The sequence below is a fragment of the Streptomyces sp. NPDC056128 genome (assembly GCF_042263835.1).
Classification (GTDB): domain Bacteria; phylum Actinomycetota; class Actinomycetes; order Streptomycetales; family Streptomycetaceae; genus Streptomyces.
The window spans coordinates 1-94,551 of the sequence record NZ_JBHJVQ010000014.1; the positions used below are offsets into that span (position 1 = coordinate 1).

Below are 94,551 nucleotides of genomic sequence, written 5' to 3' on the forward strand. Positions count from 1 at the left end.
GGGGGGGGGCTCGACTTCCACACACACAGAAACCCCCCCACACCCCCCCGAGGTTCTGGGGGCCCCGCTCCGCGGGCGCGCCGTGACGCTCGGAGCCCTCGACCCAATGGACGTTTCCCCTACTCGTACTCTGGCTGGCCCCTACATGGCCGGCTCGTACGTCACGGTCTGCCCCGGGCAGCCGACCGCCACCTCGCGCAACGCGGCCGCTTCGGCTTCGTCGGCCGACAGGCTCCAGCGCAGTTTCGTGCCCACCCACTCGGCGACGTACCGGCAGTGCGCCTCGGTCGCCGGCGGCAGCCACTGGGCAGGGTCCTGGTCGGACTTGGACCGGTTCGAGCGGGCGGTGACCGCAACCAGGCTGGCATCCGCGCCGAGGTCGTTGGCATACGCCTCCCGCCGCTGCGCGGACCAGGTGGAGGCGCCGCTGTCCCAGGCCTCGGCGAGCGGGCCCATGTGGTCGATGTCCAGACCCGAGGCCGACGTCACCCACATCTGGTCGTAATACGACCACCACCGGCCGCCCGTCAGACGGCACTTCGCCCCCACCGTCGGCGGCTCCACCGCCTCCGCGATCAGGACCTCCGCGCGGGTATTACAGCCGTCGGAGGGGTTGGCGCCAGAGTTCCAGTGGCGGAAGGCGTCACGGTCATAACCGGCACGGGACTCGTCCGCTACCGGCAGGGCCGCGATGGCGTCGGTCAGGGAGAGCGTGTCCGCCGCATGGGCAGGGGTGGAGACGGTGAGCGGCAGGACGGCGAGGGAGGCAGCGGCCAGGCCGCGCAGCACGGTCTTGAGCATGAGCCGTTGATAACGGCAGGCGAGGGGGCGCGATCAGGCGTTTGGCGAGTGCGCCGCCCGTGTGGGTGCAATGGTCGTACCGGCACCGGCGTGACCTGTTTCGTCCGCGCGCGGCTGTCGGTCTCGGCCCGGCAATCGGTGCTGGGAAGAGGTGGCACAGGTATCGATGATGGTCCGGGCCCGGCCGAAAGCGGGAGCGAAGGCGATGCAGGCGTTGCAGAAAACTGCCCGGTGACAGGTAAGAGCCGCCCCCGGCCGCGGCGGGGAGCCATGGTGGCAGCGAGCCAGGGGGCGGCAAGGGGTCACCGGGAACCCTCACTTGCGCCTTCCGTACAGCTGAGGCCGGCAGACGCGGTCGTGGTCGAGATTCACCCGGGTGAGTGACGTTTCTCCATGCGGGTCGACAGCCGGTACGTGCCGTCGACCTCCTGGACCGAGGGTGGGAGATCGGGCGAATGCGGCGGGCGCTGGTAGCGGTACCGGCGCAGGATGTGCCGCCAGGCGCGGGCGGCGACCGGGTGGGGGCGGTGGGCCATGGCGGACAGGATGGCAGACGATCACCGAGGGTGAAGACCATTGTGTCAACGTCCGGTCCGTCTCCTCGTTGGTGAGGGTGAGGTGGTAGCAGCCGGCGTTAATGCGAGTCGGATCCCGCAGGTGCGGTGCGGCTCGCAGTGGATGGCACCTTTCGTCTCCAGCTCACCCAGTTGGTAGTGCACGGCTCTCATCGCGGGAGGCCTGGCCTTGGACACCGACTCCTGCAGCGCGGCCCCAGCCTGGGAGTACCGCAGGCCGGCCGGTCCTATCTCGGTAACTGCCCCGGCCGCACACAGAACGGCACCCGCTGACGGCAACCTGCCCGGCTCCCCTACGCATGCCTCAGGGTTCAGCCGCTGAACCGGGCGGCACCGTGCACCGGGGTGATCCGCCCGGTGGGTCGGGCCGTCCGCTCTTGAGGCAGCTTGCCTCGGAAGGGATCCTGCCTGACTTGCGAGCTGGGGCAAAGGTGCGGTGGTCAGGTAGCCAGGACAGAGACGGCCCCGCGGTCCACTGCGGTCTCAAGACAGTCGTCATCCGGTCGCACATTCGCTCTCGCTGGCCAGCCGTTCATTCGATCTCGCCGCTTTCGATTCCTGCTGCTTCAAGTTCCTCACCGTGGGTCAGGAGCAGGCCGCAGAGGGGGCAGGAAAATGATTCGACGAGTCCAACGTCAACTGTCCGGTCGGGATGGGGGCAGCTTCCGTCAGGACACCAGCAGTCTGTGGCGTCGAGATCGCCGAACACGTTGCCGTCGTATCCGCAAGCCGGGCAGGGTCGCCACCAGAGGTGATCGCCGTCTGGCACCTGGCTGCTGCGGAGTGCTCCGTTCATCTCTTTCAAGCTGGTGAGGAGCGGCAGGTCCGGGTGCTCGGCACATGCCTCGGCAAGGCCAGCGGTGATGCTCGAGGAGATCAGTACCTTGACTGCTACGGCTGTCTGAACCTTCCGTCCAATGCCCGGGACGGCGTGTGAGGCGTCCGGACGAGAGGGAAACGGCAGTACCCGGTAGTCCGTGAGGAGCTCGCTGGCAGTCTGACGAGCCCGCGCTCCGGCGATCCGCAGCCCGGTCACCAGCGATGTGCGCAGCGTGGCGAGGTCCACATCCTGTTGGTGGTTGGCGGACCGCCGGGCGGATCCCCAGGACGCGACCTCGATGGCCGTTGCTACAGCTGTGCTAAGCGCTCCGTAAGCGGCAGTCCGCTCATGGAGCGCGCGTTCCTCGGCAGCAGCTTCGATGTTGGGACGGTCACCGCTCTTCAAGTCGGGCATGGCGGCAACCTGGTCCAGGTCGGTGAACACAGCCTCGTACTCGCCCCAGAAGTCGGCTGCGTCCAGGCCGAGCTCGGCGCGCAGAGACTCGACGACCTGAAGACCGAGCCCGACAACCTCGCCGGCTGCGTGGTCATCGAGGTGAGCATAGTGGGCCACGCCGTTGCGGGAGTCGGCGACCAGTCTGAACCTCTTCTCGTCGACAGGCATCCGGCCCCGCATGAAGATCGACGCGTCCTTGAATGCTTCGACGATGCCGATCGTTCTCGCCTGGGTCAGAGGCATGACTCCTTGCGCATCACCGAACCCGAGCGCATGGAAGCGATGAGCACGGTCGTTCCTCTCAGAGATGAGCAACGGGTCGTATCGGCACAACAGCGCCTTGAGGAGGTGCTCGCAGCCGACACCGGTGTGAAGCACCGCGAAGGCTCGCTGACCCGCTCGCCACGACTGCAGGCTCGCGTGCACGAACTGGGCCGCCATGTCGACAAACTTCTGCTCGTTCAACTCGCTTCCGCCCTCGCCTGGGCCCGTCCCCCCTTGGACGGCTGCCTTCCTACGTTACGGCGGTCGGCTCTCCTCCATGCCCAGGTTGGTCGACTGGCGGGTACTGGCGGCCTCCCCTTGGGACCGCCGCTGCTTGCGGCATGGTGCCCGCAGAGGGGAGATCAGGTCCGACACCCACCTGAAGCGACTTCTACAAGCGGCTACGTCGCAGCGCTCACCCCGCGCGAGTATTCCTGTTCTTCCATTGATTGACAGGCGGGCGGGTCGGTCCGGGCGAGTCGTCATGGTCAGGTTTGGTGCCCTGGCGGCCTGCAGTCCAGCACTTTGGCCTGTACGGGAAGCCGATGGGCTGCGGCCTGTTGGTGCTGTTGCTGCTCGATCTGCTCCCGGCTGTGGATTGGGGAGCAGACCGGCCGCCTGTTGGGATCCCAGATGTCGCAGTCGAAGAATCCGACCAGGAGGACGCCGGCCGTGCGGGGGTGGCACAGGTAGCGGGCTACCAGCTGGTCGGTCAGTGCCGTAGGGAGTGTGGGGTTCCAGCACCCCTTGCACTCGATGACAACCGTGACCGGGGCCGGGTCGTCGGGAGCAGTGGCGGCCTGGATGTGGATGTCGGTGCGGCCTCCTCCGCCGACGCCGGGGCGGTTGACTTGCACTTCGCGGTTGAGGATGACGCGCCGGTGTTCAAGCTGCATCTTCAGCAGACCGGTCACCAGGTCGCTGAAATCTTCCTCCCACATCGGCCACCAGGAAGAGCTGGCGGCCGAGGCGCTGCGGTTCCACAACAGGGTCGCCAGTCCGTTCGGTGCCGAGAGGGCTTCCTGGACGCTGTCCAGGGCTTCCATGACGACGTCGAGGAGGTGGGCCTCGTTGCTGATCACGCGTTTCCGGTGATCGTCGGCTAGTCGTCGAAGCTGGTCGGCTGTCAGGGGCTGGAGCTGGCGTTCGGCGGCATGGCGCACGGTGCGCCGTGCCAGCCGGTGCAGGCGGCGGGTCTGGTGGGGCACGGAGTCTGCCAGGGCAAGGAGCTGGGTTGCTGCGGCCTGGGTGCGCTTGTCTGCCATCAACTGGAGGAGGCTGTCGGCGAGGTCGTGGAGCCGGTCGGTCGTGGTGATGGAGTAGGCGACGCCGGGCTCGTGTTCGGGGCGGGGTTGCTGAAGTTCTTCTCGTGTCTGCAGGCGGCGGTGGAGGTCGGCGAGATCGGCTTCGCTGAGCGCGGCCACGCCGTCGGGCCAGTGGTGCCGGAGGGTGAGGTGTGTGGCAGTACGGCCGATGACCTCGTCACAGAGTTGAGGGGTCTCGTCGAAGTGATGACGGATGGTGGGCCACAGCCCAGGCAGAACGTCGAAGGACATCACGATGCGTACGGCCCTGATCCAGCGTTCCTGCTGTTGCGGATCCCGGTGGGGGCCTGCCTGCACTGCGTCGGTCAGGAGTGCTCGCGCTGTGGTGTGGCCGTGGTGGGCCAGTGCGGCCAGGGCTGTGGCCCAGGATTCAGCCGACCGGCCTGGGGCGGCCGCCCAGCGCTGGATGATGCTGCATGGTGCCGGCAGCGGCAGTTGCGCAAGAGTGCGGACCGCTTCGGCAAGACGATGGGCGTCGAGTACGTCCAGGCATAGTTCCAGTGCGGCACCGAAGGCGGAGCCGGCCTGTTGGGCACAGTCCCGCAGGAGAGTGTGGTGCTGTGTGGTTTCCTGCGCCCGGGGCGTCATCGTGGCCAGAGCCACCGCCCAGCCGGCCCAGCGGACGGCCTGATGGTGGCCTAGGGCGTTGTGCGCCTCGTCGAAGGAGACGAACCCCAGGGCCGTCAGTTCCGGTACTTCGGTGGCGTTCGGGCCCCAGGGGTCCATGTGCTGGCTGGTCCATACAGGGACCGCGGCCAGTACATGCCGTGCGGTTCTGGTCAGTTCTTCGTGCAGGTCGCTGCCCGGGTCGGGCAGCGATGGCGCTTGGGCGACTGCATTGATCAAGGGCTGGGAGGAGGGCTGGTTCGGGGGGCGTGTGCCGTCGGTGGTGCGGTGCAGGTGGCCCAGGACAGCGAGCCATGCTTCCCGCACCGTGTCCGGGCCGGCTGACTGCGCAGTCTGCAGGGCGGTGCGCAGCGCGTGCTCGTTGAAGGTGTTGCGGCGGCGTTCGTCTTCCTGGCGTTCGCGGCTGCGGCGCTGCCATTTTGGCTCCGGTCCGTCCCACCAGGCCGTGTCCCGTTTCAGGGCATCGTCCGTCTGCCGGGCATCATCGACGGCCTGGCGCAGTACTGTGTCCGATGGTCGTGGGCGGTGGCTGAGGAGGGGGCGTGCCGCGGTGCGCGATTCCTGGGACAGGGTGGGCCAGGCGGTGGCCCAGTGCAGGAGATCTTCGTCGGGGAACAAGCCCGTGTCCGGGTTGTGGTGGGCGAGATGTAGCACGTTGTCCGGGTCGGCGTGCTGCAGCACGTATGAGGCGAGGCGGCGGCGCAGTTCCGGTGCGCCGTGCAGGGCGCTGCTGAGGGATTCGAAGGCGGTGCGCGCGTCGGTGCGGTAGGCGAGTTCGCGATCGGCTGCGAGTGCGACGAGGGCTTGCCCGGCCCGTTCTTCCAGCAGGGGGTCCGGCTGTGCGGGGGTGTGGCTCAGCTGGGTGATGCAGGCGGCCAGCACCGTGGCCGCGATGGCGGCCTTGGGGCTCTTCTCTTTCAGTGCGTTGACGGACCAGTCGAGGAGGCTTCCGGCCTGGCCGGTGATCTTGTCCAGCCTGTCGAGGGTGAGACGCCAGGGCCATTCATCGAGGTCGGGCAGCAAGTCGAGGTAGTCGGTGACGGACAGGTGGTGCGGCCACAGGTGCTCGAGGGCTGCGCCGGCGACGCTGGGCTTGGAGTCGGATGCCAGGGTGCGCAGCCGGGCTACAGCTGCTGGGTCCTCGGCCTCGTGCAGGACGTCGAGGGCGAAGGCGCGGATCCGGGTGGGTGCGTTCGTCTCCTCTGCGAGTGCCAGCAGGTATGGGGTCAGACCGGCAGGCTGGCACTTTCCCGCGATCCACAGGGCGAGGTAGCGCTGGTCCGGGTCTGAATGCGGTGTCAGGAACGGCTGCAGTTGCGGGGCGAGGCCCGGATGGTTCAGCCGGTCGATTTGGTCCCAGCCGATGCGGTAGGGCTCCTGGACGGGGGCCGAGTCGAGTATGGCCTGGGCTGTCCTTCGGCGGTGCTCTGCGGGCAGGGCCTGGAGGTCGGCCAGGAGCAGGATGTACGGGTCGTGCTCGAGGAGGTCGTCGAAGAGTGTGTCGTCGACGGCGGCCAGGCGGGCGGCTATTTCCTGGTGCTCGGGCATGATGTGGCGGGCCTGGCCGGTTCCGGCCCACAGCAGCGCGCCGTGCGCGGCGGGCTCTACGGCTGTTGCCAGGTATTCAGCGGCCAGGTGTTCCTGCAGGCTTCGGTGGGCGAATACCCATCTGCGCTGGCCCACGGCGGTCAGGAGGCCGGACTCTGTGAGGTGGAGCAGTTCATGCCGGCCGCACCCTGGTGTGCCGTCGATTCCTGGCACGTGATCTCCGCCCAGGGTGTCCAGGTGCAGCTCTCCCGGCCCGTGGCGGGCACCGTCGGCGAGCGCGGCGCACCGGCTGAACTGCAGGGCGGCTGCGGCCCAGCGGGCCACGTCGAGGAGATGGTCCACAAAGGGCCGTTCCTGGCGCTGCGAGAAGTTCTGCGGCCAGGTTTCGGTGCAAAGCGTACGGCAGGCTTGTGTGAAGGCCTCCGCGACCGTGATGGGCAGTTCTCGTCCCTCTATCCGGGCCTTGATGAGGGGGATCAAGGTGGCCGGCTGCTGCGCGAGGGCCTGCAGACCCCGGCTGAGGACGTGCTCCATGAACGCGGCACCGTCCAGGCCGCTTTGGTCGACGGCGTACTGGGCGTCGGCTGGGCTGAGGGCCGCCAGTGTCACCATCGCGACCTGTCCCGGCTCCGGCCACAGGTCGCGCAGGCCTGTCTCCAGGTTCTCGGGCCACCGGGTCGTACGGCAGGCGATCCGCAGCCGGAGCCGGCGCCGCTCGTTCGGGGACAGGGCGCGCAGCTGGGTCAGCAACACCTTGTCGAGCCCTTGGATGTCGCTCAGCCCCTCGTCCAGGCCGTCCAGCAGCACATGCTGTGTTCCGTCGCCCTCGGGCTTCAGATGGTGCCGTAGGTGTGCGGCCGCGGTGGCCGTGTCATACACGTCCTGCCCGAGGTGGGTCAGCGTCGCAGGAGTTGTGTCATCGAGCAGGCGGGCGAGTTCCTGCTCGAACGCGACTGACTTGCCGCAGCCCCGCTCCCCCAGTACCACTACCACGGGAACATCCCGAACGTCGCCGAATTGGGTTCCCTCGCCTGTGCGCGGGCGATGCTCGACAGCCTGCTGCTGGTCCAGTTCGTCAGGCAGAGCTTCCAGGGCCCGTCGCCATGCGTATCGCATCCCGTCATTGTCTCCGACGTTGCAACGTCATCGGTGCGGTATCCGGGTGGTCACAGGGAGTGGGGACAGGTGCAGTCGGACAGGGCTACGCCAGCGGACTGGCGGGTATGGCCACCGACTACGGGATCGATGTGGAGGATTGAACCGAACGCACGACTAGATTACCGAGGCACATCGCGGCATAGGTGCGCGAACATCACAGCGTCCTCGCTCCGCACCGGGACACTCCCCGCTGAGATCTCGCCAGCAACGACTCCGCCGTGCTTACGGCATGCGCACCCGGCATGCGCTGACCCACGGTCAGCCAGCAATCGTCCGTGACGCCGTGCCATGCGGCCATTGAGGGATAGCCCTATGGATGGGGAGACGGTGTGGCGTCCTCCGTCTGGCGTCGGCGACGAGCCCGCCGTAAGGGCGCCAAGTTGCGGGTGTCCATGGCCGCGGCAACGACGACGGCCGCCAGCACTCCTGTTGCGGCTGCTGCTGCAAGGTTGGCCCATCCTTGGGCATATTGAGTCAGTTTGGCAGCCAGGGCTGCTGTTGCGCCGCCTGCGCTGATCTGGCCGAATGTTGACCGACGGGCTCGGTGGACGGCGTTGCGTAGGCAGGTGAGACAGGACAGTTTCGCGTCTCGGTCGCGCGTCCCCTGCCGCTTTCGGTGTTCGATATTTGCGATGATTCTGTCGAATCGGCGGTCGAGGTCTTGCTCCGCCCCTGCCGCACTTTTCTGCAGCCTTCGGTAGTACCGGTAGAGGGTGGGTGCGAGGTCGTCATCCGTCTTGCTTGCCACTGCGTTCTCCTCTCAGGGGGATGAAGAAAGGTTCCAGGAGATCCAAGTTCACCTTCGCCTGGTCAAGTTTGGCGAGGCCTTTTGATTTTTGCACTCGTCGCGTGACTGCTGCTCCTCCTACTGTGTCAACTAGCCCTTCGCAGGTCAGCAGGTGGATGAGTTCTGCTTCGACGGCTCTGCGTTCGCCGAGGCTTAAGCAGTCGATTGCCTGCAGGACGTGCCGGACGGGCTGCAGGTCGTCTGTGAGGTATTCGTCGAACACCTCCTCCAGCTTGTATTCAGCATAGGTTTGCATTCCGCATGTAGTTCGTTTCTCGCGGACAATCCCTTCTGCGATCTTTCGGATATCGCAGTAGGTGAAGGTCCTTTCGGGTTGGGAGAAGGCTCGCTCGAAGGCTTCGTCTGCGATTGCCAGTGGATCCACGACGAGGGGGGCGCATTCGAGTAGCAGGAAAATTCTTAGCCTGCCGATTTGTTTCTTGTACTGTTCGCGGAGTTCTGCCAGGCGGTCTTCCCGGTTCCGCTTGACGCGTCGCGGACGGATGATCAAGGCGGCTTCTCCTCCTGAAGAACGCGCCGGCAGCGGTCGGCGACTGAGGTGCCGCCCCTGCAACCTCCTTCGGTGACTGTATCGGCAGGGGCACCGGCGAGTGTTTATCGGAGGTGCGAAGTTACGCGCCATGATCACTTCTTTCGGTCGGTGTCTCTGTGGATACGTCTTGGTGGCCATTTCTGATCAGTTCGAGTGAGGCAAGCCGTGGCCTCGTAGAGGAGTGATGTAGGCGCCGATGAGGAATGTTTGTCGGTATCGGTGGGGGCCGTGTGCCTTCGTCTGTCGTCGGACCCGGGGGTAGGTATGTCTGTGGAGGCTGTTGCGGCGTTAGCCGCAGCTGGTGGATTGGCCGTGGTGCAGGCTGCTGGTACGGATGCTTGGGTGTCTGTGCGGCAGGCAGTCGCCCGGCTGCTGGGGCGGGGAAACTCTGAGCAGGAGGCTTCTGAACTGCAGCGTCTGGATTGCATGCAGATGGAACTGACGGCGGAGGCGAGTGACGCAGAGTCGCGAGTGAGGTGGGAGGGCGTCTGGCAGACACGCTTGGAACTGATGCTCCAGGCTCTTGGTGTCCAGGCGCGTGCTGAAGCCGCCGCGCAGCTGGCCGAGGTGGTGGAACGGGTCCGGTCGCTTCCGGGTGGGGTGCAGGCTGCGCCAGGAGGTGTGGCCGCAGGTAGAGACGTGCGGATCGCTGCCGAGGGGGGCTCGGTGGCTGGTGCGGTTGTCCGTGTAGAGGGGGGTGTGCATCTGGGGGGCCCTTTCCCTCCCGGGGCGAGGCCGCAGAGCTGATGCCCGCGGTGGAGGGAGTGGGCCAGGTGGTCGCGCGGGACGGAGCTGTGGCTGCCGGCCGTTTGGAGGTCGGCCAGTTGGTCGTGGCTGCTTCGTCTTCGAGCGGCCCCCGCATTGTGACGCTCACCGCCCCGATGGGGCTGCGGCATCCGAGGTATCCACTGCGGGGCCGCACGGAGCTGTTGCTTGACCTCCAGCGGCAATGCGAGGGGCAGGGGGACGGGCGTCTGCATGTCCTGCACGGATTGAGCGGCAGCGGTAAGACGTCGGTGGCTTTGGAGTCCGCGCACCGCATGCAGTTCCGCTTCGGGACTGCTTTTGGCCGCTGTACGTGGTGGATCGATGCGCGGCAGGCGGCATTGTTCGAAGGTGGGTTGCGGTCGGTTGCCCGGAGGGTGGGTGTGCCTGAGAGCCTCGTTGAGGCTGATGGGGTGGTGGATGTTTTGTGGCACCGGCTCAGTCAGGCGGACTGGCCCTGGCTGCTGGTGGTGGACGGAGTGGAAGATCCTTCGCTGCTGGACGGGCCTGGGCAGCTGGCGGCTGGAACCGGGTGGATTCGGCCGCATTCTTGCCCTTGTGGCCTGGTTCTGGTCACCACATGCGATGGAACTCCGGATGTCTGGGGGGCTGGTGCAGTCTTGCGTCCGGTACTTCCTCTGTCTGAGGGAGATGCTGTACGGGTGCTGATCGATCACGCCGGGCCTGGTGTCGAGCCAGTGGACGGTGCTTTTCGGCTGGCGCGCCGGCTGGGGGGCCTGCCTTTAGCGCTGCGGATGGCGGGGGACTATTTAGCCGAGGTGAATGAGATGCCAGAGGCTTTTCGTGACGCTGACATGCCCGCGGGCTTCGACGCTTTCGTGCGCGCGCTTGACGCACCGGTCGGTCCTGACCTAAGTCCTGCGCCTATGATTGCGGACATGCGGGGCCTTGCTCTTGGTCTGCTGGAGCGTCGCGGTTTCAAGTACGCGACTCCTCTGCTGGAGCTGCTGTCCGGATTTGCTGATGCTCCGATGCCGTACACCCTGGTGCTGCGTACTCCGCTCCTGCGCGGCGGGGACGGACTGGAGGAGATCGACGGCACGGCTGTGTGGCGGTCTCTGCGTGCTCTGGCGGCGCTGAGCATGATCGATCTCAGTCCGGCAGCGGGCGCCGAGGCGTCGGCTGACCATGCTGTTGTCCGGGCGACCGTTCGCGTGCATCCGCTGATCAGAGACCTCAGCAGCACTCCTCGGTACTTCTCGCTCGTAGTTGCCCTGCTGGGCCATGCGAGCGGTGCCTCTCAGGCCGGCAAACCGGAGGAGCCGGGGGCATGGGCGGGGTGGGCTCTTCTGGCTCCGCATGTGCTGCACCTGGTGGATCAGGAGGCGACCTTGGCTCAGGCGCCCTTGGAGGTCCAGGTCATGGGAGCGTCGGCTGCGGAGATGAGTGCTCGCTACCTGCAAGCACGCGGACTGGCCCGGCAGGCTGAGGCCGTCTTCAGCAAAGTGGTGCAGTGGCGCACACGCCTTTTGGGAGCGTCCGATCCCGAGACGCTGACTGCACAGCACAATCTCGCGGCGGCACTCCACGACATCGGTGAGCTGGCTCAGGCGGAGGCCGTCTACCAGCGGGTGTGGCAGGGGCACTGTGCAGCGCAGGGCTCGGATTTCCCCCACGGGTTGACGGCGCGGCACGAACTGGGACGGGTACTGCACGATCTGGGGCGCCTGGCCGAGGCAGAAGAGCATCTGTCTGCGGTACTGGAGAGCCGGCGGAGGCTTCAGGGGAACGAACACGGCCACACCCTGTCCGCGCGGCACGAACTGGCCCGCGTGCTTCATGATCTGGGCCGGTGGGAAGAGGCACGGCGAGCATATGAACAGGTACTCAGAGCCCGGCGGCGGGATCTAGACGAGGACCACCCGCGGACGCTGACGGTACTGCACAATCTCGCGTGCCTCGCCCAGGACGAGGGTCTGCTGGAGGAGGCTCTCGAGCAGTTCCGGGACGTGCACATCACGCGATCGCGGGTCCTCGGTGAGACACATCCTCAGACTCTGTCGACGGCCTACCGGCTCGGATGCGTGCTTCGGGACCGGGGAAATACGGCCGATGCATACGCCTTGTTGCACCAGGTTCATACAGCATTGTCATCGTCCCTGGGAGACCGCCACGCGCACGCTCGCAGGGCAGCATTGGCTTTGCGGACTCTGCCGTCGGCCTCTGGGTAGAGCCGTTTCATTCGTGGCTTTCGTTGAGCCGGCTGACCGCCGCAAGCAGGGTGGCCAGCGTATCCACGACGTTGGCGGCCCCTGCTTCCTTGAGCATGCGGGCATGGCGTTGGTGGGTGGCGACGCCGATGAACTGCACCCCAGCCGCGCGTGCGGCCAGAGCGTCGGCGAGGGACTCGCCGATGAGGAGTGTGCGTGCACGGTCGCCTCCGAGGCGACTGGTGGCCAGAGCGACCGCGTGGGGGTGCGGTTTCATCAGCCGAGGGTCTGTGGGGCGCCCGAAGACTCCCAGTTCTGGAACACTGGCGGCACCTGGCCCCAGGTGCGCGAGGAACGTCTGGACGGCGGCGCTGGCGTGGTCGGTGACCACAGCAAGCCGCCAGGGACCGCGGCTGAGCGCGCCCAGAAGCTGGGCAGCACCCGGCAAGGGCTTCGCATGACGTGCCGCGTTTGTTTCGTAGGTGGTCAGAATGCCGTCGAGGTGGCGGATCTGATCGGGCGATCCGCAGTCGACCACTGAGCGGAGCAGGGCGACGGGGTCGGCGGTGTCGCTGGTTTCCGGTCGCAGGTGCAGGCTGCTGGCCGCTTGGGCCAATTGGCCCGATACGGAGCGCACGTTGCCGGCGAAAAGCTTGCACAGGATGCCGTCGAAGCTGAACAGGATGGTCTGAGACTGGGCGAAGCATTGGCGAAGCCAGACAAGCTCGGGAGGGTTGCTTGCTGCTGTCAAGCGGGCGGAGTGGCGCAGGCTGTCTTCGACCCACGGGTACAGGGCTTCATACCAATTTTTGAAGTTGACGTAGTGGTGCTGTCCGTCGCGGGCAATGTCGTACAGACTGCCTTGGTACTCGGCTGCTGTCCCCCGTACTGGCCGGACCATGGGTGTGAGGGCTGTATCGCCGGCCAGGAGCGGAGAAAGCAGGGACAGTGTTCGCTCGTCGGAGCGAGCCAAATGAAGCCGACACAGCGTCTCCCAGCTCTCTGGCGAGAGTTGGGCGCGGAAGAAGACGTCCAGACGCTGCGGCAAGCTGGCAATGAGCTGGTCGACCTGTGCGTCCTCGCTTTCCATACGTCGGCGTGCCCGCTGCTGCTCTTCGGCGGTGGGGCCGTAGTATGCGGCGGCTGCTTCCACTGCCTGGCGTCGTCGCCTTTCCCGCAGGGCGCGTGTCTCCTGGCATAGGATGCGTGCCACTGTCGCGACAGGGCGGGTGTAGCAGGCTGCGATTTCTTTGACGAGCTCGTCTGCGACCTCTGGCACGTCTGTGCGGCCCGGTGCCAGGTGGGTTTCCAGGAGGGCGGTCACTGTTTCTCCGATTCCCTCCAGGCGCTGGCGGACCGCGGGGACATTGCCGATGTGCCTCTCCAGTGCGCGCATCGACACCCCTAGGGCGGCCGCCAGACGGGGCGTCAGGCCGTACCGCCCTTCTGCAGTCAGCCCCTGTGTCTCGAGGCGGCGATAACTGTGCAGCTTCAGCCCCAGCTCGTCACACAGATCGCTGGCGCGCAGACCGTTGGCCCGACGGAGCTCTGCCAACCCCCAGTTTTTGAGGCTGTTTTGGTTCGCCAACTGCAGAGGATGGACTCCGAGGGCTTCGGCAAGCCGGCGGATGCGCGGCGGGTCCGGGACACGCTGGCCGCTCTCGTAGGCAAGGATCTGCGCCTTGCTGGCCCCCACTCTGTCTCCGAGTTCTGCCGCGCTCAGGGCACCGTGCGCAGACTGCGAGCGCGCCTGTCTGAGACGGGCACCGGAAAACATCAGCGCCAAACCTCTCGCCATCGACGGCCCCCTCCCAGTCGGCGCGGTACATTTTACGTGCGCGGTGCTCTGGAATCAGGGGGTCAATTCACCCTGCCTGAAACCTTGCAAGCTGGGTGAACATGCCATCAAGGCGCACTGGCCCCTCCCGGAGGACTGCGCCGGACAACGACATTGGAGTCCGACACCGGTGACAACCGAGGCCGCCAGACAAGGGGCGGGCCCCGTGGCGATTGCAAATATCTCATCCACGGGACCCGGGTCGGCGACTCAGCGTCACGCAGAGCCTCTCCGTGTGCAGCGGAGAGGCTCTCCGGCTATACGAGCCCGGAGGATGCGCAACACTGGTCTCCGTCCCTCGGGTCCGGAGGATCCGGGGAGGAGCGCATCGCCTACCTCCTTCCGACTGAGGCGGCTCCGGAAGCCGAGGTCAGCCAGCTCGGAGGCCTGCTGACCCCGCCGCCCGGCACCGACACCAGGAAGGGGCTGACCACGACACTACCCGGCCGCCTTCCGTACTCGTTTACGAAGGCCAGCCCCGCCGTAGTACGCCACATCAGCCGCCAGACGCTGCCCGCTCCCCCACACGGCGCATCAGCGGCCGTCGAGTTCTGCTGCAGGGTTTCCAGTTGCGGCGTCGTACGCCTCACGGCACCCGGACGGGTAGCGCTGCCTCACCAGTAGTGAAGGGGGGCGCACGTAGCGTTGTGCGCCCCTGTCGCACCCCCGCACACCCCGAGGCGCGCGCAGTCGGCACGGCCCCTCACCTCCGAACGCCGAGCGCACGCCGGGCGGGAACGCTCCTGCGGGGCCTTGCGGTGGGCTAAGAGGCCCCCTCCATCACCGCGCCGCCCTCAGACCCCCTCCCGGGCACCCCTGCCCGGAGAGCGACCCACGGGCCACAGCAGCAGGCCGCACCCCGATCGCGCCCACGAACTGGCACCGGCGCATCCATCAACGAGTCCTCGACGTCGCCACCCCACTGCGTCTCGATGTTTGCTTCCGGAAATCGGCTGTGCTTCAGTGGCGCCGACTGTCGCTATGCGCCATCCGTACCAGCCGCCACAGGTGACAAGGCCAATGATCAAGCGCTGGCGTCCGCGCTCTCACTGTTCTCACCGGCGTCATGTCTTGGTGGTGGCCGTGTACTACCGCACGAACCTGACCATGCGGCAGCTCGGGCCGCTGTTCGAGATCTCACCCTCGACGGTGTGCCGGGTGATCCAGCGGAGCGGTCCGCTGCTCGCACTGGAGCCCGTTTCCCGACCAGGCGATGCGGCCGACCGGTTGGGGATCGTGGACGGCGCCCTCATCCCGGTCCGCGACCAAAATGTCGGCTCCTCGTCACGCAACTACCGGTTCTCGGCGAACGTGCAGGACAGAGTGGACGCCGACACCCGCTTGGTGATCGCGGCGGCCCGACCGGTGCGGACGCGCATGCCTGCCGGAACTCGGGCCTGGCCGGGCACTGCCAGGGCATGACCGTCCTGGCGGACGGCGCCTACCTCAACTGCGGCATGGTCACCCCGCACCGCAAACGCCCCCGACGCGAACTGCTACCCGAGCAAGGAGGATGACAACGCCGCGCACCGCAAGGTCCGCGCACGGGTGGCCAGCGGCCAGCGGCGCGTGGACGGTGGCGTGCTTGGCGCGGGTACCGTTGGCGAAGCGGTGTCCGGTGGGCCATGGCGAGCCGCCGTCCACCGGTGCCTGGACCAGTCGCATGACCGTGTTCCGGCTGGCCCTTGCCCCGAAGACGTCGGCCAGCCGGGCGCCGGCTCGGCCGGCCACAACCCGCCGAGCGACACGGCGGGCCGCAGGGGCGGCGCGGCGTGTCGCTCAGAGCCCCCGACCCAATGGGCATGGCACCTATTCGTGCTCTGGCTGGCCCCTACATGGCCGGCTCGTACGCCACGGTCTGTTCCGGGCAGCCGACCGCCACCTCGCGCAGCGCCGCCGCTTCGGCCTGGTCTGCCGAAAGGGTCCAGCGCAGCTTCGTGCCCACCCACTCCGCGACGTACCGGCAGTGCACCTCGGCCGCCGACGGCAGCCACTCGGCCGGATCCCGGTCGACTTTCGACCGGTTCGATCGGGCCGTGACCGCGACCAGGCTGGCCTCCGCGCCGAGGTCGTTGGCGTACGCCTCCCGCTGTGCCGCGGACCATGGCGAGGCGCCGCTGTCCCAGGCTTCGGCTAGCGGACCCATGTGGTCGATGTCCAGACCCGAAGCCGACGTCACCCACACCTGATCGTGGTACGACCACCAACGGCCACCCGTCAGACGTCACTTCGGGCCCACCGTCGGCGGCTCCACCGCTTCGGCGATCAGGACCTCCGCGCGGGTATTGCAGCCGTCGGAGGGGTTGGCGCCGGCGTTCCAGTGGCGGAAGGCGTCGCGGTCGTAACCGGCACGGGACTCATCCGCCACCGGCAGGGCCGCGATGGCGTCGGTCGGGGAGAGCGTGTCCGCCGCGTGGGCGGGGGGTGGAGACAGTGAGGGGCAGGACAGTGAGGTAAGCGGCGGCCAGGCCGCGCAGCACGGTCTCCGCCCCACAGGCCCTCATTTCGCGTGCGGACCGGGCGACCGCTTGAGGGTCCAGTGCAGGTCTTGCGTGTACGGGCAACCGTGCCATGAGCCGAGCACCCCGGCCGATGTCAGCTGGGTCAGCAGAGGCGGGAGCTCTTCAGGCTGCAGGCCGCAGGCTCTCGCCATTCGGTCGGGCTCGGCCAGGCCGCTGCCGAGCGCGTCCGTGTGTGCTGCGAAGTAGATACTTGCGAGTTGGTGGAGCCTGCTGGCTTCTGCCGTCTTGGACGGTCGGCCGGCGCGCAGGGCCCAGTCCGCTGCGCGGCGTCGGTCGGGGCGTGCTGGAGCCTGGCCGAGCAGGGCGGGGTCGAGGAGCCGGGCGGCGATCTCGCGGGGGGTGCTGGCGGGCAACGTGTGCAGCCAGTGTGCCTGTTCCAGGTCGTACCAGGGCTTTGAGGTGTCGAGGCGGAGGCTGCGCAGTACGCCTCTGGGGAGGCGGACGTGCAGGGTGTCGTCCACGCGGAGCGCGCACTGCAGGGCGAGCAGGCGCGCGGGAGGCGGGCTGTCGTCGGGGAGGGTGGCGGCCAAGTAGGTGAGCATGTCGCGGACGCGGGTCTTTTCGTCCGGCCCTCTGGGCCGTCGACGACGTCGGGGCGGGGCGGGCCGGGGTGCTGGGGCAAGGGCCGTGTCCGGGACGACGGCCGCCCGGGCAGTTGCTGCGGCGCAGGCGGTGCAGGTGTCGGTGAGTCTCCAGATCCGTCCGCCGCGTTCGCAGGCGAGGAGGAGGCGGATGGGGCCGTTGCAGCCGCGGTGGCGGGGGTGCCAGCGGCATCCGCGTTCGCGGCACTGGCAGGTGCGCAGGTGGGGTGGGCGGAGGTCGCAGCGTGCGTGTCGTGCGAGGTGTGCGAGGGCGGCTGAGCGGGCGGAGGCGGCGGCAACTTGGCGGCCTGTGTGGGGGCATTGCAGGCAGACGAGGGCGAGGCCGTCGGGGTGCGGGCGCAGTTCGACGGTCCAGGTGCCGGGTGGTGCCGGGCATGCTGTGCGCAGCCTCATGGGCGCGTGCTCCTCCTGCTTGTGCGCGCCGGTCTTCTCGTGGGGTGCGGGGCGGCGGTCACCCTAGTGCAGACCTCTGCCCTTGTGGCGGCTGGTGCGACCTGCGGAAATAGGGCAGAGGTCTGCACTGACAGGGCATGGGTCTGCACCGTCGGATGGACAGGTGACGATCTTGCCGCCCGATCCGGACCTCAACGCGCTGCGGCTGGAACTGGCGCGCCTGCGGGCCGCGCACGGATGGACCTACGACGAGCTCGCGGCCCGCAGTGGCCTGGCCAGGCGCACTCTCATCGAGATCGAGCAGGGCCGCACCGTCGGCACCTTGAAGACGTGGCACGCCCTCGCCCACGCCCTGGGCACGCCGCTGGATGAGCTCTTCAGCACGCTGTGCCACGGGCACGACCTGCCCGGCCCCGTCGACGACTGACTCCGTGGCCGCGCAGGCGCGGCAGATCACCCGAACTGGCGAGAGCCCTAGAACGCATGGCTGATTGTTCGCATGTCAGTCTCACCGGATGCGGCCGGCTGGGCGATCGCTCGGTGCCGCCGAGGCGGATCCGGCGTGTCGGCTGGCAGATTCGCCCTCATGCGCTCCACACCTCCCTCCGCGGCCCGGCACTGGGACAGCAGCCCGATCGCCGTGCGCCCGCGCCGTCTCCTGCAGATCTCCCCCGACGGCGCCAGCCGCCTGTTGCGCTGCGGCCAGCGCGACCGGTGCCGCGAGTGCGGCAACGGGATCGAGTGGTACCACCGCGGCACCGGCCCGCACCGGCGCCTGGTCCGTCTTCATCCCGGCGAACTGCCGGCCGCCCGCGTGCCCACCGCGTGCCGCTGGCACGTCAGCTCCGGTGTCGCCTACCCGGCCGGTGACGGCGGCAGCTGGTGCCGCCTGCTTCACGCGGTGCTCTGCCCCGCCCGGGATGCGGACCCGGCCTCGACCGATCTGGCCGGGCTGCGCCGGGCTCTGGCCGTGACCACGCGCCGTCTGATCGACTGCGGGGCCTTCAGTCCCAGCCCTGCCCCGGACCGCCCGGCGCCTGCAGGCGCCGCTGCGCAGGTCTGTCGTCCGGCTCGGCCCGTCGTGCAGCTGCTGTACGTGCGCTATCTCGCGTCCCGGCCGGTGGAGGAGATCCGGTGCACCGCGCAGACCCGGCGCCGCGACCGCTGTACCAGCCCGCTCCTCACCCCAGGCGCCCCGGCCGGCGCCTGGCGACTCATGCCCGTCACCACGGCGGGCGGCCAACTGGCCCTGCCCGCCGATATGATGGCCGTCTACGACCTGGGCCGCCTCCCCTATGCCGAGCAGCTGTGCTGGCGTGCCCAGCGCTGCCCGCAGCACGCCGCCCTGCCCACGGCTGCCGACCTGGCGGTCGCCGACTGGGAACCCTTCGATCCGCTGCGCCACCACGAACACGTCCACGCCCGCCTGCCCACCGGCGGACGGCGCCCCGGCCCCCACGGCCGCGTACGGCAGGCGGTCCGGCCGTGACGCCGCACCACGCCGTCGAGATCACGTTGACCAGGCCCGCCGCTCCCGGCGAACTGCGGGATGCGCGCTGCGGTGTGCCCCTGGCCGCGAGCGCGGACCGCACCCGGCTGATGACGCTCTACAGCGCCCGCAGCCCCGGTGGCGCCCTGCACGGGGTGCGGCGCCGACTGGGCGCGCGCTTGCCGGTCGACGTCCTGACCACGCACTACCCCGACCACCGTGGGCAGGTCCTGCTCAACGTCGCCCTGCCCCATTCCGCCGACAAGGCCCTGCGCCAGGCCGCGGCAGTCCTGGGGCAACGCCCCCAGGACCTGCTGCAGCGGCGGGTGACCACGGTCCTCGCCCAGGACGCCCGGGAACACGCCCGTCGCCTGGAGGCCCGGCTCGAAAACCTGCTCGCCGACCACACGCCCGATGAAGTGCTGTCCTGCGTGGCCGGCCTCCTGTACCGCCACCAGCGCCCTCCCGTCCGCACAGCGCCGTGACTCCCCCCTGCCCCGCTCACGATGCGGCGGCTGCAGGCGCCTCTTTCCCTTTGGTCCTCTTCAGCTTCCACGGAGCCGTTGTTGCACACGCCCACCGACGAACAGGCCCAGGCCCTCGATGCCTTCCGGGCCGGCCACCATCTCGTCCTGCAGGCTGGCGCCGGGACGGGAAAGACCAGCACTCTCACCCAGCTCGCGGCCAGCACCCCTCGCCGCGGCCGTTACCTCGCCTTCAACAGGGACATCGCCCGTGACGCCGCCACCCGCTTTCCCCGCACCGTGGTGTGCAAGACCGCCCACGCCACCGCATACGCCGCGCTCGGCCAGCGCTACACGAGTCGGCTCAACAGCCCCCGCCAGCCGGCCTGGAAGACCGGCCAAGCTCTCGGCATCACCCGCCCGGTCCGTATCGGCACCCACGAGATCGGCCCCCGGCTGCTGTCCCACACCGTGCTGCGCACCGTGACCCGCTACTGCTACTCCGCCGACCGCGCCCTGGCCCACCACCACGTGCCCCACCTGCGCGGCCTGACCGGATCCGGCGAACAGACGCAACTCGCCCAGGAGGTCCTGCCGTTCGCTTCCAAGGCCTGGGCCGATCTGCACAACCCAGACAGCGGTGCGGTCCGCTTCGAACATGACCACTACCTGAAGATGTGGGCCCTGACCAAGCCCAGGATCGAAGCCGACTTCCTCTTCCTCGACGAAGCGCAGGACACCAACCCCGTCCTCGAGGAAGTCTTCAGCGCCCAGCGCAGCCACGCCCAGCTCGTCGTGGTCGGCGACTCCGCCCAGGCCATCTACGGCTGGCGCGGCGCGCGCGACGTGATGACCGGCTTCGACGCCACTCCCCTGACCCTCACCCGCTCCTTCCGCTTCGGCCCCCTCATCGCCGAGGAGGCCAACCGATGGCTCGCCCTCGCCGACGCCCCCATCCGCCTGACCGGCACCCATGACCTCGCCACCGAGGTCGGCAGCCTCACCCGCCCCGACGCCGTGCTGTGCCGTACCAACATCGGCGCGATGGCCGAGGTCATGCGCCTGCTCTCCGCCGGCCACCGCGTCGCCCTCACCCGCGGCAAAACCCAGCTGAGCCAGCTCGCCCTCGCAGCCCGCGACCTGAAAAGCGGCCGTCGTACCACGCACCCCGAGCTCGTCTTGTTTCCCTCCTGGGGCGAACTACAGGACTATGCCGTGCACGACCCCGCCGGACGCGACCTCCAGCCCTTCGTCGACCTCGTCGACACTCATGGCACCGACACCATCCTCACTGCCGTCCACCAACTCACCGACGAAGCCCGCGCTGACGTCACCATCTCCACCGCGCACAGCGCCAAAGGCCGCGAATGGCCCACCGTCCGCATCGGCGACGACTTCCCGCCTCCCAAGGAGACCGACCAGAACGACGCCCAGGGACGTCCTGTCCCGGAGCCCGTCAACGACACCGACGCCCGCCTCGCCTACGTCGCTGTCACCCGCGCCTGCCAACACCTCGACCTCGGCGGCCTGGCCTGGATCAACGACCACCCTGCAGCTCAGGGCACAGCCGGGCAGCAATGACGCAGAACAGCGTCTCTGTCGTGAATCCTGGCGTTCCTCAGGAGGACGACGGGGTTGTGGTCGCCGTGGGCGGCGCCGAGTCGGACCTGGTATGGGCCGCCCGACGAAGGACCGATTCGGCGTTCGGTACGTCACTTGCCTGAGTGACGTGGAGCCGGTCGCCGAAGGTTTCGGCACCCGTGATTGCGGGACGTTGTCGTCCGTGTACGACGAAGACCTGCAGCCCCTGGTGGTGGGCAAACGGGGTCAGGTCAACAGAATGGGCAGTACTGGGCTGCGGATGGAGCGTGAGTCGGGTCAGTGAGGGGAAGACGCGTGCCAGCTGCCGCAGGTCTCCTCCCTCGGCCAGCGAGGGCAGGGTCAGAGCGCGGATCGTGGGCAGTACGGGCACCGATTCCAGTGCGACTACGGGTGACGCGAGCGGGAGCTGTACCGCGCGCAGTCTGGGTAGCTCTGCCAGGCGCTCGAAGAGGTCGTATACAGGGACCTGTTGCCACAGGGCCAGTCCGTGCAGCCCGGTCCATCCGCTGAGCCCGTCAAGGTCGAGGGTGCCATGGCTGTCGACCGACAGCCGTGCCACCCCTGGATGGGGCGGTGGCAGCCTGGTCATGTGCGAGCTGGGGAGGCTGGCGATGCGCAGTTCGCGCAGTGCCGGCAGCTTGGGTACGGTCTCCAGGTCTTCGGGGTGCATTGTTGAGGCGTGTAGTTGAAGTCGCCGGATGCCTTGCAGTCGCTGCAGGTGGTGGAGCCGGTCAGGCTGGCCGATGACGAATTCCAGGTCGTCGAGTCGCATGTGCGCCAGCACTTCGCTCAGGTAGTCGGCGGCGGGGACCGGAAAGGTGTCCCAGTCGTTGAGGATGGTCTGGCGAACTGCGCGATTGGACTGTTGCGCCAGCGAGCGGAGCGAGGGCAGGCAGTCGGACGTGCCGATCTTGTTCAGCGTGTCGAGAACGAGCAGTCCCTGTTCTTCGCTCAGCGTCTCGAAAGCCGGCAGGAGCGGGAGGACGTAGGTTCCTAGCTTGGCGAGTTCAGCGGACTGGACAGTGCTCGTCGGAGGCATCAGGGATTTGACACGGGCAGCGACTCTGTCGCGTATGTCCTCGTCCAGGTAGACCGCTGTCAGTGCACAGTTCGCGGCCAGCATCCACAGTTTCCACTGCTCCCATGCGCTCGCCCCGTCCCCCTGACGGATGAGGGAGTCGAGTATCTGCCGCAGCCCGCTGCGCGTGTTGCACTGGCCGGCAGCCAGCTGTATGACGTCCTCCCATTCTTGCTCGGCGGCATGTTGCATCAGTTCGCCGACGTGGTCGGTTTCCAGGAGTTCCTTCGCAGCCAGGTAGTCCTGAAAGGTTCGGTGGATGAACTGGATGCTGCCTTCTGCGCGTTCCTGCAGCAATCCACTGCGGTTGAGGACGTGGCGGAGGATGCGTTCCGCTGTGCCCTGCTCTGCGACCCGGGGCATGCCGCGCAGCGCATCCTGCAGTTGCCTTTGTGCTTGCTCGTAGGTGAGCTGGGACAAACCGTTTCGCACCAGCCATGTGGCGATGCGCTGGAGCAGGAGTCTGTGCTCCTCGGCCTCTATGTTGATTCCCTCTGGTGCGACGACGCCACGCAATGGGTCCCGGTTGACCAGCATGTCCAGGGCCGCCCGGTACAGCGCGGTGCGGCTGGTGGGCAGGAGCCCGCGGCGCCGACGGTGCAGTGCGCAGATGACGGCGCACAGCAGCGGTGTACGAGCAAGGTCGCGCAGGGCGGGATTCGCGGCGAACTGCTGGGCGAGGTCCTTCTCCAGACGGGTGATCTCGGCGTGATCGCGGGAAGTGGACGACAGCTCCAGTCGTGCCGCGTTGTGCCACACGTGGACGAACTTCTGGATGTCCGAATCTCGCATGCTCAGGAGTCTCAGGCTGAGCACTCCGTCCCGCATGCCGAGCCAGTCTCCGTCCCCTTCTACGGCCAGGGGTCTCATCGTGACCATGCAACGCACGTGATCGAAGCTTTCCAGCAAGCGAATGAGCCACCTCCGGGCGGCTTGCCGGTCCTCCTGGGGCACCTCGTCCAGTCCGTCGACCAGCAGGAGTGCTCGCCCCGCTTCGAGAACTCTGCTGGCCCAGCCCTCGGGTGGGTCATCGGCGACAAGGCCGGCAATCTGCGGCAGACGCTTCGGCGTGGGAAACTCGCCGCCTTGGGCGCGCAAGGTCCGCATCGGGATGACGAAAGGCACAAGTCCGTTGAAATGGGCCAGCTGTGGGCCGAATGTTGCACATGCGGCGTGGGAAGCGAGCCACCAAGCCAGCGTCGTCTTTCCCGCGCCGGCTTCCCCGCGCAGCAGGATTACCGATTCGCTGCCGGTCAGCAGACTGTTGATACGCCGTGGATGAGCAGGGACGTCGGAGCCGCGTCGGGAACTTGACTGTTCTGCTTCCAGGGCCAGATAGGCGGCGTCCAGATCCCATCGGGACTCGTCATTGCTGAGCTCCTCGATACCGATTACCTCGATCTTTCGGTACCGGTCCTTGACGGCCTTGCTGTACCGCGCCTCGAACGGCTCATCACCTCGGTGGAGCTCTGTCACCTCTTCCATGACCGCGGGCAGTTGCCTGTCGTAGGGGAGGCGCTCGGCAGGAAGCAGGCTGATGGGCACCGCTTCGACACGCGAGTGGTCCCGCCCTCGTGGGACGTCGGTGACGATCCCAATCAGCACTCCGCCCGCGAACACGGGCGCCCCGGACAGACCAGCCAGGGGAGACTCTGCCTGATCTTGCTCGATAACCGACCGGCGGGAGAACTCGCAGACGATGACGGGACGCGGACGGCCCGCAAAGGGCATCACGGTCGCCTCGAACTGGTCGGCTTCCAACTCCTGGCGATCACCACGCCGTTGAATCGCCGGGAAGCCCACGATCTGGCAGTGGGGAAGAGGATCCCCAGAGGCCACCGTGCCCCAACGCAGGCGCCGCAGCATGGCGGTGGAATCGTTCGGCAGCACGGGCGTGTGAGCCTGCAGAAGGGCGAGGTCGGTGGGCGTATCGTCCACGTCCCGTGTCTGCCGGCCTCGTTCCGCCTCACGCCTCGGCATACCAAAACCGTCCGCCAAGTCCGGTTCGGGATTCTCCCGCAGGCGCTGAGCCTCGGGCGTGAGAGAGAGAATCCCAGAGCCGGTGCCTTCAGGCTTGGAGCCGGAGACCTTCTGGGGAGCAGCACCGCGTCTAGGGCTGCTGCGCCAGTACACCTGGCAGGTGATCCACCCTGAAACGTCCGGATGACCGACGCGAACAATGTCGTGGTCTCGCACCACGTGAGCAGCTGTCAGGATCAGCGAAGGGGTAAGGAGCACTCCCGTGCCTTGCATGGCCCCCTGCACGACGACCACGCGGTGGTTCGCCGAGCGTTCCAGGCTCACGAGGTGGCCGAACCTCGTCCAAAGTGAGAGACATCGCCTGGTTCGTCATTCCCGACCTGCCACGACCCTCCTGTTCTGACGTCTTTGGGCTTCAGGGTGAAGGCCACCTTGTGGGTGCGGGCGTTTGCCGATGCTCCGTCGACTCCCGCGTCCATCACCCAGGCACGGATCTTCACGCCGCCCTTTGCCTCTCTGCGCAGCTCGACCGTGAACTCCATTTGGATATCACCGAGTTCGAAGGCCAGGTCGCTCCCCACCCCTTGGGAAGCGGCGATGAGCAGTTCATCGCGTACGGCCTGGACTGCGGACGCCAGCTCGATCGCGTCTTCGCTCATATCGTCCCCCTAGCCAGCATTGACACTCCTGCCGAAACGTACCCGTTTCCGCGGGCTGGGAAAGCCGGTTCGTGGCTATTGAGGCTGCTGTGCTGCATCGACGGCCCGTGACCGGGCCGAGAGCCAACGGGCATCTGCCGCGCCGCGTCACCCGCCTGCCCCTGGGCGACATCAGCCACACCACAAGATCACTCTCAGCGCGGGCGCCAGGTCCGAACCTCCAGGTGGAGGATGCGGGCGTCGGGGCGGATCCGTCCAGTCTCCACAAGCCATTGGTGGACGGCGGCGGTGACGTCTCCGCTGGCGGTGTCGACGCGGCGGGCGAAGTCGGCTGCGTCGTGGCCGCCGGTCTGGGCGGAGCCGTAGGAGCGTTCCTCGGTGTGGTCGGCGCGCTGGGTGACGTCGCGGCGGATTCCGGGTGAGTCGGTGCGGCTGCCGGAAGGGTACGCGAAGGCGGTCTTGGCGAGGCGGACGGTGAAGGCCAAGCGCAGGCCGCGTCGGGCTGCTTCGGCGATGAGGGGGCGCAGTCGGGCGGAGCCGGAGGCGATGGCCTGGGTGCCGACGCGTCCGGCGCCGGATCCGGTCGGTGTGATGAGCACGGCTTTGGTACGCACCCGGGCGCGGGTCCCGGAGGCTGTGGTGCGCCGGGTGATGTGGTGGGCGGCGATGGAGGTGAGTTCGGGCAGATCGGTGATCCCGCCGGTTTCCACGGCAGTGAGGACCTGGCGCAAGGCGGGGACGAAGGCAGCGCCCTTGTTCCTGGTGTAGAACTGCGAGACCAGGGAGGGGTCGCGGTCGATGATGCGGGCGATGTCGCGTTTGGTGTAGCCGGCCTGCTGGAGCCGGTCGGCGAGTTGGGCGGCGTCGTTCCTTCCGGCGTCCTGTGAGGGGCTCTTGCGGCGGGTGCGGGGGGGCATCAGGCCTCCTGCCGGGTGGTGTGGGTGGCGCGGCCGGTGTCCCGCAGGATGAGCAGTTCCTCTTCGTTAATGGGTGCGGTGACGGGGCTGGTGAGGTGGCCTCGCAGGAGGTAGTCGCCGGGCTGATGGTGGTAGGGCCAGTTCTGGGGCTGGGTGAGGTAGAGGGCGTCGGTGCGGAAGGCGATGACGGTGCCGGGCGGGGTGTGGAGGGCGCCGGCGTAGGTGTTCTCGTCTCGGTGGCGTTGGCTGAGGAGGGCGGCGCGGGCGCCGGACCAGATGGCGGCGGCCCATTCGGGGTGGGCGTTGGGGTCGCGGCTGAAGCCGGTGGGGCGCTGCCAGGTGATCTGCTGGTCGTCGAAGGCGATGATTTCGGCGTCTGGGGGGAGGTCGCGTTCGAGGGCGCGGGGGGTGGTGCCGGTGACCATGCGGGGGCGTTGGGCGAAGGAGCCGATGCCGTACAGGAGGATGGCGCGTACTGCGCGGGAGGCGAGCTGAGAGGCGCGGGCTTGTTGGGGGTCGCCGTGGATCTGGGCCTGGGTGGTGAGGTTGGTCCAGGTGTCTTTGAGTTTCTTGGCCCAGTCGTCGAGGGGTTTGCCGTCGTCCCAGAGGATGCCGTCGAGGATTTCGATTTTCCACGGCTGAAAGGGGTTGGTGAGGGCTGTGTGGAGTTCGGGTCCTCCGGCCCAGGTGGTGAAGGTGGTGCCGGGGGCGGCGGGGTAGTGCCAGGCCCGGTCGCCGGGGGCGGGTGCGGGCAGGAGGCCGACGTGGTTCCAGGTGTCGGGGACGGTGGCGCGGACGTGCCAGTGGCCGCAGCCGTACAGGGCGCGGATCTGTTCCTTTTCGCTCCAGGAGGCGAAGGTGGCGGCGGTGATGCGGCGGGGGGTGCCGACGGGGGATTTCCAGGTGTGTTTGGCGTAGGCGAAGGTGCGGTCGTATTCGACCAGCGCGGGCAGTTGGTCGGGCACGCGGGGTGGGGTGATGAGTTCGTTGCGGCCTTGGCCGGCGGTGGCGTGGAGCAGGCCGCGCAGTTCTTCGGACTGCACGGGGAAGCCGTCGGCGTGCTGGCCGCGTTGGGGGATGGTGCGGGTCCACAGGTCGCGGCCGGTCTGGGAGGGGGAGCCCATGAGGACGGCGTCGCTCCAGTGGCGGCGCAGGGCCTGCCACAGCAGGACGAAGGCGTCGCGGACGGTGGCGGGGGTGTCGTTGGTGTCGAGGTCGAACCACTCCCCCACGGAGCGGATCTCGACGTGGGTGGTGCCGTCGTTGCTCTGGTAGCGGCCGACGGGGTTGCGGGCGTGGACGAAGTGTCCGGCCATGCGGTCGCGGCCGCGGCCGGTGTCGGTGCGCCAGCCGGGGGTGGGGGCGTTCAGCCAGGCGGTGACAGCGTCGCGGAGGTAGGGGTAGCGGTCGGCGTCGCGGTGCCAGGGGTCTCCGGCGGTGATGTAGATCCGCTCCACGCCGTCGGGGACGGTGTGAAAGACGGCGGTGAGGATGTCCGCTGCCGTGCGGCCTGCGAGGTCCAGGTGGTGGGTCTGGTGGCGGTGGACGAGGACGCCGGTGGTGGTGTCGAGGAAGACGGTGGAGCGGGCCTGCTGCGTGAAGTTCGGCCGAGTGGAGGCGAGATTGGGGGCGTGGGTGAACCAGGCATCGCCTGCTGCACCTTCAGGAAGGGAGGGCAGGGTCCGCGGTGCGTTGGGGGCTGAGGGCTCGGGTGTGGCGTCGGCTGGCGGCGTGGTGGACTTCTGCGGCGGTGGTGCGGCGGGCTGTACCTGTGCGTCGTTCGTTGCGGGTGCCGCTGCGTGTTGCCGAGCAGCCGCCTCGGCGTCGGCCTCGGGAGGCGTGACCGGCTCCGGGACCTGACGGGGGGCGGCGAGGTCGTCTGGGGCCAGCTGTGGGGCGAGGGCCACGATGTCGGCGACGCTCATCCCGGCGGCGGGGGCGATTCGCTCGGCCTTGGCCTTGGCGTAGGCGGCCAGCCTGGCGATCCGCTGGTCGCGGTCGGCTTCCAGTGTCGTCAGTTCCGCCCTCGACTTCTTGATCCTGTCCCGCACGGAGCGCAGCTCGGTGAGCGCGGTGTTGTAGCTCTGAGCGTCCATCAGCAGGCGTCCTTGTCCGGGTGGTTCATGCAGCGGTGCGGGTGGGAACGTAGGCGATGGCTCCGCCTGAGTGGGAGACGAGCCGTGTGCCGAGCAGGTGGTCGGCGAGCCGCCGGTCGGCTGCTGTGTCTGCGGTGACGTTGATCCGGGGTGCGGCCAGGTCGGTGACGTACCCGGCCAGGCGGGCGTCGGGGAAGGCGTGCCGTCCCGCGGCGTTCTTCTCCCAGCGCTGGAGGCCAGTCAGGACAGCAACGACGTATCCGGACAGCGTCACCGGCAGCACTTCCCCGGCGGCGACGCTCGCCGCGTCACATCGCCACCAGCCGCGCAGCGCTTTGAGGACGTCCTCGGGGGCCAGGGATGCGGCGAAGCCGATCCAGTCCCGGTCTGGCTCGTCCGTCTGCTGGGCGGTGTCCACCCGCAGGATCGCGACCTCTGGAGCGTCCAGCTCCTCCAGTGGGGCGTACCGGCGGGCTGCGAGAGCTTGGACTGTTCCGAGCGGCACCATGACCCGTACGCCGCGCCGGGAAAGGCCGGGCAGCAGTCCGGAATGGACGAGGCGTCGGAAGGTCGTGATGGCGCACCCCAGTTCCTCTGCTGCTTGTCCGGTTGTCAGCAACACCGCCCACCCTCCTACCTAACTCCGTTATCTGATTAGGCATGCATGCTAGAGGAGCGTCTCGCTGCCAGTCAAAGCCCGTCGTTGGCGGTCGTAGTCGAGATCCTGACCGAGCGGAATGCCGCACGATTGCCGCGCCGCAGGAAGCTCACGAAGTCGCGGACCGCGTACCGAGCGTCACTGCGGGGAGCTGCGGTTCGGGCTGACGCGTCCCACTACCAGCCTGGGAGAAATCAGTCGGTAGGGCGAGAGAGGTCTATGAGGGCAACTGCACTGGTCGAACAGAACCTGGGTTCTGGTGCCCTCCGCGAGCGCGCGATTCACCCGATCGGGTGGTGTGCGATGGCGCTCAGGTAATCCAATTGGTGAAGCCCGGTGTGCGCCGGGGTACTCCGTTTGGATTTTCACGCGACGGCGTGCGGTGTATCACGAAAAGTGAACGCCAAGGTGTGGCCCGATGTGCTCTCAACCGGTCGGATGTGGACGCTAATTCGATAGAACCGGGCAAGGTCGGCACGCTGTGTGCCCATTTTGCACGTGCCTGTGGCCGCTTCGCCGGTTACTGCCTCACTCTGATGGCCGAGTGCGCCGGGGGCAGGCTAGGGTCACGCCGGGACGGGGCCCTGGCCCGAAGGCTGGACACCTACAACAGACCAGGACCCCTTCACATATTGATCAGTCGTCAATTGTTCTCGAAGGGAGAATCGTGACTGACCCCTATGTCGTTCCGGGCACCGTGATGTCCGGAGCGTGTGTGGACGGTAGCAACACTGGTGCGGGTTACGCACGCCTGCGTGCCTTCGCTGTCACGCTCGGGCTGGGGCCGATTGTTGCGCTGCCTCTGGCCTTCGCGCTGCCCGCCGGTCAGTGGCCGGCAGCGGGCTGGGCGGCGTACGCGGCAGTCGTGGTCGCAGCGGGCCGCACGTCCCGAGTCCAATTCCTGTGGGCCAGGTTGGACTGACCAGGCTGTACCCGTCGTGGTTGCCGGACTGTCCGGCAGCCACGACGGGATTGCTCAGCCCCTGCCGGGTCACCGTGAAGGAGACTTGATGAAGGCCGGTTCGTCGCATCCGGACAGATGCTTGGTGTGCTCAGACGCCATTGTGCAGAATGCGGGTGTGGGCCGGCGTCGCCGGTACTGCGGCACTGCGTGCCGCAGGCGGGCTCAGCGGAGCCGGCAGGCGCACCGCCCACAGGACCCGGCTGTCGAGCAGCAGGGGCCGTTGGGGCGGGCGGTGGCAACAGAAGTGCACCGGCTGGCTCGGCAGCTGCTGGACAGCGAGCTGCGGGCCGAAGAGCTGGGTACGCTGCTGGAGCGGGCGGAAGCGGTCCGCAGGGAGCTGGAAATCTATACCGCGGCGGCGGTGCAGGACGCCCGCTACCGGGGTGAGAAATGGGAGTCGGTGGCCAGGGCCGCACATGTGGCTCCGGAGACCGCGCGGACGCGGTGGGGCCCTGAGCGAGTGGCCCGGATGATGATCCTGCATGCCAACGACAAGCGAGCGGCTCCGGTCCGCTGGCGCGGGCCGCAGCAGGGAACGTCTGGCGACAGGCAGGACACTGCGGTCGATGAGATCTCGGAGGCCTTGTCCCGGGCCGGTCATCTGGCCTCAGCCCTGGCCCACTTGCAGATGAACAGTGGCATGACGATCCGTGAGGTAGCGGACTTCACGATGCTTTCGCCGTCGTTCATTTCCCGGGTCCTGTCCGGGGACCGGCTCCCGACATGGGATTTGGTCTGCACTCTGGCTGAGTGCTTCCACTCCGACCCGGCGGAGCTGCGGGTGCTGTTCGAGGCGGCGCACGGCATGACGGCTCAGGCGCGCCAGCCGGCCACTGCAGCCATTGCAGAACTGCATGCCGCGGTGCGCGGTTTGTACTGGGCGGCAAAGTCGCCGTCGCCGGAGAAGATCGAACGCGCGAGCGAAGGCGCGGTGACATCTGCCGAGGCACGCCGGGTGCTCGGGGGACACGACGTCCCCGACTGGGGGGTGCTGGCCGCCCTCGTCCACGCTCTGGGAGGCCGGCCGTTCGACATCAAGCCCTTGTGGGAAGCAGTTCACTACTCGTTCCTGATGTGCGATGACCCACGCCTCCCGGAGGGCGTCTCGCATATCGGCACTCAGTCGGCGGCTGGGTGATCTCGCCGGTTCCCCCCTGGTCCCGCAATCCGTGTGCGCGCCGGCACAGACTGGCCGGTGGAACGACGACCTGTTCATGCCGAGGAGGGAATTCGGCTTCCGTACGGCCCACTTCAACTCGGACTTCCCTACACTGTGCGACTACGGCGCAGCTGCGGGGCGCGCCGTGGAGCAGAGAGGGTCCGTGGGTGAGTCTGCCGTACGGGGTTGATGTCACCGTGCCCAGTGTGGCGCGCATGTACGACAGCCTGCTGGGCGGCAGAGACAATTATCCGGCCGACCGGGCGGCGTGCGACGAGCTCCTCAGACACGTCCCCAGCATGCGGGAACTCGCCTTGAACAACCGGCAGTTTTTGCGCCGCGTCGTTCATACGCTGGCTGCCGACTACAACATCCGCCAGTTCATCGACCACGGTTCGGGGCTGCCCACTCAGGACAATGTGCACGAGATCGCGCAGCGTGTTGATCGCGGCAGCCGGGTCGTTTACATCGACAACGACCCGATTGTGCGCACGATCGGTGGCGTGCTGCTGGAGGCCAACGAGCGGACCGCCGTGCTCCAGGCGGACATGCGCGACACCGAGACGATCTTCGAGAGTGAAGCAGTCGCGCGGCTCATCGATTTGGACGAGCCGGTAGCCGCTTTGTTCGTGTCCGTGCTGCACTGTCTCCCGGACAGCGACCGTCCGGCCGATCTGGTCGCCAGGGTCGCTCGAAAGCTGCCGGCCGGAAGCATGATGGTGGTGTGCCAGCTTGTCAGTGATTCGGCGCACGTGCGCGACGTGGTGACCGAGCTGATGGACGAGCAGACGCAAGGCCACTGGGGCCGGGTGCGTGAGCGCCAGGACGTGGCAGACTTCTGCGCACCGTTGGAGCTGGTCTCCCCCGGGCTGGGGGAGGTCTCCGCCTGGCGGCAGTCCGGCCTTGGTGATGCACCCGCTCAGCAGTCGTGGGAGTGGGAGGAGTTCGGCGGGGTGGGTTTCGTGCGCTGCTGAGGGGCGTCTCTTCGGGACGGCTCCTACGACTGGGCCGCCCAGGTGGCCAGGCCGTCCTCGAGGAGGGAGCGTGTCTGCTCCGGCGGGCTTGCGACACCGCAGAGGTTGTTGAGGATGGCCTGATACCGCTCGGACTCGGATGGTTTCTCCCGGTAGATCGCTCCTTCGTACTGCTCGAGGTAGACCATGTCGGGCAGGTATTCCGAGGCGAAGAACCGCATGTGCACGATGGGGTGCCCGATCGCTCCGGCCGCTCCCACCGTCAGCGGGGCGATCTGGAGGTGAAGCTGGTAGCGCAGCTCGTCGTGGAGGGCGAGGAGGTGTTTGATCTGCCGGTACATGGTTCCGGGGGTGCCCACCTGGCGGCGGAAGACCTCGGAGTCCATGACGGCGAGCAGGACCGGCGGAGTGGCGGCTCGGCGCAGCATGCCGATCCGCTGGGTGCGCAAGGCCACCCTCTCGGCGACCTGTTGTGGTGACCAGGTCGGGTGGACGGCCCGGACGACGATCTTTGCGTACTCTTCGGTCTGCAGCCATCCAGGGACCAGCTGCGGCTCGTAGGAGATGATGCGGCGGGCCGCCGGTTCCATGGCCAGCAGGGGGCGCAGGGCGACTGGCGCCGTCTGACTGTGCGCCTGCCATGCCTCCGGCTTGGCGGCCTCGTGGACCAGGGCGGCAACCCTTCGGCGTTCCGCATGCTCGGTCACGCCGTAGAGGTCGAGGAGGCGCTCAACCTCTGCCGGCTTCAGCGTGGCAAGGCCGTTCTCCATACGGCTGATCGTCGAGTCGGAGGTGTCGATGCAGCGGGCAGCCTGCCGTGGTGCCAGCCCGGCGTGGTCACGGCAGCGCCGCAGGTGCCCTGCAAGGGCCTTGCGGTGGGCGGCCGCTCCCCACTCGGGCCGGTGGGGGAATCCAAGGATGGAAGGCGCCTGGTGTTCGGCTGCCATGCCGGGAACTCCTATCGAACTGTCCGGAGATCCCGATTATGGCAGCCGCCTTCCGGCCGCGTCAGGAAATGGCCAGGGCGTTACGCGCCGCTACGCCAGGGTGAAATCGAACTCGCCGTCTCTGACGCCTTCCATGAATGCCTCGATCTCCTGGCGCGTGTATACCAGAGCGGGCCCGTCGGGGAACCGGGAATTGCGTACCGCTACCTCCCCGCCGGCCAGGGCTGCCATCTCCACGCAGTTCCCGTTGCCACCGCTGCGGCTGCTCTTGCGCCATGCCGCTCCCTCGATGCCGCTCGCCTGTGCGCCGTTCTCCACTCTCTGCATGCCTCGGCACCTTTCTTCGCTGCACGGCCGACCCCCGCCCACAGCCGTACTCGATCATGTTTGCGATTCTTTCGGCTCTGCAATTGCAGTGCCGCGCTTGCAGGAACGAGCAGCAAGCGGGAATAGTGACGGTCAAGACGGCATGCCGTGCATCAGCACGCCACCTGCTCCGGGGGACGGACAATGACGCTGCGTCGCAACGACTTCCAGCCGCTGATCGCACCGGCTGGGCGCGCGGAGCGCGGCCTGAATCTGTTCCTCGGCGAGCCCGTTGCCCCCACGCCCAACCTGGCCGTTCGCACCGGTCTGGGCAGCACCCGTTTCGCGGCTCACCGAATCCCCGTGACGACGGCTTGCTGCTATGAGGCACGGCAGTTCACGCGCCGGGCGCTGACGGACTGGAAGCTGCACAGCATCTGCGACGACACCGTGCAGATCGTGTCGGAACTCGTTGCCAACGCGGTGCGCCACGGTCAACCCCACCGAGGAAGACGCTCCCCGGACAAGCCCGCGGTGTGGCTGGCCCTCGCTCTTCGCCCGCAGACCCTCTTGTGCGTAGTTCGGGACCCGGGACGCGCACGCCCGCGTCTGGCTGCTCCTCCCCTGCTCGCCGAGCGTCACCGAGGGCTGCTCATCGTCAACGCGCTGAGCGGAGCCTGGGGTTGGACTTCCCATTCCCCCTCAGGCAAGTCCGTCTGGGCCCGTGTAGCACTGCCGCACGTGTGAGGACGCTGTCACCAGCTCGTCTTCTGGGCGGCTCCGGAGCTTGCCAACCACTGCGGACGACGGCTCCGTTGAGACCCTCAGCGGTGGGCCGGCGTCGCGCGCGGTCGGTTCCAACGCCGCCGCTCTGCGGCAGCGGGCGGGCTAGCTGCTCTCCTCCGGAGTGCAAGCGCACGAGCATGGGCCGGCTGCGTTCCTGCCCCGGCGGCGGCTGCGGGCGCGTCCCAACGCTGCCGATGCCGTCAGAAGCGCTGTTGAGACGCCGCACCAGGCGCTCGCCATGGTTCCGTTCTGCGCGAGGAGCTCTTGCGCAGTGAGGAGGGCACCGACCGCGCCTCCCAGAGCAGTGACGACTGTGCCAGCCATGAGGACAGCTGGTTTCTTGTGCCGGAGGGGAAGTTTCATGACGGCTCCTTGCCGAACTCGCTGCGCTGTGCAGCCGAGTCATCAGTCTTGGGAGCGTCCGTCTTTTCGTCAGGGGCCGTTGCCGTTCGCCGTCCCAGGGCGCCGCTGAGCGAGCACACTGGAGATGGAATCCGGTGTGGCCATCCATGGTGGCCCTTGACTCGAGCAGGGCTTGGGCGCTAGGCGCCCCGAGCGCAGAGGGGTGTGGGATGGCGACGAAGTGGACGTGGCAGAGGTGGTCCTCCCGTTGGGCGGGGGCCCCTGACGAAGACCTGGCTTCTGTCTTTCGACGGGTCCGGGTCAGCCGCACGGCCAATACTCAGGCGATGTGGGCGAGGGACGGACGGACGCGTGCGTTCTGCGACCTGGGCGCATACCTGCTGCACCAGCATCATCTGAAGGGCGAAGCGGCGGCCGAGCGGCGCCTCTTCCGCAACCTCAGCGGCGAGGAGCTGATGCACGCGGCCGCGCGGCTGATCCCGGACCCGGAGCTTGCACAGTCGCTGGACAAGCAGCGGTGGAGCGATACGTGGGGTCACCAGGAGGCGTTCATCGAAGATCTTCTGGCCTACATCTTCCGCAGCGGCCCCACGCTGAGAAGAATCCTGGAGGCTCAGCAACAACTCGTCGACCAGGCACAGTCGCTGCCGCTGGGCGAGCTCATCCGCGCTGGTGTAGAGGTGGAGATGGCGTCGAGCGCGGAGGACCCCGTCGTCGCCCTGCAGACCTTCTTCGAAGCCGCCCTGCCGCACAAGCCGAGCATCCGCGAAGCTGTTGCCCGGATCGAAAACGAAATGCTTCTCGTCTGGGCCAGTCTGTACGAGGCCCTGCTCACTGCCTACGACGTGCGGCTGCGCCCCGGTGTGACCTACATGGACATGGCCGGACTGTTCAACACCATCATTGAGGGGGCCCTGCTCCGCACGCGATCGCTTGGGGCGGCACCGCGAACCTCCACGGGTGAGCACATCCTCGCTGCGGCCATCATCAAAATGCTGCCAGGCCTGTGTGAGATCACGCCGACTCAGATAGAGACACGCAAGCGTCTGCTGCCCCTCCCTCTTCCTCTGGACGCTCCCGCCGCGGGCGAGTGAGAGCAGTCGACTTTCGCCGAGCTCTGAGACTCGGACCGCCAACGGTCGCTCATCGCTCCCGCCGTGCATCGCAGCGGCCAGGGCCGCGTTACCCCTGGCCCCACCTCCAGTGTGGCAACGACACACAGGACCTGAAGCAGCCAGCTCTGAGGGGTGGGCGGCACCGCAGCTCCAACGCTACGGGCCGAGCCTGGGGCCCTGGCCGGCTGGGGCCCCTCGACCGTGCTGGAGCAAGTGAGGAATGAGGACTGCTGGTCCCTCGGTTTCCCCCTCGATCCGGTGGCCGTGCCGCCGGTCCCGGGCGCGTCGGCGTCGGCCCTTGGTAGGCAAGAGCGCGACCCGCCAGTTCTTCGAAGGGACATCCGTGCGTCGTATCGTCGCGCTTGCCACCGTCGTGACCGCCCTGCTCCTGCCTGCCCCCGCCCACGCCGCTCCGGCTCGAGCCGCCGCGCCCGGGGGCTCCGTCACCCTGACCGTCCGCGAGGCGCTGGACGCGCTGGACGTCGCCGAGGAGGACACCACCGCATACAAGCGCAGCTACTTCCGGCACTGGATCGACGCCGACCGAGACGGTTGCAACACACGCCAGGAGCTGCTCCTGGAGGAGGCCGTCATCGCACCCGAGCAGAGCGCCGGGTGCAAGCTGACCGGCGGCCGCTGGTACAGCGCCTACGACAACACGTACATCGACGGACCCAGCGGGCTCGACGCCGACCACCGCGTTCCGCTGGGCGAGGCCTGGGACAGCGGAGCACCCGACTGGACAGCCCAGGAGCGGCAGGACTTCGCCAACGACCTCGGCGACCCGCGGTCCCTGGTCATGGTGTCCGCACGCAGCAACCGCTCCAAGGGAGAAAAAGACCCCGCGCAGTGGCAGCCGCCGGCCGACGGCAATCGGTGCGAGTACAACACGCAGTGGGTGGTGGTGAAGACCCGCTTCCGACTGTCGGTCGACCAGGCGGAGAAGCAGGCCCTGAACAGTGAGCTGGCCCGGTGCACGAACGAAGAAATCACCGTGGAACTGGCCCGGTAGCCTGCCCGAACATTCTGGCCCGCCTGCCCTCGTGACCGAGCGGGGCCCAGGCTCGCTCTGAGCGATGGCTGAAGGCCGGTCATCGGCTGCCGTCCATCCGTGCCCCGTTTCTTCCAACGCCTCACGCACAGCAACAGGGCCCTTGGACCGGTGCCGGTCGACGAGTCCGCACACAACGCCCCCGGCACGTCACAGGGCTTGCCCCCCGCCAACCTGTTGCCACGGCCTTCGCTCGGTGACCACCCCGCAGGGCGTCGTTCAGGAATCGCCCATCCCGCCGATGCCGGGCTGGCGCAGGTCGAGGTAGCAGCGCAGCCGGACGCCCGGCTGGCCCGGATCCCGCGTGGTGCGTTCCACGAAGGTGGTGGCCCACCGGGTGGCCAGCGCCGTGTGAAAGGCGAATGCCGTCTCGTCGTCGACCGCGGCGACATCGACCACGACCAGACCGGGCTCCGACACGTGCACTGCGTTGATCGCTTCCATACCCTGCACGACACGCCGTCCCTGGGGACCGGTTCTGTCGCTGGCCCGGGTTCACCCGTGTGAGCGATCTTGAACAGTCAACGGCTCGACAAGGGGTTTACCCAAGCGCGCTGCCTGGGCGCCCGGGCAGCAGGTCTCCCGCCGGCCATCGCCCGCCGCGGCACCCTGACTCCGATGGCACGCGCTCAACCTTCGTTGTCACAGGACAACCTGCTCCGTCTCCGCACTCTGGAGACCTTCCTCATGCTGCTCCTTGATGAAGTACGGGAAGCGATCAAGGCCAAGGAGTAGCGGGAGCGGGAGCAGCAATACGGCCGTGAACACCGGCCGCCGCCCCCGCCTGGCTGCTGGAGGTGGGACTCAACCGGGACAGCGCGCCCGTCCAGGTCCACATCGGCGACTGCTGGAACCGCGGGAAGCGAACTCGCGGCATCAGCCGAGACGAAGCCCGCCACGCCATCGTCGAAGCGGAAGTGCGCGGGTTCGCGGATTCCTGAACGCGTTTGGCACGAACCCGCGCGGGGTGCAGTGTCTGAGACGAGAGTCCTGCGCGGGTTCGTGCCTGACAGGCAACCAACGGCTTGATGAGATTCGTGCAGGCCCTGCCCCAGCATTAACATCCCTCTGGTGTCGACGACTTGGGTAGCCCAGACGAAGAAGACGAGCCTGTGGCTCTTGCAGCCAAGCCTGGAGGAGTTCATCGCTCAGGTTGCTTCATCTCTCGGACCTGGAGGAACAGTCACACTTGTCCATGCGCCTCACGCGACGAGACGTCAGGAGATTGAGATGCGCCAAGAGGTCCAGGCATCGACCCTTACCGACCTACTCACGGCCCTTGGTGATCCAGCGAGCGTGGAGGATCTGCGCGTTGAGGGCCGCAAATCAGGCGAGACAGAACCATGCATTGTGGCGCACTTTGGCGTAGTCACGGAGGCTCGGTCACCTGCGGGGCCGGATTCCGCAAGTGGCGTCCGTGTGACCGGCACCGATGAGAGTTGGGTGCAGAGCACCTGCGGCCAGCTTGGAGCGCTCTTGGAACCTGCCCAGTTCTGGAGGCGGAGGCGCAGAATTTGGCTGGAGTCCTTGGCCGTGGCCACCTACGGGCTCACGTTCTTCGTATGGTTTGGGGTATTCGTCCTTTGGGTGATGCAGGAGGAACAGCGGTCCAAAGGATGGGCCGTGATGGGCGGGATCGCTCTTGCCTATAGCGCCCTGCTGAGGTTGATCGACGTGTATCTGACCAGAACGGTGCTGATCATTACGCCTCGACGTCGGGAACGTCTGCTACTCGCGTTGAATAGTCATCACCGAGCCACGATTTGGCCGACTGGCCTGCCAATGCCGTCGTTCATGGCGATTGTGACCTTTCTTGGAGTGATCGCCGCCTTCGGCGCATGGTTGTTGCCGCGCAACTGATGTCGCCGTGATGGCGGCAGTAACTGCGTTGTCGAAGTCGTCCCCGTTGCCCGAGTCGAGGACGAACTCGCGCCGTCCCCGCGTAGTCCACGCTGGCCGTCTCGATCTTCGCGCGGATCTGCACGATGTCTGCCATGTCGCGTCCCTTCGATTCGAAGCCCGCACCGGTCTAACGGCTGCGAGATCACCAGTCGAAGGTCCACGGTTCCAGTCACCCCGGCCCCGCGCCGGTGCCCTGAAAGGGTGACGCAACGGCGTAAACGAGCATCGGACGCACGGGACTTCACGCGGGAACGAGCGAATGCCGCAGAACGCCGCTCAGCGGCAGCTTCTGTGAGAGGGCGTTGCTGTGGCCGTCCCCGCCGTACGACCTTGGTGAGGCCGGTCGACGGCGTCGACTACGTCCAGGTCCCCACCGAGTACCTCGCAATCACCGACGTCGGCGCTCCGCGGTGCTCGGTTAGCGAGCACATCACCGGCTCCTGGCCTGCCGTGGTCGGGGCGACCGGTGCCTTGGTCTGGCCCTGGTCACAAGAGACCCATGGCGTGGGCGAGCCAGCGACCGGGAGAGTCGGATTCCAGAAGCCAGGGCAGCGCCAGCCCTGCTGGGGCGGCAAAGCCGCTGGCCGCAAGGCAGACAGCGCCAAATCGTTTACTCAACAGAGTGCGCCCCCCTCGTACGCAAAGGACGGCGACCCGCGTGGTGACGAGTAGGAAGAACAGGCATCCGGCCAGCAGGAGAGCTCCATAGATGCTCAGCGTGTACGGTCCAGGTCGAGGGGAGGCCTGGAGAGCGGCCGTGTAAGCGGTCGTTACAGCGAACACTACGGCCGGCGCAACAGCGGCGATGGCCCGTTCCCCCTTCCGGGGACGCGTCGCACCATCTGTTCTGCGGAGACGGAGCAGGCTGCGGGCAAAGGGAGCCAGGTCGGCCAGATCTCGGTTGCGGGCACTCCACCCGGTGGGGCCGCTGGAAACGATTCGCCGGTAGGCCTGTTCGAAGGCCGCAGCCTCGTCGTCCGTTGCGCCCATCTGGCGTACCAAGGCCTCAAGATGGGGCCAGGTGTCGGGGAGTTCGTCACCGTCCATCCAGCGCCCGATCGCAGCGCCGAGCACGTCGTCTCTCATGTCGTGGGGCAGCGCGGCAGCCAGCTTCCGAATCGGCTGTGCTCCGTCGCGGCGTCGCAGCTCGGAGAGCGCCGCCGCCAGCGCGTCGGGAGTGCTGACCGTGTCCAAGCCGACGACCAGTGCCTTGGACATGGCGTTTCGAGGGTGCGCGGATGCAGTGCGAGCTGCCTCTCGGGGCGGCCCAGCCTCGATTTCCTTGGCCCTGCGGGCGGCGTCTACGCCGGTCAGGGGTTCCTGCGGACTGTCCGTTATCTGTCCGTGGACAGTCCCGTCACCGTCAGGGTCGACGACCTGTCCCCAGACAACGCGGGTCGTCGCAGGGTCGTCAGGCGAGTCCTGTTCCTCGTCGACCCCGAGCTCCCTGGCGAGTGCGTCCAGCTCGTCCTCCAAGGCGTCCATCTGCTGCTGATTGACGTCGAGGAACTCATGGAAACGGTGCAGGGGGTTCAGTCCCAGCTCTTCGGCCACGGTCGTACCCGGTGTGAGGGGCGGAACCCCCTCTGCGACGCCGCCATCGGCGCGGAGCAGCTCGTGCTGCCCGCGAGCCACTTGCCTGTCCGCCGCGAGCCGCAGCTGACGGGCCCGCTCTACAGCTCTGTCGGCCTTCCGGAGCCTCTCGCCTGCCTGACGTCGGTACTCCTGCGACATCTGCAGCTCACTCTGCAGCTCCGCGCGGACATCCTCTCGTGCCCTGTCCCGCTCGCTCTCCAAGATGGTGATGCGCTGTTCGAGGACCGAGACCATCGTCTCCAGCTCCTCGCGCCGCCGCTCGGAGGCTTCATACTTCCGTGTCGCCTCGAACTGGAGCATGCGCGCGTCGTCCAGACGCAACGCAAGCGTCACTGCATCAGCGTGTCGCTGCGCTGCTCGCGTGACCGGTTGAGCCGCGCCGGGTGGCGCGGCTTTGTCAGCCAGTGCCCGCGCAGCCCGCTCGGCAGCAGCAAGGAGGCTCAGCCCATGCTCCAGCTGGCGCTTGCGCATTTCAGGCTCGTGCAGGTAACGGGTGGTCACCTGCTTGACCAAGTCCGCCGACGGCAGTTGGCTGCCATCCTTGTACCTGCTCCACGAGGACCTGCCATGGGAGAAGTCCTTCTCCAAGGTCCGCACCGTCACCCCATGGGTGATCCTGCGTAACCAGCTGGCGAACTCGTTTGCCTGTTCCGTCAGCCCTTTCAAGTCCCCCTGCGGTCGCCCCATCCGCTCCCCCGCCTCCGTGTTGTCCCGGGACAAAATCCGGGTTGTCCGCGATTTACGAGCCCTCACCTGCGGCAACCGCATGCCTCTGTGCCGGACAACGAAACCATGGATGAACGTGGGTCTCCAACAGACCAGGAGATTCTCAGGAGGGCCCATGCTCACCCCCAACTCGCCGCAGCGACCGCGCCATTCGTGGCCGTACGTCGTTGCCGCCGCTCTCGCCCTGGCCTTCCAGCAAGGGTGGAGCGCAAGTGACGTCATCACCCTCGTCACGTGCCTCCTCGTCCTCATCGCCCTGATCACCTCGGCCGGACAAGGCCAGTAGGCACGCCCCCGCGTCCCTACAGGTTGAACTCCACGTGTTCGACGTTCGTGAACTGGATCTTCAGGCCGCCGAGGGCGTAGTGCCCTGGCGGCCGCCTACACCCCGTTCGGACCCGAGCAGGCCGCAACCCGGCACCGGGTGCTCCGGAGGGACTCTTGCACCTGGTCCGACTCGGCTGGGCCCGCCGCCAGCGGCAGATCGAGGTCCGTACCGGCACCAGCCGGCGGCGGACGTCGTGCTCTACACCACGGCGTCCGTCGGCATCGGTCCACGCAGCCCGATGCCGGCTGGGAGCAGCTGCGCGTTCGAGAGCGGTATCGATCTCCGCCCCGTCGTCCCCCGGTCCCTGGCCGCGGCCGTCACCGTCGGCCTCCGCTTCGGCCGGCACGTCCTGGACGGAGCCAAAGCCCGTGCCGACCTCCTGGACCTGGTCGTAGAACTGGCCTGCCTGCTACGCCGCTGCGGCCAGGCCGCGCACTCTGTCCTTGACGCTGCAGTTCGCCGGAGGCAGTAGCTGGGAGAAGAACCACCGCCTGCCCGGGGACTGTAAAACGTTCGGCTCTGTTCCTTAGTCGGTGGCGACAGTGAGTGCTCGCCTGTGATCATCGAGCGTGCATGATGCGAACACGCTTGTGGAAACGGTGTTTTCGGGGTTGTCGGCGTTGGTCATCGAGGATGTGGCGGACGGTGGCGAGGTAGTCCGGGTTTCGGCTCGGACCCGGGATGTTCCCGTTCCCTGTCCGCTGTGCGGAGTGGTGACGGGGCGGGTCCACGGGTATCACGGCCGGACGGTGCGGGATGTGCCGGTCGACGGCCGACAGGTCGTGGTCCGGGTGAGGATACGACGGCTGGTCTGTCCGGTACTGGGCTGCAGGCGGCAGACCTTCCGAGAGCAGGTCCCCGGGCTCCTGGAGCGCCATCAGCGCCGCACCACACGTCTGACCGGCCAGCTCTCCGAGCTGGTCAAGGAGTTATGCGGCCGGGCCTCCGCCCGACTCGCCCGATCCCTGGCCGTGCCCGTGTCGTACGCCTCCGCCCTGCGGCTTCTGCGGCGGGTGCCCGTGCCGGAGGTTCGGATCCCGCGGGTGATCGGGGTCGACGACTTCGCACTGCGGCGCCGGCACAGCTACGCAACGATCATCATCAACGCCGAGACCGGCCAGCGGATCGAGGTACTGCCCGGCCGCGAAGCCGCCACTCTGGAAGCCTGGCTGCGCGGGCATCCGGGCATCGAGGCCGTGTGCCGGGACGGATCGGCCACCTACGCCGAGGCGGTCCGCCGAGCCCTGCCCGACGCGGTCCAGATCAGCGACCGCTGGCACCTGTGGCACAACCTCGCCGAGGCCGTCCGCAAGGAGGTCGCCGCGCACAGCACCTGCTGGGCGAAAGCGGGCCCGCCCCCGGCCGAGGGGAGACAGGCCGCCACCACCCGCGAGCGCTGGCAGCAGGTCCACACCCTGCGCGAGCGCGGAGTCGGACTTCTGGAGTGCGCGCGCCGACTGAACCTGGCTCTCAACACCGTCAAGCGCTACGACCGCGTCGCCGAGCCCGAGCGCCTCATCCGCGCCCCAAAGTACCGGCCCACCCTCGTGGATCCCTACCATGATCACCTGCGCCGACGCCGGCTGGAGAACCCGGCCGTCCCCGTCACCCATCTCCTCCAGGAGATCAGGGAGCTGGGCTACACCGGCAGCTCGAACCTGCTCGTCCGCTACATCAACCAGGGCCGTGTCGAGGCCGACCGGCCCGCGCTGTCTCCCCGGCGCCTGGCCCGCTACCTGCTCACCCGCCCCGACCGCCTGAAGGAGCACCAGCGGGAACGTATCGAGGCCGCCCGCGCTGCCTGCCACGAGATGACCGCTCTGGCCGACCTCATCCACCGCTTCGCCATGCTGCTGGATCCCGCCGACGGCAATGCCGCCCTGCTGAGCACCTGGATCACCTCGGTCCAGGCCGAGTACCTGCCCCACCTACATGCCTTCACCCGGGGCCTCGACAAGGACCGCGCCGCAGTCGACGCCGCCCTCACCCTTCCGCACCACAACGGCGGCACCGAAGGTGTCAACAACAAAACCAAGCTGATCAAGCGCCAGATGTACGGCCGCGCGAGCTTCCCTCTCCTCCGACACCGCATCCTCCTGGGCTGATCACACCCTCCGTCACCACCGACTACGGAACAGACCCGTTCATTTGACAGACCCCTCACAAACTGCTCCAGAAAGATCAGGCCAAAAAAGGTGGAGCCCGCACGAGCGGGAGTGACTCCGCGGCCCTGTTCAGCTTGCTGCTCCAGCCGCTGTAGCGCCCGCGTGAGCGGGTCCGACTCGCACTCCTCCGCAGATGCAGCGGTGACCAGGCAAAGCCTGCGCAAGCAGGAGTGACTCGATCTGGCGGACGTCGTGAGGGTTGTGGTGGCCCCAGAGCCGGCGTGACCGGGAGTGACCCAGCCTGCTGCGCCTTGCTCGGTCCCTTCGTCGCGTAAAGCCCGTACGAGCGGGAGTGATCCGTACGCAGGCCCTTACCGGCTGACCGTCACCCCGGGAGCCCGCGCGAGCGCCCAGCAAATCGGGACGACCGGGTGGTATGTGGGTGCCGCGCAGGCGAGAGTAGCCCCGTGGCGATCCAGTCTGCCGTTGATCAGATCGACGCAGCGCCCGCACGAGCGGGAGTGACCCGTGCTGCCAGCCCTGCCAGGTGGTCACCGGCCATCAGAGCCCGCGCGAGCGTCCAGCGGACCGGGGTAATTGGACGGTATGTGGAACCCGGGCGGGGATGACCCGAGTGCAGGCCCGCTGTCGATCCAGTCACGTCGTAGCGCCCGCGCGAGCGGGGATGACTCGTACGCGTACCTGCTGAACGGGCTGAACACCAGGCCGCGCCTGCGCGAGCGGGAGTGACTCACACTCCAGTGCACACGCCGCGGCCGTGATCATGTGCGCTTGTGCTAGTGAACTCGGGAGCATTTGGTCGGGTAAGCCCGCGTGAGCGGGAGTGAATCGATGATGTCCGGGCGGCGGGCGCAGATCGTGTAGTAGAGCTCACCTGCACGGGAACGGCTCGGGGGTGCATAGGGCGTATCGCCCGCGCGAGCGGGAATGACCCAGCGGACCGTATCGCGCCCGCGGCTAGGCTCAGGTAGATCCCGCGCTAGCGGGAGTGACTCGATCCGTGCCGCCTACATGGGTTCGTACTTGAGGTAGAGCCCGTCCGAGCGGGAGTGAGCCGGTCATCGCGTCCAGAGTTCGGCTGTGAAGGGTGCAGTCTTGGATGGCGACCCGCTGAGTGGTGTAGGGGATCTCCGCGGTTGAGTGCGCGGGTTCTGCTCCCTCGGGTGCACCGCCTGCCGGTGTCTGCTCCCTGCTCAAACTGGCAGGCCACCGTGCAACTGTCCGGAGTGAACGGGCAGTTCAACCCCCGGGGGTGCACGGTAGCTTTGCCCCAGCATGACCTACTTCGCCTGCTTGAGTCACTAAGCTCGGCCGATGGTCTTGGCCCGGCCCGCACCGCCGGCTCGATCCGAATGAACCGCAGTCCCTTGATGTAACGCCCGCGTGAGCGGGGGTGACTCGGCCGCGCTGCCGAGCCTGGAGTAGTCGGCTGAGTAACGCCCGCGCGAGCGGAGATGACTCCCGACTCTCGCTCAACGCCCACTTCGATACGCCGTAACACCCGCGCGAGCGGGGATGACTCGTCGGACCACGCCAAGATCCACGTCTTCGTCGTGTAAGAGCCCGCGCTAGCGGGAGTGCCGTATCGTCGGTTGGCCCAGGTACAGCACACGCGAGCGCAGTTGGCGTGGAGGCGTGTGAAGACCATCTCTCTACGCCTTCAGGAAGAACCAGCAGGTCACAGCCGTCTTCGTATTGTGATTCTCAGTGAACTGAACAGGCGATTCTCAGGTGCCTGCATCAACAGTTCTCATGTTGTGTCTCCAGTAGCCCCATGACGCCCATACAACTAGCGGGCGACGGGCATCTCTTACATGACATCGGAATGAGAATCGCCTGCGGCACGGAAGTGAGAGTCAGCACCCGGAGGGGGCCGATCCTGTGGCCGCGCTCTTCCGTCAGCTGGACGGCCCGCTCCCCCAGCGGCTGATACGCGGTCTTTACGCTGAACGTCGTTGCGCACACCATCTGTTACCAGGGGATGCGACTGGCACGCGCCAGCCGCCGACCGTGGCGGTCCTGAACAGGGGGCACGGATGGGCGTCTTATGGAAGCTGGAGCCGGCGACCGCAGCCAAGCACCGGTTGTACCAGCGATACCTGGACGCCTGGTGGCCGATCCTGCTGCAGACCTCCCAGAGCACCGGCTACGCACGGCCCCGGGTCACCCTCCTGGACGCGTTCGCCGGCCCGGGCCGCTACGAGGACGGCGAGCCGGGCTCGCCGGTGTTCATCCTGGACCGCCTGCTCGCTCATCACGCGGTCGACCGCATGCACCTCAGCCCCAGGCGGGTGCATCTGATATTCATCGAGAAGGACCGCGCGCGCCACGAGCACCTCGTGGCGGAACTCGTCTCCCGCTTCGGGCCGCTCAACGATCTGCCGGTACGGGTGGAGGTCCGGCGCGGTGAAGCGGGCCGCGACAGCCTCGCAGTTCTCGACGAGCTCGGAGCCTGGGGCCACCCGATCCTGGGGATCTTCGACAGCTGGGGCAGCGTCAATGTGCCGTTGCACGTGATGTCCCGCATCGCACGCAACCGCTCCAGCGAAGTCATCACCACCTTCGGACCCAACTGGTTCAGCCGCCGCGAGGAGCTCAACGCCGACATCCTCGACACGGTCTTCGGCGGCCGCGGCTTTTGGACCGCGGCCGCCGACGAGCTGAGACCGGACGAGAAGTGGCGCATGTGGCTGCGCACCTACCGGGACGCGCTGCGGCGGGCCGGCTTCGGCTACCAGCTGCAGTTCGAACTCGTCCCCCGCACCGGGCAGCCCCTCTACCTCGTCTTCGGCACCGGCAGCACCGCGGGCCTGAAGGCAATGAAGGACGCCATGTGGAAGGTCGACGACCTCGACGGCGAGAGCTTTCGCGACCCCCGCACCCGAGGTGCGAGAGCAGACGGCCAGCTCGACCTGTTCCAGGCCGCGGGTCTGATCGACGACGAGCTGGCCGAACTGGTCGCCCAGCGCCTGAGCGCCGGGGCCACCACCGTGGAGGCGATCGGCGAGTGGCTCCTGACGGAGACCGCCCGCTGGATGCCGAAGCATGCCTTGCAGGCGGCCCGGCAGATGCGGCAGGACGGCGCGATCGCCGTCCAGTCGCCGGGCAAGCTCACGACGAAAAGCCGGATCAGCCTGCAGGCACAGGTTCGGGCATAGGCATCTGGTCCCAGGTGCGGCCCTGAAGGTGCCGGCCGGATGCCTTCGGGGTCCGGCCGCCCCATTGTTTGAAGAAGAAGGCCACGTCGGCCTGCAGGCAGGCGTCCCGGATCCCCGTGACCCACTCCTGCTCCATGGGGCGGAAGCGGGGGCCGGACTCGCCTCCGGCGATCACCCAGTGAATGCCCGCCAGGTCCAGCCCGTCCAAAGGCCCGAGTAGCGGCTCGCACGACAGGAACCGCACCGCGGCCGGAACCTGCCGCAGGTCCTCAACACGCGGCAGTTCCTTCGCGCTCTCCACGGACACCCCCATCCACAGGTTGGCCGGCCACTCAAGCCGGTCGGCGACCTGCCGCAGCCGACGCGCCCGCTTCGTGAGCACCTGATACGTGTGCTGCGGGGTCTGCGCGATGACGTCGAAGACCTGCTCGACGTAGTCCAGCGGGACGCGGGCGTGGAAGAGGTCCGACATCGAGTTCACGAACACCGTGCGCGGCGCCTTCCAGCCCAGTGGCACCCGCAGCGCGTCCGGGTGCACGGTCAGGCCGAAGCCGGGGCCGGAGGTGCGGGGATCGCCGTCGTTCTGGTACTTCGCCGACCCCATGGCCTTGAGCCGCTTCGCCAGCGTCAGCGCGTAGCAGTTGTCGCATCCGTCCGAGACCCGGTCGCAGCCGGTCGTGGGATTCCACGTCGCCTCGGTCCACTCGATCGAACTGCGGTCACTCACCCGTCGGCTCCCCATCCCCTGCGGTCACGGCCGCCCGCCGGCCTGGTCGTGCAGCCTGTGGCGTGTCCAACGAGGCATCGGGCCGCCAGACATCGGCATCCAACCATCCGTCACCGCAGGCCGTCACAGCTTCCCCTAAATAGAACATGTGTACCCTTTTCTGTGGTAGTGCGCGCGGTGCGAACCAGCCATTCGTCTTGGCGGCGCCACTCTTCTGCGGGGCAGCAGTCAGGCTGTGTCGTCCGTGAGCATGCCCTGCTGAAGGATTTCCTCGACACTCGTACCGCGCCGTCGGGCCATTTCGCGGAATGCGTCCCGTTGCCGCTGCCAGTCCAGAGCTCGGCTGGCGGCGGATTGGCGGATGTAATCCTGCGTCGAAATGCCCAGCATGGCCGCGTGCTCGCGGATGGCGGTCTGTTCCTCAGTCGTCCACCGCATACGGTCCTCCCAGCTGGTGGCATCGTTCAACCAGCCCTCATCCTTGCTCCGGCATGCTCCCGGCGGCAAAGAACGACAAAGGCGGCCGCCCTTGCGACCCTGAGCTCAGCAGTTCGGACACGGGGTTTGCGAGGCGCGCGGCACAAACGCCTGTCCGGTTGGCTGGGATGTGGTTGTCTGCGCAGATTTCTGCCAATGCCGCGGCCATGGGTTCTGCTCTCGCCCTCGCCGCTGGGGCGCGGGCGCCTCGGCTCAATCCGTGGGCGCGGGCTCTGCATGGCCAGTACGAAATGCGCGCTCCTGGCATGCCGCCCTTGTTCCAGCGACCGGACGCAGGGCGTGTCCGCGGGTACGGGCGCCGTCTGCGCGGTCAGTAGTAGAACTCGAGGTAGTCGATGCGGTCGAGGGTGACCGTCTCTGCAGTGTGGGCGGGTCTGGTGCGGTGGAAGTAGCAGGCGCCCAGGGCGTCGCTGAGAATGCGGCGCAGCTCGTCCTCAGGAGCGTTGCGGTGTCGTGCGGCAAAGAGGCGTTCGATGTAGGGGGCCTGCAGGCTGAGAGTGAGGAAGCGCAGGCGGGGGTCGTCGCTGGATCCGGCTGCTGCGGTGAAGCCCAGCCAGGCTCTGAAACTGACCATCATCTGGCCGTTGTTGTGCAGGATGGCGGTGTGGGCACGTCGGCGGATGCGGGGCTGCCACAGGCGGATGATGTCCCGTTCCACGGCTTGCTGCACGGGGTCCTCCTCGGACGGCCGGCGCACCGTGCGAAGGCTGTCGAGGTCGCGGACTGGCACGCCGAGTCGTGCCGCGAGTGCGGTCTGGTCGCAGCCCGCCTGCCGCAGCAGAAAGGCCAGCCGGGCCCGGGGCGAACGGGGCGGGTTGCGGGTCCAGTGGCGTGCGTCGGCACGGTCGAGAGCCTCTTGAACGGTGACGGCGCTCAGGGGCAGCGGCATGGGCGTGGCTTCCTTTCGGGCGGGTGAGGTCCGCGGTGAAGGGGCTGGAAGGATCGGCGGATGCTGATAAGTGAGCCCATGGCCGCACTGCCGCGGCGGGTGGTGCCGATTCACGGCGAGACGCTCGCCTCGTATCTGTGGCGGCTGGCAGAGCGAAACGGAATGGCTTTCGAGGAGTTGGCCCGGCATATCGGCGGACCCCGCACGATCGGGCAGGCGGATCCCCAGGTTGAGGAGGTGCGGCTGGGCCCGGTGGCGCAGCAGCGTCTGGCGCAGGTCAGCGGGCGCTCGGTGGGGCAGTTGGAGCTGGCGCTGCCGTCGTGGGCGGATGGCCGTATCAGCGCGCGGGCGCGTCGTCAGGTGCAGATCGAGGCGTGGCCGCTCGATCAGACACCGGTGCAAGCGTGTGCATTGTGTGTGGCGGGGCACGGCGGGCGGCCGGTGTGGCGCGTCAGCGGTGAGCAGTGGGCGGTCTGCACACGGCATGGCCGGTGGACGGCGACGGCCGGGGGCCGTTTCCAGGTGGGGCTGTCGGAGCTGCCGGACGTGGTGGACGCGCATGTGCGCAGGGTGCGGCTGCAGCGCAGGACGGGCTTGTATGCGCGGGCGTTGATGGCGGATGCGCAGCAGGTGGCCGTCTACTGGTGGCAGTGTCGGCAGATGGGGGCGCGCGGGGTGTGGCGCAGGCGGCAGGACGTGCTGGGGGTGGACCGGTCGGCGTTGTGGGCGGTGCCGCTGGTGGTGTACCCGGAGGCCGTGATCGTGGCGGAGGCGATGGCGGTGCGGGAGCGGCAGCGCGCGATGAGGCGCAGCTTCGCCGGAGGCCCCGCCGGGTGGACGACGGGGCGGTGGGTGGCGTGGGTCGGTGAACGCCTCGGCATGGCAGGAGAGATGGCCGAGGGCGGTCATCGGGCGTTGGAGGCGTGGCTGATGGCGCACCGCAATACGGTGCCGGTGGTCGAGCGGCTGGCGCGGCAGGAGGGGCGGGCGGTGGCGCGCAGTGTGCCGCTTGCGTTGATGGAGCCGCATCGGGTGATTCCCTCGAACGGTCCGTTGGAGCAGGCGTCGTGTCTTCCGTGGCGGCTCGGCTCGCCGATGACGAACGTGCCGCTTTGGCAGTGAGATTGCACGTGTGTCTCGCGCGGTGACAGAGGTGGCCGTTGCTCAGGCAGAGTCTTTGATGTAGCGGGCGGGGCTGATGCCCTGGGCGTGCTGTTGCTGGTACCAGCTCATGGACTGGGTTCCTTCTTCCTTGGCCCAGCCGGGGTTGACGCCCAAGCGCAGGAGTCCGGGCACACCTTGCTGTTCGGGTCCCGGCGGGGCGACGTCGAGGGGGGTGGGCACATGGGCCGGGTAGAGAGCGCAGTCGGCGAGGACGGCGAGCGGGTAGCGGCCTGTTTCCTCGGCCATCTTGCGCATTTTGCGGTGCAGGGTGACGCGGGCGCGGGAGACGACGGCGGCACGGATATCGGGGCGCCAGGTGGGTTTGTTCAGGGCGGGCCAGCGTGTGTAGGGGGCGGTGATTTCGCGTGGTCCTTCACGGAGTTTACCCAGTCCGCCTTTGGCGGTGGCTTTGATGGCCGCGAGCAGGGCGAGCAGGGCGGGGTCAGCCGTGGCGAGCCTCTGCATGGCGGCGAGGTAGTCGGCCTGGGGGATTTTCTCGTGCACTCCGAGGTCGGCCATGGTGGCGAGGTAGGCGTTGCGGATCCGTTCGTACCAGGGGGTGAGGTAGGGGCCGTGATCATCGCGCAGGTATGCCTCGGTCGGCCGGACCTCGATTCCCAGTTCCTGGGCGTAATCCAGGGTGGGCGTGGTGTACCACGCCGGTCCGGTCGGGGCGTGTCCGGTGGCGGTGAAGGGTGAGGGCAGACGCGGGTCCAGTGTGGCGTGGGTGAGGTCGCAGAACCACGCACCGGGGATCTTCTTGTCGAAGGTGGGCGCGAGGACGTGGCGGGGCGGGGAGTTGAGACCGACCGGCAGGCCGGAGGAGGCGGCTGCGAAGGCGAGGTTGGTGTCGAGCCCGACGACGTGGGGGAATTCGGCGGTCTCTTGTTGGCTGGGCGGGCGGCTCCAGTCCCAGGCTTCCTCCTCCATGGCCTGCTCGGGCAGGCGGCCCCGGGCGAGCGGGTGGGCGTCGGGGGCCTCGGGCGGCGCAGGTTCCAGGGCCGTGTGCAGGCCGCGGGGGTTGGGCGCTGAGCTCCAGGTGTCGCTGTCAGGGGCGCGGTGTGGTCTGGTCGGCGGCCGCAGTGCGGTCATGAGTTCCTCGCCGCACACGGCGGTGGAGCCGCGGGGGGTCAGCAGCCGGTCGGTGTAGGTGCCCAGCAGACGGGCGAGGTCGGCCGGCGGCAGCGGTGAAAGGTTCCAGCCGTCCTGAGACAGGGCTCCCCAGGCGGTGATGGCCAGTTGGACGCAGGCGCGCTTGTTGTTCCTGACGGGCCGAAAGGCGCGGGGCCAGGGGCCGAATCCGCGGCGGGTGAGGCTGAAGCCTGCCTGATGGAGTTGGGTGATGACCGGGTGGGAGTCGGCAAGACGCACGCGGGCGCGGTCGTCGAGGGCGGCCGGGAGGTGCAGGGCTGCACTGGCCGCGGGTGTCAGGACGATGAGCGGGTCACAGTCGCTGTCGCGGCCTTGTGTGGACAGCTTGTCCCGGCGCAGGCCGCTGCGCAGCGTCCATTGGAGCAGAGAGACGAGGTCGTCGGCGTCCAGCGGCAGTTGGGAGCCATTGGTGAAGTGGGCGGTCAGGGTGGCGTCGTGGTCGATGACGGCCAGCGGTCCGGTGGGCTTGACGGGATGAGAGGGAGCGGTCCGGCTGCGCGATGTGGATGCCGTGGGGGTGGTGTCGGGAAAGAGGGACGGCTGCTCGGCCTTCTTGCCGGCTCTTGGGGGTGGTGCGGGAGTCGGCTCTTGAAGGGGCGGCGTGCCCTGGTGTTCTGGCCTCTGCAGGGTTTTGAGGCCCTGAAGGAGGCGCGCGTAGGCGGCGCGGCGCGCGGCGAGCGGTTCCTGGGTTCCGGCTTCCCAGGCTGCGATGTCCTCGGCCGGGCAGCCCAGCGCATCGGCTATCTGGTCTGTGGACAGACCGGCGGCCTTGCGCAGCTGTGCCCGTTCGTGGGGCGGGGGCAGGGGGATGCGCTGCGCCGAGAGGTCGGCGAGGAGCTCATCCACGCGCGCAAAGAGTTCGGCTTCGTCACCGTGGTCTGCTGACACGCGACGAATCTGTCAGGCTCGCGTGCCATGACCGTCGGATTCTCGTCATCGCGGGGCGACTGCGCGGGGAGCGACTCGGCGCCTGAGGCACGACGGGCAAAGGAGCCAAGCCAGGGCAAAAGGTTTCCTTGGTGGAGGGAGTCCTGCGGGAGATGCTCTGCCTGCTGCGGACCGTCATGCCCGTTGGACCTGGACGGCAACGGTTGTTGCCAGCGCTTCTACGGCTTGGATGGCGGATTAAGGATCATGTGGCGCCGCCCTGCACTAGGGTCAACTCCTCTGCTGCTGCAGGTGGTTGTCCGGATCAGTAGTGGTGAACTTCCCGGTCGGATGCGGGGCTCGGAGAGGAAGCAGGAATTACGGTGGCTGTCGCATTGGAGGTCGTCCACCGGATCGAGGACGGCAGCAGGAGCATCACGGTCCCTGTGGCCCGGGCGGGTGCGGTCCCGCTGACTCGGCGGGGCGAGGTGTGGAGGCCGGTCCGCCATCCGTCGCAGCGCAGTATCGCCACCTGGTGGTGGGCTGCGACGACGGGCAGGCATGTGGGCTGCCGGTCGATGAACGTGCTGGCGGTGGCCATGCTGCTGGACTTCGATCCGTCGGTGACGGAGCTCACCGCGTGGCCTGCGAAGATCAAGTGGCGTGCTAGGGGCCGGGAACGCAGCGTGGTGCCGGACTTCTTCGTCCGCACCGCTCAGGGTGCGACGCTGGTCGTGGCCTGTCCCCCGGCGAGCGGACCGAGCCCGCGGTGGCAGCGCCAGCAGCAGGTGCTGCGCCAGGCCTGCCAGGAGGCGGGGTGGGAGCTGGGCATGCCGCGGATTCCGGCACCGATGGCGCTGGCGAATCTGCGGTGGGTTTCCCGCTACCGGCATCCCCGCTTCGGCGACCAGGATGTCGAGCAGGCTTTGAAGGCCGCGTTCCGCACGCCGCGTGTGCTGGAAGAGGGGGTGCGGGCCACAGGGCTGCCGCGGCTGTCGACGCTGCCGCGGCTGTATCACCTGCTGTGGCGGCAGGAGTTGGCCATGGAGTGGAACCGGGCCATGGGGCCGGACAGCGTGATCAGTGTGTCGGGCCGGTTGCCGTCGGCGATGCGCCGCCCGGTGCAGAGGGATGCCGCGTGAGCGAGGTACTCACCGGCCGGCCGCAGGTGTCGGGGCTGGCGCCGCGCGGCATTGTGGCGCCCGGGGACCGGGTGCGGTGGATGGGCGACCAGTACACCGTGTCGGCGCTGTCAGGCACGACGGTGCATCTGGTTCCTGCCCCGGGCAGCGCGGCGCCCCCGATCGCGGCGGCGATTCAGTTCCTGGCCGTGGCCGAGGACTTCGCCGTGCTCGACGAGACGGGTCGGCCGCTGGCGGCCGACCCGTTGCCGAACTGGTCCATGCTGGAGGGTGTCAGTGCCGACTGCGCCCGGGACGCACGGACTTGGCGTCGGCACGTCATCGAAGTCGAGACCGGTCTTCTGCCCGGGGTTCCCGAGGGCAGCAGACCGCGCGAGGGCTACGACCCCGACCGGTTCACGCTGGTCGAGCGCTACCAGCGCAAGGCGGCCGAGCTGAGCGCCGTGCTGGAGTGGAAGGTGTCGTGGCAGACGGTCCAGCGCAAGCGGCTGGCCTTCTTGAAGGAGGACATCTGGGGGCTGGTCGACAAGCGGTGCACCCGCAAAAGCACGCTGCACGGGCGCACCGATTCACGGGTCGTGGACCTGCTGCTGGCCCTGCACGAACGCCAGGCGAAGGAGCAGGCGGCCACCGACGCGCGCACTCTGTTCAAGAACCTGCGGCGCGTCGTGCGGGCCCGTCTGGGCCCTGCGGTGAAGGTGCCGAAGGACCCGACCCTGTATGCGTTGCTGAAGCGGCTGGGCATCGACGCGCTGCAGCTGCGGGATCCCACCCGGCGCCGCCAGGACCGGCTCAACCGTCCCGCGCCGCCGTTCGGGGTGACCACGGCCACCGCCCCGGGCGAGCTGGTGCAGATCGACTCCACGGCGCTGGATGTGAAGGTGTTGGGCGACGACGGGCGGCCCACGCAGGTGGAGCTGACGGCGGCCATCGACGTGTTCACGCGCAGCATCATCGCCGCCGTGCTGCGGCCCAAGACCCCGGGCCGGCGCAAGACCCGGCAGCAGACGAGGGCGCTGCTCAGTACCGGCACCAGTAAGGGGCGGGCCACCAAGGCGGTGGACGCCTCGCTGCTGCTGGCGCTGTGCATGGTGCCGGCTCCGATGCGGCCCGGCTTCGATGCGGCGGCATCCGCGGCCCGCTCGGATCTGCCGTACGAGGAGTTGCTGGAGGTCGATGCGCGGATGGAGCACGCTGCGGCCCGGCCGGTGATCATGCCGGAGACGATCGTGATCGACCACGGGACGGTCTTCGCCGGGCAGACCTTCTTCGACGCCTGTTCCTACCTCGGCATCTCCGTGCGTCCGGCGCGCAAGCGCACCCCGACGGACAAGGCGATCGTCGAGCGGACCTTCGAGTCGATCAAGTCGCTGTTCAGCCAGCACGTCAACTCCTACACCGGGCGGGACTTCAGCCGCCGCGGCAAGGAGACCGATCCCGACCGGCTGTGGACTCTGCAGGAACTCGACGATCTGCTGCAGGAATGGATCGCGGTCGGCTGGCAGGCACGGCCGCACGAGGAGCTGCGCAGCCCCTACGAGCCGAACCTGCCGCCGCTGACGCCGAACCAGGTGTATGCCGCGGGCGTGCAGGCGGCTGGTTACGTGCCGATTCCGCTGGGATTCAACGACTATCTGCAGCTGCTGCCCACCGCCTGGGTCGGTGTACGCGATGAGGGCATCCGCTTTAAGAACCGCACGTACGAGAACTACAAGGGGGAGCTCGAGGAGGTCCGTAGCAAGCCGTCGGGACTGAAGGGCAAGAAGCGCGACGGGTGGGAGCTGCGCTACAACCCCTATACGCCGGAGCAGGTGTGGCTGCGGGATCACCGCAGCGGTGAGTGGATCACCGCGGTCTTCAAGCACCAGCACCTGATCGGCGCCCCGTGGACGCAGCACCTGTGGGAAACGGCCACCGCCGAGCATGTGGCACGCGGCGGCCGCCACGACGACGACGAGAACATCGCCCAGGTCCTGGCCGAGCTGCTGGAGCGGGCAGGACGCGGCCCGGACGAGCCCGGTGTGGTGAGCGTGCCCGACGGCTACGGGCCCCTGCCGGGGCTGGAAGCGGGGTGGGCGCCGCCGGGTGTAGGCGACTTCGATCCGTTCGCCGGTGCGGCCGCGCTCGACCTGGACACGCTGGGCCCGTTGACGGTGCTGGAGCTCGACGAGCCGAGCCTGTACACCCCCGAGGGGCCATCAGCCGCGGACACAGCCGGTCCCGACCACGCCTTGGGGTGGGAGGCTTGCGCTCACGCAGGCTCCGAAGAAGCCTCGCCCCTGGCGGATCTTGACGACCTGGACGACGGCCTTGACGACGCCGCGCGCCTCCTGCTGGAGATGCCCACCGAAACCGATCCCCCGCAGGAGGACGTGTGATGATGCAGCCGCCAGACATCCAGGACGAGGACATCCGCCTGCTGGTCGACTGCCCCGCTCCCACACCGGTGTTCACCACACCCCGACCGCTGTGGCTGAACACCCTGACCAACTGGCGTACTTTCGCCGCGCTGGATCGCACCCGGCCGGACCTGGCGGACAGCCCACCGGCCGGCACGGCCGTCGCCGACAACGACCTGCGGCTGCGCTATCACGCCCTGATGCCGACCGTCGTCACCCCTGCCGTCGGCCGGGCCCTGGTCGTCGTCCATGATCACTTGCTGTCCAACCGCGAGCGCACGCACGGCAAGACCGGCGTCATCATCGAGGGCCCGCGGGGCACCGGAAAGACCGAGATCCTGCAGTACATCGGCCGTCACTACGAGAACAAAATCGCCCGCCTGTACGAGCCGGACGAAAACCGCATCCCGGTGATCGCACTGCGCGTGCCTCCCGTGGCCCGGGGCGGCAGGCGGAACTGGCCGGCCGCCTTCGCCTCCTTCCTGGGCCTCAAACATGACGGCGGCACCGACCCCACCCGCTCCATCTGCCATGTGATGCGTAACAGCTCCACCCTGCTCGTCCTCGTCGACGGCATCGAGCAGCTACGGGCTGGCGCGGACGCCGAGGAGTCGTTCGCCTACCTGGAAGAAATCAGTGAAAGCACCGGCGCCACCTTCGTCTTCGCCGGACGCGCCGCCCGTTCCATCGTCGATCCCCTCACCCGTGACCGGGAAACCGTCCTGGCCGACCATGAGGAGATCTGGGGCGACTACGCGGGCCTGCGCACCAGCCGGATCGGCTACGACGAGGAGGGCCACAAGCTGTTCACGAAAATCGTCCGCAAATTCGACGAGAATCTCTGCCTGCGCGATCACCAGCCGAACGACCTGACCAGCCTGCACGAATACCTGCACCTCCGCAGCAAGGGCTATCTGCGGGCCCTGTCCCAGCTCGTCAGCCAAGGCGCCCAGAAGGCGATCTGGACCAAGAAGGAGCGCATCACTGAAGAACTGTTGGAGTCCCTGACCATCGGCCGCAGCCGCACCATCTGACAGCGCTTGCAGCCGCCCGGGCAGGGGCACGGACTCTGGTGACAGCACCAAGCAAGGGAAGAACAGCCGTGGAGCACAACTTCCTCGAGGATAACGAGAACCTCGAAGAGGAGGAGGACGAAGGTACGGCGAGGGTGAGCGTCAGAGCCCCGCTGGGCACCCGTCTCGCCCTGAAAAGTGTCCTGGAGCAGCACCAGGCCTGGGCACAGCGGCTCCAGGCCCACTACAAGGCGCGCCTGAAGAACCTCAAACCGGCGCAGCGGGACCACCTGCTGGACGAGCAGCACCAGGAACTGCACGCGCTGCGCAGACAGGGCGAACTCCTGGACACCCGGGACACCTTAATCGCCTTCGGCCTGCGCCAGGAGGTACAGGCACGAGGTTGGGACCATCCCTGGCCCGACGTTGACCTCGTGAAGATTCCGTTGGGGCGCTTCCCCGGCAGCACCCGCACCGGCAGTTACCCGGAAGCCCTTCCCCTGCGGCTGCCAGGCGCACTCGTGGACCAGGTGAGTGCCGGATGCTGGTCCACATCGAAGGAGTCCATCCACCAGCTCTGGCAGTGGCGCGACGATCAGGCGCCCGGCGTCCTGCGGCCGGACGCCACCCGGCCTGAGGAGCAGGCCGCTGCAGCGGAGTACCGGCGCCTGGCCGCCGGCGTCGTCACGACGGGAGAGGTCTACAGGGCGGGTATCCGTCGCGGGCTGCATGCGGCGCTGCATACCCCGACGCCGCCGATCACGAATCTAGCGCCGTCGTGATGGGGCAGAACGTCAGCGTTTGCAGGGCCTCGGTGAAAGTGTCGAAGTCGTCGATCAGGTCGCGTGGCACCAGACGGACGGCCAGGTGAGTGGTGCCGGGGCGCAAGGACGCAGTGTCCCTTCCGCGTGCTCGAGCGGTCTCCTGCATGGCACCGTCACCGCTCTGCTGCGACCTCCGCCGGGTCCCAGGCCATGCGGAGGATGTCGAGTGCGGCGCGTTCTTCGTCGGTGAGTTCGTTGGGGGTGCGGCGAATGTGGTCGATCCAGGAGCCGAGCCGGAAGGGGCCTATCCAGTCGGTTTCGGTGTGCTGGCGGGGCACGTCGAGGTGACCTTCGCGGGCGAGGTAGCAGGAGGCGGCGACCAGACCACGGCGAAAGTCGCGGCCTCGTTCAGTGCGGAATGCTTCGGGGTGAATGCTGTCAACGTTCGGGGTGATGCCGATGTCGATCAGCATCTGGGCTTGTTCGACGTGGAGCATGTCGAAGTGATTGCGTTGCCGGCTGAGCCACTGCCCCAACTTGAAACCGTCCGGGGTGGTGAACGAGCCCGCCACGTCCCGGCTGCCGCCGTCCTCGATGTGTGCTTTGGCGTGAGCGTAGGCACGCCGCCAGGTAAGCGGCCAGCCGGGATTCCACCAGCGGTCCAGCGCGGTGAGCTGTTCGGCCTGGTCCTTGGGGAGCGTGTCGGCGTTGTCCTTCCTGCGGCACTCGGCGAGCCAGGTCCCGATGGGGTGGCCGGCTTGTGTGGCGTCGGTGGGGGCGGCCAAGTGCCCGTGGACGGCGGCGTAGGCCCGGGCGTGGTCGAGGATGCGGCTGAAGGTGTGGGCGGGGGTACTCCACAGCATGCCGAGGGCATCCAGGGCTTCGGCGTGTTTGCTGGGCAGGCGGCCGGCCAGGTGCCGCAGGCGCTGATTGCTGATCCACTCCCCCAGGGCGAAGCCGGTGTTGTCGAGGAAGGCGTGAGGAACATCGAGGTGCTGGTGGTCATGGTGGTAGCGGGTGGCTGAGGCTAGGCCGTCGCGCCAGGAGCCGGTAGCGGGCAGGGTGATCTCAAGGCCAAGGGCGAGGGCGACCTGCAGGGCACGTTCGGCGCGGTTGTAGTGGGCGCTTCGGCGTGGGCCACCGCCGTCCGGGCGGTAGCTGCGGCGGGGCACGGCGATGTGGTCGAGGAAGTGGTCGTCGTGGGCCCTGAGGGCCTGGAGGATGGTGTAGATGCCTTCGAACTGCGAGTCGTGCAGGGCCTGTTCGGTGACCTGCCCGTCGGGCAGGTATACGGGCAGCACGAGGGTGGCCTTCTTTCCGCTGCCGGGGACCGGGCGCAGGGCGCGGCCGATGTTCTGGATGGCGTCGACGACGCTGTTGCGGGCACCGGCGAAGACCACGGAGTCGATGGCGGGGATGTCGATGCCTTCGGCCAGGACACGGACGTTGCTGAGCACGGTGCATCCGTCGGCGTTCTGAAAGGCGGACAGATGGCTGCGGCGCTCGTTGACGCTCTGCGTTCCGTCGACCCAAAAGGCCTGCAGGTCGGGCCGCTTGAGCTGGACGGCGGTGTCGGGCAGGTCCTGGGAAAAGGCCTCGGCTGCCGCGACGCGGTTGTGGAAGACCAGAACGCGCTGTAGGTCGTAGTCGGTGATGGCGCGCAGGACAGCCACCTGCAGTGCGGCCGCGCGTAGGCCGCCGTTGTGCGGGTCGAGGTGGGGTTTGCGGGTGAGGATGGCGTGCAGTTGTTTGTCACCGACTACGGGCATCACGACCTGGTAGTCGGCGAGGAGCCCGCGTTCGATCGCCTCGGCCATGCCGAGGCGATATACGTGGGGGCCGAAGATGTCGCGGCGGTCCATGGTGGCGGTGGGGGCGCCGTCCCACAGTCCGGCGGTGAAGATGCGGGGCGTGGCGGTCATGTAGAGGCGCCGCCGGGCAGGGATGGCACGGTCGTCGTGGATGGCTCCCCAGCCCTCCTGGGTGCTCATGCACGTACGGTGTGCCTCGTCCACGACGATGAGGTCCCAGGCGGGCAGCTGGCCGCTGTGGTGGGCTTGCTGCAGACCCGGCAGGGACCCATAGGTCACGAAGACCGTTGCGGAGCCGTCCTGGTCGGCGAGGATGTCGGCCAGGTCTGCCGGCCGTTTGACCATGCGGGCCGTGCGCCGGGGCAGGCCGCTGGCGGTCTGGCTCAGCGAGGACAGACCCACCATGAGGCCGGCGCGTCCGCCTTCGCGCCAGCGCCCGATGGTCTGGGTCAGCAGTTCCAGGGTGGGCACGGCCACCAGGACCCGGCCGGTGGGGGCGATATGGCGGGCGGTCGCCACGGCGGTAAGTGTCTTGCCTGTGCCGCATGCGGAGACGGCAGTCACGCGGCGCTCCCCTTTCGCGAAGGCGCCGGTGATGGCCGTGAGGGCTTCTTGCTGATGCGGGCGCAGCGCGAGGGCCATTTGGCCAGCTTCTCCTTGGGGGGCGGATCCGGAACACGGAAACCGTATTGGATCACCAGGCGGCGCTCTCCAATTCCAGCCAGAATGAGCAGAGTTGGCGGCACTCCCGCCGTAGATGAGGGACGGGCGGAGAAGGATGGGCAGCACATTGGCTGGGCGGTCGTCGGAGCGGGGCGGAGACGGTGAGAGCGGGATGCAGCCGCTGCCGCGGCGGCTGCGGTTCATCGCAGAGGAGTCCACGAACTCGTTCGTGCACCGGCTGGCGGAGACCAACGGGCTCGATCCCCGAGAACTGCTGTCCATGCTCGGTGCGGGTGATGCGGTCGTCCCCGAGCCGGAGTTCAGCGAAGTGCATCTGAACGTGGCCGCGCGCGGCAGGCTGGCCGCCTTGGCGGGATGCCGCACCGACGTCCTGGAACACGTGCTGCCCACGCTGCGCGCGCATCCGGTGCCCGATCCGGACGGTGCGCCGGCCCGCTGGGACGTCCCCAATCCCTGGGAGCCCGCCGGTGACTGCTTGGTGCGCGTGTGTGATCTGTGCGCGCTGGCCAAGCGGGCACGCAGGGATGCGTATGCGGTCTCGGCGGCCGGCTGGAGGGTGTGCGCCGGGCACCGGCGCTGGACGGACAACCTGCGGGAGGACGGGGTGACCTGCATCCCGCTCACGCCTGTTCCGGAGGTCCTGGCAGCTCACCTGGAGCGTGTGCGGCTCGAGCGGCGGCTGGGGACTGGCGGGCGCATCGCGTTTGCGGACGCCTTCCACATCGCCGTCTTCTGGTGGAACCAGGACGCCCAGGTTCCACCCGCTTGGGCGATACGCCACGCGCAGCTCGGCCTCAACAAGGGCAGCGACCGGCGGGTGGCTGCGTTGGTGGCCTACCCGGAGGTCGTTCAGCTGGCCGAGGTTCTCGCGGCGAGGGAGCGCCGACGGCTGCGGGGCAGCTGGTCCCGCGCCCAGGACACCGACTGGCTGCGAGGCGTGCGGGCGCTGTTCTACTCGTGGGAGCTGCGGGGCAGTATCCCGATGGAGCCGGTGCTGCACTGGGCGGCCCGGCACTCGGAGCGAGCGGACCGCTCCGGCCCCAAGCCGGTGCGGGGCCGCTATCGCCGCCTGGGCGTATCGGGCCCCCACGTGCAGGTGGCCGGCACCGTCGCGCTTGAGGCCCTCACCTGCCTGCCCTGGCGGTTGGGCGAGATACCGGAGGCGCCGGCACATCTGTGGAGCATGACCAGCCGCGTGTGAGGACGCTCTGCCGCATACGGCGGGTTCGGACTGCGGCCCGATCAGATGCCGAAGCCGAGATGGGAGACGTGATGGTAGGCACCGTGGTCGGAGCCGAGGCTGTCTGCGATGGAGTCCCAGGCGTCGTCCAGGGCCTTCTGGTCACCCGAGTTCCAGGCGTCCACGACCCGTCGCCAGTCGGTGCGGACATTGATCGTGCGAATGCGCAGGTCACGGCGCCGGTTGGGGGCGACATGCTGCTGGTCGACCGGGTGGATCTCGATCCGGGTGCCGCGGCCGTCCTTCCAGAGGCGCTGCTTGTAGTAGCCGACGAGGTTGTGGCGGCGGCAGGCCCAGAACGCCTGGTCGATCTTTTTCAGATTGGCCGGCAGGGGGCGCTGCCGGCCCGTCCTCCACCGTGCGATGGTGCGCTCGGTCACGGTGACCTGGGCCAGCCGTAACCAGGCCAGTCCCTGCTCGTCCCGGGCCAGGTAGCGCAGACGGACGGCCAGGCCCCTCGGATGGCTGACCGGTGACAGACCTCTGTTGGCCGCCCGCTCGTCGAGGCGATGCGCCAGCGCGGACCCGCCGGATATGCCGGTGGCGCCGTAGCGCCCGAACCCCTCCTGCTGCGCGGGAGGCGGAGGGAGAGTGCTGGCGGTCGGAAGCTTCGCAGGTGCCATGGTCGGCTCTTCTGCCTTTCTGCCGTTGTCTTCGTGGCGCATAAAGAGCATGTCGCGGCTGCGTTTTGGATCACCATAGAGGACGGCAGACTGTGCCTGCAGCGGTATCCCCGACGGTTAACTCGCCTGCTTGCGGCGCGAGTTGAGCGCCATGCACGTATATGTGGCACGTAGACGGCGACGCGGCAGATGACGCCCATCTGCTTCAGTGCGGCGGCCACGTACAGGGCGAAAATTGTCTTGCCGGCTCCTGGGGTGAGCATGGCCAGCCAGGCACGCTTGTCCTTGCGGTCCGCCATGTACTGGTCGGCGGCCTCCTGCTGACAGTGCGCAGTTGGAGCCAGCGCACAGTGGCCGCTCCCCTGGCTGGAAGGCCGTCCCACGCGGGGACGACGTGGCAGTGGACACGCCCACTGCCCCTGCTGCGCAGCTACGGCATGCCAGACCACGGGCAGCGCGGCATGTGGATCATCCTGGCGGTGGTGATGTACACGGGGCCAGCGCGAGTGATCGAGTGGATCGCCGCTGGGGTGTTGACGCGTACGGGCGCATGGTCGGGATGAGGGTTTGCTGTGTTCACCCCGGTCCGGGCTGCTCAAGGCGGGCCAGGTGTTCGATCAGGTGCTTCTGGTTGTTGATCTCTTGTGCCTGGCGGGACGGCACATGGTAATTGAGCAGGCTGTCGATCTCGGTGAGGGCCGTGGCGAAGTCACCAGCATGCGCGAGGACAACGGCGCGCTGGGCGCGCACCGCGAGGAGAAGGTCGGCGAGCCCTTGCCCGCGAACTGCCGGCAGTAGGGCGTCGTCCAGGAGTTTCATGGCTTGGCGCAGGTCACCGAGTTCAACGAAGTCGTCGACGATGTCCTGTCCGATGGTGACGAAGTGTCGCCATGACTGGGCTAGTTGGTAAAACTTTAGCGCGTGCAGAGCGGCCAGGCCGAAAGGCTGATCGAGCTGCCGTCGGCACCGCGCGCGCAGGGCCAGGCAGTCGGCGAGGCGCTTGCAGTCGTCCAGGTCCGTGTCCGCACTGCTCAGACGGGCGGCCACCTGCTCGACACTCGCTCCGACAATGTCATCGGCTTCAAGTCCCAGGTGCGCCATGTAGGTTTCCACCAGATTGAGGGTGATGGTGTCTGCCTGTGCGTAATGTTCGGCCTGGTAGAGGCTTTTGGCCTGGTTGTAGCGCAGGATGCGTCGGGCGGCACTGTCCTTCGGCAGTGCGGCGCGGGCTGCGAGGTAGGCGGCGTTGAGCGCTTTGGTGTCGCGGTCGTAGGCATGCTGGTGCATCTGGTGGCCGGCCAGGACTACCGTTTCCCGGATGTCCCAGTCCTCGTGGTGGGTATCGGCGAGCGCGGTGAGTTCACCGGTCAACTGTTTGTGGGCCGCTGAGTCGCCGGCGTCGAGCGCGAGGGTGGCCAGCGCGTTCAGGGCATCGAAGCGGTCGATGGGACGGGCGGCGTGATCGTCGGCGACCATCTGCAGGGTCGGCTTGAGGTCGACGGCGAAGGACTGGTCGAAGAAGTAATCGTGGCTGGCGAGGGGCAGCAGCTGGTCGGTCTGCTCGGTGCGGGCCAGCAAGCGTGCCCAGCGGGCCAGGCGCCTTGGCTCGGCGCTGCCGCTGGTCAAGGAGTCGTGGAGGATGTCGCTGAGGGTGAGGTCGAGCTGGTGCAGGGTGTCGGCGTGCTGGGGGATGTAGTCGGTTGCGAGGGCGCGGGTGGCGTCGTGGAGGGTGGTCAGGCTGTCTCCGAGGCGCTGGACAACGCCGAGGCCAGCGAGGGTGCGTAGGCCGCGCGCGCAGTCTTTGGGGCCGAGGCCGGCGTCCTGGGCGAGGCGGCTGAGCTCGTCTTCGGCGAGCGGGATCTCGGCCAGCGCGAGCAGTGAAGCGGTGGTCTGGGCCTGCGGGGCCAGGCCCTCGAAGGTCTCTTCGAGGATGAGGTCCTGAGCGGTGGGAGCGGTGTGTTGGCGGTCGGTGAGCGCCTGGCACATGCGGGCCGTGTCGTGGGCGTAGTGGTTCTGGGCCAGCAGGGCGGCGTTGCGGACGTAGAGGGGAAGCCCGCCGGTGAGGGTGATGAGGTGGGTGACGGTGGCCGCGTCGGCGGGAGCCCCGGCGTCTGCGAGGACTTGGGCCACCCGGTCGGCGTTCCAGCCGTTGAGGGATTCGCCGGTGATGCCCAGGTGTGCGGTGAGGGTGGTCTGGTCGGGGCGCGGCTGGCCCAGCAGGACGAGGCGGGAGGTGGGCAGCGCTTGGGTGATCTGCCTCAGCTCGGCGGCACTGAGGCGGTGAACGTTGTCGAGGACCACGGCCACCGGTGTGCCGGTCAGGTGCTGGTGGACGGCGCGCAGGAGGTCGATGCCGGAGGCATGCGGCAGACCGGTGCGCTGTTCGGCATTCAGGTGCCGGGCCGCCAGTTCACGGGCGAGGCCGCCAGCGACGGCCTCGGCGGCGAGCGCGGCAGTGTCGAAGTAGGTGAGGGGCTCGGGACAGTGCTGGGCGGCGTGGGCGGCCCAAGCGGTCTTCCCCGCTCCGGAGAAGCCGGTGATCAGGCGCACCCGGTCGTCGGTTAGCAGGTCGGGCTCGTCGGCCTGAGGCAGATAGTCGTGGGCGAGGACCGGGAAGGACTGCAGCTCCTTCACGAACTGCTCGTGCAGGTCCTCGACGGTGTCGGCGGTGAAGGCCTGGTCGCCGTGACCAGTGCAGGCATAGACGACGCGGGCGGCGAGTTTCCACACGAGGGTCAACGGCGCCAGCGAGGAGAAGGGAACCTTCGCGGCTTCGCGGGTGCACCAGGCGATGGCTTCCTCGAGATCGCTCCAGGCCGGCGGAAGCCACTCTTCCGGAGCAGCCGCCTGCGGGGTCAAGACGGTGACGTCGCCGGGCCAGTCGGCCGCCTCCATCATCGCGGCCAGCTGCCGGCCGGTCGGCACGTTGGCCACGATGACCAGCTGCGGCTGTCCTGCGCGCTTGCCCTCGGCGTGACGGGCACGCACCGCAGCGAAGTTGTCGACCGCGCCGCTGAGGTCTCCCCACTGCAGGGGCCGGCTGCGGGTCTTCACCTGCAGGTACAGGTGGCGTCCGGGCAAGACGGCTTCGAGATCCTCGTCGCGTTCCACCAGCAGCCGGTGCATGCCGGCCGTCTTGAAGCGCAGCAGGCAGGCGGCCGCGTACAGGTGCTGGTAGAGAAACCCCCGATGCAGCGAGGTGATCCGGACCAGTTGGTCGGCATCAATGACCGTGTCGCCGTGCACGTCGGCATGGAGGCTTTCGGGGGTTTCGGGCATGCGCTCATCCTTCCATCGCAGGCCGAACCGCCCGGCACGGGGCGACGTCCTGCTGACGCCAAGCAGCGCGGGCCTTGCGCAGCGCTGCTTCAGAGCCCGTTGAGGTCCGAACCTGGCACAGCCTCGGGCTGTCGGGGACGAGGCAGGGGGCATCGGCGCTCTGTCCCGGAAACAGGTCCAGGATGGCGCCCCGGACCGGCTCCCGATCCGTCGCCGTCCCTGATCCCTCCGGGCCCGGAGCCGCGGTACCGACTCCGGAACCTGGGCCGCCGCTCAGCTGGGCGGGGAGGAGGGCTCGGACAGCGCGGCCGAGCGTGGCAGGGACACGGCCAGGCCCACCAATGGAGCCGTGACCTCGTAGTCGACGGTCTCCTCCCCCCGGACCAGGTAGATCGACAACAGAGCCTGGTCCGGGCGGCGCACGGCCTCCACCGCCGCACGGGAGGGCCGCGTCGGCTCGTGCCCCCGGGCTGGACGAGCCGGATCGACCACCGCCGCGGAGCGTGTCGCGTCGATAGCTCTGAGGTACTGGTCTGGGTCGAGATCCGCGTACTCGTTTCCAACAGCGGACAGCCGCCGGATCCTGAACCCGTCCTCGTTGCCGCGCGGCAACGGAGCACGGCGAACCGTGCCGACCCGATGCCCCGCAACCTCAACCAGTACCGGCGATTTCGGCGGGCTCACCAACTGAACGGTCCACTCGCCCAGCCCTTCTAGGCTGGCGCCCCGGCGCAGGTACCGGCAGATCTCGGCGAGCCGGTTCCACGATGGCTCCGAACCTGGCAGATAGGCGTCGAGGAACTCCGCGATCTTCGCGGGTGGGACGCCATGCCACAGCAGGTTCGCGGCGGTGCGTGGGTCCGGGGTGCCGGCTCGGCCGAGGCCGCGGATGAATGCCTCCAGAGTCCGGAAGTTCTGCCGCACCCTCTCGAGGGCCACTGTGAAGTCCAGGGTCTCCCACGACCTGCCGGGCGAATGCGAGGCCCGGACACGCAAGACGGCTTGGGCGGGGGTGATGTCGAGTCCGGCCAGCTCCTGCAGTTCCTTGCGCTGCCCGTTGATCCTCGCCGTCAACCGGTGTTGGGTGTCGAGGACTTCCAGCGTGGCGTAAAGACGGCACAGGTCCTGGTGACCGGTGTGGGGCCCGAACGGCGTGGTCAGCAGGCGCAGGGTTTCGTAGTTGGCCGGGGCTCGGAGACAGTAGCTGGTGGTAAGCCCTTCGAGAGGCAGGCCCTTGGTCGGCTTGGCGCCGCCGACGGCCACGATGTTCAGACCGCCGTATTCACTCTCGTGCAAGTGGGGCATCATGTCGGAGGCGGAATTGGCCGTGACGACGACCAACTGCTGGACCACGATCGGCAGTTGGTCGGCCACCTGTTTCCATGAGACCGACGGTACGGCCGCGTCGGCGATCGCTTCGCTGGTGGGGACGAAGTCCTGGCGCCACAACTCCTCGAAGTCGGCCATGAGCCGCTGTCCTCGCGGACCGCGCCGGTCTCTGAGGTCCTTGGCGATGACGCCGACCCGCTCGGCCAGCTGGTCGCAGACTCGCGTCTGGACCGCGACGAACCGACTCACGGACACCAGCATCGAGTTGCTCGTCCGCTTCCGGTCTCGGACTCGGCGTGCGGCACACGCCAGCACGAACGACTTCAGGGCGGTGAAGAGAGATTCCGGCAGCTCCCGGCCAGGCACGTGGTCGGCCCGATGCTTGGGCGGCAGCCAGCGGTCCTGATCGAACACCATGCGGACCAGGGGCAGCGGTTGCTCCGTGCCCGTGAAGAGCTGCTCGGGGCCGAAGTGACCAGGGGGCTTCGGGACGTGGTAGATGAAGTCGGGGAGGACCTGCGATGTCGTGAGGAAGGACGCGTAGGTATAGCCGACGTAGCCGACCCTGGGACACGAGGACAGCAACCGCTCCACGCTCTCGTCCACTTTCGAGGGAGAGCTGAGCGTGCCCCTCGCGTCGCCCGTCGTGTCGACGACGAGCATGGGCCGGTCTTCGGGCTGTGAGGTGTGCATGAGCCAGTCGCGGACTCTGTCGACGATCCTACGGTTCTTCTTGATCACGAAGACCTGCGGGTAGACGGGGGGCCTGAGGCTCAAGGTCTTGTACAGCGAGAAGTCGCCCTGCTCGCCACGGGTCGTCACGGACACGATGGGGAGGGCGCGGGCATGGGGCATGGCACCCGCGCCGATCCGGCCGCCGGCTTCCGAACTCGCCGTGTACTGACTGTCGAAGCCCAACAGCCCCTCGTCCACGCGCTGTTGCATCTGATCTCGCTCGGCGTTGGTCGCACCGGCCAGGATGGTGACCGTGCCGTAGCCGGCGTCGACCGCCTTGGCGGCGAGGGCGATCACCGAGGTGGACTTGCCCGAGCCGACGGGTGCCATGACGAGACCGGTGCGCCGCCAACTGCCCGGTCGACGAGGGTCCTCCAGGTGGGACAGCAGGTCACGGGTGACATCGTCCAGCTGACGGACCTGTGCCGGCGGCAGGATTCGCTCGTACTCCAGGAACCTCAGATAGCGCTCCCAGAACTCCCGTCCTCGGGTGCCGTCACCGTCCGGTGACCACGGCTCGTGGTCCCGGTCGTCCTCCAGAACGGCGGGCCGCGTGACGAACTGGACGACGGAAGCCTCCAGTTGCCTCAGCAGAACCGCCCTGTCGACCGCGAGGCCCCGCGCGGCGAGCAGGGTGACGACCGAGTGCACGGTCTCGTGCAGCTCGCCCGCCTCCGCCTGCCGGTCCTGCGGCAACATCGCCAGCGCCACCCGCAGCGCGAGGTCGGTGGCATCCGCGAGCTCCGTCGCCGCCCCGACGCTCTCCCGCGGTTCCGTACCGCCGGTCGCCAGGGGGAGCCCGAGCAGCTCCAGCGTCCGACCCCATGCGACGCCCGCCGCCGTGGCCTCCGCGGCGATCACCTCCTCGCCGTCCGGTCGGCCCGCCACCGCCGGCAGTCGGCCCCCTCCGCCCTGACACGAGGCGATGTGCCGGTCCAGCACCCGGTTAAGCCGCATGGTGTCGTGCTCCGTCAACGCCTCTTCCAGGCGGGCCCGCACCTGAGGAGCGGGCGTCAGGGTCACCGGGCCGCCGGTGTCCGTGTCCAGTGCGTACAGCCCGGAGCCAAGCAGCTCGGCCAGGTCCTCGGTCGTGGCCTCGGGCACCAGCTCTTGGCGGAGCACATGGAGCAGGGCCAAACTCAGCCGGTCGAACACGGAGGTCAGCATCGCCAGACGGGCGGCCGAGGGCGACGCGGTGCGCAGAAATCCGTCCGTTCGGGCCTCGGCGCTTCTGCGGGCAGGGGGACGGCCCGTGCCGAGCGGAGTCGGGCGGCCGGCGGGCGGGATCAGGGCCGCCGAGCAGCCCTCGGGGGCGGCCAGCATCACTGTCCGCGACCAGCGCCCGAGTGCGTGAGGGGAGAGCGAGAGCACCGGCAGCGCGAGCCACTCGTCGGGGTCCGCCTCGCCGACGGCCAGCAGCGGAGGCAGCCGGAAGCGGAGTCCCGTGTTGCCGGTGCCCGGGGCGTCCGGGGACACTCGCACGGTCGGCAGATCGAGTCCGGTGCGCCGCCACAGCTTGGGCGGCAACGGGTTGAGCAGGGCCACCGGTTCATGGCCCGCCCAGACCCGCAGCTGCTGCCAGATCTCTGGTGCCCGCCAGGCAGGTGCCGCGCAGTCCGACACCACGACGATCAGCCGACGGCCGTCGGGGGAGCCCAGCTGACCGGTCGAGGTCGGCAGGCCCTGACGGTCGGTGAGCCCGACGCCGTCATCCGGGTCCACGGTGAGGTCGCGCACCTGCAGGGTGCGGAACGCGCCGAGTCGGTCGAGCAGCCCCGCGAAGGCGCTGACGGTCTCCCGCCACACCTGCATCGAGGGCGAGCGGTCGACAACGAGCACGAGGTCGAACCAGCGTTCTGGAGCGGGAGCGAAGACCGGGATCAGCTCCCCGCTCCGGGCGTACCCCGCCACGGTCGCGTCGAGGTCGAGCGCCTGCCGCCGCCCCGTGCGCCACGGGCGTTTCCAGGGGCGCAGGGCACGCGTCATCTCCAGCGCCGACGGCAGCGCCGTCGCCCGGGGGACGGCGACCGCGTCACCGGGGACTTGGCCGGTGGACCCGGGCAGCCGCTCGTGGAGGGGACGGGCCGACCGGTTCTCCGGTGCCGTCGGAGGGCTCTGGCGCACAAAGTCACCGACGCGCGGCAGGCGCTGGACGGACGGCCCGGTCCATGCGGGAGCCTGCGCCGACGCCGGCGCCGGTTCTTCGGGTGCGGGCGAGGCCGAGCCGGCGGCCATACGGGAGGCCAGCCACAGCGCCTCCGCGAGCGCCGTCCCGTCAAGCTCCGGAGCCATGGCGCCGATCGCCGACACGGCCCCGTTCAGGCCGGTGACCCGCTCCACGCCCGGGGAATCCCCCGGCCCGTCCGCTTCCTCAGGCACCGGTCAGCTCACGCAGGATCAGTTCCCTGACCTCCTCGGCGGCGGCTCCCTCCGGCGCCTGGGCACCGGTCAGGACGTGCACGGCGTTGAGCAACTGGTCCACGGCCAGGCTCTCGCCCGCCCGCAGCCGGTCGACGAACGTGACGATCAGCGAGTCGACCGGACCCGAGGGCGCCACTTCGGTCTCGAAGTGGGCCGCCACCACCCGCCGCAGCGACTCCGTGTCCGGCATCGGCATCGTGTACCGGATGCAGCGCCGCAGGAAGGCGGCCGGGAAGTCACGCTCGCCGTTGCTCGTCAGCACAATGAAGGGGAAGTTGTCGCACCGCACGCGGCCCTTGACGATTCGGTGGACGGCATCGCCCTCCCATTCCCGTACGTCCACGTCGTCGTCCCGGTACCGCGCCAGCTCCGGGATCTCGAACTCCCCGTGCTCCAGCACGTCCAGCAGATCGCTCGGCAGATCGAGATCGCTCTTGTCGATCTCGTCGATAAGCAACGCGCGGGGCTGCTCGGATGGCGCCCTCGACGGCAGCAGTGCCGTCCCCAGCGGTCCGAGCTGCAGGAAGGGGGCGATGTCGTCGGTTCCCGAGTCGCCGCCCAGGCGTTGCGCGTGGATGCGCCCCAGGGCGTCGTAACGGTAGAGCGCGTCCACGAGGGTGCTGCGTGAGGTGATGTGCCAGCGCAGTGGCTCCCCGAGCCGCAACTCCGTCGCCACCTGCTTGATGACCGACGACTTGCCGGAGCCGGGCGCGCCCGTCAGCAGCAGCGGACGGCGCAGGGCGAGCGCGGCGTTCACGGCCTCGACGAGCCCGGGCGGCGGCTGGAAACGCTCGGGCCGGGGCTGCCGGGGGAAGGTGCGCCAGGGCGGCGGTGCACCGAGGTCCACGTCCCGGGGGGTGCCGTCGCCGACGTAGAAGGGTGTCCAGGTCATCGCGGGTTCTCTCCATCGACCGAGTCGTTCGCGAACGCATCGCAGAAGTCCAGCCATTGCTCGTCCAGCCACACGGAACGCACCCGGGCGAGATCAGTATGCTCGTGCGCCGGGTCCCCCTGCTTCCAGGAGGTGCGGTAGGCGGCGCTGAACTCTCCGGGGAGTCTCGCCCAGTTGCGTTCCACGCTGTCCTGCGACGCCTGCGGCAGATCTCCCGTGCCGTCCGGCCACAGCACCATCGGGGCGTACGCGAGCAGGGGTTCCAGGAGTTCCTGGAGCCGCTCCGGGCGGTGTCGCAGCGCCAGCGCGCCGCCGTAGCAGCCGTTGCCGAGGCTCTCCACCAGCTTCTGCACCGCGCTGAGTTCGGCCTTGTCGAGCCAGTTCACGGGCGTGGCCGGGCCGTCCTTCATCTCGTCGAGCTGGTTCCGGGCGAACTCGTTGATCAGGCCTAGGTGGGCGGGGAGGTTCAGCCGGTCGCTCCAGCGCAGGACGATGTCGTAGTAGAGCCCCAGTCGCTGCCCGAGCCGGGCTTCCTCGGGGCGCCAGCAGGCGAGCAGCGCGGCGGGCGCTGCGATGTCGATGCGTTTGAGCCTGAATCCGGTGCACCGGGCCTGCCGGGTCGCCCAGGCGAGCACCGCGCCCAACCGCTGTTCGACGCCGGCCTGCGTCGGAGGGCAGCGGAAGTCCTCACGTCCCACGAGGGTTTCGCCGTCCAGCAGCCAGACGAGAAGGGTCTCGGGCCACTCGTCGGCCAGCGCGGAGTGCAGGCTGACCACCAGCCGCAGCCTGTTCTCGGCGGCTCGACGTGCCTGGGCGGCGAAGGCGTCGACGAGTTCCACGCCGGCCCCGATGCCTCGCGCCCACCCCGTGAGTCCGGGCGTTCCCGCCGCGAGACCGTCTTCCACGGCGAGCGCGGCGACGAAGGTGGCGAGAGGCGCCGTGGGACTGCCCTTGGCGCGAGGAACTCGCAGGCACAGCGACTCGACGCAGTCACGCAGCAGTTCGTCCCCGTCGGACGCGGACGCGGGCCGGCCGGCCGCCGTCACATAGGCGCGGCGGATGCGTTCCGACTCGGGGAGGCTGCCTGGCCAGGACGACAGAAGGAACTCGCGGGTGCGTACGGCGGTCGCGAGCCGGTCGAGCGTGCGCAGGGCGTGGGCGAGGTGCTGGTCGGCGGTGGCCGGGTGCCGGTCAAGGGCCGCCAGGGTCCGGCGCAGCCGGGCCAGATCGCCGGAGGTGACGATCGGTAGGGCGGGAGCCGCATCGCCGAGCGGGTCAAGGGCCAGCCGCAGATCCTCCTCACCCAGCGGCCCCAGCAGCGCGCCGTCCGACCTGTGCCGTGCGTTGCGGGCGAACCAGGGCCGGGCATCCAGGGAGAGGCCGTTCAGCGTGACCAACTGGGAGCTGGTGCTCGCTTCCTTGTCCACGGCCTCTTGGACGTCCTCCGGCGAGAGGACCATCCCGGCGCCGGGCAGGCCGTCGCGCAGCACGCGCACCAGCGTCCGGGTGTACGCGAGACCGTAGGCCGACTCGACCGCGTTCGCGGACATGAGCATGGAGAGGCTCGTCGCGCCCTGCCGGACCCCTCCGGCCAGCCCACCGAGATCTGGTACGGCTCCGCCGGCGCGGCAGGTGTCCACCAGGGCGATGACGCCGCGCACACCGGGAACGTCCAGGGCGAGGGTGAGCAGCCCGCCGACGTCCACGACACTGGTCGCGACGTCCTCGTGGGAGTCGCTCGCCATGAAGGCCAGCTTGGGCGTCTGGCCGAGGGTGGTGCCGTGTCCGAGGAACGCGATCACTAGCACCGCCTCCGCGGCTCCGGCCCGGTCCGCCGCGTCCCGGACCGACTGGTCGATCTCGGCCCTGCCGACGCCGGGCCCGCACAGCAGGGAGGGCACGCCCGGGGGGCTCGGCTCGCAGCCGCCCAGCTCCTCGTCCAGGAGGACGGCGTGCAGGGACTCGGCGGTCTCCTCCAGACCGGTCAGCAGTCCTTGGGCCGGGCACTGCGGCGCGATGACCAGCAGGTGACGCGGCGGTGTGGACGGTGTCATGCGACGGTGACCGCGTCGAGCGCCTCGATCAGCGGGCCCGCGACGGCGGGCTGCGCCAGGTACTTGACGGCCGGATGCACATTCAGTCCGTCCGAATCGACCCGCGTGCTCACCGGAGCGACCGAGGCGGCGTTCGAGGCGATGCACAGGGCCAGTTCGGTGCCGCCGGTGACGAAGTCGTCGCGGTCCCAGAAGTTCAGCCAGCGGCCGACCGGTTCCGGGGTCTGTACGGGCTGCGGGCGCACCCGCGGCCGTACTGCCGTGCGCATTCCGAGCGGTGATCCGAGCGTGACGAACAACGGGACGTGCGCGGAGTGCGCGTGCAGTGTCTCGAACGCCACCACGGTCCCCAGCGAGTGCGCGACGACGACCGTGGGTCCCTCGGGGTCGAGTTCCGTGGCGACGCGGGCACGGATGCGCCGGTCGAGGCTCAGGCCGGCCTGGTCGGTCTCCTTACGGGCGAGATACCTCCTGACCTGGTGCAGATCGCGCTTCATCGCTCCTGCACTGATCCAGCCGCCGAAGGTGCGCAGACCCGGCACCGCGAACAGGGCGTTGGCCCCAACGAGCACCTGCCGTGCGAGGCTGCCGGGTCCCTGTTCCTCTCCGGTCGGCGCCAGTTTGTTCCTGGTCACCCGCAGCGCCTGTGCCTGACGGTCGTCGCGGGGCGCTTCGAGCTGCTCGTCGACCATGTCGAGGAGCAGCTCCCGCAGTCCCTCGTCCTCGTCCGGTCCGGCGGGTGCGGGTGCCACAGCCTCATTGTCAGGAGCGGCCCCCGGGAGGAAGAGATCGCCGTAGTACGCGAAGTGGATGTCGACCGCTCCGCCGTCGAGCAGCTCCGCGGCCTTTCGGGAGTGCCCGGCCGCACGCGCGCCGACGGTCAGCGCGGCCCGCCACTCCTCCAGCTCGGTCTTGGCCTCCCGTGGCTTTCCCACCCCGTGCACGAACACTAGACGTGGCCTCATCTACTCCACACCCCCCGAACCCCCGTGCCCACACCTGTTGTCGGGCGGGGCAGCGAGAATATCAACGCACCAGTGGGCCAGTGGCGACACCGGCCCACTGGTGCGTCACGGCTGGGTCAGCCCGTCACCTCGGACCGGTCCCCGCCCCACAGCGTGTGGAACGAGCCGTCACGGTCCGTCCGCCGGTACATGCGGGCACCAAAGAAGTCACGCTGCCCCTGGGTGAGCGCGGCTGGCCGCGCTACCTCGCCTTTGAGCTGAAATCGGATGGGTTGGCTTTGTACGTGGGACTCGACGCTGGTGGTGTCGACGTGCAGATCAAGGCCCGCGAGGGTCAGCCCGGCACGGTAGAGCGGGAAACGTTCTGGGTGCTCAAGCAGCTGACCGCGGCGGGCAAACAGGTCCAGGGCACGGTGCGCCGACTCAAGGCGCAGGGCGTGCGGAGCGGCTGACGTGTCCGGCCGGGGCGGTTCGGAGACGAACCGCCTGCGTCGGATGCCACACAGGTGCGGTCAGTCGCAACAGCCAAGCCACCCTAAAACCGACAGCGCGAACAGGACGGTCGCGCATGGCCAGCCGCCACCACTTCTCGCACGCCACCCTCGCCAGCTACGGAGACAGCACTCCCGCTACTGCCGGTGCACTCTGATGAACGCCGGCTTACCCCTCGCCTCCGCCCGCCCCTCTTGGAGCGGCTCCCCACCCTCCCAAATCAAGATCAACTTCTTGGCACCTCGAGGACCTCACTCCCAAGAACTATCGATGAAGTTGAGACATTCTCGATAGAGATGCGGCATCCCAGGTCGCAATCTTGCCGCCGCGAGCCCCAGGAACCCCTGCTTCCAATTGGAGCAGGTCAGCCACCCCAGAGTGGTCAACCTCAGTTTCTATGAGTGCAGTTTAGATGTTGCAGGTCACAGCGATGAAGGTGTCTCAACTACACGAATAACCGACACCCGCAGGCGCAGCGGGCGTCTGACGGCTGCCGCGCGCAGCGAGGTGAGGTCGTAGGGCTGTCGGGCTGAGGCGTGGCGGCCCGCACGGCCGGGCACGCGCAGCAGGCCGCTCCGCACGGCACGGCGCCGGCCGTGCCGTGCGGGGTCCCCGTCAGGGGATTTCGACGCCCGGGGCGCAGATGCCCGGGAACACCAGCCGCTTCACCTCGTCCCAGCGCTCGAGGATGTCCCGGCGCCCGTGCAGTGTGTCGGAGATGTGCTGGATCCCGAAGAACGCCGCCACGATGACGCGGGCGGCTGCCTGCGGCGAGCAGTCGGGGCGCAGGTGGCCGTCCCGGTGCGCGGCGCCGAACAGATCCGTCATCAGTTCCGTCCAGCCCACGAACGGCGTGGGCAGGGGGATCCCGATGGTCGAACGCTCTATCTGCAGCCGGGCGCTGGCCTGGACGATCGGGTCGTCCCGGAAGACCGTGGCCACCCGCTCCAGCAGGGCGACGATGGTTTCCAGGGAGTTCAGTCCCTGGTCCCGGGCCTCGGCCACCAGGGCCGGCCACAGTGCGTAGTGTTCCTCGACCACCGACGCGGCGAGGTTCTCCTTGTTGCTGAAGTGGTGGTAGATCGCCCCCTTGGTGATGCCCGCCCGCTGGGCCACGTGTACCAGCGAGGTGGACCGGAACCCGTTGGTGGCGAATTCCTCCGCTGCCGCGTTCAGGATCAACTGCCTGGTCTGCCGGGCCCGTTCCTGATGGATCGGGGGACCTGCGCTGCTGATCCTCTGACCCCAGATGCCCGCCTCCTCCGCCTGTCTCATCCGTATCGCCATCACTCTCTGTCACTTGTTGATCCTTCATTGCAATATACCTTCCGGAAGGTATATTTTCGCAGGGATGGCGGTCGTGTCTGTCCGAAGTCGTGAAAATCCAGCGCCCAGGGCGGCCGCCCCACCACTACCCGGGGGAACTGCGACAGTGATCATCATGGAACCGTCCTCGACCGGCATCCTCGAGCTCGACGGCGGTACGGGTCCGACACATTCCGAACTCACCTTCGACCGCGGCGTTCCGCGCACGCTCGTCCACAAGACGGCTGTCTCCGAAGTCCTCCTGACGGACGCCGTCCGCACCGGCCCCGACCGGTTCGCCGTCGCCGCCCAGTGGCCCCGGCACCACGTACTCTTCGAGAACGGGATGTGCCCGGCGGGCACCGCCGACCCGCTCCTCCTCCTCGAGACCGTCCGCCAGGCGGGCATCTACGTCTCCCACGTCTACTACGACGTCCCGCTGGCCCACCCCTTCCTGCTCACGAGCATCGAGTACGAGGTGGAACCGCCCACCCCGGGCTCCGCCGCCCGCCAGGGACCGCACTGCGTCCTGCTCGACGTCCAGTGCGTCGTCGAACGCCGCGCCGCCGACCGCCTGGGCATGTCGCTCGAGGCCCGGCTCGTGATCGACGGACGCCCCGAGGGCCGCGTCGGACTGTGCTGGCAGGCCGTCACCCCCGAGCGCTACGCCCGCATGCGCCACCCCGAGGGCCGGGTCACGGCTCCACCCACCGGCCCCGGTACCGCGCCGGCCGCTCTCGCCGGCGCGGTCGCGGCCCCGCACGTCCTGGGCCGCCGGCACGACCGCGACGCGATGCTGGCAGCCCTCCCGGCGGATCCCGGGAGCGTGCGGCCCACCCCGCGGGACGCCTGGTCCCTGCGCCTGGACACCACGCACCCGGTCTACTTCGACCACGCCTGCGACCACATCCCCGGCATGGCCCTGGCCGAGTCCTTCGCCCAGGCCGCCGCTCTCACCTCCGGCCGCCTGGCCGGCATACCCGCCGGGGAACTGCGCTGGACCCTGGAGTCCAGCGCACTGTCCTTCGACTCCTTCGGCGAACTCGGCCGCCCCGTGGTCATCGCCGCCGAACCGGTGCCGGAACCCCCCGAGCACGGGCGGAGGGCCGTCCTCGTCAGCGCGGAACAGGACGGACGGCTGCTCGCCCACGGCGCCCTGATCGGCCTCACCTCCCGCACCGACGGAGTGACCCGGTGACCCTGACCGTCGCCCCGGCCGCCGCTCTCGCCCGCACCCGGGCGGCCGAGACCGAGCACGCCCGCAAGCTCTCCCCCGACCTCGCGGACTCCCTCACCGCCGCCGGGTTCGCCCGGCACTTCGTGCCCAAACCGTGGGGCGGTGACGCGGGTTCCTTCACCGAAGCCGCCGAGGCGGCGGCCGAGCTCGGCGAGGCCTGCGCGGCCACCGCCTGGTGCGCCGCCCTGTACGCCGCCCACGCCCGACTCGCCGCCCACCTGCCCGAACAGGGCCACCGTGACCTGTGGGAGCGCACGCCGGACGTCCGCATCGCCGCCTCGGTCGTACCGCCCGCCGGCACCGCCGAGGAAGCACACCGCCCCCGGGCCGCCGGCCCGGCCCGCGGCACCACCGACGGCTGGTGGCTGGAAGGCACCTGGCACCACGCCAGCGGCGTCGACCACGCCCACTGGATCCTGCTCGCCTCCCGGACCGGTGACGGCGCCGACCGCACCGTACGGCTCTTCGCCGTCCCCCTCGAGGCGTGCGAGGTCTCCGACACCTGGCACACCCTCGGCCTGCGCGGCACCGGCAGCAACACCGTCCGCCTCGAGCGGACCTTCGTCCCCGCCCACCGCACCTGTACCCTCGCCGACCTCGGCCGCGCCGGGCACGGGCGCGACCGGTGCCACAGCGTGCCCTACCAGATGGTCGCCGGGGCCCAGTTCCTCGCGCCCGCCCTCGGAGCCGCCCGGCAGGCCCTGCGCGACTGGCACGAACTGACCGCCGGCCGGGTGCGCTCCGACGGCAGCCGCGCCGCCGACGCACCCGCGCAGCGCGACGCCGGCGCCCGTGCGTCGGCGGAGATCCACGCGGCCGGACTGCTGCTGCACCACGCCCTGCAGCGGGCCGACCTCGCAGAGGTCACCCCCCACGCGGTCGCCGAGAACGCCCGTGACTTCGCCTTCGCCGCCGAACTGACCACCGCAGCCGCCGACCGCCTGGTCCGCGCGGCCGGCCTGCGCGCCCAGGCCACCGACTGCCCGCTGCAACGCCGTTGGCGCGACATCCGGGCCGCGGCCGGTCATGCCGCCCTCGACTTCGAGACCGCCGGCACCCTCTACGCCCAGGCCCGGACGACGGTGGTGGAGGCAGCCCGATGAGAAACACCACGGCACCGCGCAGCCCCGGTCGTACGAAGCCGTCCCGGCCCTCTGGCCACCGCGGGGCCACGACCGCCCGCGCCGCCCTCTTCGACGTGGACCAGACCCTCGTCCAGGCCAAGACCATGGTGGAGTTCTGGCGGTTCTGGACCGTCCAGTGGCTCGCCGACCGCACCCCCGAGGAGGCCGACCGTCCCCTGCGTCGGCTGCTGGCGCTGCCCCGGCAGGAGGCGAACCTCGGCTACTACCGCATGTTCCGGGGTACGGCCCCCGAGGAGCTGGCCGCCGCCGGCCGCGCCTGGTTCGCCGACTTCATGACCCGCGGCGACACCCTGCTGCCCGGCACCCTGCGGGAACTGCAGCGCCACCGGGCCCGCGGCGACCGCATCGTCCTGGTCTCCGGATCCCTGCACGCCTGCCTCGACCCGCTCGCCCGCCTCCTCACCGCCGACGTGCTGTGCACCGAACAAGAGGTGGGCGCCGACGGCCGCTTCACCGGCCGCCTCGACCGCTCGGTGGTCGGCCCGGGCAGACTGCGCACGGTCCGCGCCGCCCTGCGCGCCTGGGGCATCGAGAGCGGGCACTGCTCGGCCTACGCCGACCACGAGACCGACCTCGAGCTGCTGCACGCCGTGGGCGACCCGGTGGTGGTCGGCGACGACCCGGTGCTGCGGGCCGTGGCCGGGGACCGCGGCTGGCGGCGCCTGCCCGGGACGGTGTCACGGCCACGGCCCGCAGCACCGGTCCACCCCTGACCGGCGAGGGACCGCACGGCGCAACAGAACGGTCCCGGCGCACACGACCGCGGGCGGCCTTCCGGCCGCAGACCGATGAGGCCGAGGCACAGCTGCCCGGCCATCCACCGGGCGAGGTGGTCGGGGCGGGGGCCGTCAGCCGGGCCCCTCGGACAGGGGCGCCGGATGGGCACCCCACTCGGTGCGCAGCACACCGCAGACCTCGCCGACCGTGGCACCCGCGGCCAGCGCCGACTTCATCGGGTAGAGGATGTTGCCGCCCCGGCCCGCGGCGTCGGCCGCCAGCCGCGCCAGCGCCGCCGTGACCCGGTCCTGGCAGCGCCAGGCACGCAGTTTGGCGATCCGCTCCCGCTGCCGGAGCTCCGCGGCCGGCCCGCCGCCCACCAGGGCGCCGACGGCGTGGGCGGCCGCGGGCACGGTCCGCCACCGCGGCACCTCCGCCCGGCAGTAGGCCAGCAGATCGGCCGCCAGCCGCCGGGTGGGGCGGGGCGGGAAGATGTGCGTCCGGCCCACCGCGTACTCCTTGAAGGCGGAGAGCACCGTGCCGGACAGCCGGTGCCCCGGCACCCCGTGCTCCTCCGCCACCAGGTGGTAGAGCAGCAGCATGACGGCCGCCGGGGCTCCGCCGGCCATCGCCGGGGACACCCGGTGCAGCGGGATCCCGGCGAACAGCACCCGCATGTCGTCGAGCGAGTCGATCGCGACCCCCGTCCGCCCGACGTGCCCCGCGGCCGGCGGGCTGTCGGAGTCGCGGCCCAGCCGCGTCGGCAGGTCGAAGGCGACCGGCAGTTCCCGGCCCCCGCAGGCGAGGAGCTCCCGTAAGCGGCCGTTGCACACCACCACTGTCGTCGCCACGCCGGTCACCGCCACCACAGCAGACGCCGGGGGTGTTCCAGCGCCGCGGCGGTGTCGGCGAGCACCTGCGAGCCCAGTTCGCCGTCGACCAGCCGGTGGTCGAACGACAGCGACAGGGTCACGACCTCGCGCGGGACCACCCTGCCCTCGTGCACCCAGGGCCGGGTGCGTATCGCGCCGACTGCCAGGATCGCCGCCTCGCCGGGGTTGAGCAGCGGAGTGCCGCCGTCGACCCCGTACACGCCGATGTTGGTGATCGTCGTGGTGCCGCCGGCCAGGTCGCCGGGGGCGGCCCGGCCCGCGCGTGCCGTGTGCACCAGGGAGCCCAGGGCGTCGGCGAGTTCGGCCAGGGTGAGCAGGCCGGCGTCCTTGATGTTCGGCACGATCAGGCCGCGCTCGGTGGCGGCGGCGATGCCCAGGTTCACCTGGTGCCTGAGGACGATCTCCTGATGCTCCTCGTCCCAGGAGGCGTTGATCCCCGGGTGCCGGCGGACGGCGGCCAGGTAGGCCGCGGCCACGAAGAGCAGCGGGCCGACGGGGGTCTCGCCCAGCTCGCCGGACTTCCGCAGGCGCCGCACCAGTTTCATCGTGCGGCTCACGTCCACCTCGATGAACTCCGTGACATGGGGTGCGGTGAAGGCCGACGCGACCATGGCCTTGGCGGTGGCCCTGCGCACCCCCCGCACCGGGATACGTGTCTCGTGCGCGCCGTCCCGGACGGGCACCGGCCGCGGTGCCGGGGTGGGGGCGGACTCCGGGGCGGTTTGCGGCGCGGCGGCCAGCACGTCCTCGCGGGTGACCACTCCGTGCGGCCCGGACGCCGGTACGGCGGACAGGTCCACGCCGAGCTTCTTGGCCAGCTTGCGCACCGGTGGCTTGGCCCGCGCCGGAACGCCGGCATCCGCCACGGGCGGCGCGAGCGGTGCAGTGCCGGCGGGGCCGGTCGCCGCCGCGGTCGCCTTGCGGCGGCGCCGGACCGGGGCGGAGCTCGCCCTCGGCCCGTAGCCGACCAGCACCGCGCCGTCCCCTGGCGCGGGCCCCGTGTCCCCGGACGGCGCCGAACCGGCGTCCGGGGACACGCCCGGGCCGGTCCCCGCCGGCCGGACGGTGATGATGGGCGCGCCGACGGCGACCGTCGTGCCCGGCGGGCTGAGGATCTCGGTGACGGTGCCGTCGTACGGGATGGGCAGCTCCACCGCCGCCTTGGCGGTCTCCACCTCGCACACGGGCTGCCCGTCGGTGACGGTGTCGCCCACGGCGACGTGCCAGGCGAGGATCTCGGCCTCGACCAGCCCCTCGCCCACGTCGGGCATACGGAAGGTCAGCGTGGCAGTCATGGGTCGTCTTCCTCGGGTCGCGGGGATGCGGCGGTAGGGGCAGTGGCGCGGGTCGCCACGGCGGATCAGTGGGCGAGGGCCCGGTCCACGGCCTCCAGCACCCGGTCCGGGTCGGGCAGGTACGCGTCCTCCACCCGGGACGGCGGATACGGCGCGTGGAACCCGCCGACCCGCAGCACCGGGGCCTCCAAGGCGTAGAAGCACTCCTCGTGCAGCCGGGCCGCGAGTTCCGCGCCCATGCCGAGGAACACCGGCGCCTCGTGCACCACCACCGCCCGCCGGGTCCGTTCCACGGAGCGCCGGAGCGTGCCGAAGTCGACGGGTGACAGCGAGCGCAGGTCCACCACCTCCAGGCTGCGGCCCTCCGCCCGCGCCGCGTCCGCGGCGTCCAGACAGACCTTGACCATCGGCCCGTACGCGAGCAGCGTCAGGTCCCGGCCGGGCCGGACCACCGCCGCCTCGTGCAGCGAGCGGGCCGGAGCCCTCCCCACCTCGCCCTTGTCCCAGTACCGCCGCTTGGGCTCGAGGAAGATCACCGGATCGTCGGCGGCGATCGCCTGGCGCAGCATCCAGTGCGCGTCGTCGCTGTTCGACGGGGTCACCACGCGCAGTCCCGCGGTGTGCGCGAACAGCGCCTCGGGGGACTCGCTGTGGTGCTCCACCGCGCCGATGCCGCCCGCGTAGGGGATGCGGATCGTCACCGGGAGGCTGACCTTGCCCAGCGAGCGGGCGTGCATCTTGGCCAGCTGGCTGACGATCTGGTCGAAGGCCGGGTAGACGAAACCGTCGAACTGGATCTCCAGCACCGGACGGTAGCCGCGCAGGGCCAGGCCGATGGCGGTGCCGACGATCCCGGATTCGGCCAGCGGGGTGTCGAGGACCCGGTCCTCACCGAAGTCCTTCTGCAGGCCCTCGGTGACCCGGAAGACACCGCCGAGCCGGCCCACGTCCTCCCCCATGACCAGGGCCCTGGAGTCCTCCTCGAGCGCCGCGCGCAGCGCGGAGTTGAGTGCCTGGACGAGTGTGGCCCGGGTCATCGCGTCTCTCCCTGCGCCGTGCCGGCCGTGTCGAAGCCCGCGAGATAGTGCTCGTAGCGCGTGCGCTCCTCCTCGACGAGCGGGTTCGGTTGCGCATAGACGTGCCGGAAGATCGACTGCGGGTCGGGATCGGCCATCGCCCGCACGCGCCGGCGCACGTCGCGCGCCAGCTCGTCGCTCTCGGCCGCGACCGCGTCGAGGAAGGCCTGGTCCGCCCAGCCCTCGCGCAGCAGGTACCGGCGCACCCGGTCGATCGGGTCGCGGGCCGCCCACAGCTCCTCCTCGGCCCTGCTCCGGTAGCGGCCGGGGTCGTCGGAGGTGCTGTGCGCCCCCATGCGGTACGTGAACGCCTCCACCAGCACCGGTCCTTCGCCCCGCCGGGCGAGGTCCAGCGCCCACCGGGTCACGGCCAGACAGGCCAGCACGTCGTTGCCGTCCACCCGGACGCCGGGGAAGCCGAAGCCGTCGGCCCGCCGGGCCAGCGGGACGCGCGACTGGCGTTCGGCGGGTTCGGAGATGGCCCACTGGTTGTTCTGGCAGAAGAACACCACCGGCGCGTCGTACACCGCGGCGAAGGTGAAGGCCTCCCCGACGTCGCCCTGGCTGGAGGCGCCGTCTCCGAAGTAGGCGATGACCGCCTCGTCCCCGCCGTCCCTGGCCACGCCCATCGCGTAGCCGGTGGCGTGCAGGGTCTGTGCGCCGATGACGATCGTGTAGAGGTGGAAGTTCTTCTCGTCGGGTTCCCAGCCGCCGTGGTTGACCCCGCGGAACATGCCCATCAGGCTCACCGGGTCCACCCCGCGGCACCAGGCCACCCCGTGCTCGCGGAACGTCGGGAACGCGTAGTCGGTGGGGCGCAGCGCCCGCCCGGATCCCACCTGGGCGGCCTCCTGCCCCAGGGACTGGGTCCACAGGCCCAGTTCACCCTGGCGCTGCAGGGCCGCGGCCTCCCCGTCGAAGCGGCGCACCAGCGCCATGTCGCGGTAGAGGTCCCGGACCTCGCCGGGTGTGGGGTCCAGTGGGAAGCCGGGGTGGGCCGTGCGCTCGCCCTCGGGGGTCAGCAACTGCACCATCGGGGCCGGTTCGGTCACGGTCACGTTCTCGTTCCTGTCGGTGGGCGGCACGGCGCGGCACGGCCGCCGGCGACCGGCAGGCCCGCGCCGTCGACGGCGGTCACCGCGAGCGCGCCGCCGGCCGCGGGCAGGTCGTGGACGGTCAGGGTGGCGCCCTCCGCGGGCACCGTCAGGGGCCAGGAGAAGCGCACCTGCAGTTCCGCGCGGTCCGCTTCGCCGACGGCCCCGGCCAGGTGGTGCGCCATCAGGGCGAAGGTCAGCATGCCGTGCGCGATCAGGTCGTCGAAGCCTCCCGCACGGGCGGCCTCGGGCGAGAGGTGGATCGGGTTGTGGTCGCCGGAGAGTTCCGCGTACCGGCGTACCAGTTCCCGGGTCACGGTGTAGGAGGAGCGGCGCGCGTCTTTCGGTGCGGCGGGGCGTGCGGGGGCCGGTGCCGGTCGGGCGGCGGGCCCGGGCGAGTGCACCAGCAGGGACACGGACTGGGCGACGGGCGAGCCGTCGCCGGCGGTGAGGGCCACCGCCACCTCCGTCGCCGTGCCCGCGCCCAGCGGCCGCACCGAGCGGATCTCCGCGCGGGAGAGCAGCGGTTCGCCGACGGCCGCCGCGCGCTCCACGCGCAGCCGCTGCGTGCCGTGGAGGGCCACCCGGCCCCGGGCCGCGGGCCCGGGTTCCAGCAGCCGCTCGCTCATGCGCAGGGCGACGGCCGCGAGCTGGGCGGGCGCGACCGTGCCGGGCACGGCCCCGGTCAGCGGCACCGCGGAGGCGATCGCGCACAGCGCGCGGAAGGCCTCGTCGTCCTGGGCGGTCACCAGGTGATGTCCGGTCAGCACGGTGCCGGCGGCGACGCCGTGGGACGGTGTGGGTGAGAAGGTCGGGGCCATCGTTCAGCGCCCCGGACGCCTGCGCAGCAGGCAGGTCAGCCGGGCCGTGGAGACCAGCTGGTCGCGGTGGTCGCGCACGGTGATCTGGTACGTGCCGATCTGGCTGCCCTGGTGCAGCGGCTCGCACACGCCGGTGACCAGGCCCTCGCGGGCCGCGCGGTGGTGGGTGATGTTCAGCTCCAGCCCCACCAGCATGCCGTCCGGCGCCACGTGGGCCCCGGCGGCCAGCGAACCCAGGGTCTCGGCCAGGGCGGCGCTCGCCCCGCCGTGCAGCAGTCCGAAGGGCTGCAGGTTGCCGCGCACGGGCATGGTCGCGACCACGCGCTCGGCCGACCATTGGGTGATCTCGATGCCCAGCTTGGTGATCAGCTGTTCGGCCACCAGCTCCGGCGGCATGAAGGCCATCAGCTCTTCCAGGGACTGCTTCATCGTTCCTCTCCCAGGGGGCGCCGCGCGCTCTCGGCCAGCGCGGCCAGGCGGTGCAGGGGGCCCGCGGCGGCATCGTCGGGGGCCGGGGCCTGCGGTTCGGCGGGCACCCCGGCGTGGCCGGCCGGGCCGGGCCGCAGCAGCAGGGCCACCGCGAGGTCGGCGGCCGGCGGACGCCCGTCGTGCCCCAGGGCGGCCAGCCGTGCGAAGGCGGCGGCGGTGCGCGGGTTGGCGGCCAGTTCCACGCCGATGACGAGGACCTGGTCGATCGTGTCGTCCAGCAGGAGCAGCGCGGCCGCGTCCAGGGCCGTGGTGTCCGCCTGGTGGTCCGCGGCGATGCAGTGGATGGGGCCGGTCAGCCCGTACTCGATCGCCAGGTGCCCGACGATCGAGGTGGTCACCGACTGGAAGAACAGCAGCGGGTTGTGCACCCGGCCGGAGACGAGCTTCTGGCTGGCGGTGTCGGAGGTGGTCGCGTCCGCGGCCACGGTGGCCAGCACGATCGCGGTGCTGTCCGGGAACGGCCCGGTCAGCGGGTTCGGCACGTCCGGCGTCCCGGGATCGCCCAGGCAGCGCCGTACCGTCTCGCGGACCAGCGGGTTGAACGCGGACACCACGAAACCGGGCACGACCGGCAGTTCCCCGCGCTCCGTCGCGGTGTCCACCACGGCTGCCGCGACGACGTCCGGCTGCCGCAGGGAGGTGGTGCCGGTGGGGGTGAGGGTCACGGCTGCTCCAGGATGATGGCGGTGTTCAGGCCCCCGAAGCCGGCGTTGAGCGAGAGCACCCGCTCCAGCCGCGCCGTGCGGGCCTCGTTCGGCACGCAGTCCAGATCGCACTCCGGGTCGGCGCCGTCGTAGCCGGAGGTGGGTGGCACGGCCTGCTCCTCGAGCGCCATCAGGCAGATGGCGAGCTCCACCGCTCCGGTGGCCTCGAGCATGTGGCCCGTGGTGCTCTTGGTGGAGCTGACCGGCAGGCGGTCCGCGTGCGTGCCGAAGGCGCCCCGCAGCGCGGCCGTCTCGGCCGGGTCGTTCAGCCGGGTGCCGGTGCCGTGGGCGTTGACGTAGCCGATCTCCTCGCCCGCCAGCCCCGCCGAGGCCAGGGCCCGGGTGATTGCCCGGCCCATGCCCGCGCCCCGCGGGTGCGGCTGGACCACGTGGTGGGCGTCGGCCGCCGCGCCGAAACCGGGGACGCGGGCCAGCGACCGGGCGCCGCGCCGCAGCGCGTGCTCGGGCGACTCCAGGACCAGGGCGGCCGCGCCGTCGCCGAGCAGCATGCCGCTGCGCCCCGCGGCGAAGGCCCGCAGCCGGCCGTCCCGGGCGAAGGTGCGCCCGGAGTCGAACTTGGCGAACTGCTCCTCGTCGACGAGGTAGACCCCGCCGACCACGGCCACGTCCACCTGTCCGGCGGTGATCATCCGGCACGCGTGGATGACGGCGCTGGCGGAGGCGACGCAGGCGTTGATGAAGGCCGCCCGCGGTCCGGTCAGTCCCAGGCCGGCGGCGACTGCCTCGGGGATCGACCCGGCGAAGCTGCGGTGCGCCTCGGCCGGGTCGCCCGGCCGGCCGGCGGCCCGGTCGGTCCAGAAGGCGTGCAGGCCGGTGAAGTCGCCCTGGGTTCCGATGAGGACGGCTGTGCGGGCCGGGTCCAGGTCCGCCGGGTCGAGCTTGGCGGCCGCCAGCGCACCGCGTGCGCAGTCCTGTACGGTCTCCAGCTGCCGGGGCGCCTGCCCGGGTCCGCCGTACGTGGCTCCGTAGGTGTTGCGGAACGGTGCGGTGCCGAAGCGGGTGATGGGCGCGAACGCGGGACGGCCCGCGAACACCCGTTCGCGCAGGACGTCCGCACCGGCACCGAAGGCGGAGAACGTCTCGTATCCGGTGACCCGGACGTCAAGCGGCATCGATGCCTCCTTCCGTGAGTGTGCTCAGGTACGTGTGGATCCCGCGGACCGAGGTGAAGAACTCCAGGTCCGGGCCGTACGGGTCGATGCTGATGCCGTGCTCCTCGTCCAGTACGTGCTGGAGCCAGACCAGGGCCAGGGAATCGAGGGTCAGGGGGGTGTCCTCGCCCAGTTCCCCGAAGTCCTCCGGGACGATCTTGTGGTGGGTGAGGAGCCGGCGGATCTCGGTGCTGTCGATCACGCCGCGGCCTCGTCGGCCGCGCCGTCCCGGGCACGCTCGACGGCCGTGACGAACTGCCCCAGGGTGGCGTCCGGCTGGGCCGCCGGGTCCTCGTCGGCGATCTTGGCGCCGAACTCGTGCTCGACCTGGACCAGCAGCTCGACCAGGGCGAGCGACTCCAGCTCCAGGCCGCCCGGGCCGAGCGGCAGGTCGTCGGAGACGTCCTCGGTGATGCTCGGGACGATCTCGCTGATGATGCCGATGACGAAGGAACGGATCTCGGACACGGCGGTACTCCTTGTCGGTGGGTGCGATCGGTCCGGCGCCCGGTTGTGGGTCCGGCGCCGGCGGGCGGAGCGGGTCGGGAGGAGGGGGAGGCAGGCCCGGGCGGGCGCTCAGGCCGGGGAGACGGCCGGCGGCGCGGTGGTCCGCGCGGGCACGAGCACGGGGTCGGTCAGCTCCCGCACCGGATCGGTGTCGGCCGCGTAGTCGACCGAGGAGAGCCCGAAACCGTTCAGGGCCAGCCACTGAGCCCGGTGCACACAGGGCGCGCCCAGCTCGGCGATGTTCTCGCCGGTGGCCAGGGCCAGCCGCCGGTCCACCTCCGCCTGCACGTCGGGCCGCAGCTCCAGGTCGTCCAGGCGCAGCCGGCCCAGCTCGTCGGTCGTGGGGTGCGGCGGCCCCTCCAGCAGCCGGGTGTCGCCCCCGGAGTACAGCCGCTTGGTCAGGAGCCGGTGCGCCTGCTCGATCGGGCCCTCCTGCAGGCCCATCTCCAGCATCACGCGGGTCAGCACGACGGTGTACAGGGTCTGCGCCGGGATCACCGAGCTGGCCTGAGTGACCATGGCCCGCATCACGGCGGTCAGCGCCCGGCCGCCCCGCGGGCGCAGGACGGCGTCCAGTTCCCGCCCGGTTGCCTCCAGGTCCTCCTTGGCCTGACCCAGTGTGCCGCTGCGGTACGTCGGCGCCAGCCTCGTGTTGCCGACGTAGCTGAAGGCGACCGTCACGGCCCGCGGGGCGAGCACTCCGGCCGCGCTCAGAGCGTGGATCCAGCGCCGCCAGTCGTCACCGCCCATGACCGCGACGGTGTCCTCGATCTCCTGGGCGGTGGCGGGTTCCACCGTGGCGGCCGCCACCTCGCGGGTGGCCGCGTCGTACGCCTTGGCGGTGAACGGCCGGCCGAGGGTCTTGAGCGCCGAACGATGGGTGTGCCCGGTCACCGGGTGGGTGCGGCGCGGCGCGGCCAGGCTGTAGACCACCAGGTCCACCTGGCCGAGGTCGTCGCGGACGGTGCGTATCGTGTGCTCCTTGACCGCGTCGCTGTACGCGTCGCCGACCACGGTGCGCCCGTACAGTCCGGACCGGGACAGTTCCGCCTCCAGAGCGGCGGTGTTGTACCAGCCGGCGGTTCCCGTCCGCTTCGCGGTGCCGGGGGACTCCTGGCAGACGTTCAGGGTGGCGGCGCCGGCGGCGAAGGCCGCCGAGATCCGGGTCGCCAGCCCCAGGCCCGCCGATCCCCCGATGACCAGGACGTTGCGCGGCCGGTCGGGGCCGGTCGGACGGGGCCGGGAGCGGACCGCGGCGATCTGTGTCCGGACCTGATCGGCGCAGCCGTCGGGATGGGCGTTGGCGCACAGCGTGCCGCGCAGCATGGGCTGGACGATCACCGCGCACCTCCGAGGGGGCCGGCCGGGGCGGCGACGGATCTGGTGGAGGGGCCCATCCGGGTCAGCAGCAGTTCGCGGTTGCGCACCAGCTTGCCGTTGCTCGTCCGGGGGATCGCCGGAGCCAGCTCGAACCGGCGCGGGATCTTGAAGTGGCTGATCCGGTCGCGGCACCACGCCTGGAGCTCCCGGGCGGTGACCCCTCCGGTGATCCCGACGAAGGCCTCGATGGTGCCGCTGAACAGCACCACCGCCTCGGTCACGGCGGGGTGTTCGGCCAGGGCCAGCTCCACCTCGCGCAGGTCCACCTTCAGGCCGCCGATGACCACCAGCGAGTCGCTGCGCCCGTGCACCGACAGCGCGCCCGTCTCCGGGTCGAGCGCCGCCAGGTCGTTGGTGCGCAGCCAGCCGTCCGCGTACCGGCTCGCGATGTCGTTGACGTACAGGTAGGGCGAGACGTCGGCGCGCACCTGGAGTTCGCCGTCGCGCATCCGGACCTCGGCGCCCGGCACCGGGTGGCCGACGGCGGGCGGTGCCAGACGGCCCGTCAGGTCGGTGGCGATGATGCCGGTCTCGGTCATGCCGTAGGCCTGTCCGATCCGCACCCCGTACCGCTCGTGGAAGCGCTCGTAGACCTCGGGGCTGATCACCTCGCCGCCGGACACGGCCAGCCGCAGGCCGGGCAGCGGGCTCCAGTCCGCGATGCGGGTGAGCAGCTCGAAGTGGAAGGGGACGCCGAAGAGCACGTCGGCCTGTGACTCCACCAGTGTCGACAGCAGCGTGCGGGGCTGTGCGTTCGGTGTGAAGACCAGCGTCGCGCCCGCCCGCAGCGCGTGCAGGAAGCCGCCGATCAGCCCGAAGGAATGGGTCAGCGAGTTGCTCAGCAGCACCCGCTCTCCGGCCTTCGGCATCTCCGGCAGGGCGGCGAAGGCGTCCAGCTCGGCCAGCAGCGAGTGCGCGGTCCGTCCGATCACCTTCGGGTAGCCGGTCGAGCCGGAGCTGAACTGCAGCAGGACGTGGGGGTTGGCGACGGTGTGGCCGGTGCGCCGTACCTCGACCTGCACCTCGCACTCGTCCTGGAAGACGACCCGGACCGCGCCGGAGGAGCCCGAGCTGATCATGAATCTGGGTTCGCACAGGTTCAGCAGCCGGTCCACCTCGGCGCGGGTGAGCCGCGGGTCCATCAGGATCACCTGGGCGCCGCGGGACCACAGGGCCAGCACGGTCCACAGGTAGGTGAAGCTGGGCACCATCTGCACGGCCACGGTCGAGCCGGGCCGGATGCTCTGGAGCTCGAACAGCCGCTCCAGTTCGGTGACCCTGGTGCGCAGGGTGTCCCAGGTCACCTCGGTCCGGGCGCGGGCCCAGACCGTGTCGGGGGGCTGCCGGCGGAGCATGTCCGCGATCCAGCCCTTGAGCGGCGCGTTCTCCATTGACCTCTCCGAAAGTGTTCGGGCGGCCGGGTGCGGGTGCGCCCCCCGACGGGGGCGGGGCGCACCCGCCGCACCGGCCTGCTTCCCGGGCCCGGGCCGTCCGGGGCCCGGGCCTACTTCTCGACGCAGAACTCGCCGACGGGCCAGCCGACGTGACGCTTGTCGGTCGCGATGTGGCCGAGGACCTGGTCGCCGTTGTTCAGTTCGGTGACGTTGAGGACCTTGGCGCCGGGGCCGAGGACGCGGACGTGCCAGTCGTCCTGGACGATGAGGTTGACCTCGACGCCCTCGGGGGACGTGGCGTGGATGCTCAGCAGCGGGCGCGACTCGAGTTTGATGCGGCCGACGGTGATGCGGCGGGTGCGGCCGTCGGCGCCCACGGCTAGGACCGGGTGGCCGGCCTTCAGCTCGCTGAGGTAGTTGGTGCGGTTGTCCTGGCCGAAGGCGTAGGAGTGCAGGGCTCCGGCGTTGATGCGGAAGGGGCGGGTGGGCATGTAGGGCAGCGGGTGGGTCTCGCTGACGCACAGGATGAACCCGTGTGCGTAGGAGCCGATGAGCATGCCTTCGTCCTGGTCGAAGTGCGAGGTGGTGTCGATGCAGACGCGGTCGCCCAGGCCCAGGTGCTCGATGCGGTCGACCGTCAGCGTGGTGAGGTCGAGGTCGGGGGTCTTCACGCGCAGGGCCTCGACGAGTTCGAAGACGTCGTTGGCGGTGGCCGGAGCGATGAGGATGCCCTCGGAGCCCTTCTCGAGCACGTCGATAATGACCTTGGCCTCTTCGAGGTCCGCGGCCCTGCAGACGAGCTGGCCGGGCGAGCGGTCGGCGGCTGCGATGACGATCTCGAGCGGGATCTTCGTCGGGTCCTTGAACTCCACGAGGGTGTAGGGGAGTTCGATCGCGGTCTCGCAGGCCAGCGTCAGCGTCGGGTCGTCGGTGACGTTGACCCGTCCGGCGATGTTCTTGTCCCCGGCCTGGTGGCGGGTGCGCAGGCCGGTCAGGGCGTTCTGGTCGGCGACGTCGTGGAGGACGATGAAGTCGTCGCTGTCGGCCCGGTCGTCGGCGAGAATGCGCTTGACGGTGGTGGGCAGCGTGGTGAGCAGGGCGGGGTCGTCGGAGACGATGCCGTCGACGCGGGCGTGGATGGCGGCGTCGACGATGGCCGCACGGTGCTCGGGCGAGGCGGAACGGACGTCGATCCAGGCGAACTTCACAGGAGTCCCTAACGGAAGAGGTGGAGGAGGGCGCGGACGCGGGCCCTCGGCGGGTGGCGGGGCCGCGCCGGTCAGAGAGTGACGGCGGCGCCGTACAGCTCGGGCACGTCCACGGAGAGGTCGACCGGCTGCTGCCGCGGCGCGTGCACGATCGCGGCGAGTTCGCGGACCAGGGTCTCGGGCTCGGGGTCGGTGAACACCCGCCGGCCCACGGCCAGTCCCGCGCACCCGGCGTCGACGGCCGACTGCGCGTACTGGGTCAGGCTCCGGCCGCTGGGCTGGCCGCCCGCCACCAGCACCGGAACCGGGCAGCTGGCCACCACGTCCGCCATCGCGCTGATGGGCTCGGCGGCCGAGGTCTTGACCAGGTCGGCGCCGAGGTCCACGGCGATGTTCACGACGTGAGCCAGGAGTTCGGGTTCGTGGGGGTCGGAGATCCGTGGCCCGCGCGGGTAGATCATCGCGAGCAGCGGCATCTCCCAGCGCGCGCACTCCGCGGCGACGGCGCCGAGATCGGCCAGCTGCCGGCTCTCGGTGTCGGATCCCACGTTGACGTGGACGCTCACCGCGTCGGCGCCGAGTTGCACGGCCTCCTCGACGCTGGAGACCAGGACCTTCTGATTGGTGTCGGCGGCGCGTGAGGTGCCTGCGCTCAGGTGGACGATCAGCGCGCACTCCCGCAGGTGGCGAGGGGCGATGCCGCGTGCCCTGCCCTTGTGGACGATCACCGCGTCGGCGCCGCCGGCGACGAGTGATCCCATGAGCCGATCGAATTCACCGGCGTTGACGACCGGTCCGTCCGACACGGAGTGGTCCATCGGAATGAACAGATAACGCTCGTCGCCGTGCCGCGAGAGGCGGTTGAGGCGAATTTCCCTCCCACTGGAAAGGGAATGTGACATGGGAATGGCCGCCCTTTCTGGACGATGAATTCGAATCCGCGGAGCACCTGGGGCGTGATGTTCCCCAGCGGTGTCACGTGGTCGGCAGGATCGCTGCCGGCGAGTGCGGTGCAGCGGATGGCCAGGAACTTAGGCGGCCGTTTCGGACGGGGTCAAGGGACTCGGGTCCCCACCTCCGTGCGGTGAAAGGGCCTGGCCGAGCGTGGGTCGCCGGGCGGCGCACCCCGGGGGTGCACCCCGAACGGGTACCCGGATGGGGCTGGCACCTTTCCCGCCCGAATGAAGGATGGAGCCATGACTAAAAGGAAGGCGGGTGGCAATGAATTCGTCCGTTGACCACGAGCGGATCCGCCCGGACCGGGCGGATTTTCGCCGGGCGATGGGGCGGTTCTGCACCGGCGTCACCGTCGTCGCCTGCGGCTCCGGTCCCACCACCGAGGCGATGACCGCCAACTCCCTGGTGTCGGTCTCCCTCGACCCCCTCCTGCTGCTGGTGAGCGTGCGCACCGCCGGGCGGCTGCACCGGCGGCTGAGTGACGGCGAGGACTTCTCCGTCAGCGTGCTGGCCGAGGACCAGGGCCCGCTCGCAGCCCTGATGGGCCGCTCCGAGCGCCCCCGCGGCACCGAGGCATGGCACCGGCTCGGCTCCTGGCACGGCCACAACGGCGCGGCGCTGGCGGCCGGTTCACCGGCGGCCTTCGAGTGCTCCGTCGAGGCCGCCCACCCGGGCGGCGACCACACCCTCTTCCTGGGCCGGGTGACCGAGGTCCACCTCGGTCACCCGGCCCAGCCACTGCTGTTCTGGGCGGGCGGCTACCCCAAGCTCGCCGATCAACTGTCCGTGCCTGCGCCCAGCAGGCCCCGCGAGGTGGAGAGCACCCATGTCTGAACCGTCCGGCACCGAGCACGGCCCCCTCCCGCGGCCGGCCGGTCCCGCCGACCCCGAGGTCGCCATCGTGGGCGCCGGGCCCGCGGGGCTGCTGCTCGGCCTGCTGCTGGGCCTGCGGGGCCGCCGGGTCCTGCTGATCGAGCGCGAGGACGAGCCCGTCCCCGGCGGCCCCGGCAACGGGATCTGCCCGATCCTGCAGCCCGCCACCCTGGGCATCCTCGACCGCCTCGGCCTGCTGCCCGAACTGACCGCGAACACCACTGCCGTCACCCACGGCGAAGTCGCCGCGGGCGGCGTCACCGTCGCCTCGTACGCCTACGCCGATCTGCCCGGCGCACCCGTCGCCCACGCCCTGCCCACCTCGATCGTCCGGCTGCGTGACGTGCTCGCCGCCGCCGTCCGCGCCCTGCCCGGCACCGAAGTGGTGTACGGCGCCACGGTGCGCGCCCTGGTGCGGCGCGAGGGGGCCGCCCCCGACGTGCGCGGCCTCGAACTCGAGGACGCCCGGGGGGTGCGCACCCTGTACCCCTCGCTGATCGTGGGCTGCGACGGCAAGCGCTCGGCGGTCCGGGAGATGGCCGGCATCAGCGCCCCGGCGCGCGCCTTCAAGCGCGGCTACACCGAGCTGCGCCTGCCGCTGCCCGGGTCCTGGGGGCCCGTGATGCGCGCCGCCTTCACCGCCGACGGCTACGTGCTGGGCACCCCGATCGCCGACGAGACCCTGCTGTTCGCCTGGATCACCGACCCGGACACCGCCGGCGAGGCCGTCGACGGTCCGCTCGAAGCACTCGCCGAGCGCTACGCGCAGGCCGCGCCGCAGGCCGCCGACTGGATTCGCGAGCACACCACCGACCGCTCCCAGGTGCGTGAGTTCCTGCACCACATCGTGCGCCCCGAGCGCTGGACCGACGGCAACGTCGTCCTGGTCGGCGACAGCGCCCACGGCGTGCACGTCTACGGCGGCCAGGGACTGAACCTCTCCCTCCAGGACGCGGCCTGCGTGGCGACCGCCGCCGACCGGGCCATGACCGCGGGCGACACCGCGGCCCTGCACCGCTTCGAGGCACTGCGCCGGCCCTTCACCGAGGCCTTCCAGGACATGCAGGAGGCGCACCTCGACGCCCTCGCGGCGCGTGCGGGCCGGGCCGCCGCGGGGGACGCGGGCGAAGGCGCCGGCCACCTGCCGGACTTCGCCCCGCTGGCCCTGGGCCAGAGCGAACTGCGTGCCGCGTTCGCCGCGGCCGTCCCCGAGGGCGCGCGGTCCCTTCCGGCCGCCGTGTCCGTCGGCACCGGAGCCCGCCCGTGAACCTGACCGACCAGCAGCGGCGTTCCTACCTCGCGCGCATCGGGTACGACGGCCGGCTCGAACCGACCCTCGAGGCGCTGACCGCGCTGTGCCGGGCTCATGTGCGGGCCGTGCCCTTCGAACTGCTCGACGGCCCCGACGGCCTCGTCCCCGGCATCGACGCGGCCAGCGTGTACAAGAAGGTCGTACTCCGCCACCTCGGCGGGGCCTGCATGGAGGTCAACAACCTCTTCGCCGCCCTTCTGCGCGACCTCGGCTTCGAGGTGACCACGCACGCCTCCCGCCCCTGGCTGCCGCAGGACCGCGCCTACACCGACACCGGCGACCACATGATCCTCGTGGTCCGGATCGAGGGCGTCGCGTTCCTCGTCGACGTCGCGTACTCCCAGCTGACCGCCGTGACGCCGCTGAGGCTGGACGGCAGCGAGTGCACCGAGCACGGCTGGCGCTTCCGCGTGCTGCGCGACCGGGACGGCGACGACCACATCGCCCAGCGCGCGGGAGCCGGCGGCCGGTGGTCCCCGATCCACCGGTTCACCCTCGATCCGCGCGGCGGCGAGCACTTCGCCACCATCCTCGACCTCTATCTGACCCCGGGCACCGGCTCGCCCATCCCCCGCACGCTGATGTGCTCCCGGGTGACCGGCACCGGCAAGGCCACGCTCGTCAACGACGTGCTGATCGAGACCGCGGACGGCGGTACGGAGCGCAGCAGCCGGGTCGACACCCCCGAGGCGGCCCGGGCCGCCCTCGCTCTGATCTTCGCCGGCCATCCGACCCTGGCCGAGCGCGGCGCCCGCATCTGGCAGCGCCTGGTGGGCGACCCCGCCGGCACCCCGGCCCGTGCGGCCGCCCCTTCCGCCGCGACGTTCGAGGAGACCTCCGCATGACCCGCCCGCAGATCGGCTTCGGCGCGTTCCTCTCGCCCCTGCACCCGCACGGCGAGAGCCCCACCCTCCAGCTCTGGCGCGACCTTGACCTCGTGCAGTGGCTGGACGAACTCGACCTGGTGGAAGCGTGGGTGGGCGAGCACCACTCCGGCGGCTGGGGCACCGTCTCCTCGCCCGAGGTGTTCCTCGCGGCGGCCGCCGAGCGCACCCGCCGCATCCGCCTGGGCACCGGCGTCACCAGCCTGCCCTACCACCACCCCTTCCACGTGGCCTCGCGGATCGTCCAGCTCGACCACCAGACCCGCGGCCGCGTGATGCTCGGCGTCGGTGCGGGCTCGGCGCCCGGCGACGCCCACATGCTGGGCATCCACCCCTCCGAACAGCGCCGGATGACCGGCGAGTCCCTGGAGGCCGTCCTCGAACTCCTCGCCGGTGAGGGCCCGGTCAACCGCGCCACCGACTGGTTCACACTGCGCGACGCGCGCCTGCAGCACCGCCCCTACCGCCCTGGCGGCATCGAGGTGGCCATCTCCAGCGCCGCCTCCCCGCACAGCATGCAACTGGCCGGCCGGCACGGTCTGAGCCCGCTGTCCTTCGCCTCGCCTCGCCCCGGTGGCACCGCCCCCGACCTGCGCCGCCAGTGGCAGTACGCCGAGGAGGCCGCCGCGGCCGCCGGCCGCACCGTCGACCGCGCCGACTGGCGCCTGGTGGTCAACGTGTACGTCGGCGAGTCCCGCGAGCGGGCCATGGAGGAGCTGCGCGAGGGCGCCGCGGCCTGGCTGCGCGGCTACTGGGGCGACATCGTCGGCCTGCCGGTCGACGCGCTCGGCATCGAAGAGGGCCGGGAGATCGAGTACCTGGTGGCCAACGGTGCCGCGATCGTCGGCTCGCCGGACGAGGTCGCCGCGGGCGTCGAGGAGCTGTACGAGAGCAGTGGAGGCTTCGGCACGCTGCTGGTCGCCGGCGCCGACTGGGCGTCCCGGGAGAACACCCGGGCCTCCTTCGAGCGTCTGGCGCGCTTCGTCGTTCCGCGCTTCAACGGCTCGCTGGAGGGCTTCGAGGCCTCCGCCGCGTGGGTGCGGGAGCACAGGTCCGAGTTCGTCGCCCAGGCCGTCGGCGCCTTCCAGAAGGCGTTCACCGATGCCGGGGTGACCGCGCCCGCCCTGCCGGTGCCCGAGCCGTCCGGCACCGGCTCGCACTGAGCCGTCCCCCGCCCCGGGGGCGGGCCCCCCGCCACCCGCGCCGGGGGCGGGCCCCCCCCCCGGGCACCCCCCCCCCGCCCGCCCCGCACCCCCCCCCCCGGCGCCCCCCCGCCCCCCCCCCCCCGTACCCCCGGGGC

70 protein-coding genes and 3 pseudogenes are annotated in these 94,551 nt (G+C 69.7%); 29 read left to right on the forward strand and 44 right to left on the reverse strand.

Annotated features, from left to right (window positions below; all coding sequences use genetic code 11):
- Positions 1 to 141: 141 nt before the first annotated feature.
- The 5 genes from ACFC1X_RS24300 to ACFC1X_RS24320 form a co-directional block, all read right to left on the reverse strand.
- Entirely contained in the window at positions 142 to 801 is a 660-nt protein-coding gene (locus tag ACFC1X_RS24300) for an HNH endonuclease family protein (RefSeq protein ID WP_376356883.1), read from the reverse strand.
- Between the two features lie 368 nt (positions 802 to 1,169).
- Positions 1,170 to 1,337, reverse strand: a complete 168-nt coding sequence (locus tag ACFC1X_RS24305; RefSeq protein WP_376356885.1) for a hypothetical protein — start codon at positions 1,335 to 1,337, stop codon at positions 1,170 to 1,172.
- A gap of 571 nt (positions 1,338 to 1,908) precedes the next feature.
- On the reverse strand, positions 1,909 to 3,117 hold the full coding sequence (locus tag ACFC1X_RS24310; protein WP_376356887.1) for a hypothetical protein: 1,209 nt from the start codon (positions 3,115 to 3,117) through the stop codon (positions 1,909 to 1,911).
- 287 nt (positions 3,118 to 3,404) lie between these two features.
- Positions 3,405 to 7,532 (reverse strand): NACHT domain-containing protein, encoded by a 4,128-nt coding sequence (locus ACFC1X_RS24315; protein WP_376356889.1) that lies wholly within the window; start codon positions 7,530 to 7,532, stop codon positions 3,405 to 3,407.
- Between the two features lie 770 nt (positions 7,533 to 8,302).
- Positions 8,303 to 8,872, reverse strand: a complete 570-nt coding sequence (locus ACFC1X_RS24320; RefSeq protein ID WP_376356891.1) for a hypothetical protein — start codon at positions 8,870 to 8,872, stop codon at positions 8,303 to 8,305.
- A gap of 1,469 nt (positions 8,873 to 10,341) precedes the next feature.
- On the opposite strand from ACFC1X_RS24320, the gene ACFC1X_RS24325 reads away from it, so the two are divergent.
- Complete coding sequence (locus tag ACFC1X_RS24325; RefSeq protein ID WP_376356893.1) at positions 10,342 to 11,871, forward strand: tetratricopeptide repeat protein; 1,530 nt, start codon at positions 10,342 to 10,344, stop codon at positions 11,869 to 11,871.
- 7 nt (positions 11,872 to 11,878) lie between these two features.
- On the opposite strand, the gene ACFC1X_RS24330 is transcribed toward ACFC1X_RS24325, so the two are convergent.
- A complete protein-coding gene (locus ACFC1X_RS24330) occupies positions 11,879 to 13,648 on the reverse strand; it encodes a helix-turn-helix domain-containing protein (RefSeq protein ID WP_376356895.1) in 1,770 nt (589 codons plus the stop codon).
- 1,107 nt (positions 13,649 to 14,755) lie between these two features.
- Here ACFC1X_RS24330 and ACFC1X_RS24335 point away from each other — a divergent pair.
- A pseudogene (locus tag ACFC1X_RS24335) lies at positions 14,756 to 15,238 on the forward strand (transposase family protein); the annotation flags it as partial.
- A gap of 280 nt (positions 15,239 to 15,518) precedes the next feature.
- Here ACFC1X_RS24335 and ACFC1X_RS24340 read toward each other — a convergent pair.
- Together ACFC1X_RS24340 and ACFC1X_RS24345 are read right to left on the reverse strand one after the other, a co-directional pair.
- A pseudogene (locus tag ACFC1X_RS24340) lies at positions 15,519 to 16,191 on the reverse strand (HNH endonuclease family protein).
- A complete protein-coding gene (locus ACFC1X_RS24345) occupies positions 16,188 to 16,751 on the reverse strand; it encodes a hypothetical protein (protein ID WP_376356897.1) in 564 nt (187 codons plus the stop codon). The pseudogene ACFC1X_RS24340 and the gene ACFC1X_RS24345 overlap by 4 nt, the downstream one beginning before the upstream one ends.
- 616 nt (positions 16,752 to 17,367) lie before the next feature.
- On the opposite strand from ACFC1X_RS24345, the gene ACFC1X_RS24350 reads away from it, so the two are divergent.
- The 4 genes from ACFC1X_RS24350 (at position 17,368) to ACFC1X_RS24365 (ending at position 20,738) form a co-directional block, all read left to right on the forward strand.
- Positions 17,368 to 17,631: a helix-turn-helix transcriptional regulator gene (locus ACFC1X_RS24350; protein WP_376356899.1), complete on the forward strand. Its 264-nt coding sequence runs from the start codon at positions 17,368 to 17,370 to the stop codon at positions 17,629 to 17,631.
- A 159-nt stretch (positions 17,632 to 17,790) separates the two neighbouring features.
- A complete protein-coding gene (locus ACFC1X_RS24355) occupies positions 17,791 to 18,693 on the forward strand; it encodes a DUF6083 domain-containing protein (protein ID WP_376356901.1) in 903 nt (300 codons plus the stop codon).
- A complete protein-coding gene (locus ACFC1X_RS24360) occupies positions 18,690 to 19,178 on the forward strand; it encodes a hypothetical protein (protein WP_376356903.1) in 489 nt (162 codons plus the stop codon). Before ACFC1X_RS24355 ends, ACFC1X_RS24360 begins: the two co-directional genes overlap by 4 nt.
- Before the next feature lie 81 nt (positions 19,179 to 19,259).
- Positions 19,260 to 20,738 carry a UvrD-helicase domain-containing protein gene (locus ACFC1X_RS24365; RefSeq protein ID WP_376356905.1) on the forward strand — a complete coding sequence of 493 codons (1,479 nt, stop codon included), beginning with the start codon at positions 19,260 to 19,262 and terminating at the stop codon, positions 20,736 to 20,738.
- A gap of 37 nt (positions 20,739 to 20,775) precedes the next feature.
- Here the strand turns inward: ACFC1X_RS24365 and ACFC1X_RS24370 are convergent, their stop codons facing one another.
- From ACFC1X_RS24370 to ACFC1X_RS24390, 5 genes are all read right to left on the reverse strand, one after another.
- Positions 20,776 to 24,141, reverse strand: a complete 3,366-nt coding sequence (locus ACFC1X_RS24370; protein WP_376356907.1) for an NACHT domain-containing protein — start codon at positions 24,139 to 24,141, stop codon at positions 20,776 to 20,778.
- Positions 24,138 to 24,476: a trypco2 family protein gene (locus tag ACFC1X_RS24375; protein ID WP_376356909.1), complete on the reverse strand. Its 339-nt coding sequence runs from the start codon at positions 24,474 to 24,476 to the stop codon at positions 24,138 to 24,140. Before ACFC1X_RS24375 ends, ACFC1X_RS24370 begins: the two co-directional genes overlap by 4 nt.
- A gap of 194 nt (positions 24,477 to 24,670) precedes the next feature.
- A complete protein-coding gene (locus ACFC1X_RS24380) occupies positions 24,671 to 25,393 on the reverse strand; it encodes a helix-turn-helix domain containing protein (protein WP_376356911.1) in 723 nt (240 codons plus the stop codon).
- On the reverse strand, positions 25,393 to 27,489 hold the full coding sequence (locus ACFC1X_RS24385; protein WP_376356913.1) for a hypothetical protein: 2,097 nt from the start codon (positions 27,487 to 27,489) through the stop codon (positions 25,393 to 25,395). The genes ACFC1X_RS24380 and ACFC1X_RS24385 overlap by 1 nt, the downstream gene beginning before the upstream one ends.
- Before the next feature lie 25 nt (positions 27,490 to 27,514).
- A complete protein-coding gene (locus ACFC1X_RS24390; RefSeq protein WP_376356915.1) occupies positions 27,515 to 28,111 on the reverse strand; it encodes a helix-turn-helix domain-containing protein in 597 nt (198 codons plus the stop codon).
- Positions 28,112 to 29,343: 1,232 nt separating this feature from the next.
- Here ACFC1X_RS24390 and ACFC1X_RS24395 point away from each other — a divergent pair.
- Together ACFC1X_RS24395 and ACFC1X_RS24400 are read left to right on the forward strand one after the other, a co-directional pair.
- Complete coding sequence (locus ACFC1X_RS24395; protein ID WP_376356917.1) at positions 29,344 to 30,249, forward strand: helix-turn-helix domain-containing protein; 906 nt, start codon at positions 29,344 to 29,346, stop codon at positions 30,247 to 30,249.
- Positions 30,250 to 30,437: 188 nt separating this feature from the next.
- On the forward strand, positions 30,438 to 31,244 hold the full coding sequence (locus ACFC1X_RS24400) for an SAM-dependent methyltransferase (RefSeq protein ID WP_376356919.1): 807 nt from the start codon (positions 30,438 to 30,440) through the stop codon (positions 31,242 to 31,244).
- A gap of 23 nt (positions 31,245 to 31,267) precedes the next feature.
- Here ACFC1X_RS24400 and ACFC1X_RS24405 read toward each other — a convergent pair whose 3' ends face one another.
- A complete protein-coding gene (locus ACFC1X_RS24405; RefSeq protein ID WP_376356921.1) occupies positions 31,268 to 32,191 on the reverse strand; it encodes a helix-turn-helix domain-containing protein in 924 nt (307 codons plus the stop codon).
- 90 nt (positions 32,192 to 32,281) lie between these two features.
- Positions 32,282 to 32,518, reverse strand: a complete 237-nt coding sequence (locus tag ACFC1X_RS24410) for a DUF397 domain-containing protein (protein WP_376356923.1) — start codon at positions 32,516 to 32,518, stop codon at positions 32,282 to 32,284.
- A gap of 183 nt (positions 32,519 to 32,701) precedes the next feature.
- Here ACFC1X_RS24410 and ACFC1X_RS24415 point away from each other — a divergent pair, with 183 nt between their 5' ends.
- The 3 genes from ACFC1X_RS24415 (at position 32,702) to ACFC1X_RS24425 (ending at position 35,773) form a co-directional block, all read left to right on the forward strand.
- A complete protein-coding gene (locus ACFC1X_RS24415; RefSeq protein WP_376356925.1) occupies positions 32,702 to 33,244 on the forward strand; it encodes an ATP-binding protein in 543 nt (180 codons plus the stop codon).
- 611 nt (positions 33,245 to 33,855) lie between these two features.
- Positions 33,856 to 34,740 carry a hypothetical protein gene (locus ACFC1X_RS24420; RefSeq protein ID WP_376356927.1) on the forward strand — a complete coding sequence of 295 codons (885 nt, stop codon included), beginning with the start codon at positions 33,856 to 33,858 and terminating at the stop codon, positions 34,738 to 34,740.
- 364 nt (positions 34,741 to 35,104) lie between these two features.
- Positions 35,105 to 35,773, forward strand: a complete 669-nt coding sequence (locus ACFC1X_RS24425; protein WP_376356929.1) for an HNH endonuclease family protein — start codon at positions 35,105 to 35,107, stop codon at positions 35,771 to 35,773.
- 258 nt (positions 35,774 to 36,031) lie between these two features.
- Here ACFC1X_RS24425 and ACFC1X_RS24430 read toward each other — a convergent pair whose 3' ends face one another.
- On the reverse strand, positions 36,032 to 36,256 hold the full coding sequence (locus tag ACFC1X_RS24430; protein ID WP_361645554.1) for a DUF6207 family protein: 225 nt from the start codon (positions 36,254 to 36,256) through the stop codon (positions 36,032 to 36,034).
- A 353-nt stretch (positions 36,257 to 36,609) separates the two neighbouring features.
- On the opposite strand from ACFC1X_RS24430, the gene ACFC1X_RS24435 reads away from it, so the two are divergent.
- On the forward strand, positions 36,610 to 36,753 hold the full coding sequence (locus ACFC1X_RS24435; RefSeq protein ID WP_376356931.1) for a DUF6233 domain-containing protein: 144 nt from the start codon (positions 36,610 to 36,612) through the stop codon (positions 36,751 to 36,753).
- Between the two features lie 592 nt (positions 36,754 to 37,345).
- Positions 37,346 to 37,672 carry a hypothetical protein gene (locus ACFC1X_RS24440; protein WP_376356933.1) on the forward strand — a complete coding sequence of 109 codons (327 nt, stop codon included), beginning with the start codon at positions 37,346 to 37,348 and terminating at the stop codon, positions 37,670 to 37,672.
- 528 nt (positions 37,673 to 38,200) lie between these two features.
- Here ACFC1X_RS24440 and ACFC1X_RS24445 read toward each other — a convergent pair.
- Positions 38,201 to 39,898, reverse strand: coding sequence for a hypothetical protein (locus tag ACFC1X_RS24445; protein ID WP_376356935.1), 1,698 nt, complete (start codon positions 39,896 to 39,898; stop codon positions 38,201 to 38,203).
- A gap of 253 nt (positions 39,899 to 40,151) precedes the next feature.
- Between ACFC1X_RS24445 and ACFC1X_RS24450 the strand changes: the two genes are divergently transcribed.
- The 3 genes from ACFC1X_RS24450 to ACFC1X_RS24460 all read left to right on the forward strand — a co-directional run bounded on the left by ACFC1X_RS24450 (position 40,152) and on the right by ACFC1X_RS24460 (position 45,648).
- Positions 40,152 to 40,322 carry a hypothetical protein gene (locus ACFC1X_RS24450; RefSeq protein ID WP_376356937.1) on the forward strand — a complete coding sequence of 57 codons (171 nt, stop codon included), beginning with the start codon at positions 40,152 to 40,154 and terminating at the stop codon, positions 40,320 to 40,322.
- Positions 40,323 to 40,963: 641 nt separating this feature from the next.
- A complete protein-coding gene (locus ACFC1X_RS24455) occupies positions 40,964 to 42,469 on the forward strand; it encodes an ISL3 family transposase (protein ID WP_376357100.1) in 1,506 nt (501 codons plus the stop codon).
- 2,057 nt (positions 42,470 to 44,526) lie between these two features.
- Positions 44,527 to 45,648 carry a three-Cys-motif partner protein TcmP gene (locus tag ACFC1X_RS24460; protein ID WP_376356939.1) on the forward strand — a complete coding sequence of 374 codons (1,122 nt, stop codon included), beginning with the start codon at positions 44,527 to 44,529 and terminating at the stop codon, positions 45,646 to 45,648.
- Here the strand turns inward: ACFC1X_RS24460 and ACFC1X_RS24465 are convergent.
- The 3 genes from ACFC1X_RS24465 to tpg all read right to left on the reverse strand — a co-directional run bounded on the left by ACFC1X_RS24465 (position 45,620) and on the right by tpg (position 47,762).
- Positions 45,620 to 46,375 (reverse strand): DUF5131 family protein, encoded by a 756-nt coding sequence (locus ACFC1X_RS24465; protein WP_376356941.1) that lies wholly within the window; start codon positions 46,373 to 46,375, stop codon positions 45,620 to 45,622. The genes ACFC1X_RS24460 and ACFC1X_RS24465 overlap by 29 nt on opposite strands.
- A gap of 228 nt (positions 46,376 to 46,603) precedes the next feature.
- Entirely contained in the window at positions 46,604 to 46,843 is a 240-nt protein-coding gene (locus ACFC1X_RS24470; protein ID WP_376356943.1) for a hypothetical protein, read from the reverse strand.
- A gap of 340 nt (positions 46,844 to 47,183) precedes the next feature.
- Positions 47,184 to 47,762 carry a telomere-protecting terminal protein Tpg gene (gene tpg, locus ACFC1X_RS24475; RefSeq protein WP_376356945.1) on the reverse strand — a complete coding sequence of 193 codons (579 nt, stop codon included), beginning with the start codon at positions 47,760 to 47,762 and terminating at the stop codon, positions 47,184 to 47,186.
- A gap of 78 nt (positions 47,763 to 47,840) precedes the next feature.
- Between tpg and ACFC1X_RS24480 the strand changes: the two genes are divergently transcribed.
- Positions 47,841 to 48,884: a TniQ family protein gene (locus tag ACFC1X_RS24480; RefSeq protein WP_376356947.1), complete on the forward strand. Its 1,044-nt coding sequence runs from the start codon at positions 47,841 to 47,843 to the stop codon at positions 48,882 to 48,884.
- Between the two features lie 42 nt (positions 48,885 to 48,926).
- On the opposite strand, the gene tap is transcribed toward ACFC1X_RS24480, so the two are convergent.
- Positions 48,927 to 50,966 (reverse strand): telomere-associated protein Tap, encoded by a 2,040-nt coding sequence (gene tap, locus ACFC1X_RS24485; RefSeq protein ID WP_376356949.1) that lies wholly within the window; start codon positions 50,964 to 50,966, stop codon positions 48,927 to 48,929.
- Positions 50,967 to 51,433: 467 nt separating this feature from the next.
- On the opposite strand from tap, the gene ACFC1X_RS24490 reads away from it, so the two are divergent.
- The 4 genes from ACFC1X_RS24490 to ACFC1X_RS24505 all read left to right on the forward strand — a co-directional run bounded on the left by ACFC1X_RS24490 (position 51,434) and on the right by ACFC1X_RS24505 (position 56,281).
- Positions 51,434 to 52,087, forward strand: coding sequence for a TnsA-like heteromeric transposase endonuclease subunit (locus tag ACFC1X_RS24490; protein WP_354827622.1), 654 nt, complete (start codon positions 51,434 to 51,436; stop codon positions 52,085 to 52,087).
- A gap of 80 nt (positions 52,088 to 52,167) precedes the next feature.
- On the forward strand, positions 52,168 to 54,465 hold the full coding sequence (locus tag ACFC1X_RS24495) for an integrase (protein ID WP_376356951.1): 2,298 nt from the start codon (positions 52,168 to 52,170) through the stop codon (positions 54,463 to 54,465).
- Positions 54,465 to 55,520, forward strand: a complete 1,056-nt coding sequence (locus ACFC1X_RS24500; RefSeq protein ID WP_376356953.1) for an AAA family ATPase — start codon at positions 54,465 to 54,467, stop codon at positions 55,518 to 55,520. The genes ACFC1X_RS24495 and ACFC1X_RS24500 overlap by 1 nt, the downstream gene beginning before the upstream one ends.
- Positions 55,521 to 55,588: 68 nt before the next feature.
- Complete coding sequence (locus tag ACFC1X_RS24505; RefSeq protein ID WP_376356955.1) at positions 55,589 to 56,281, forward strand: hypothetical protein; 693 nt, start codon at positions 55,589 to 55,591, stop codon at positions 56,279 to 56,281.
- Positions 56,282 to 56,436: 155 nt separating this feature from the next.
- Here ACFC1X_RS24505 and ACFC1X_RS24510 read toward each other — a convergent pair whose 3' ends face one another.
- Positions 56,437 to 58,716 (reverse strand): Helicase associated domain protein, encoded by a 2,280-nt coding sequence (locus ACFC1X_RS24510; protein WP_376356957.1) that lies wholly within the window; start codon positions 58,714 to 58,716, stop codon positions 56,437 to 56,439.
- A gap of 193 nt (positions 58,717 to 58,909) precedes the next feature.
- Here ACFC1X_RS24510 and ACFC1X_RS24515 point away from each other — a divergent pair, with 193 nt between their 5' ends.
- Positions 58,910 to 59,959 (forward strand): TniQ family protein, encoded by a 1,050-nt coding sequence (locus ACFC1X_RS24515; protein WP_376356959.1) that lies wholly within the window; start codon positions 58,910 to 58,912, stop codon positions 59,957 to 59,959.
- 41 nt (positions 59,960 to 60,000) lie between these two features.
- On the opposite strand, the gene ACFC1X_RS24520 is transcribed toward ACFC1X_RS24515, so the two are convergent.
- The 8 genes and pseudogenes from ACFC1X_RS24520 to ACFC1X_RS24555 all read right to left on the reverse strand — a co-directional run bounded on the left by ACFC1X_RS24520 (position 60,001) and on the right by ACFC1X_RS24555 (position 74,063).
- On the reverse strand, positions 60,001 to 60,621 hold the full coding sequence (locus ACFC1X_RS24520) for a helix-turn-helix domain-containing protein (RefSeq protein ID WP_376356961.1): 621 nt from the start codon (positions 60,619 to 60,621) through the stop codon (positions 60,001 to 60,003).
- A 576-nt stretch (positions 60,622 to 61,197) separates the two neighbouring features.
- Positions 61,198 to 63,900 carry an AAA family ATPase gene (locus ACFC1X_RS24525; protein ID WP_376356963.1) on the reverse strand — a complete coding sequence of 901 codons (2,703 nt, stop codon included), beginning with the start codon at positions 63,898 to 63,900 and terminating at the stop codon, positions 61,198 to 61,200.
- A gap of 273 nt (positions 63,901 to 64,173) precedes the next feature.
- On the reverse strand, positions 64,174 to 68,343 hold the full coding sequence (locus ACFC1X_RS24530) for an SAV_2336 N-terminal domain-related protein (protein ID WP_376356965.1): 4,170 nt from the start codon (positions 68,341 to 68,343) through the stop codon (positions 64,174 to 64,176).
- Positions 68,336 to 69,277 (reverse strand): AAA family ATPase, encoded by a 942-nt coding sequence (locus tag ACFC1X_RS24535; protein WP_376356967.1) that lies wholly within the window; start codon positions 69,275 to 69,277, stop codon positions 68,336 to 68,338. Before ACFC1X_RS24535 ends, ACFC1X_RS24530 begins: the two co-directional genes overlap by 8 nt.
- Positions 69,274 to 71,331 carry a hypothetical protein gene (locus tag ACFC1X_RS24540; RefSeq protein WP_376356969.1) on the reverse strand — a complete coding sequence of 686 codons (2,058 nt, stop codon included), beginning with the start codon at positions 71,329 to 71,331 and terminating at the stop codon, positions 69,274 to 69,276. The genes ACFC1X_RS24535 and ACFC1X_RS24540 overlap by 4 nt, the downstream gene beginning before the upstream one ends.
- Complete coding sequence (locus ACFC1X_RS24545) at positions 71,328 to 72,266, reverse strand: alpha/beta hydrolase (protein ID WP_376356971.1); 939 nt, start codon at positions 72,264 to 72,266, stop codon at positions 71,328 to 71,330. The genes ACFC1X_RS24540 and ACFC1X_RS24545 overlap by 4 nt, the downstream gene beginning before the upstream one ends.
- A 146-nt stretch (positions 72,267 to 72,412) precedes the next feature.
- Positions 72,413 to 72,532: pseudogene (locus ACFC1X_RS24550) on the reverse strand (hypothetical protein); the annotation flags it as partial.
- An 871-nt stretch (positions 72,533 to 73,403) separates the two neighbouring features.
- Positions 73,404 to 74,063, reverse strand: coding sequence for a ScbR family autoregulator-binding transcription factor (locus ACFC1X_RS24555; protein ID WP_114533263.1), 660 nt, complete (start codon positions 74,061 to 74,063; stop codon positions 73,404 to 73,406).
- Between the two features lie 166 nt (positions 74,064 to 74,229).
- Here ACFC1X_RS24555 and ACFC1X_RS24560 point away from each other — a divergent pair, with 166 nt between their 5' ends.
- The 3 genes from ACFC1X_RS24560 to ACFC1X_RS24570 are packed head-to-tail and all read left to right on the forward strand — an operon-like array spanning position 74,230 to position 77,188.
- On the forward strand, positions 74,230 to 75,291 hold the full coding sequence (locus tag ACFC1X_RS24560) for a ScbA/BarX family gamma-butyrolactone biosynthesis protein (protein WP_376356974.1): 1,062 nt from the start codon (positions 74,230 to 74,232) through the stop codon (positions 75,289 to 75,291).
- On the forward strand, positions 75,288 to 76,433 hold the full coding sequence (locus ACFC1X_RS24565; protein WP_376356976.1) for an acyl-CoA dehydrogenase family protein: 1,146 nt from the start codon (positions 75,288 to 75,290) through the stop codon (positions 76,431 to 76,433). The genes ACFC1X_RS24560 and ACFC1X_RS24565 overlap by 4 nt, the downstream gene beginning before the upstream one ends.
- Positions 76,430 to 77,188 (forward strand): HAD family hydrolase, encoded by a 759-nt coding sequence (locus ACFC1X_RS24570; protein WP_376356977.1) that lies wholly within the window; start codon positions 76,430 to 76,432, stop codon positions 77,186 to 77,188. Before ACFC1X_RS24565 ends, ACFC1X_RS24570 begins: the two co-directional genes overlap by 4 nt.
- Positions 77,189 to 77,323: 135 nt before the next feature.
- On the opposite strand, the gene ACFC1X_RS24575 is transcribed toward ACFC1X_RS24570, so the two are convergent.
- From ACFC1X_RS24575 to ACFC1X_RS24640, 14 genes are all read right to left on the reverse strand, one after another.
- Entirely contained in the window at positions 77,324 to 78,043 is a 720-nt protein-coding gene (locus ACFC1X_RS24575; RefSeq protein WP_376356979.1) for a methylmalonyl-CoA mutase family protein, read from the reverse strand.
- Between the two features lie 5 nt (positions 78,044 to 78,048).
- On the reverse strand, positions 78,049 to 79,380 hold the full coding sequence (locus ACFC1X_RS24580) for a dihydrolipoamide acetyltransferase family protein (RefSeq protein WP_376356981.1): 1,332 nt from the start codon (positions 79,378 to 79,380) through the stop codon (positions 78,049 to 78,051).
- A 65-nt stretch (positions 79,381 to 79,445) separates the two neighbouring features.
- Positions 79,446 to 80,417: an alpha-ketoacid dehydrogenase subunit beta gene (locus ACFC1X_RS24585; protein WP_114533252.1), complete on the reverse strand. Its 972-nt coding sequence runs from the start codon at positions 80,415 to 80,417 to the stop codon at positions 79,446 to 79,448.
- Positions 80,414 to 81,514, reverse strand: a complete 1,101-nt coding sequence (pdhA, locus tag ACFC1X_RS24590; RefSeq protein ID WP_376356983.1) for a pyruvate dehydrogenase (acetyl-transferring) E1 component subunit alpha — start codon at positions 81,512 to 81,514, stop codon at positions 80,414 to 80,416. The genes ACFC1X_RS24585 and pdhA overlap by 4 nt, the downstream gene beginning before the upstream one ends.
- The gene (locus ACFC1X_RS24595; RefSeq protein ID WP_376356985.1) at positions 81,511 to 82,371 is read right to left on the reverse strand and encodes a MaoC family dehydratase; all 861 of its coding nucleotides are present in this window, start codon (positions 82,369 to 82,371) and stop codon (positions 81,511 to 81,513) included. The genes pdhA and ACFC1X_RS24595 overlap by 4 nt, the downstream gene beginning before the upstream one ends.
- Before the next feature lie 3 nt (positions 82,372 to 82,374).
- Entirely contained in the window at positions 82,375 to 82,800 is a 426-nt protein-coding gene (locus ACFC1X_RS24600; RefSeq protein WP_114533248.1) for a PaaI family thioesterase, read from the reverse strand.
- Positions 82,797 to 83,525, reverse strand: a complete 729-nt coding sequence (locus ACFC1X_RS24605; RefSeq protein WP_376356987.1) for a beta-ketoacyl synthase N-terminal-like domain-containing protein — start codon at positions 83,523 to 83,525, stop codon at positions 82,797 to 82,799. Before ACFC1X_RS24605 ends, ACFC1X_RS24600 begins: the two co-directional genes overlap by 4 nt.
- Positions 83,522 to 84,697: a beta-ketoacyl-[acyl-carrier-protein] synthase family protein gene (locus ACFC1X_RS24610; protein ID WP_376356989.1), complete on the reverse strand. Its 1,176-nt coding sequence runs from the start codon at positions 84,695 to 84,697 to the stop codon at positions 83,522 to 83,524. The genes ACFC1X_RS24605 and ACFC1X_RS24610 overlap by 4 nt, the downstream gene beginning before the upstream one ends.
- The gene (locus tag ACFC1X_RS24615) at positions 84,687 to 84,938 is read right to left on the reverse strand and encodes an acyl carrier protein (RefSeq protein ID WP_376356991.1); all 252 of its coding nucleotides are present in this window, start codon (positions 84,936 to 84,938) and stop codon (positions 84,687 to 84,689) included. The genes ACFC1X_RS24610 and ACFC1X_RS24615 overlap by 11 nt, the downstream gene beginning before the upstream one ends.
- Complete coding sequence (locus ACFC1X_RS24620; protein WP_376356993.1) at positions 84,935 to 85,204, reverse strand: acyl carrier protein; 270 nt, start codon at positions 85,202 to 85,204, stop codon at positions 84,935 to 84,937. Before ACFC1X_RS24620 ends, ACFC1X_RS24615 begins: the two co-directional genes overlap by 4 nt.
- Before the next feature lie 108 nt (positions 85,205 to 85,312).
- Positions 85,313 to 86,584 carry an enoyl-ACP reductase FabV gene (gene fabV / locus ACFC1X_RS24625; RefSeq protein ID WP_376356994.1) on the reverse strand — a complete coding sequence of 424 codons (1,272 nt, stop codon included), beginning with the start codon at positions 86,582 to 86,584 and terminating at the stop codon, positions 85,313 to 85,315.
- A complete protein-coding gene (locus tag ACFC1X_RS24630) occupies positions 86,581 to 88,014 on the reverse strand; it encodes a class I adenylate-forming enzyme family protein (protein WP_376356996.1) in 1,434 nt (477 codons plus the stop codon). The genes fabV and ACFC1X_RS24630 overlap by 4 nt, the downstream gene beginning before the upstream one ends.
- 113 nt (positions 88,015 to 88,127) lie before the next feature.
- Positions 88,128 to 89,225: a 3-dehydroquinate synthase II family protein gene (locus tag ACFC1X_RS24635; RefSeq protein WP_376356998.1), complete on the reverse strand. Its 1,098-nt coding sequence runs from the start codon at positions 89,223 to 89,225 to the stop codon at positions 88,128 to 88,130.
- 71 nt (positions 89,226 to 89,296) lie between these two features.
- Entirely contained in the window at positions 89,297 to 90,127 is an 831-nt protein-coding gene (locus tag ACFC1X_RS24640; RefSeq protein ID WP_376357000.1) for a 2-amino-3,7-dideoxy-D-threo-hept-6-ulosonate synthase, read from the reverse strand.
- Between the two features lie 319 nt (positions 90,128 to 90,446).
- Between ACFC1X_RS24640 and ACFC1X_RS24645 the strand changes: the two genes are divergently transcribed.
- Genes ACFC1X_RS24645 through ACFC1X_RS24660 form a run of 4 tightly spaced genes read left to right on the forward strand, consistent with a single transcriptional unit; the run spans position 90,447 to position 94,414 of the window.
- A complete protein-coding gene (locus tag ACFC1X_RS24645) occupies positions 90,447 to 91,016 on the forward strand; it encodes a flavin reductase family protein (protein WP_376357002.1) in 570 nt (189 codons plus the stop codon).
- Positions 91,009 to 92,322 carry an FAD-dependent oxidoreductase gene (locus tag ACFC1X_RS24650; RefSeq protein WP_376357003.1) on the forward strand — a complete coding sequence of 438 codons (1,314 nt, stop codon included), beginning with the start codon at positions 91,009 to 91,011 and terminating at the stop codon, positions 92,320 to 92,322. Before ACFC1X_RS24645 ends, ACFC1X_RS24650 begins: the two co-directional genes overlap by 8 nt.
- Positions 92,319 to 93,212: an arylamine N-acetyltransferase gene (locus tag ACFC1X_RS24655; protein ID WP_376357005.1), complete on the forward strand. Its 894-nt coding sequence runs from the start codon at positions 92,319 to 92,321 to the stop codon at positions 93,210 to 93,212. Before ACFC1X_RS24650 ends, ACFC1X_RS24655 begins: the two co-directional genes overlap by 4 nt.
- Positions 93,209 to 94,414, forward strand: a complete 1,206-nt coding sequence (locus tag ACFC1X_RS24660; protein WP_376357007.1) for an LLM class flavin-dependent oxidoreductase — start codon at positions 93,209 to 93,211, stop codon at positions 94,412 to 94,414. Before ACFC1X_RS24655 ends, ACFC1X_RS24660 begins: the two co-directional genes overlap by 4 nt.
- Positions 94,415 to 94,551 lie beyond the last annotated feature (137 nt).

Bases quoted from the DNA above. Each gene is read 5' to 3' on its own strand.
- ACFC1X_RS24450 (WP_376356937.1), top strand. From the start codon at position 40,152: ATGCTCACCCCCAACTCGCCGCAGCGACCGCGCCATTCGTGGCCGTAC.
- ACFC1X_RS24500 (WP_376356953.1), top strand. From the start codon at position 54,465: ATGATGCAGCCGCCAGACATCCAGGACGAGGACATCCGCCTGCTGGTC.
- ACFC1X_RS24355 (WP_376356901.1), top strand. From the start codon at position 17,791: ATGCGCTCCACACCTCCCTCCGCGGCCCGGCACTGGGACAGCAGCCCG.
- ACFC1X_RS24650 (WP_376357003.1), top strand. From the start codon at position 91,009: ATGTCTGAACCGTCCGGCACCGAGCACGGCCCCCTCCCGCGGCCGGCC.
- ACFC1X_RS24535 (WP_376356967.1), bottom strand. From the start codon at position 69,277: ATGACCTGGACACCCTTCTACGTCGGCGACGGCACCCCCCGGGACGTG.
- ACFC1X_RS24410 (WP_376356923.1), bottom strand. From the start codon at position 32,518: ATGCAGAGAGTGGAGAACGGCGCACAGGCGAGCGGCATCGAGGGAGCG.
- ACFC1X_RS24380 (WP_376356911.1), bottom strand. From the start codon at position 25,393: ATGCCCCCCCGCACCCGCCGCAAGAGCCCCTCACAGGACGCCGGAAGG.
- ACFC1X_RS24460 (WP_376356939.1), top strand. From the start codon at position 44,527: ATGGGCGTCTTATGGAAGCTGGAGCCGGCGACCGCAGCCAAGCACCGG.
- ACFC1X_RS24420 (WP_376356927.1), top strand. From the start codon at position 33,856: ATGGCGACGAAGTGGACGTGGCAGAGGTGGTCCTCCCGTTGGGCGGGG.
- ACFC1X_RS24510 (WP_376356957.1), bottom strand. From the start codon at position 58,716: ATGGCCCTCGCGCTGCGCCCGCATCAGCAAGAAGCCCTCACGGCCATC.
- ACFC1X_RS24375 (WP_376356909.1), bottom strand. From the start codon at position 24,476: ATGAGCGAAGACGCGATCGAGCTGGCGTCCGCAGTCCAGGCCGTACGC.
- ACFC1X_RS24480 (WP_376356947.1), top strand. From the start codon at position 47,841: ATGGCCGCACTGCCGCGGCGGGTGGTGCCGATTCACGGCGAGACGCTC.
- ACFC1X_RS24515 (WP_376356959.1), top strand. From the start codon at position 58,910: ATGCAGCCGCTGCCGCGGCGGCTGCGGTTCATCGCAGAGGAGTCCACG.
- ACFC1X_RS24430 (WP_361645554.1), bottom strand. From the start codon at position 36,256: ATGGAAGCGATCAACGCAGTGCACGTGTCGGAGCCCGGTCTGGTCGTG.
- ACFC1X_RS24660 (WP_376357007.1), top strand. From the start codon at position 93,209: ATGACCCGCCCGCAGATCGGCTTCGGCGCGTTCCTCTCGCCCCTGCAC.
- ACFC1X_RS24330 (WP_376356895.1), bottom strand. From the start codon at position 13,648: ATGGCGAGAGGTTTGGCGCTGATGTTTTCCGGTGCCCGTCTCAGACAG.
- ACFC1X_RS24560 (WP_376356974.1), top strand. From the start codon at position 74,230: ATGGAACCGTCCTCGACCGGCATCCTCGAGCTCGACGGCGGTACGGGT.
- ACFC1X_RS24385 (WP_376356913.1), bottom strand. From the start codon at position 27,489: ATGGACGCTCAGAGCTACAACACCGCGCTCACCGAGCTGCGCTCCGTG.
- ACFC1X_RS24525 (WP_376356963.1), bottom strand. From the start codon at position 63,900: ATGCCCGAAACCCCCGAAAGCCTCCATGCCGACGTGCACGGCGACACG.
- ACFC1X_RS24570 (WP_376356977.1), top strand. From the start codon at position 76,430: ATGAGAAACACCACGGCACCGCGCAGCCCCGGTCGTACGAAGCCGTCC.
- ACFC1X_RS24300 (WP_376356883.1), bottom strand. From the start codon at position 801: ATGCTCAAGACCGTGCTGCGCGGCCTGGCCGCTGCCTCCCTCGCCGTC.
- ACFC1X_RS24600 (WP_114533248.1), bottom strand. From the start codon at position 82,800: ATGAAGCAGTCCCTGGAAGAGCTGATGGCCTTCATGCCGCCGGAGCTG.
- tpg (WP_376356945.1), bottom strand. From the start codon at position 47,762: ATGCCGCTGCCCCTGAGCGCCGTCACCGTTCAAGAGGCTCTCGACCGT.
- ACFC1X_RS24645 (WP_376357002.1), top strand. From the start codon at position 90,447: ATGAATTCGTCCGTTGACCACGAGCGGATCCGCCCGGACCGGGCGGAT.
- ACFC1X_RS24580 (WP_376356981.1), bottom strand. From the start codon at position 79,380: ATGACTGCCACGCTGACCTTCCGTATGCCCGACGTGGGCGAGGGGCTG.
- ACFC1X_RS24585 (WP_114533252.1), bottom strand. From the start codon at position 80,417: ATGACCCGGGCCACACTCGTCCAGGCACTCAACTCCGCGCTGCGCGCG.
- ACFC1X_RS24555 (WP_114533263.1), bottom strand. From the start codon at position 74,063: ATGAGACAGGCGGAGGAGGCGGGCATCTGGGGTCAGAGGATCAGCAGC.
- ACFC1X_RS24415 (WP_376356925.1), top strand. From the start codon at position 32,702: ATGACGCTGCGTCGCAACGACTTCCAGCCGCTGATCGCACCGGCTGGG.
- ACFC1X_RS24405 (WP_376356921.1), bottom strand. From the start codon at position 32,191: ATGGCAGCCGAACACCAGGCGCCTTCCATCCTTGGATTCCCCCACCGG.
- ACFC1X_RS24315 (WP_376356889.1), bottom strand. From the start codon at position 7,532: ATGCGATACGCATGGCGACGGGCCCTGGAAGCTCTGCCTGACGAACTG.
- ACFC1X_RS24630 (WP_376356996.1), bottom strand. From the start codon at position 88,014: ATGGAGAACGCGCCGCTCAAGGGCTGGATCGCGGACATGCTCCGCCGG.
- ACFC1X_RS24305 (WP_376356885.1), bottom strand. From the start codon at position 1,337: ATGGCCCACCGCCCCCACCCGGTCGCCGCCCGCGCCTGGCGGCACATC.
- ACFC1X_RS24520 (WP_376356961.1), bottom strand. From the start codon at position 60,621: ATGGCACCTGCGAAGCTTCCGACCGCCAGCACTCTCCCTCCGCCTCCC.
- ACFC1X_RS24495 (WP_376356951.1), top strand. From the start codon at position 52,168: ATGGGCGACCAGTACACCGTGTCGGCGCTGTCAGGCACGACGGTGCAT.
- ACFC1X_RS24610 (WP_376356989.1), bottom strand. From the start codon at position 84,697: ATGCCGCTTGACGTCCGGGTCACCGGATACGAGACGTTCTCCGCCTTC.
- ACFC1X_RS24345 (WP_376356897.1), bottom strand. From the start codon at position 16,751: ATGCTCACCTACTTGGCCGCCACCCTCCCCGACGACAGCCCGCCTCCC.
- ACFC1X_RS24540 (WP_376356969.1), bottom strand. From the start codon at position 71,331: ATGACACCGTCCACACCGCCGCGTCACCTGCTGGTCATCGCGCCGCAG.
- ACFC1X_RS24640 (WP_376357000.1), bottom strand. From the start codon at position 90,127: ATGTCACATTCCCTTTCCAGTGGGAGGGAAATTCGCCTCAACCGCCTC.
- ACFC1X_RS24595 (WP_376356985.1), bottom strand. From the start codon at position 82,371: ATGGCCCCGACCTTCTCACCCACACCGTCCCACGGCGTCGCCGCCGGC.